The sequence below is a fragment of the Brevundimonas sp. M20 genome, assembly GCF_006547065.1.
Taxonomy (GTDB): domain Bacteria; phylum Pseudomonadota; class Alphaproteobacteria; order Caulobacterales; family Caulobacteraceae; genus Brevundimonas.
Window position 1 is genome coordinate 2,004,370 of record NZ_CP041243.1, and the last position, 109,770, is coordinate 2,114,139.

Consider the following 109,770-nt stretch of genomic DNA (forward strand, 5'->3'; position numbering starts at 1 on the left):
GCGCGCTCCAGGGCGCGGCCGCGCCGCAGGACATCGTCATGCTCCGCCAGATCGGAGCCGGGATCGCCCCGCCCGTCTCCACGCCCGAAACGCCGACCGACCCCGCCGCTTTCCGCCGCTATCAGGCCGCCCAGCTCCGGTTGACCCGCTCACTCGCTCAGCTCGAGCAGATATCGACCCACTACCCCGAGCTTCAGTCGAACCAGAGCTTCGTTGTCCTCCGCTCCCGTCTGGAGGGCAGCAAGGGCCGGATCGCCGTCGCCCGCAACGACTACAATGAGGCCGCCGAAAGCTATAATGCGGCGCTCGGTCACTTCCCGGCCTCACTCTGGTCCGGCGGCCGCGAAAGGATGCAGGTCTTCACGCCGGAGCCGTCCGTGCCGGGCGCCGGTTCAGGAACGAGATAGTCGCCTCTCCGGTTACTCCACCGCAACGCCTGTCATGAGTTCAGGTGTAGAAGGGAACGAACCCATCGGCCCGTGTCTTCGGGGCCAGCCTGGAACGCCATGCCCCGCCTGTTGACCTATAACGTCCACCGCTGCGTCGGCGTGGACCGCAAGCTGGACGTCAGCCGCATCGCCGCGGTCATCGCCGAGCATGAGCCCGACATCGTCTGCCTGCAGGAGCTGGACGTGGGCCGTGCCCGCACCGGCTACGTCGATCAGGCCCAATCCATCGCGGCCCAGCTGAAGATGACACACCACTTCCACCCGGCCATGCGGGTCGAGGCGGAACTGTACGGCGACGCTGTCCTGACCCATCTGCCCGAGCGTCTGATCCGCTCCGCCGCCCTGCCGACGGTTCGGGGCGTCCCCGGGCTGGAGCCGCGCGGCGCCCTGTGGGTCGCCATCGAGATCGGCGGCGCCACGCTCAACGTCTTCAACACCCATCTGGGGTTGGTCCCGCGCGAACAGAGGCTTCAGGCCAAGGCCCTGGTGGGCGATCAGTGGCTGGGCCATCCGGACTGCACCGGTCCGACCCTGCTGACCGGCGACTTCAACGCCACCTCGATCACCCGCCCCTACCAGACCCTCGCCGGCAAGCTGGCGGACTGTCAGCGGACCCTGGGCCTGAAGCCGTCCGTGAAGACCTTCCCCTCCAGCTTCCCCGCCATCCGCATCGACCATTGCTTCACCAGCCCGGAGGTGATGGTCACCGGGGTGAAGGCGCCGTTCTCGCCTCTGGCGCGGATGGCGTCGGACCACCTGCCGCTGATCGTGGACTTCGAGATCAGGCAGCCTTGACCCGCAGGCGGCGGTGCGACGTCGCCCGCCGCTTCCACGGTCTGAAGGCGTCCCGCATCGAGGTTGGGTCGCCCAGCTGGAACTCGGCGATCACCTGTTCGACCCGTGACGGCGGCGTCGCGCCGAGCACTTGCATTCGCCCCGTGTCAAAACGGTGGACGGCCATGCCGACCGAGCCGGTGAGCTCCTCCGCCGCGCCGAACGCCTCGGCGTCCACACCGATCCAATGTCCCAGCGTCCGGTGGCGGAAGCGCCGGATGGCGTCAGCGCCCTGCTCCGTTCCCGGCGCGACGGCGACGTCGCATTCGGTGTCAAAGCCCAGCGAGCGGTTGTTCAGATTGGTCGATCCGACCCGCAGCACCTGATCGTCATAGATGGACACCTTGGCGTGGACGATGATCCTCTGACCGTTCGCCGTGTGCGGCGCGAAGGCGAAGAAGCGGTTGTTCCGGTCCGCCTGCTCCAGCCGGTACAGAACCTCCGAGCGCGCGGTATCCATGGTCAGGCGGTCGAACCAGCTCGGACTGCCGCCCGTCGAGACCAGCACCACCTCCGGCCCGTCCCATTCCGCCAGCCGCTCGGCCAGCGCCGCGGCGATCACCGGCGAGGTGAAGTACTGGTTTTCCAGATAGATCAGCTTCTTCGCCCGGCGGATGGCGTCGACATGCAGCGCCTCGTTCTCGCGCGTCTCGGCCCACTGGCCGAAGCCCGGCTCGGTTCGGGCGATGGCCATGGGGGTGTCGAAGATGTCGGGCTCGACTTCATCAGGCCAGGGATCGCTCGCCGCCACGTCGACGATGGTTCGCTCGCCGGTCGCCTTGCGCCAGCGCTCCCGCGCCAGATCGCCCAGCGCCCGCGCGGCGGGACCATCGACCACGCACATCACCTCATGCCGGGGCGGCGCGATCAGGCCGGACGGCAGACATCGCCTCGGGTCGCCGTCCAGATGCTCGTCGCAGTCCCAGCGATCAACCGAGATGTCGCCCCCGCCGACAAAGGCCACGGCGTCGTCGATGATCACCACCTTCTGATGGTGGCAGGCGCCCGGCGCCGGCGGCGGGTCCAGCCGGAGCTCGACCATTCGCTTGCGGAACCATGCCTGCGCCCGCTGGGGGAAAAAGCCCTGGGAGGCGGCGATCAACAGGGGCGACTTCCAGATCAGAAGCCGCACGTCCAGCTGGGGCTTGGACTTCACCAGCATGCGCAGCAGCCGACCGATCTCGTCGGTCGGCCCGGCGTTGGCGATGTCGGGGTGCAGGCGCGTCCGCGGATCAAACTGCCAGCCCAGCAACACGACCGACCGCTCCGCCTTGTCGAGCGCCGACCGCAGGGCGGAGAAGTAGGCGGCGTTCTCCATCAGCACCGCAAAGCGGGTCGCCGTCTCCACCCGCCAGCAGTTCTGGCCCGGCGCGAACAGTGTCTCGTGGTGGTGTTCCATGCCGCTAGGCCTGACCGATTCGCATGACGGCGGCATGCGCCTCCCCGCTTATGAGACGTCTGCCGTGTGTTTCCGTTCCCACACGGTCACGCCTACGGTCAATGGTGACGCTTTGTTCATGGAACCGGCATTGTTTCGGGAAAGGTTTGGGCGCATAACGGCGTGCGTCATTCGGGACAGGGGAGATCGGCGATGCAAGCGCTGATCGATTTGATCGCAGGCTTCATCGCCATGCTCGCCGCTGCGGCCCTGTCGCAGTTCGGCCTGGACATCGACGCCCCGCAAAAACCTGAACGCGAAATCCATCGTGTGCGCGAATGCGGCCCCGAGGCCCCCTCCGCCATGATCGCCGTCTCGAAAGATCAAAAACGCGAGTGTTGAGCGATTCCGGAATCGTCCGGGCTCGACTTTGCTCTGCGTGATTGACCCGCTAGGGTTCCATCGTCCCCCAGCGGGCGTCCTGCTGACGCCGTTCGAGACGAGATCAACGCCTGATGAAGCCTCCCCGCCAACGGCCGCCGCTGAAACTGTCTGATCCCGAGCCCGCGACGGAAGCGCAGACTGACGAGACGCCGACCACCGAAACGGTCGATGAAACGCCGTCGCCCGCCCGCGGCGAGCGCCCCATGTCCGAGCGTCGTCGGCGCCGTCTGGCCGAGGAACAACGTCTGGCCGCCCAGCGTGAGGTCGAGACGGTCGAACCCGCGGCCCGCCCCGCGCCGGAGCCCGAACCTGAACCGGCCGCTGAGACGTCGCCGGTCGAAATCCGCTTCCTGGCCGAAAGCGCTGACGCGCCCCCTGCCGCCTATGATCCGCCACCGGCGCCGGTCACCTCCGTGCGCCGCCGTGAGACCGCGCAGCCCTCGGGCCGTCACGCCTATCTGGTCGCCGGCGTCGCCGCGGCCCTGTGGATCGGCGGCGTCGCCGCCTGGGCCGCCTTCGAGATCGGCTCGGGTTCGGTCGACCTGGAGCCGCTGCGGATCGCGGTCTATGCGTTGATCGCGCTGGCTCCGGCCGGTCTGGCGATCATGCTGGCCCATGCCGTGCGTCAAGGCGCCGGTCTGGCCGCCGAGACCAAGCGCGCCCGCGATCTGTCCGAAGCCCTGATCGCGCCCACGGCTCTGGCCGCCCAGCGCACCGGCGAGGTTCTGCAGACCCTGCGCATGGACATCGACCAGGCCTCCCTTTCCGCTGAACGGGCCCGCAACGACATGGCCCTGCTCCGCGAAGCCCTGGCGCAGGAAACCGCGCGTCTGAACGAAGCCGCGGAGACCGCCGGCCGAACCGCCCGGCGCCTGGCCGAACAGCTCGGCGGCGAGCGGGACCAGATGCAAGCGCTCGGGACCGCCCTGGACAAGCAAGCCGCCGGTGTTCTGGATGCCGTCGAACGTCAGTCCCGCATGGTGGTGGACGCCTCCGATCTGGCACAGACCCAGTTGCGTGAAGCCGAGGCCGCCCTGGCCGCGCGCGCCGCCGATCTGGCCGCCGCCGCCGGAGAGGCCCAGGACGCCGCGCGCGTCGCCGCCGACGATCTGGCCCGCCAGACCCTGCGTCTCGAGAACGCCGGATCGGGCGTGGCCGAACAGATTCAGTCGGTCGAGGAAGGCTTGGGTCAGCAGCGCGCCGCCCTCGTCACGGCCGCCTACGCCCTGCGCACCGATCAGGAGGACTTCTCCGCCCAGGTCGAAAGCCAGCGCGCCCAGCTCAGCGAACAACTGTCCGCCGCCCGCGCCGCCGCCGGAGAGCTGGACGAGACCTCGACCCGCACGACCGAGAGCGTCAAGGATCTGGTCGAGGCCGCCACCGATCAGTTCAAGGCGCTGGTCGAGATGTCCCAGCGTGAGGCCGACGGCTTCGACGCGGCGACCAAGGTCGCCCTGGATCGCTTCGAGGCTCTGGCTGCCGAAGCCCGTGATGCCCTGGTCGAGGAAACCCGCCGGGCCCTGGCCGCCCTTCAGGCCACCGCCGAGGACTCCCGCATCGCCGCCGCTGAGGCCGCCGATCAGGCCCAACTGCGCGCCGACCGTCTGGGTGAGGCCATGTTCGAGGCTGCCCAGAAAGCCGACGCCGCCGCCGACTCCCGCGTCGAGACGGCTCGCCGCGTCGTCGCCGAGACCGGCAATCTGGTCGATCAGGCCGGTGAACGGGTGCTCGACAAGCTGGAACAGACCGTCAGCCGCATGGACGCCGCCCTCGCCCGCATCGACGAGGCCATCGGCGATCTTGATGATCGCGCCGGGCGCCTGCCCGAAGAAGCCCGCAAGCGGGTCGAGGAAGTCCGTAACACGGTCGAGGAAGGCCTCGCCGCCCTGTCCGCCGCTTCGCAGAAGGCCGCCGCCGACACCGAGGCGCTGGATGCCGGCTTCCAGGAGCGCGTGCGCCGCAACTACGACATGCTGACCGAGGCCGTGCGTCTGATGGGCGTGGTCTCCGGCGAAACCCCGACCACCCGCCGTCGTGAGCCCGCCGCACCGCCGCCTGAGCCCCGCACACCCCCGGCTGACGACGGCAAGGGCTTCGGCCTGCGCGGTCGTCTGAAGCTGGAGCCGACGCCGGTCGCGCCGTCCCAGCCGACACGACCGCTGGACTGGGCCGATCTGGTCGATGAAGGCCCCGCCGAGGCGCCGCTGGACCTCGACACCCCTGTCATGCCTCGAGGGGGCGGTGACGGCAATCTGGAGACGCTGACCCAGCGGGTGGTGACCGCCATCCGTCGGATGGGGGTCGATCCCAACGCCTTGCTGCCGCGCTCGCGGGTCGAGGAGGCGGCTCACGCCCTGACTGATCGCGATCCTGACAGGGCGCGCCAGATCGTGCGTCGGGTGGCTCCGGCCGCCGTGCGCAGCGTTTCGCGTCGCGTTCTGACCGACCCGGACCTGCGCGCTGACGCCGAGTCCTACGTCCGGGCATTCGGGCGCGAGTTGCAGGGCCACGCCGCCGCCGGAGACGGCCCGGCGATCCTCGGCCGACTGACATCGGACGGCGGACGGGCCTTCATGCTGCTGGACGCCGCCATCGGGGATCTGTCCTGACCGAGGCGCCGCGCAGACACGTTTGAAACCGGTGTTTTCGACTTGACGGAAAGGTCGGGATGCCGCCACCGTCCGCAACGTCACGTAAACGTCACGTAGTTAGTCCGGGTTCATGACCGCTCTCGATCAGATACCAACGGACACGCGTCCAGGCATCCTTATCTGCGCCTGGGAGGCTGAAGGCTCAGGCTGGGATCCGGTCGAGGACCTGTCCGGCGAACCCTGGAGCCCTGAGGGCGCGCGCACTGTTCCGGTGCCTTCCGCCGAACCGGACGCGCTGGCGTCCACCCTGTCGACCTATCTCAACGATGACCGTTGCCGGGCGCTGCTGCTGGTGGGACGGACGCGGAAGGCCGATGGCTTCCGCCTGCAGATGCGGGCCGAGAATCGCACGGCGGAAGGCACGCACCGTCCCGATGACGTCAGCCCCAGCGTCGCCCGCGCCACCGCCCCGGTGGGAGACATGGTCCGCGCTCTTCAGGAGGCGGGACTGGCCGCCGGAGCCACGTCGGAAGCCGAGGACGACGCCGGCAGCTATCTGCTCTATCGCGTACTGACCAGCCTGCCTGATGGTTCAGCGACGCCTGCTGTGGGTCTGCTGCGCGCGCCCGAGGACGAGTCCGACGACGCCGTGCAGCGCGCGGTCAAGGCCGCCGCCCAGGCCATCGCCCGGCATCTGGCGCCCCTGCCCCGCTCCCGCGCCTACTGACCGTCAGGCCAATCGGCGGCGCAGGGTCAGCGCCGCCAGCAAGCCGACCGCCGAGAGTCCCGCCATCGCCACATAGCCGCCCGCGCCAAACCGGTCGTACAACGGCCCCGACGCGGCTGTCGCCAGGCCGATCAGGAGACCGGCCGACAACACCGAACTGAGCGTCTGGGCGGCGGTCTGGCTGTCGCGCGGCGCCATCGTTTCGACCAGTTGCACGCCGGCAAGGAAGGTCGCGGCGAAGGTCAGGGCGTGCAGGGCCTGCAGCGGCCAGAGTAGCCAGAGCGGCGGCGCGAACGCCATCGCCGTCCACCGCACCACAGCCGCCGCCGCCCCGACCAGCAACAGCGGGAAGGGACCGATCCCCACCCGCCGCCGCCACGGCTCGAACAACCACATCAATCCCACCTCGACCACCACGCCGAAGGCCCACAGCTGGCCAGTCACCGCCTCGCTGATCCCCTGCGCCTTCCACAGGAGGGCCGAAAAACCGTACTGGAAGGCATGCGCCGCCTGCACGGCGCCGACAGCGAAGATGGCGGTCATGAAGACCGGATCGCGCAGCAGCAGCCCCAGCCCCTGGAAGCGATCCCGCTTTCGCAGCGGCGCACCCTCGCCGACCGGCTCTGCGGGCAGGATGAAGGCCCCCGCCGCCGCGATGGCCAGCCCCATCAGGGTGATCCAGATCACGATGGCATCCACCGGCGCGCCCAGCAGAACCGCCCCCATCCCGACATTGACCACCACGAAGGCCACCGAGCCGCAGCCGCGCGGAAGGGCGAAGGTGAACCCTTCCCTGGCCGCCAGTCGCAGGGTCAGCACGTCGCTGAGCGGAATCAGCGCCGCCGCCGCCGTCGCGCCGATGAACCAGAGCACCGCTTTCGCGAAGAAGCCGTCGATCAGTCCGGCGCCGCCGTAGCCCAGCGCCATCATCAGCCCCAGCAGGGCGATCGGCGCGCGACGGGTCCGGAAGCCGTCGGCCCAGACCGCCAGCAATGGCCCGGTCACCACACGTCCCAGCATGGGCGCCGCGAGCAACACGCCGATCTGCGCCCCGCTCAGACCATGGGCGCGAAACCACAGACTGGCGAACGGCAGACTCACGCCGCTGGCGCCGAAGAGCAACACGTACTGAAGGCCCATCCGGGCGGCGGCGTTCATCGCCGCGAAATAGCAGACGGCGACGCTTCTGTCGGCCAAAGTGAAATCGGCCGAGTTGGACACCGCCCAACTCAGCGCAGATTTCGGTCCGGCGTAATGCCGGGTCATTTTTTGGATTCCGGCCGTTCCGACCAGAAGCAAAAATGGTCTAGCGTCTGCGCATGTCGGTGAATCGAAATCTGGCGGCCTTCGCGGCCGTGAACGGGGCGATGGCGGTGGCGGTCGGCGCCTTCGCGGCCCATGGCGCCGGTCCGCAGATCAAGACCCTGCTGACCACAGGTGCGCAGTATCAGTTGGCCCACGCGTTGTTGGGGATCGCCTGCGCCCTTTGGCCCTCTCGACCACGGCTGGTGACGATCGCCGGCTGGATCGCCACGACCGGCGGAATGATCTTCGCCCTGTCGCTGACGCTTTATGGTTTCCTTCAGTCCATCGTCTTCATGATGATCACCCCGATCGGGGGAACGCTGATGATCGCCGCCTGGCTTTTGCTCGTTCTCGCCGCATTGCGGACCACCCGTTCAAACGCCTGATCCGGGCGAGCAGAAAGACCCGATTACAGTATGGCCTTCCCCTCGCCTGTCGCCCCGCGCCGTGACCTGTTCCCGGAAGTCGATTCCTACGCCTCCGGCTATATGAAGACAGGGGGCGTGCACGAGGTCTGGTACGAGGAAAGCGGCAATCCGCAGGGCCTGCCGGTCATCGTCCTGCACGGTGGCCCGGGCGGCGCGGTGAATCCCGGCATGCGCCGCTACTTTGATCCGAGGAAGTACCGCATCGTCATGTTCGACCAGCGCGGTTGTGGGAACAGCCGCCCGAACGCCTCGCTGGACGACAACACCACCTGGACCCTGATCGAGGACATCGAGCGTCTGCGGGAACTGCTCGGCATCGACAAATGGGCGGTGTTCGGCGGCAGCTGGGGTTCGACCCTGTCACTCGCCTACGCCATCACCCATCCCGAACGCTGCACGGCCCTGCTGCTGCGTGGCATCTTCCTGCTGACCAAACCCGAACTGCACTGGTTCTATCAGGACGGCGCCTCGCATCTGTTCCCGGACGCGTGGGAGCGGTTCATCGCCCCGATCCCGGAGGCCGAGCGTGGCGACCTGATGGGCGCCTACTACAAGCGGCTGATCGGCGACGACAAGGCCGAGCGCGAGCGTTGCGCCGTCGCCTGGTCCAGCTGGGAAGGCGAAACGGTCAGCGTCCAGGGCCCCGACGCCCGCCCCGACAAGTTCGCCGAACCCGAGTTCGCGGTCGCCTTCGCCCGGATCGAGAACTGGTACTTCACCAACGGCGGCTTCTTCCCCGAGGAAGGCTGGCTGCTGAAGAACGTTCACCGCATCCGCCACATCCCGTGCTGGATCGCCCAGGGCCGCTTCGACGTGGTGACGCCGATGACCAGCGCCTGGGCCCTGCATCGCGCCTGGCCGGAAGCGAAGCTCGACGTCATCCCTGACGCCGGCCACGCCTCATCCGAACCGGGCATCATCGACAGCCTGGTCCGCGCGACCGATTGGGCGGCATCACTCTAGAGGCAGTAGGGAACAGGCAGTAGGCACAGGAGCGGTTGCGAGGATTTGCGACCCTGCTGCCTACTGCCTACGCCTCACTTCGGATTGGTCTTCTCCACCAATTCCGACAGCTGGAAGCCGATCCGTTTCGCCTCGCGCTCCTGCGGCTTCTTGCGGGCGTCGAGCAGGACGTTGATCTGGGCGTAGTGCTGGATCAACCGGACCGGCCTGCCCTCGTTGTTCCGTCCAAGGAACATGATGAAGTCCGGTCCCCAGAAGCCGACATCCTCGATCTGCATCACCCCGTCACCGGGCAGACCCACGATGCGGGCGGCGATCTCTTCGTCCTTGTCGAGGCCCTTCTCATAGTCCTCGATCAGTTTGGACAGGCGCACAAAGGCCCATTCCGCGGGATTTTCGCGCATCCGCACCCCGTCGGTAAGCGCGGCCGCCTGGTCGGGCGTGGCGGTGGGAATGATCGGCTCGGGACAGGGCTTGTCGCCGCAGTCGGAGAACATGGAAGCCGGGGCGACGACAGGGCCGTCAGGCGCGGAGGGTTCGGACATGCCCTCAAACTAGGCATCGGCGGCGGGAGAAGCCAGCACGCCTCGATTGTCAATCAAGACAGCAAACAACCTGAATTTGACGCAGGCCCGACGGACGACCTAGCGTGGAGCCGGGCCGGAGGCGGTCTTCGGCCCCGAAACGGGAGACTGACCATGCGTAAACTCTTCGCGGTCGCCGCTCTGGCGGGCGGCCTGATGATCCCCCTCGCGGGCCCCTCGAACGCCCGGACCGTCATGGTCCACGAGTGCAACAGCGCCAGCATCGAAGCCATGATGTGCGGCGCCGAGTACGACTACGACGTTTCGATGTGCGACCTCGTCTCGCCGGGCGAGTACAACGCCTGCCGCGGCGAGGCGACGACCAAATGGGCGCGCTGCATGACCAGCTGTTGAGGCCGCCTCGTCTCCCCCGCCCGGCGGCGGGGGAGACACCGGATCAGAACAGGCTGTAACCGCCCTTGGGCAGCTCGGCGTAGCGGTGCACCCGCGTCGACAGGACCAGGCCGAAGCCGATCATCACCGTCATCATCGACGAACCGCCATACGACAGCAGCGGCATGGGCACACCCACGACCGGCGCCATCCCCATCACCATCGCGCCGTTGATCAGCACGAACAGGGCGAAGAAGGCCGTCATCCCGGCCGCTGAAATCCGCCCGAAGTGGCTGTGCGCAAGCGAGGCGATCCGCAGGGCGATCAGGATCAGCGCCACATAGCAGACCACCAGACTGAACGAGCCGAGGAAGCCGAACTCCTCCGCCACCGTCGAGAAAATGAAGTCGGTATGCCGCTCCGGCAGGAACTCCAGCTGGCTCTGGCTGCCCAGCCCGTATCCCTTGCCCATCACGCCGCCCGACCCCAGGGCGATCTTGGACTGGATGATGTTGTAGCCCGTGCCTGTCGGATCAGCCTCCGGGTTCAGGAAGGTCAGCACCCGGTTTCGCTGATAGTCGTGCATGCCGAACATCACGAATGGCGGAATGATCGCCACGGCGGCGGCGACGCCGGCGGCGATGATCCGCCAGCTCAGCCCCGCCATGAACATGATCACCGCACCCGTCAGGCCCAGGATCATGGCCGACCCGAGGTCCGGCTGTTTGGCGATCAGGATGAAGGGGACGCCGATCATGCCCGCGGGGACGATCAGCTTCCAGGACCAGCGCGCCTCTTGCGCGGTATGGCTGTGGTACCAGCGCGCCAGCGCCAGAACGAGCCCGATCTTCATGAACTCGGCGGGCTGGATGCGGGTGAAACCGAGGTTCAGCCAGTTCTTGGCGCCCGCGCCCGCGGGCTCATAGCCCAGCGGGGTGAACTCGATCATCAGCACAAGGATCAACAGGACGCCGTAGGTCGGATAGGCCGCGCGGAACCACCATTTCGGGTGCACCATCGCCAGCCCCAGCATGATGATCAGCAGGGCGCCGAAGCGGATCAGGTGATTGATCGCCCACGGCCGCCAGCTGCCGCCGGCGATCGAATACAGCATGGCGGCGCCGACACTGGCGATCACGCAGATCAGGCCGATCAGTCGCCAGTCCAGCTCGGCGATCTTGGTCGACAGCCGGTCGCGTTCCCCCGGACGGGTCAGGGCCGAGGCGGTCATTGGGGCGGCTCCGGCACATAGGGACGCGGACCAGAGGTCGCTGACGGCGCCGCGGGGGCGGCCGGCGGCGGCCGCAGGACTTCCGCCGCCTCCTGCCCGGTGACCTCTCCGCCGGGCGCGGCTCCGGCCTCGCCCTCGTCCGGCGTATCGACCGTGGCCTGGGGCGGCAGCGGACGCTCGATGCGCGCGCGCATGTCCGGATCCTTCAGCAGCACGGTCTTCATGATCTCGCGCGCCTTGGGCGCCGCGTCCGCCGCCCCGCCGGACGGCGCGTGCTGGATGATCAGGGCGATGGCGTAGCGCGGCGCATCGTGGGGGGCGAAGGCGACGAACAGGGCATGGTCGCGACGGGTCCAGACCGCGTCACGCGGTCCGCGCGACCCGGTGCCGTAGTCGCGCGACTGGGCGGTGCCGGTCTTGCCCGCCATCTGGATGTCGCCGAGCCCCAGCTGCGAGGCGCGGTAGGCCGTGCCCGTCACGTCGTTCGCCACGGCCTGCATGCCCGCCCGCACGATATCCAGGTGCTCGACGGAGATCGGAAGATCGCCGAAGTCATCGCCTTCGGGCCGGTTCACCCCACCGACTGACTTCACCAGCCGCGGCATGATCGCCTTGCGACCGTTGGCGATGCGCGAAACCATGACCGCCAGCTGAAGCGCGTTCACCGCCAGCGCGCCCTGCCCGATCGACACCGACAGGGTCTCACCCGGATACCAGGTGCCGTCATCATCCCACTTGGTGGCGGCGGCGTAGTCGCGCTTCCACTGGGTCGAGGGGACGATCCCCTTCGACTGACCCGCGATGCCGATATCGAAGGTGTGGCCGAAGCCCAGCTTGCCGGCGATGTCGGCGATCTTGTCGACGCCCGCCCGGTTGCACAGGTGATAGAAATAGGTGTCGCACGAGTTCTTGATGGCGTTGTGCATGTCCATCGAGCCGTGGCCGCCCCGTCGCCAGCAACGGAAGGTCCGGTTCCCGTAGCGATAGCCGCCGGTGCAGTTGACCCGTTCCTTGGGATCAATACCCGCCTCAAGGAAGGCCAGCGCCGTGGTCATCTTGAAGGTCGAGCCCGGCGGGAAGGTGCCGTAGATCGCCTTGTCCAGCAGCGGCTTGCGCTCGTAGTCGCGCAGGGCGTTGTAGACCCGGCTGGGCACGCCGCCGACAAACAGATTCGGATCAAACGACGGGGCCGAAACCATGCAGAGGATGTCGCCGTTGCGGACATCCATCACCACGCAGCCGCCGGACTCCTCGCCATAGACTTCCAACGCCCGGTTCTGGACGTCGGTGTCCAGCGTCAGCACGACATCCTTGCCGGGCTGTGCGGGGCGCGATCCGCCGATGTCCTCGGCCACCACGCGGCCGCGAGCATCGACCTCGACGCGGTTTCCGCCGGCCTCGCCTCGCAGATCGCTGTCAAAGGCCCGCTCCACCCCTTGGCGGCCGATACGGAAGCCGGGATTGTAGAGGATTTCCGGGACCTTCTCGCCCCGATCCTGAATGGCCTTGATGTCCCGATCATTGGGCTTGGCGACATAGCCGATGACGTGGGCGAAGGCGCCACCGTAGGGATAGAAGCGCGCCTCGTTCATGTCGGCCATCACGCCGGGCAGCTCATTGGCGTACAGATTGACCCGGGCGAACTCTTCCCAGGTCAGGTCAGACTTGACCGGCACCGGCGAGAAGCGGGGGGCGGCGTTGACCTCTCGGATGATGGTGCGACGGCGATCCAGCGTATCGGGCAGCAGGCGGCCCAGCAGGTCCAGCGTCTGATCCAGATCCTTGGTCTCGTCCCGCACCACCAGGACGCGGAAACTGGGACGGTTGCCCGCGATCACGATACCGTTTCGGTCGAGAATCCGCCCGCGCGGCGGCGGCACCAGACGGAAGTTGAACTGGTTCTGACTGGCGAGCGTCGCGTACTGGTGCGCCTGGAACACCTGCAACTGGGCAAGACGTCCGCCCAACGCCAGTCCGCCCAGCGTCATCAGACCGCCCAGCACGAAGGTGCGCCGCAGGAACGAGCCTTGGCGCTCATTCGGATCGGCGAAGAAGATGGACGGTTCCGAGCTCATCGGAACCTCACGTCGCCATCATCGAATTCCTCGACCATCCGGCTGGCGAACGGGAACAGCAGCAGGGTCGGCACGACCTGGCCGATCAACGCCAGAATACTGGGCATGTTGCCCGCCTTCAGGGAAACGATGGCGTAGGCGATCAGGAAGGCCAGCGCCGAACAGGACGCGTACCAGATGAACAGGACAGCCGTGTCCTGACCGATCAGGAATGAACGGGCGCCCAGCACGACCGCATAGACGGCCAGCAGGGCCAACGCCCACATGCCCAGCAGACCCTGCCCGCCCCAGAAGATGTCGAGGAACAGGCCGAGGGCGAACAGCACCAGCGGCGCGACCCAGGACGGGCGGATCAGCGGCCAGGCGAAGGCCAGCACCATCGGAACCACCGGCTCGGGCAGGCTGAGGCCGAACAGCTCTACCGGGGTCGCCAGAAGCAGGGTGACCGCGACCGCGATCAGGGCCGGATAAACGATCCACTGCAGCGGCCCGACGACGCGGACCGTGACGCCGCGTTTCATTCGGTTGCTCCCGGCGGCGTCTGCTGCGTCGCCGGCTGGGCGGGCGGCGGCGCGGCCGGACGGGCCGGAGGCGGCCCGGCGGGCTGGCGGACCGGAGCCTGAGCCTGAGCGGGCGGCGGTGCGGCATTGGCGGCGCGCACCCGCTCCGCCTGCGCCTGCGCGGCGGCGGTTCGGCGGGCGGCTGCGTCATTGATCGCAGCGACCTGGGACCCGGTCGCATCCGGCAGGGTGTCCAGCGCGGCCAGCGGCGGCGCGTTCAGGTCGGCGCCGCCGACCAGCTGACCGAAGTCCTCGAACAGCAGGACCTTCACATAGTCGATAGCGCCGCGGTCGCTGAACAGCTTGACCCGCCAGGAGCCGTCGATGCCCTTGGCCGCCACGCCGATCGGCACGCCGCGCGGGTAACCGCCGCCGTCGCCCGAGGTCAGGATGCGGTCGCCCGGCTGCACCGAGCCCACGCCCCGCACGAACTCCAGTCGCGGATTGCCCGAGCCGTCGCCCGTCAGGATGGCGCGCGCGTCGGTGCGGTCGATCAGCACCGGCGTCCGGCTGGCCACGTCGGTGAGCAGCAGCATGCGGCTGACATTGCCCGACGTTCCGACCACGCGGCCGACCAGGCCGTGTTCGTTGATGACGGGATTGCCGATCTTCACGCCCTTGGCGGCGCCGGTGTCCAGCAGACGGGCATTGGAGAAGGGCCCGCGCGAATCCGACACCGATCGCGCCGTCAGCATCGGCACCGCGGGCTCGGGCCTCAGACCCAGCATCGCCTCATAGCGGGCGTTGATGTTCTTCAGGGCGATGGCCTGATCCCGCCAGGGCTCAAGCTCGGCCAGTTCACGCTTCAGGCGACGGTTCTCGGACACGGCGAAGAAGTAGCCGCCGATGTAGTCGCTGACATGGCCGAACCAGCGCACCGGAGCGGCGAAGACGCCGCCGACAGGGCCGGAGACCGTCTCCACGCCCGCGCGCGCCGGCTGGTAGGGGGACGCCTCGGCGCCGTTGTCACTGAACAGCAAGAACACCGCGAGCACCGCCGCCACAGCGACAGACACGGCCGCGGTCCAGACCAGCGGCACCTTGATGTTCTCGAACGGTCCGTCGCGAAACGCCACGGCGCGCCTTCCTCAAAATAGGGAATCGGTGGGACGCCCCCGCCGATCTGCCGAGCCTATCGCAAAATACACGCCAGTTGGAAACCGGCGTAATCCCCGTAATGACGGGGATTTGAGGCCTTTTCCGGAACCGGCTCCTACAGAGCCGAGTCCAGCACGCCCTTCATCCAGCGCGGATGCTCCAGAACGCGGCCGCAACCGATGGCCACGCAGGAGAGCGGATCGTCGGCGACCGAGACCGGCAGGCCGGTGTGATCACGGATTTCGGCGTCCAGACCGCGCAGCAGCGCGCCGCCGCCGGTCAGCATGATGCCCTTGTCGGCGATGTCCGCGGCCAGTTCCGGCGGCGTGGCTTCCAGGGCCACCTTCACGGCTTCGACGATCTGCGAAACCGGCTCGGCCAGCGCTTCGGCGGCCTGACGTTCCGAGATGCGAACCTCGCGCGGCACGCCCTGCATCAGGTCGCGGCCCTTCACGTCGATCGACAGGCCTTCGCCGTCGGCCGGGATGCGGGCGGTGCCGATGTCCTTCTTGATGCGCTCGGCGGTCGTTTCGCCGATCAGCAGGTTATGGTTGCGACGCATGTAGCTGATGATGCTGTCGTCCATCTTGTCGCCGCCGACGCGGACCGAACGCGAATAGACGATGCCCGACAGCGACAGGACGGCCACCTCGGTGGTGCCGCCGCCGATGTCGACGACCATCGAGCCGGTCGGTTCATGGATCGGCAGGCCGGCGCCGATCGCGGCGGCCATCGGCTCGTCGATCAGGCCGACGCGGCGGGCGCCGGCATTCAGGCAACTGTCGTTGATCGCGCGACGCTCGACGGCGGTGGCGCCCGACGGCACGCAGACGATGATCTTCGGGTTCACGAAGCCGCGGCGGTTATGCACCTTGCGGATGAAGTGCTTGATCATCTCTTCGGCGACCTCGAAGTCGGCGATGACCCCGTCACGCATGGGACGGATGGCTTCCATGTGGCCCGGGGTGCGGCCCAGCATCTGCTTGGCTTCGATACCGACAGCGTGGACGATCTTGCGGCCACCCACGTTACGCAGGGCGACGACGGACGGTTCGTTCAGAACGATGCCCTTGCCCTTCATGTAGATCAGGGTGTTGGCGGTGCCGAGATCGATGGCGATATCGTTCGAGATCGAGCCGAAGATGTGGGAGAACATGGGCCTGGGATACCGTTCGTTCGAGCCTTGAGGGCGTGCGTTTAACTCGATCTGCTTCGGCGACGCCCCGGCTTCGCGTATCCCCATACGCGCCGCCTCCTGATCGTCTTCGCCTGACCGACCGAGGGCTCGTTTGCCCGTGTGCGGAGGCGATTACAAGCCCCGTGACCACAGCTTGGTCCCGGAAGGGGGACAGGTTGTTCACGATAGTGTCAAGGCGACGCCCTGCCCCACCCCCATCGCGCACCGATTGCAAAGTCTATCCGTCCGCATTCGGACGATGAGCCGCCGCTCCGATGTCAGTCCTCGCTGACGCCCGCCGCCTTCTCGCGCCGTTTGACGAACTCGCGCACGGCCAGCATCAGCCCCAGCCAGACCACCGCCACCGCCGCCAGGATCAGCGAGGTCCAGACGCCGTCGCCGCTGACCGCCGACACCACCGCCCCGCCGAAAAAGGCCACCAGCGCCGTCTTGGGCAGGACGCCCAGCGCGCACCCGGCCAGATAGGTCCAGAAATTCGCCCGCGTCGCCCCGAAGGCCATGTTGACCACGATGAAGGGCGCGGACGGCACATTGCGGATCATGAAGCTGGCGTAGAAGGCGTTGCGCCCGACAAACCGCTTCAACCGGTCCAGCGTCCGACTGTCGAACCGGTCGATCAGCCGGGCGGTCGGTCCCCGGCCCAGCCAGTAGGTCACCCCCGCCGACACCACCGTCGCCACCCAGCTGTAGGCGAATCCCAGGTTCGGCCCGAAGGCCACCACGCAGGCGGCGATCAGGATGAACTGCGGCGCGCCGATGAAGGCCGACACCACGAACAACACCACCGTCGCCGCGAAGGCCCACGGACTGCCCGCATAGCCTTGCAGCCAGGCCTCCAGCTTCTCCTCGGCGTCCAGCCCCAGCTGCGTCTTGCCGAGCGCCAGCAATCCGAGGGTCGCGCCCAGCAACAGCACGGTCGCCAGCACCACCTTCCAGCGGCGGGCTTCCATATTGAGGATAAAATCGAGGATGCGGCGCAAGGATCTGTCCCGGCTCAGGGGCGAGCCGGGCCATTTGCACGGACTGCCCCCGCCCGTTCAAGCGCCCTGATCCAGCATTCGCTCCAGCGTGCCCAGCTCATCGGCCTCGGCGGCGGGCTTGTCCCAGCGGATGCGACTGATGCGGGGGAAGCGCATGGCGACGCCGGACTTGTGCCGCTTGGACCGCTGAAGGCCCTCAAAGGCGACCTCCAACACCAGTCCGAAGTCCCGTCCTGCCCTGACCGACCGCACCGGCCCGAACCGCTCGACGGTGTTGTCGCGAACGAACTTGTCCAGTTGCTTCAGCTCCTCATCGGTGAAGCCGAAATAGGCCTTGCCCACCGGCGTCAGGGCCGGAACGCCGTCCGCGCCTTCCGTCCAGACCCCGAAGGTGAAATCGGAATAGAAGCTGGACCGCTTTCCATGCCCACGCTGGGCATACATCAGCACCGCGTCGATCAGGTGCGGATCGCGCTTCCACTTGAACCATGGGCCCTTGGGGCGACCGGCCTCATAGACACTGTCGAGCCGCTTGAGCATCAGCCCCTCGGCCGCGAGCGGATCGCCCTCCGGCGGATCGGCGCGGATCGCCGCCAGTTCCTCCCAACTGTCGAACGAAACCAGAGGTGACAGGTCCAGTCGCTCGGACCCAGCCGCCGCCACGAACCGCTCCAGCCGCGCCCGCCGCTCCACGAACGGCAGGGCGCGCAGGTCCTCGCCATCGGCGGCCAGCAGGTCATAGGCCCGGATGCCCGCCGGGTGGGCGGCGATCAGCTTGGGATCGGCCACCTTGCGGTTCAGCCGCTGCTGCAGGTCGCCGAACGCCCCCACCCTGCCCTCGCGCAGCACCAGCAACTCGCCGTCGATCACGCCCTCATAGTTCAGCGCCGCCAGCACATCGGGAAAGGCCGGCGACACGTCCTCGCCGGTCCGGCTGTAGAGACGCTTCACCCCGCCCTCGCTGACGGCCTGCACACGGATGCCGTCCCACTTCCACTCGGCCGCGTAGGCGGCGGGGTCCAGCCGGGCGAAATCGACCGCTTCATCGATCGGCTGGGCCAGCATGACCGGCCGGAACCGCCCATGCGCCTCGGCCAACGGTCGTTCCGCCTTGCCGTCCAGCCAGGCCAGCAGATCGGCATAGGGCGGGCTCTGGGCGTGCCAGACCTCCTGGATGTCCGCGACCTCGACCCCGCCGAAGTCCGCCGCCGCCTGCCAGGCCAGCCGCGCCGACACCCCGACCCGAAGGCCGCCGGTGACCAGCTTCAACAGCGCCCACCGCCCGTCGGCGTCCAGCGCATCCAGCCAGCCCTCCAGCAGTCCCTGCACCGCGCCGCGCTTCGCCTCGCGCAGGGCGTCGATCACCTCGGACAGCTCCGGCTCACGGTTGGCCCCGTGCCGGGCCGGCCAGATCAGCGCCGCCGTCTCGGCCAGATCGCCGACATAGTCATAAGACAGGCGGAACAGGTCCGGATCGACCCGCGCCTCGACCGCCGCCCGGATCATCGCCGGCTTGGCCGCATTGAACGAGAGCGCCCCGGTAAGGGCGGCCAGCGCCCAGCCGCGATCCGGGTCCGGGGCCTCAGCCAGATGGTCGCGGATCAGCTTCAGCTTGGCGTTCCGGGACGACGTCAGCGACAGCCGGTCCAGCAGGGCGGCGAAGGCGCGCATCAGTCGTCGTCCTCGTCTTCATAGCCCACCAGATGCAGCGCCCGCGCCTTCAGCCCGTTCAGCTCGGCCCAGCGCCGCAGGGCGTCGTCCCGCCCGTGGGTGATCCAGGTCTCCTGCGGCGCCAGCTCGGTCAGGGTGGCGGTCAGTTCGTCCCAGTCCGCGTGGTCCGACAGCACCAGCGGCAGTTCCACGCCCCGCTGCCGGGCTCGCGCCCTCACGCTCATCCAGCCCGAGGCGAAAGCCGTCACCGGATCGGGGAAGCGGCGGCTCCAGCGGTCGGCGATGGCCGAAGGCGGGGCGATGACGATCCGCCCGGCGAAATCCGCCTTGGAGCCCGTCGCGGGCGCCAGCGGCCCCAGATTGACGCCGAAATGCTCATACAGCCGGTTCAGCCTCTCCAGCGCCCCGTGGACATAGATCGTCTCGTCATAGCCCGCCTCGCGCAGTAGCCGGATCACCCGCTGCGCCTTGCCCAAGGCATAGGCCCCGACCAGATGCGCCCGTTCCGGGAACTGGACCACCGAGCGCAGCAACCGCCCGATCTCATGACTGTCCGGCGGATGGCGGAAGACCGGCAGGCCGAAGGTCGCCTCGGTGATGAAGACATCGCTGGGCACAGGCTCGAACGCCGCGCAGGTCGGGTCGCGCCGCCGCTTGTAGTCGCCGGACGCCGTAATGGTCAGCCCGCCCTGCCGCACCGTCGCCTGCGCAGAACCCAGCACATGGCCTGCGGGGGCCAGCGACACCTCTACCCCGCCGACCATCAGCCGCTCGCCATAGGCCAGCGCCTGTGTCGACCCCGCGAAATCCTTTCCGTAGCGCTCGCCCATGATCGCCAGCGTCTCCGGCGTGGCCAGCACAGCGCCATGCCCGGCGCGGGCGTGGTCGGCGTGGCCATGGGTGATGACGGCGCGATCCACCGGCCCCGGCGGGTCGATGAAGAACCCGCCCTCCGGGCACCAAAGCCCCTGCGGCGTCGGGCGCAGCACGGCTTCAGGCAGGATTGTCCGGTTCGGGCTCATGCGTCTCCGACAGCAAAGGCGGTCATCCGAAACGCGGCAAGCCGAAAAGGTGTCCCGTCACCTCGCCCGGCACACATCCTGCGGCGTGGCGCCCGCGCCCTGCCCCCAGTGGGCGCGGTCCGCCCGGTCGGTCAGGCGCAGGTCGATCCGTCCGCCGGCCTTCAGCTGATCCCAGTCCAGCCAGACCCGGTCGAAGGCCTGACCGTTCAGGCGGGCGCCCGAGACATACTGGACCCGCTCGCCGGTCGCGCCGGGGGCGTTGATGCTCAGGGTGCGGCCCTGGCCCAGATCGATCTCGACCTGTTCGAAACGCGGCGTCCCGACCAGAAGCTCGCCTGTTCCCGGCATGCCCGGATACAGGCCCACCGCCCCGAAAAGATACCAGGCCGACATCGTCCCCAGATCGTCATTGCCGGTCACGCCGTTGGGCGCGTTGGTGAACAGGGTCTGGGCCGCGCGGACCACCGCCGCCGTGCGATCAGGCCGCCCCAGCAGGGTGTAGATCCACGGGGTGTGCATGGTCGGCTCGTTGTTCGGATTGTACCGGTGCTGGCCATAGTAGGCGTAGGGCCCTGCCACCCACTCGGCGCGGGCGCTCGTGGGATCGGCGGAGATCTTGTCGAAAGCGAAGAAGCGATCCAGCCGCGCCAGCGTCCGCTCACGCCCGCCCATCGCCTCGGTCAGCCCCGCCACATCCTGCGGGACCAGCCACTGGTACTGCCAGGCCGTACCCTCATGGAAGCCGTAGTGGGAGGTCGGATCATAGGCGCCGGCCGGCGGCGTGAACCATTCCCCGTCCTCCATGCGCGGGCGCGGGAAGCCGGTGAAGTCGCTCTCGCCGTCGGCCACCGAGGCGTCCCAGACATTGCGCCAGTTGCCGCCTCGACGACGCAGGATCGCCGCATCCGCCGTCTGGCCCAGCGCCGCGCCCATGATCGACAGAGAACAGTCGCCCAGTGCGTACTCCATGGTCGCAGACCCGGCGTGGTGTGGATCGGAGTCCATCCCTTTCGAGGGGTGCGCCCGGTCGAACTGGATATAGCCCTCGGCCAGATAGTGCGGATTGCCCGCCCGGCCGTCGTGGCGCGAGTTCAGCGGCGGATTGCCGAAGGCGTTGCGACGCAGCGCGGCCCATGCCTGCTGTTCCCGGCCCTCCAGCGCCCCATAGCGCCACAGGTCGACCATGAAGGGCGTCACCGGATCGCCGGTCATCACATTGGTCTCGAAGCTGGCGTAGCCCCAGCGCGGCAGCCAGCCGCCCTGTTCGCCGATGGCCAGCACCGACCGCGCGATGTCCCTCGCCCGCTCCGGCTTCAGTATGGCCAGCAGCTGGTTCTGGGACCGGTAGGTGTCCCACAGCGAGAAATACTCGTGATAGGTCCAGCCGTCCGCGACGTGGATTTGATCGTCATAGCCGCGGTAGCGCCCGTCGGCGTCGCTGCCGGTCATGGGTTGCAGCAGGGCGTGATACAGGGCCGTGTAGAAGACGGCGCGGTCGTCACGCGTCCCGCCGCTGACCCGGACCGACCTCAGTTCCCGGTTCCAGACCTCCTGCGCCGCCTCTCGCATGGCGTCGAAGCTCAACAGTTGACCGTCGCGCCGCCCCTCGGCGTCCAGATTGCCCCTCGCCCCCGCCTGATCGACGTGCGAGATGGCGCTGATCGCCGTCACGGCCTGCCCGCCCGCCAGATCAAACGTCACCCAGGCGCCGTTCCTGGGGTCGTGCTCGCTCTCCATGCTGAAGCGCGCGCCCGGCGTGCCGCCCGCCTGTCCCCAGACGCCGAAGCCGGTGAAGGGCCGGTCGAACTCGATGCGGAACCAGGTCGAATACTGGTGGCCGCCGCAGAAGCTCATCGTCGTCACCTTGCCCTCGACCGCGCGGTCGCCGACGACGCGGATCTGGCTGCCGATGACCCGGTGCCGCTCATTGGCCTGACTGACGTTGATCAGGACATGGCCCTGCGTCTGGCCCGGCGCGAAGGTGTAGCGCTCGGCCGCCGCCCGGGTCAGGGCCGTCGCCTCCACGTCGATGCCGCCGTAATCGGTCAGCCTGACGCGATAGTAGCCCGCCTGCCCCACCTCTCCCTCGTGGGTGTAGCGGGAGGCATAGGCCTTGTGATCGAAGCTGTTGGCCTTGGTGGTGTCGAACGTCCCGCCCGGGGTGATGGAGCCGGTCACCGGCAGGACCGACACCTGCCCGCCCTGCTCCCAGCAGCCGGCGCCCGAGATGAAGGAGCGCCCGAAGCCCCGTATCGTCTCGTCGTCATAGCGATAGCCCGCATAGTGCGAGCCGATCGGGCTGACCTGAATCAGGCCGAAGGGGGCCGAGGCGCCGGGGAAGGTGTTCCCCTCGTCCCGCGTGCCGATGAAGGTGTTGACGGTCTGAGGCAGCGTCCGGTCATTCCGGACCGACGCCGCCGTCACAGGCTGCGCCAGCCCCAGCAAAACCACGGCCGCCGCCATCGCCTGTCCGAACCGGACCGCGTTCCGCCACCCCATCGCTTCCTCCCCGAAGCCCTGATTTGTCAGGCCGGTTCTAGGGCGATGCGGCGACGGTGTGAACCGTCTGTATCAAACGCAAGGAACCGTAGCGTCTCGTCATTTGCTCCCCCCTTCGCAACTGCGTAATGAGGGCCGCCGTTCAACGGGAGTCGCCATGTCCAGCCTGCAGTCCTCCGCCCTCGCTCGCGTCAAGCCGTCGGCCACGCTCGCCGTCACCGCACAGGCCCGGCAGCTGAAAGCCGAGGGTCGCGATGTGATCGGTCTGGGCGCCGGGGAGCCGGACTTCGACACTCCGGGCAACATCAAACAGGCCGCCATCGACGCCATCACCCGCGGCGAGACGAAGTACACCGACGCCGACGGCATGCCCCAGCTGAAGGCCGCCATCTCGGCCAAGTTCAGGCGCGAGAACGGCCTCGACTATTCGACGGCCCAGATCCACGTCGCTCCGGGCGGCAAGCCGGTCATCTTCAACGCCTTGGTCGCCACCCTGAACCCGGGTGACGAGGTCATCGTCCCCGCCCCCTACTGGGTCTCCTACCCCGACATGGTCCTGCTGTCGGGCGGCGAGCCGGTCAAGGTGATCGGCGAGGAGAAGGACGGCTTCAAGCTGCGTCCCGAGGTGCTGGAAGCGGCCATCACGCCGAAGACGAAGTGGCTGATCCTCAACAGCCCGTCCAACCCCACCGGCGCCGCCTACACCCGAGCCGAACTGGAGGGCCTCGCCGAGGTCCTGCGTCGTCACCCGCACGTCTGGGTGCTGACCGACGACATGTACGAACACCTCGTCTACGGCGACTTCGAGTACACGACCATCGCCCAGGTCGCGCCGGACCTCTACGACCGCACCCTGACCGTCAACGGCGTGTCCAAGGCCTATGCCATGACCGGCTGGCGCATCGGCTATGCGGGCGGACCCAAGCCGCTGATCGACCTGATGCGCAAGGTGGCCAGCCAGACCACCTCCAACCCGACAAGCATCAGCCAGTGGGCCGCCGTCGAGGCGCTGAACGGCCCGCAGGACTTCATGGCCGAGCGCCGCGTCGCCTTCGAAAAGCGCCGCGACCTGGTCGTCTCGATGCTGAACCAGACGGCGGGCGTCACCTGCGCCACCCCGGAAGGCGCCTTCTACGTCTATCCGTCCATCGCGGGCCTGATCGGCAAGACCACCGAGGGCGGCGTGGTCATCGACGGCGACTCGACCTTCGCCGCCGAACTGCTGAACGCCGAGGGCGTGGCCGTGGTCCAGGGCGAAGCCTTCGGGTTGTCGCCCTATTTCCGCATCAGCTACGCGACGAGCGAGAGCGTGCTGGAAGAGGCCTGCACGCGGATCCAGCGGTTCGCGGCGTCGCTGCGCTAAGAGTCGGCCAAGACCTCACCTCTCCATCGCCCTCCAAGGCGATGGAGAGGACCGATCGGCGCGCGAGCGACGATCAGGAGAGGGCGGCGCAGGCATCAACCAGTTGCGCACCGACCCAATTCATGCAACTTTTCCGAGCATGGATGAACACGCCACACACGCGTTCGCCAAACGTTTGCGATGCCCCATGACACCGCCCGAAGCGCGGCTCTGAACCCGTGTCCGCGCTCACCGCTTGCAGGGCTTCAAATTCCGCCGCCAGCATCCGTGCGGCCCCTACATCCTCGATTTCTACTGCGCAGCGGCGCGCCTCGCGGTCGAGGTGGACGGGCGCTGCCACGAAGACCCGCACCGGATCGCACACGACCGACGTCGAACCCGCTGGCTGGCCGCACAGGGCATCCGCGTAGTGCGGATCGCGGCGCATGATGTGCGAGACGAATTGGACGGCGTGCTTGGCTTCATCGCCCGCGTGGTTCGCGAACGGATCGCCGATATCGGCGCCGCCCCCTCCACCACCCGGGCCAGGTCGCCCGGGCGGTCCCCCTCCCCACCTTCGGTGGAGAGGTGAGGCTGAGCCACCTTCTCCCGCAAGGGGAGAAGGCGAAGATCAGATCATCGCCATGCCGCCATTCACGTGCAGCGTCTGCCCCGTGACATAGGCCGCTTCATCCGACGACAGGTACACCGCCGCCGCCGCGATCTCGTCGCCGGTGCCCAGACGGCCGGCCGGGATGTTGCGCAGGATGGTCTCGCGCTGCTGGTCGTTCAGCACATCGGTCATCGGCGAGGCGATGAAGCCCGGGGCGATGCAGTTCACGGTGATGCCGCGCGAACCGACTTCCTGCGCCAGCGACTTCGAGAAGCCGATCATCCCGGCCTTGGAGGCCGAATAGTTGGTCTGGCCGGGGTTGCCGGTCACGCCGACCACCGAGGTCACGCCGATGATGCGGCCCGAGCGGCGCTTCATCATCCCCTTCATCGCGGCGCGCGACAGGCGGAAGTAGCTTTCGAGGTTGATCTTGATGACCTGCTCGAAGTCCTCGTCCTTCATCCGCATCAGCAGGCCGTCCCTGGTGATGCCCGCGTTGGCGACGAGGATGTCCAGCGGCGAACCGGCGGCTTCCTCGGCGCGCGCGATCAGACCGTCGACCGAGGCCGCGTCGGACAGGTTGGCCGTCGCGTAAAAGGCGCGCTCGCCCAGTTCCGCGGCCAGTTCCTGCAGCACCGCCTCGCGGGTGCCCGACAGAACGACCGTCGCGCCTTGCGCGTGCAGGGCGCGGGCCACCGCGCCGCCGATGCCGCCGGTCGCGCCGGTCACGAGGGCCGTCTTGCCAGTCAGGTTGAACATTTTGATAGCTCCGCCATTTCGTGGGAGGGGTCTAACCGAGCCCGCGTCATATCGCCAGAAGGAACGCCCGATGGACCGAAACCGCCTCATCGCCAGCCGCCGCTCCCTGCTTCTGGGCGTCGGAGCCCTTGGTGTGTCTGGAGGTCTGGCCGGCTGCGGGACGGTCGGCCTGCCCTTTGGAGGCGGCGGTTCGGCGCCGGCGATTCGCGGTCTGGACCGCCTGCCGCGCAGCCAGACGGTGCTGAACCGCTTCGTCAGCGAGCGCCGCCTGCCCGGCGTCTCGGTCGGTGTCCGCGCCCCCGACGGCAGCGACATCTTCATCCAGGCGGGGACGCTGGACTTCAACGTTTTCGACCGCGTCGGGCCGGACAGCCTGTTCCGCATCTTCTCCATGACCAAGCCGATCACCGGGACCGCGGCGGCCCTGCTGATCGAGGACGGAAAGCTGACGCTCGACACCCCGGTCGCCGACATCGTGCCCGAGTTCGCCGATCTGAAGGTCGCGACCAACCCCGAGCGCGGTCTGGCGGGCCGCCCGGCCCGCAACGTCATGACCATCCGCCATCTGCTGACCCACACCAGCGGGCTCAGCTATTCCATCGCCGGAGACGGTCCGGTCCCTCGCGCCTATCGCGAGGCGGGCCTCACCCCCGGCGCGCCCGGCGGCGACAGCAATCAGGTCCGCGACCTCGACGAACTGGTCCGCAAGCTGGGCGACCTGCCCCTGATCGCCGAGCCGGGAACCGCCTACCACTACAGCCTGTCGCTGGATGTGCTGGGTCTGGTCATCCAGCGCGTCTCGGGCATGGCCTTCCCCGACTTCGTCCAGCGCCGCATCCTCAATCCGGTCGGCATGCGCGACACCGTCTGGCGACTGCGCGACGGCGACGCCGCACGGCTGATGCAGGTCTACGCCTTCGGTCGCGACGGCCGGAATCCGCCTTCGGTCATGCCGGGTCTGTCAGCCGAGGACTACTCCGCTCCGGTCACCCTCTATTCCGGCGGCGGCGGTCTGATCTCCTCGACCCGCGACTATCTGGACTTCCTGTCCATGCTGCTGCGCGACGGGCGCGCGGGCCGTGTGCGGGTGATGAAGCCCGAGACCGCCCGCCTGATCCACACCGACATCCTGCCCGAGGGTCTGACCGCAGAGGGCGGCGGCTATGGCTTCGGCGGCTGGATCGCCCGCCCGGGTCACCGCCGTCAGGGCGAGTTCGGCTGGAGCGGCGCGGCGGGCACGCAGGGCTGGATCGACCCGGAGAAGAACTTCGCGGCGACCATGATGATCCAGGCCATGCCCTATCGCGCAGTGGACATCCTGACGGAGCTGCGCCCGGCGCTGGACGCGGATCTGGGGATCGAGCGGGCGGGCTAGATCCGCCCGAACACGCCCCACAGCAGGACCAGCATCAGCGGCGCCCACGACAGGGCCAGCAGGATCCACGCCTCGCGGGCGTCGCGGCGCCAGTAGCGGTAGCCCCCGGCGCCGACGGCGGCCAGCATGACCAGCGCCGTCACCGCGCCCATCAGGTCAAAGCCGCCGCGTACTGACAGGGTCAGCGACACGGCGCCATAGAGCAGCGGCAGGATCGCCAGAACGACCCAGCTGACGACGGCCAACCAGAAGAGCGCGCTAGCCTTGGTCAAGACCGGGCTCCGGCGTCAAACAGACCGTGGCGCTTCAGGTCCAGTCCGCAGCGGGCGCAGACCGGGTTCGGTCGCCACGTCCGGCGGCGCAGGCGCGAGAACAGATACTGCCCCCGAAAGGGCAGCCACCTGTCCCTGATCTCCAGAAAGACGTTGAAACCGCACCTCGGGCAGGCCGGAAAGCGCAGGAACAACCAGCCGTTCAGAATGATGAACGCCAAGAACGGCACGAAGGCCATCCAGTGGTGCCCCGGCGGTGCGAACGAAGCCAGTACCAGCGCGATGACGCCGCTGGCGAAGAAGACGACGGGGCCGAGTCCCCAGAGCCAGACCATCCCGACGAGGTAGACACTGGGGCCCCTCAACTCGCGTCAGCCCAGCGACTTGGCGAAGGCTTCCAGTTCCTCGGGCATGTTCAGCGGAGCGCTCTCGGCGTTCGGCGCGATGCGCTTGGCCATGCCGGTCAGCACCTTGCCCGAGCCGACCTCGGCGAAGCGGGTCACGCCGCCCTCGCCCGCCATCCACTCCATCGACTCACGCCAGCGGACGCGGCCGGTGACCTGCTCGACCAGCAGGCGGCGGATGACTTCCGGATCGCTTTCCGGGCGGGCCAGAACGTTGGCGACCACCGGAACGACCGGGGCGTTGATGGTGGCTGCGGCCAGCGCTGCGGCCATCTCGTCGGCGGCGGGCTGCATCAGCGGGCAGTGGAAAGGCGCCGAGACGTTCAGCAGGATGGCGCGGGCGCCCAGTTCCTTGGCGGCCTCGATAGCGCGATCCACGGCGGCCTTCTCGCCGGAGATGACGATGTTTCCGGCGTTGTTGTCATTGGCGACCACACAGACGCCGATCTCGGCGCCGACCTTGGCGGCGGCCTCGGCCAAGGCCAGATCGGTCTTCGGGCCGATCAGCGAGGCCATGGCGCCCTGCCCCACCGGCACGGCGCGCTGCATGGCCTGACCGCGCAGCTTCAGCAGGCGGGCGGTGTCGGTCAGCGACAGCGCTCCGGCGGCGCACAGGGCCGAGTATTCGCCCAGCGAGTGGCCGGCCACAAAGGCGGCGCGGTCCACGCCGACGCCGAACTCCACCTTCAGCACCCGGGCGGCGGCGGCCGAGACGGCCATCAGCGCCGGCTGGGCGTTCTCGGTCAGGGTCAGCTGGTCTTCCGGCCCTTCGCGCATCAGGGTCGACAGCTTCTGGCCCAGCGCCTCGTCCACCTCGTTGAAGACGTCGCGGGCGCAGGCGAAGGCGTCGGCCAGCGCCACGCCCATGCCGACGGCCTGGCTGCCTTGGCCGGGGAACAGAAGGGCGAGGGTCATATGAAGGGCTCCGAAGCCGTGAATCAGGCCCGCAGCGATAGGCCGGGCGTGCCGCAGGGGCAAGCCGGGCCGCTCAAGATCAGCCCCAGAGGTGGATGGCGTCCGGCGCGGGCTGCGCCTCGACCGGCGCGGTCTCGCCGGCATAGCTGATCCGGCTTTCGCGCCCGCCGCAGACACAGCGGAAGCGTTGCGACGTCCCGGCGGCGGGCCAGTCGCGGGTCGAGCCGAACAGGGTGCGGGCGTCCATCAGGGCCACATGCACGCAGCCCGGCGACAGGCAACGCACGATCATCCGCCCGCGCGACGCATCCATTTGAGATTCGGCCATGATTCCTCCCGGACCCCGACGCTAGCCGGATCGTCCTGTGAGTCACAAGGTTAAATGTTCCAGCTTTGTTCTCATATCCACAGCCATGATCGAACCGGCGTGATGTGAAAGGGGCGGAACCCCGCGGCCCCGCCCTCCTACCCGGTCAGTCCTTGATCTCGGCCGTGCAGGGGCGGTCGTCCGGTCCGGCGGCGCCCTCGCAGCGGCGGGCGGCCAGAAGGGTCTCTTCCGTCTCGGTCAGCCGGTTCAGCCCGTCGGCGCCGCGCGTCAGGGTGAAGGCGTCATACAGACGACCCGTGGCGGTGAAGGCCCGGAACGACAGGGTGTCGGCATCCACGTCGATCAACTGGTACAGCTCGGTGTTCTCGGCGGCGCGGACCGGCTGGCTGTCGGCGCGGTCGTTCAGGCCGTACATCTTCGAGCCCGTCACCGAGACCACATAGACCGGCCCCTGCGGACGGCCCGCATCGCTGTTGGCGCGCGAGGCGGCGGCGCCGGCGGGGTCCGAGACCCGGCCATAGCAGTGGTCATGTCCCTGCAGCACCAGATCGATCCGGCGGGCGTCGAAGATCGGCTTCCAGGCCGCCTTCAGCGCCTCGGTGTCCTCGGGCCGGGCGCAGGTGTAGAGCGGCTGGTGGAACAGGGCGACGTTCCAGCGCGCGGTGCTGGAGGCCAGCGTCTGGTCCAGCCAGCGGGTCTGGCTTTCCAGCCCGCCCAGATCCAGCGCCGCCGTGCCGTCCAGCACGATGAAGCGAACCCCCTGATAGTCGACGAAATAGCTGGTCTGCTCGACGCCCGGCGCGCCGTTGGTCGGCAGGGCGAACTGCAGCGACCAGTGCGGCCCCAGCACCCGCGACTCCGTGCCGTCCGCCAGAATGTGATCCACGTATTCGTGGTTGCCCGAGGCCGGGATTTGCGGAGCCATGGCGAAGGCGCGGCCGCCCGCCTCGGTCCATTCGCCCCACTCGTCGTCGTGCACCTTGGTCTCGCGCTGGGCGACCAGATCACCGGCGTGGACGACCAGCGCCGCCGGACCGGCTTCGCGCAGGGCCGAGCGGATCACCCGCGAGCCGATCTCCAGAATGTCGTTCTGGGTGTCGCCCAGATAGATGAAGCGGAAGGGCTGGAAGCCCTCGGCGGCGGTCTGGAACGGCAGCCACTCGCTCCAGCCGTCGGCGGCGCGCACACGATAGACGTAGCGGGTGGACGGGATCAGCCCCTCGAAGCGCACCTGATGATAACGGGCCTCGCCGTTCTCATTGGCGATGGAGGCCGTCGTTCCCGCGACCGTGCGGGCGATGAAGCCCAGCAGGGGGCCGTCGATCTCGACCGCGATCTGGGCCTCGGCGGTCGTCTGGCGAACGTCCGTGCGCCAGGCCACGGCGGCGCCGCGCGCGGCATCGGCGCCGGGCGTCAGAACGATCCGGTCGGCCCAGCCCCGGGCGGCCCAGCGGCCGTTCGGCGCATGCTTCGGCGGCGGCGCGACCTCGGGGTCCGGCGGCGCCACGATCTGCGCCATCGACGGCGCGGCGGCGAACAGCAGGGCGCCCGTGAGGGCGGCGGCCGACAGCTTCATTGGAGTATCCCCGACTCGATCCTGAAGCGGCGGACCTAGCGGGGCTTTGCGACGGTTTTGTCCGGGTCCGGAGCCCCTGCGACAATCCGGCTAGAACAGCACCGCCGGGTTCATGATCCTGAGGGGATCAATGGCCGCCCGCACCGCCTGCATGGTCGCGACCTCCAGCGGGGTCTTGTAGCGCCGCGCCTCCTCGGTCTTCAGCCGCCCAAGACCATGCTCGGCCGAGATGGAGCCGTTGTAGCGGGCGACCACATCGTGAACGACCTCGGAGCCCTGCATCCAGCGCCCGATGAAGGCGGCATGCTCCACGCCCGGCGGGCACAGGATGTCGTAGTGCATATTGCCGTCACCGACGTGGCCGAAGGCGCTGATCCGCGCGCCCGGTTCGAACCGCTCTACCGCCGCCGAGGCTTCATCCAGGAAGTCGGCGATGCGCGAGACGGGGACGGAGACGTCGTGCTTCCAGCCGCCGCCCTCGGGCTTCTGGGCCGCTGACTGTTCCTCGCGGACCTTCCAGAAGGCGGCGCGCTGGGCGTCGTTCTGGGCGATGGCGGCGTCGGTGATCAGCCCGGCCTCAAAGGCGTCGCCCAGCAGCCGTTCCAGCGCCGCCTCCGCTGCCCCCGGCTCACCCGACGCCAGTTCGATCAGCACATACCAGGGCGGCGTCGTCTCCAGCGGCTCGCGCGTGTCGGGGATGTGCTTCAGGGCGAACTCGACCCCGATCCGCTTCATCAGCTCGAACGCCTCGACGCCCCCGCCGGTCTCGGCCTTTGCCCGGGCCAGCAGTTCGATGGCCGCATGGGCGCTGTCCAGCCCCACCACCGCCGTCGCCCGCGAGCGCATGATCGGGAACAGCTTCAGCGTCGCCGCCGTCACCACCCCCAGCGTCCCCTCGGCCCCGATCAGCAGCTGCTTGAGGTCATAGCCGGTGTTGTCCTTCCGCAGCCGCTTCAGGCCGTGGAAGATCTCCCCGTTCGGCATGACAGCCTCGAGACCCAGCACCAGATCGCGCATCATGCCGTAGCGCACCACCTGCGTGCCGCCCGCATTGGTCGAGATGACCCCGCCGATGGTCGCTGTCCCCTCGGCCGCGAGGCTGAGCGGGAAGCGCCGTCCGGCCGCCTCGGCCGCCTGCTGCGCCTCCAGCAGGGTGATCCCCGCCTCGACCGTCATGGCGTCGTCCAGCGGCGTCACATCGCGCACCGCCCGCAGCTTGCGTGTCGACAACAGGACCTCGCCGAACGGAATCTGCCCGCCGACCAGCCCGGTGTCCCCGCCCTGCGGCACGATGGCCACCCGGTGCTCTGCACAGATCGTCACCAGCTTCGCGACCTCTTCGGTCGAGCGCGGCGTCAGCATCAGGGGCGTATGGCCCTTCCACCGGTTCCGCCACTCGGTCAGCCAAGGGGCGATATCGGACGGATCATCGGTCCACCCGCCACTACCGGCGGCGGCCTTGAGGGCGGCGAGAGCTTCAGGCGACGGGGAGGTCATGGCCTTTTGTGGCAAGGGTTGAGAGGGAGCGCCAGTTGAAACCGGGCCCGCCGCACAGTCATTCCGATGCGGGTGACGGCGCAACGTCTTCCAGCGCCTCCCGCACCGTCCCCAGCCGGTTCCGGCTGATCGGCAGGGGCTCGCCCTCGCGCATCAGCAACCGGTTACGCCCGCCCTCGCGCTCAAGCCCCCGAACCTGATCGAGATTGGCGATCACCGAGCGATGGACCCGCAGGAAGCTGTCCGGCAAGTGCTTCTCCAGCCGGTCCAGACGCGCCGCGTGCAGCAGGCGCCGCCCCCCGATCAGGCGCAGTTCGACGTAGTCGTCCGCCCCGACGATGGCGATGATGTCCGCCAGCGGCACCCGCTCGACGCCGCGCGCGGAGGCCACGGTCAGGCAGTTCGGGCGGGCCGCCGCGCGGGTCAGCGCCACTTCGCGGCTCTGGTCGTCCCGCCCCAGCCGCACCACCTCGATCATCAGCAGCGGCAGCACCAGCCCGGCGGCGAACAGGAAGTAGGACAGGTCGGTCAGCCAGGCCGGAAAGATCAGCGCGACCGCCAGAAACAGACCCAGATAGGCCAGCGTCGGACGCGCGCCCGGACGACGCCGCCAGACGGCGACGGCGGTTACCGACACCGAAATGGCCAGACCGACGATCAGGGCCAGCACCGTTTTGGCGTCAAAGCCTTCGACGAACACCGTGGCGACGACCGCCACCACGGTGACGGCGAGGACCGGGCGACGCGCCTGTGGCCAGAATCGCGACACCGCCCACGACACGAGCAGGATCGAGAACACCGCAGCCAGTCCCCAGATCCCGACCAGTCGCCAGCCGTGGACGGGATAAGCGTAGGGAACGAGCGTCCGCAGGCTTTCCAGGATCGCCTGCAACCCCGCCACCGCCGCCAGCGCGCCCAGCATCAGGCTGGAACCGGTGCGCCGCAGACCGTGGATCACGCCGAATCCGAAGGCGGCGGCGAACAGGCTTCCCGCCGCGATGAAGGCCATGGCCAGCAGCGGCGCCCGCGACGGCCAGGGCCAGCGTCCGACCAGCAGCCCCGCGATGGGCCCGTCCAGCCGTACCCGTCCGTGGAAGGACGACATGCGGATGACGATCTCATTGTCCGCCTCGCGCCACAGGTTGTCCGGGATCGGGAAGGCCGCCTCATAGCGTCCGGCGATCTCCTCCGACTCCGACGCGCCCGGCTGACCGTTCGCGCCCAGCCGGTGATCGTTCAGCCAGACCTCGGACGACGCCACGCCGACGACGTACAGGGCCTGAGGCTCATGCCCGGCCGCACGCTGGACCGTGGAGCGCAGCCAAAGCTCGCGCCCCTGCGGATCGATCACGCCCTCGACCGGACGGCAGTCGGTCAGCACCGGCGCCGCCGCGCCCGATACGGCACGACATGAGTCCCAGCCCTCCTGCGCCCGCAGCGCGGTCGGAAGGGCCGTCAGAAGGATCACGAAAACAAGCAGTCGCCACATGGTTTGCACCCTAGCGCGCCGTTCACCGGAAAGCGCCGCCGTTCACCGATGCAGGACGACCCTTCGCCGAAACGCGCTCCACACCTGCGCAAGTCCGGTCTCCAACAGGCTCATGACCCACACAGCCCTGAACCGTCGTTCCCTTCTCGCCGCCGCCGGCATCGCCGCGCCGGCCCTCGCCCTGCCGTGGAGCGCCCGCGCGCGGACGCAGGCTGAGGCCGGTCCCTTCCGCTTCGTCGCCGGGAACGGTCAGGAGACCGACGCCGAGCGCGGCTTCTTCGAGGTCCCGGAGGATCGCAACATCCCCGGCTCGCGTCGCATCCGCATCGGCTACGTCCGCTTCCCCTCGACCTCGCCCAATCCGGGACCGCCCATCGTCTATCTGGCGGGAGGACCGGGCGGCTCAGGCCCCCGGACGGCGATGGGCCCGCGCTTCCCCATCTTCATGGCCCTGCGCGAGGTCGCCGACGTCATCGCCCTCGATCAGCGCGGCGTCGGCCTGTCGGCGCATATCCCGGACCGCCCCGCCGCGACCGGCCCCTTCCCCGCCCTGACCCGCGACGGCATGACCGGCTGGTATCGGGACGAGATGCAGAAGGCCTGGGTCGACTGGACCCGCGCCGGGGTGGCCATGACCGGCTACACCACCGAACAGAACGCCGACGACATCGAGGACCTGCGCCGCCACCTCGGCGTCGACAAGGTCAATCTGTGGGGCATCAGCTACGGTACCCACCTGGCCCTCTCGGTCCTGAAGCGGCACCCGCACTCCATCGGCCGCGTCGCCCTCGCCAGCCTTGAGGGGCAGGACCAGACGGTGAAGCGCCCGGCGCGAATCGACGCCTTCCTGAACCGCGTGGACCGGCTGCTGGACAACGACCCGGTCGCCCGCGCCGCCATCCCGAACCTGCCCGCCCTGATGCGCCGCGTGCATGCGCGGCTTGAGGCAGATCCGGTGACGCTGACCCTCGCCAACGGCGAAGTCGCCCGGCTCGGCGGCTTCGGCGTGCAGCTTCTGGCGGGCGGGATGGTCGCCAACCCGCCCTCGCTGTCGATGCTGCCGCGTCTCTATCTGGCGCTTGACGCAGGCATGACGGAGGCCTTGGCGCCGATGATGCCGCCGTTCTCGAGCCTGTTCAGCCTCTCGGGCATGCCGGAAGCCATGGACATCGCCTCGGGCATCTCTCCGGAGCGGCTGGCTCTGGTTGAGGAAGAACGGAAGACGGCCGTGCTGGGCGACGCCTTCAACTTCCCCATGCCGCATCTGCTGGGTGCAATCCCCGGCCTCGATCTGGGTCCGGACTTCCGCGCGTCGATCCACATCGACACCCCCGCCCTGCTGGTCGCCGGGTCGCTGGACGGCCGAACGCCGCTGGAGGAACAGGCCGAGGTCATCGCCCAGTTCCGCAACCGGTCGCAGGTTCTGGTCGAAAACGCCGGCCACAACGTCTTCGAGGCCCATCCGGAGGTGCAGCCCCTGCTGGTCCGCTTCTTCAGTGAGCAGCCCGTCGCCGACACCACCCTGACCCTGCCGCCGCCGACGTTCGCGGCGGGATGAATATCGTCATCCGGGATCGGGCCTCATGGACAGATACAGGCGAACGCCGGGATAGTCAGAGCCATGTCCGCGCCCCTCTCCGCCCTCCCCGTCCCCGCCCCCATCCCGGCAGTTGGCGTCGTCTGTCTGCGCGACGAGACCGTCCTTCTGATCCGCCGGGGCAAGCCGCCGCGCATGGGCGAATGGAGTCTGCCCGGCGGCCGCATCGAACCCGGCGAGAAGGCCGTCGATGCGGCCTTGCGCGAACTCATGGAAGAGACCGGCGTCACCGCCCGGATCACCGGCCTGCTGGACGTCGTGGACGGCATATTCCCCGAGGCGAACCGGCACTACGTCCTGATCGACTACGCCGCCGACTGGGTGTCGGGCGAGCCGGTGGCGGGCGACGATGCGCTGGAGGCGCGCTTCGTGCAGCTGGATCAGGTCGAGGCCCTGATCGACTGGTCCGAAACGCGGCGGATCATCGCACTGGCGGCCGCCAAACGCAGCTGAACGGCGAAGATTACGGGGTTGTCATCAACCACCGGTCCGGTTTCGGTGGCGCGCGCCCCCCGGCCTGATACCCTGCCGGGAATTGGGAGGCACTGATGGACTTTTCTATTCTCTTCTTCGTGGCGCTGGTCGTCCTGGCCTTCGTCCTGCTGTTCAGCGTGGTGAAGATCGTGCCGCAAGGCCGTGAATTCACGGTCGAACGCTTCGGCAAATACACCCGCACCCTGTCGCCGGGCATCAGCATCCTGACCCCGTTCGTCGAGCGCATCGGCCGTCGCATGAACATGATGGAACAGGTGCTGGACGTCCCCACCCAGGAAGTCATCACCAAGGACAACGCCGTGGTGAAGGTCGACGGCATCGTCTTCATCCAGGTCATGGACGCCGCCCGCGCCGCCTATCGCGTGGACGACCTGCCCTACGCCATCTCCCAGCTCTGCATGACCAACCTGCGGACCGTGGTCGGCTCGATGGAGCTGGACGAGGTGCTGTCGCAGCGTGACTCGATCAACACCCGCCTGCTGCAGGTGATCGACGCGGCGACCGAGCCGTGGGGCGTCAAGGCCAACCGCATCGAGATCAAGGACCTGACCCCGCCGTCCGACATCACCAACGCCATGGCGCGTCAGATGAAGGCCGAGCGTGAACGTCGCGCCGTCGTCACAGAGGCGGACGGCGAGAAGCAGGCCGCCATCACCCGCGCGGAGGGCGCCAAGCAGGCCGCCATTCTGGAAGCCGAAGGCCGCCGCGAAGCCGCCTTCCGCGACGCTGAGGCCCGCGAACGTGAAGCCGAGGCCGAAGCCCGCGCCACCGCCATGGTGTCCGAGGCCATCGCCCGCGGCGACGTGAACGCGATCAACTACTTCGTCGCCCAGAAGTATGTGGAGGCCTTCGCCGAACTGGCCCGCAGCCCGCAACAGAAGACGGTGATCGTCCCGTCCGAGATGGGCGCCCTGGTCGGGACCATCGCCGGCATCGGCCAGCTGGTCGGTCTGGCGCAGGAGCAGCAGGGCTCGACCCCGCGTCCGGCGCCCGCCGCCGCCGCGCCCAAGCCGCCGACGCCGCCGCGCCCGCCTCGTCCCGCCGTTCCCCGGAGCTGATCCATGGACGCCCTGATCGAGCTCCACACCGCCCAGCCCTTCTGGATCTGGCTGGCGCTGGGCGTGATCCTGCTGGCGGTCGAGGCGGCCTTCTCGACCGAGTGGCTGCTGTGGCCCGCCGTGGCGGCCGGGGTGGTGGCGGTGCTGACCGCCATCGGCCTGTCACCCGGCTTCTGGGGCGAGGTCGCCCTGTTCGCCGCCCTGACCGTCGCCGCGACCCTGCTGTCGCGCCGTCTGGTGCAGAAGGTGAACCCGTCCGACGTCCCCGACATCAACGCCCGCGACAGCCGCCTGATCGGCCAGCGGGCGCAGGTGGTCCAGACCTTCGTTGACGGTCGCGGTCGGGTCTTCGTCTCGGGCGCGGAGTGGTCGGCGGTGATCGAGGGTAAGGCGCCGGCGGCCGGTGAGAGCGTCATCGTCGAAAGCATCGACGGTCCTCTGCTGAAGGTGCGGGCGACTTAACCCTCCACCACCCTTCGGGTGGCCCCCCTCCCCAGCTTCGCTGGAGAGGTGAGAGTTTGAGTTCACCTCTCCACGCAGTGGGGAGGTGGCTCGACGGCGAAGCCGACGAGACGGAGGGGTCAGAGTGACGGAGCCGTCAGAGCCTTTCGCCCGTCCCGGCCCTGGCCAGCGGCAGGCCCGAATAGATCAGCGTTTGTCCATGGCTTCTTCGCAGCCCCGGTTCGCGAGGCCGTCGGCGCGCTCGTTCAGCTCATGCCCGGCGTGACCCTTGACCCAGTGCCACTTCACCTCATGTCTCGCGCGGGCGGCGTCGAGGCGTTTCCACAGGTCGTCGTTCTTGACCGGCTTCTTGTCGGCCGTCTTCCAGTCCCGCGCCTTCCAGCCCCGGATCCATTCGGTGATGCCCTGCATCACATATTTGCTGTCCGTATGCAGATCGACGCGACACGGGCGTGTCAGGGCCTCCAGCGCCATGATCGCGCCCATCAGCTCCATCCGGTTGTTGGTGGTCAGCGGCTCGCCGCCCCACAGCTCCTTCTCATGGCCGCCCCCGGCCTGAAGGATGGCGCCCCAGCCGCCGGGCCCCGGATTGCCCTTGCAGGCGCCGTCGGTGTGGATGATGACGTGACTCATCCGCGCGCTGTAACAGGTTCCCTTGGCGTCCCGCCACCGAACCGCCTATATGCGGCATGAAAGTATGACCGGGCCGCGCATCGGCCCGAACGAGGAGATACCGCCGTGGGCGCTATGAGCATCTGGCACTGGGTCGTTGTGGGCCTGATCGTCCTTCTGCTGTTCGGCGGTCGCGGCAAGCTGTCCGGTCTGATGGGCGACGCCGCCAAGGGCGTGAAGGCCTTCCGTGACGGCCTGAAGGACACCGACGAGAACAAGCCGAAGGACGAACGCGCGGGCGCCCTGCCCCGCACGGACGCCGAAAAAGAAGACCTGAAGTCGTAATCGCGCGTCCGCGCCGGAGAGACTGACGGATGGGTGGCCTGGGCCCCGGTATCGGGGGCATGGAATACGTTGTGATCGCCATCGTGGCCCTGCTTGTCGTGGGGCCCGAACGGCTGCCCGCCATGCTGAACAAGCTGGGCAAGCTGGTCGCGCGCGCGCGCAACATGGCCAATGAGTTCCGCCACAGCTTCGATGAGATGGCCCGCCAGTCCGAGCTGGACGACCTGCGCAAGGAGGTCGAGGCCCTGCGGACCGGCCAGAGCCGCATGATGCCGCTGGGCGCCGAGGCCGAGGCTACGTTCAAAAGCATCAGCGACGACCTGAACCGCCCGCTGAACGCTCCCTCGCCCGCTCCCGCCCTGACCGGTCCCGAGGAATGGCCTGACGCCGCGCCGGTCATGGAGCCGCTGGAGGCCGAGCCCGAAGCGAAGCCCGCGGCCAAAGCCCGCAAGGCCCCCGTCTCCACAGCGACTTCGAAAGCGAAGCCGGCTGCGAAAGCCGCGGCCGCCAAGCCCGCTCCGGCGAAGAAGGCTACCGCCCCGTCCCCGGCCAAGCCCTCGGCCAAGGCGCCTGCCAAGCCCAGGCCGAAGACCACTCGCAAGAAGGCTGTCGAGCTGTGAGCGCCACTGACCGGGACGATGCCGAGATCGAGGCGTCGCGCGCGCCCCTGATGGATCACCTGATCGAGCTGCGCAGCCGGCTCCTGTGGTCTGTCGTGGCTTTCATCCTGGCCTTCCTCGTCTGCTTCTACTTCGCCGCCGACATCCAGATCTGGCTGATCAAGCCGTTCCAGGCCGCCTATGCGATGCACTCCATCGCCCAGGCGTCTGGCGCGCACGGAGCCAATCCGCTGGAGCTGATCGCCGTCACTGCCGGCCTGCACCCGATCCCGCCGGGCGCCGCCGCCACCGTGGCCCTGCAGGCGACCGCGCCGCTCGAGCAGCTTTTCACCAAGATGAAGGTGGCCGGCTTCGGCGCCGTCGCCCTGGCCTTCCCGGTGCTGGCCTACCAGCTGTACCGCTTCGTCGCGCCGGGCCTGTATCGCAACGAGAAGGGCGCCTTCCTGCCCTTCCTGTTCGTCGCCCCGGTTCTGTTCGTCGTCGGCGCGGCGCTGGTCTACTTCGTCATGCTGCCGTTCGTGATGTGGTTCTCGCTCAGCCAGCAGATCGCCGCCGACGGCATCGTCGTGGAGCTGAACACCAAGATTTCCGAATACCTCAGCCTGGTGACCTCGCTGATGCTGGCTTTCGGCCTGTGTTTCCAGCTGCCGGTCGTCACGACCCTGCTGGGCATGGCCGGGATCATCACTTCGAAGATGATGTCCGAGTTCCGTCGCTACGCCATCGTCGCCGTGGTGGTGGTCGCCGCCGTCGTGACCCCGCCGGACCCCATCAGCCAGATCATGCTCGCGGTGCCGCTGGTGCTGCTCTACGAAATCTCGATCTGGTGCGTCCGCATCATCGAACTCCGCCGCAAGAAGGCGGACGAGGCCGACGGCCTGACGGCCTGATCCCCAACCCGCTCGTTCGAGCCTCCGCAGCCGTTCTGCTCCGCGCTCGGGGTTACGGTGCGCCTCCGTTCAAATGACTCTCCCCCTCGAGGGTTCAGATCGGCCACATCGCGCCCCGGGGTCGCCCTGGCCCAAACGAAAAGGGCGCCGGACGATCTCTCGTCCGGCGCCCTCCTCGATCAGCCCCCGCTGTCGATCAGCAGCTGTAGTACATGTCGAATTCGACGGGGTGCGGGTGCAGTTGCAGCCGCGCCACTTCTTCCTTCTTCAGCTCGATGTAGCTGTCGATGAAGTCGTCATCCATCACGCCGCCCTTCTTCAGGAAGGCGCGGTCAGCGTCCAGGCTGTCCAGGGCTTCCTGCAGCGAGCCGCAGACTTCCGGGATGTTGCCGCGCTCTTCCGGCGGCAGGTCGTACAGATTCTTGTCGGCGGCCGCGCCCGGATCGATGCGGTTCTCGATGCCGTCGAGGCCGGCCATGAGCAGGGCCACGAAGGTCAGGTAGGGGTTGCCCATCGGGTCCGGGAAGCGGGCTTCGATGCGCTTGGCCTTGGGCGAGTTGACCCACGGAATACGGATCGAGGCCGAGCGGTTGCGCGACGAATAGGCCAGCTTGACCGGCGCTTCATAGCCCGGGACCAGACGCTTGTAGGAGTTGGTGGTCGAGTTCGAGAAGGCGTTGATGGCCTTCGCGTGCTTGATGATGCCGCCGATGTACCACAGGCACATGTCCGACAGACCGGCGTACTTGTCGCCGGCGAACAGCGGCTGGCCGTCCTTCCAGATCGACTGGTGCACGTGCATGCCCGAGCCGTTGTCGCCGAAAGTCGGCTTGGCCATGAAGGTCGCCGACTTGCCGTAGGACGCGGCCACGTTGTGGATCACGTATTTATAGAGCTGCAGACGGTCGGCCATGGTCAGCAGGTCGCTGAACTTCAGGCCCAGTTCGTGCTGCGCCGGGGCGACTTCGTGGTGGTGCTTCTCGGGTTGCATGCCCAGGTCGCGCATCACGCCCAGCATTTCGCCGCGCAGGTCCTGGGCGCTGTCGACCGGGTTCACCGGGAAGTAGCCGCCCTTCGGCCCGGGGCGGTGACCCATGTTGCCTTCCGAGTACTCTGCGCCGGTGTTGGCGGGCAGCTCGGTCGAGTCATAGGTGTAGCCGGTGTCGTGCGGAGCGGTGCTCCAGCGCACGTCGTCGAAGATGAAGAACTCGGCTTCCGGGCCGAAGAAGACGGTGTCGCCCACGCCCGAGGACTGGACATACGCCAGTGCCTTCTTGGCCATCGAGCGGCTGTCGCGGTTGTAGGCCTCGCCGGTGTCCGGGTTCAGCACGTCGCAGAACAGGAACAGGGTGGTCTGCTGGTAGAACGGGTCGATCCAGTAGCCGTTCAGGTCCGGCTTCAGCAGCATGTCGGACTCGTTGATGGCCTTCCAGCCGGCGATCGACGAACCGTCGAACATCGTGCCCTCTTCGAGGAATTCCTCGTCGACCAGGTCGATGTCGAAGGTGACGTGCTGCATGCGCCCCTTGGTGTCGGTGAAGCGGAGATCGACGTAGCGAACGTCTTTCTCCTTGATCTCTTTGAGGATCTTGCCGGCGTCGCTCATTTTCGAGGTCCTGTTTCTTATGGGGAGGTTCAGTGACGATCGCCCCCGGAAGGCCGACCGGTAGTCTGGGTGGGTCAGACCGCTTGCGCGCCTGTCTCACCGGTTCGGATGCGAATGACGTCCAGGACGTCAGACACGAAAATCTTGCCGTCGCCGATCTTGCCGGTGCGGGCGGCGGTCTGGATCGCCTCGATCACCGAGGGGGCCAGGTCATCCGGCACCACCACCTCGATCTTGATCTTGGGCAGGAAGTCGATGACGTATTCGGCGCCGCGGTACAGTTCCGAATGGCCCTTCTGGCGCCCATATCCCTTGGCTTCGAGCACGGTCATGCCCTGAACGCCCGCGTCCTGCAGGGCCTCTTTCACTTCATCCAGCTTGAAGGGCTTGATGACGGCTTCAATCTTTTTCATCGGCGTTCCCGGGCGGGCTCTTGAATGCCTCGCGCTCGGGCACCAAAGGGACATTGCATTGCACAATAAGGCAAGCCCTTTTCCACCGGTGGCGCCATCCGTGAACGGAGTAGAGGCGAAGTGATCACGGCCAAGCTTCCCGACTGGCGAGACACCCTGCCCTGGCCCGGGCCGGAGACGCACAAACATGCGCGGGGGCGGCTGGGCGTCGTGTCCGGAAAATCGACCCGCACAGGGGCCGCCCGCCTCGCCGCCCGCGCCGGCCTGCGCATCGGCGCGGGCGTGGTCACCATCCTCTGCCCGCCGGACGCCGCCTCGGTCATCGCCCCGGCCGTCGAGGCCGTCATGCTGACCCCCTTCGCCTCGGACGAGGCGCTCTCCGCCGCCGCGAAGGGCATGGACGCCGCCGTCATCGGCCCGGCGGCGGGCGTGAATGAATCCACCATCGCCAACATCCGCGCCCTCGCCGAAACCGGCGCGGCCCTTGTGGTCGATGCCGACGGCCTGACCGTGTTCAAGGATTGGCCCGAGGAGCTGTTCGGCCTGCTGGACCGCGACGACGTCCTGACCCCGCATGAGGGCGAGTTCAAACGCCTCTTCCCCGGCCTGCTCGACAAGGGACGCGAGGCCGCCGCCCGCGCCGCCGCGAAGCGGGCGGGCGCCGTGGTGGTGCTGAAGGGTCCGGCCACCATCATCGCCGCCCCCGACGGCCGCCTGTCCGTCAACGACAACGGCGTGCCCTGGCTGGCGACGGCCGGGACCGGCGACGTGCTGGCCGGCATGATCGGCGGCCTGATCGCCCAGCGGATGGACAGTTTCGACGCCGCCCGCGCCGCCGTCTGGATGCACGCCGAGGCCGCCCGCCTGTTCGGCCCCGGCCTGATCGCCGAGGACCTGCCGGAGCAACTGCCCGCCGTGCTGGCGGGGCTCTATTCCCAACGCCCGTAAAACTGTCCATCACGCCCGGGCGGTGACTGAACAACACATCGATCCGGGGGACCGACATGAAGAGACCTTGCCTCACGACCACGGCGCTCCTCGCGTTCGCCCTCGGGGCTGTAGTCAGCCCGGCCTCGGCCCAGGACCCCACGCCGGCGCAGGTGGAGATCGCCTACCCCCTGATCCAGGCCGGCGAACGACTGGTCGCCGCCATCACGGCCGCCGAGCAGCAAGGCGCGCGCCTGCCGACCGTTGGCGAAAGTCCGGCGTTGATCCGGTCCGCATTTGACGTCGATCGCCTTGAACGACTGGCCGGTTCTCCGGTCGGCCTGATCATGGTGTCCTGCGACAAGGGCCGGACCGCCAAGATGTCCTACTTCGTCGGCGGCACGAGCCGCGACGAGGCCGAATCGTCTGATCCGACGCTGCGCGCTCGCGCGATCCGCGCCGCCGCGGAAAACTACAGCCGCTACCAAGACGAGGGAGCGCTGGCGATGCGGTTCGAACTGCGCTGTCTGGGCCTGCTCACGCCCGGTTTCGAAGCCTATCTCGCCAGTCCGGAAGGCGTTGAGGACCGCGCTCAGACCGGCCCCATGCAGGAGGGCCATGCCGGTGCTCTGGACACCGCAATCATTCTGGCGTCGAGCCCCGTGGCCAGCGACAGTAACGCCGACCTGTTGAGCGCTGAAATCCTTCGGCAGACGCCCGTTCTGGCGCGGACCATCACCGCCAGACAGCGCCAGCGCCTGATCGCCCGGATCGACACCTTGAACCTCGAAGGCCAGCCTCCGGAACGCAAGATACGCTTTCAGGCGATCAGACAGGCGCTCGTCGAGAGCGGTTGCGGTCCGATCTGCGGCGGCTGATGAGCGCCCCGCGACCCGACGCCCGGTTCAAATCGTCACCGAACGGGCCTAACAGGGCGCCATGTTGATCGTCCTCTCCCCGGCCAAGCGGCTGGACTTCACCGAAGCTGACCCCGCCGTCCCCGCCTCGGAGCGCCGCTTCCTGGAGGACACCGCCTCCCTGTCGAAGACCGCGCGCGCCCGCACCGTGGCCGAGCTGCGCAGCCTGATGAGCATTTCGGACGATCTGGCGCGCCTGAACCGCGAACGGTTCCTCGCCTTCCAGCCCGACTCGCTCGACGGCGTGCAGGCCGCCTTCGCCTTCGCGGGGGATGTCTATGAAGGGCTGCAGGCCCGCACGCTGGACGCCGCCGGTCTGGACTACGCCCAGTCGCACCTGCGCATCCTGTCGGGCCTCTACGGCCTGCTGCGTCCGCTGGACCGCATCCAGCCCTATCGTCTGGAGATGGGCACGCGGCTGAAGACCCGTCGCGGCTCGAGCCTGTACGACTTCTGGGGCAACCGCATCTCCCTGTGTCTGAACGCCGATGCCGAGGGCCAGCCGGACCAGACGCTGGTGAACCTCGCCAGCCAGGAATATTTCGGCGCCGTGGACGCCAAGGCGCTGAAGCTGCCGGTCGTCACCCCGAACTTTTACGAGGAGAAGGACGGCGTGCGCCGGATCATCTCCTTCTTCGCCAAGCGCGCCCGCGGGACCATGGCCCGCTACGCCATAGACCAGCGGATCGAGAAGGCCGAAGACCTCAAGAGCTTCGACCGCGACGGCTACCGCTTCGACGCTGCCGCCTCGACAGAGACGGACTGGATATTCATCAGATCGGGAAATTCTTGAGCCCGACCGTCGTCATGGCGTATGGCTGGGTCCAGAGTCGAAAAGACCCGAGTGAGGAAACAGCATGTTCAAATGGCCCAAGCGTGATGACTCCTCCGGCGCGAGTGAACCGTTCCGCGACATCGGCGATCTGAAAGGTCAGGTCGCGGTCATCTCGGGCTCCACCTCGGGTATCGGTCTGGCGCTGGCCCGGGCCGTCGCCAGCCGGGGCGGCGACGTGGTCATCAACGGTCTGGGCGATCCCGCCGAGATCGAGCGCACCCGCGCCGAGATGGAAGCCAGCTGCGGCGTCCGCGTCCGCTACCACGCCGCCAATATGATGCGCGGCGAGGAAGTCGCCGACATGGTGGCCTACGCCAGGCACGAGCTGGGCCGGGTCGACATTCTGGTCAACAACGCCGGCATCCAGCACGTCGAGGCCGTCGAGAAATTCCCCGCCGACAAGTGGGAGCAGATCATCGCCATCAACCTGTCGTCGACCTTCTATGCGACGCGGGCGGCGATCCCGATCATGAAGGCGCAGGGTCGCGGCCGGATCGTCAACATCGCCTCGGCCCACGGTCTGGTCGCCAGCCCGTTCAAGTCGGCCTATGTCGCCGCCAAGCACGGGGTGATCGGCTTCACCAAGACCGTCGCGCTGGAACTGGCGCAGGACAACATCACCTGCAACGCCATCTGCCCCGGCTTCGTCGAGACCCCCATCGTCTCCAGGCAGATCGACGATCAGGCCCGCACGCGCGGCATGTCGAAGGAGGCGGTCCTGAAGGACGTCATCCTCGGCTCCCAGCCGACCAAACGCTTCGTCACCACCGACGAACTGGCGGGCATCTTCCTCTATCTGGTCAGCGACCTGGGCGCCTCGGCCAACGGGGCCAGCTTCTCCATCGATGGCGGCTGGACCGCCCAATAGGCCCGAAGGGAGGCCGGCTCTGACCAAATCCAAGGCCGCCTCCTCCCGCCCGACCATCAGCCTCGCCCTGCAGGGCGGCGGCGCCCACGGCGCCTTCCAGTGGGGCGTGCTCGACCGCCTGCTGGAGGACGGCCGCCTCGACGTCCGCGCCGTCACCGCCGCCTCGGCCGGGGCCATGAACGGTGCCGCCCTGATTTCAGGCCTTGAGTCCGGCGGTCCCGACGCCGCCCGCGCCCAACTCGACAAGCTCTGGCGCGAGGTGAACCAGTCCGGCGGCCGCAATGTCTTCGGCGACAGCTCGATCTGGAGCCAGGCCCTCACGCCCGGCTGGCTGAAGGACACCGGCCTGTGGCGCACGGGCGAGAACCTCGCCCTGTCGATGAGCCCCTACCAGTTCAACCCCTTCAACCTGAACCCGCTGAAGCGGGTGCTGGACAACGCCGTCGATTTCGACGCCGTCCGGGCCTCGGGCATCAGCTTCTTCGTCTCGGCCACGGCGGTGAAACAGGGCCGCGCCCACGTCTTCCGCACGCCCGAGATCACGCCGGACGTGCTTCTGGCCTCATCCTGCCTGCCCCACCTCTTCCAGGCAGTCGAGATCGACGGCCAGTCCTATTGGGACGGCGGCTATCTGGCCAACCCGGCCCTCTGGCCCCTGATCCACCCGGACACGCCGGACGACATCCTGATCCTGCCGCTCAATCCCTTCGTCCGCGAGGAGACGCCCCATGCGGCGGGCGAGATCATGGATCGCCTGAACGAGATCGTCTTCAACGCCCCGCTCGTCTCCGAACTGCGCGCCTTCGCCCTGCTTCAGTCCCTGATCGCCGAGGGCCAGCTGAAGGCGGGCGACCGCCACCGCGTCCAGGCGATCCGTATGCACGCCATCGAAAGCGACCGCTGGCTGGGCGACCTGTCTCTGGGCTCGAAATTCGACACCGAATGGACCTTCCTCAACCGGCTCAAAGGCTATGGGCGCGAGGCGGCGGAGGAGTGGCTGGCGCAATGCTTCGACGCGGTGGGCGCACGGTCCAGCGTGGATGTGAAGGCGCGGTTTTTGTGAGGACGGAGGGCTGAATGCTCGAAGAGAAGTCGATCCTGCACCCCGACGTACAGGAACTCGCCAGAGTGATGCGAGCCATCGAGGAACTGCTTCGCACCGGCCACGACACAGGTTGGGCCCAGCAGGTCGCCCGCTGCGCGGAGCTGGTCGAGAAGTCCGATGCCTATGGCCTTGACCGATTCCTGAACCTGTTCGGCGGCATGGGGTCCATCAATGACGTCGTACTCTATCGGGACGGCGTTCCCCTGACCGAAGAGAACGACCGCCTGCACCGGCTTCTGAGCGAAGCGAGCGCAATGGCGCGATGCTTGCGGCCCTGAGCCCCTGTCATCCCCGACGCAGCGAAGCGCAGATCGGGGACGCACTACGCTCGAATTGATCGCCCCGGACGCTGCGCCAGTAGCGAGCCGGGGCACAGCTTGCGGCCGCCCTCGTCCCGGACAATCGCGCTGGGATTTCCGGGAGGGTCAGATCGGAGTTCGCCTCCGGAGCGGCTCTCGCTTCACGTCGGCCGGGATGAAAAGCGCTCAAGACGCCTCGCACGGCGTCACCTTGCCCGTCTCGGGATCAACGAGAAAAACCACTGGGCCGTCCGCCAGTGTCCCATGGCGCCTACCCCACATGCCCCGCCGCCCGGCTCAGGCGGTCGTTGATCGCCTCGCCCAGCCCGGCTTTCGGGATCGGCGACACGGCGATGCCCGCGGGCTTCTCGCGGTCGGCCTCACGCAAGCGCCGGAACAGATTGGCCGCCGCCTCGCGCAGGTCGCCCGTCGGGCTCAGGCTCCAGCGGGCGTCGCCGACCCCCGGCCCGAAGCCCAGCAGCAGTTCGCCCCTGTGCAGGGTCGTCACATTGATCCGCACCGGCGCGTCCGGCGCATAGTGCAGCGTCAGGCGGCCCGGCGAGCGATGTCCCTCCCCGCCTGTATCCAGCGGGCCGACCACGGCCTCCAGCTCCTCGCGCGTCACCGCGCCCGGGCGCAGCAGGCTGACCTTGCCGTCCAGCACCGAGACCACCGTGCTCTCCACCCCCACCGCGCAGGGGCCGCCGTCCACGCCCTCGGCGGCGGCGAAGCCGGTCTCGTCCATCGCGTCCTGGAAGGTGGTCGGGCTGGGTCGCCCGGAGCGGTTGGCCGACGGCGCCACCACGGCCCCGCCGAACAGGTCCAGCACCGCCCGCGCCTTCGCATGGCCCGGCACGCGCACGGCCACGCTGTCCAGCCCGGCCCGCGCCAGATCGCACACCGCCTCCCGGTCCCGCACCGGCGCCACGAGGGTCAGCGGTCCCGGCCAGAAGGCCTCGGCCAGCCTGCGGGCGTTGGCGTCGAACAGGGCGATCCGCTCGGCGCCCGCCGCATCCGCCACGTGGGAAATCAGGGGGTTGAAGCGCGGTCTTCCCTTGGCCTCGAAGATCGCCGCCACCGCGCTCGCGTTCGAGGCGTCGCCGCCCAGGCCATAGACCGTCTCGGTCGGCAGCAGGATCAGCTTGCCGTCCGCCAGCGCCCGCGCCGCCGCCTCTTCCGCGCCGCTCACGCCCGTCGGGCCTGAAGCGAGACCCGCACCGTCACCTGCCGCTCGATCAATCGGTTCCAAACGCCGGAAGTCCCTATGCCGAAGTCCGCCCGGTCGAAGGCGAAGCCGCCGGTCATCTGCGCCCTCGTCCCCTCGGTGCGCAAGTCCATCGGAAAACTGACGGGCCGCGTCACCCCCCGGGCGGTCAGGTCGGCGCGCGCCGTGAACCGTCCGCCGCCCAGCGGCTGCAGCGCGCGGAGCTGGAAGCGGATCACCGGATGCCGCTCCGCGTCCAGAAACCCCGGCCCCAGCGCCCGCTCGGTCACCGAGGCCGGCCGCATCCGCAGCGAGCGCACCTGCACCACCACCGTCGCGCGCGACCGCTCCGGCGCGGCCGGATCCACCGTCAGATCGCCGCCCCAGTCCTCGAACCGGCCCGTCTGCGTGCTGCCCAGCGCCCGCACCGACAGGTCGATGGTCGAGGCCGCGCGATCAATGCGCCACGCCTCCGGCGCCGCCGTGAAGGCGGTCAGCAGCAGCCAAAGAAGCGCCGCGCCCGGAACCAGCGACCGCATCAGGGGCGTCTGGCGAGGAAGGGGACCATCCGGCCCAGCACGGTGTCCCGGTCGATGAACTGGTGCTTCAGCGCGCCGATCACATGCAGGGCGACCAGCCCGTAGACGGTCTTCACCGCGATGCCGTGCAGGTCCATCAGCGCGCCCGCCGTCTCCCGCCCGCCGCCGACCGGCAGCAGGGGCCAGTTGAACAGCCCGAACCAGACAATCTCGCGCCTCATCGCCGAACTCGCCGCCCAGCCGGTCAGCGGCAGCAGGATCAGGGCCACATAGAACAGCACATGCACCGTACCGCTCAGGGCCTTCTCCCACGGCTTCATGGTCGCGGGCAGGGCCGGAGGCGGATTGGCCACCCGCCATCCGATCCTGAACAGGGTCAGCAGCAGCACCGCCAGCCCCACGGACTTGTGAATCTGCACGAACTCCCGCGACATCGGCCCTTCGGTCGCGTCGTGGGCCGAGATCAGCAGGATCTGCACCAGCACCAGCGCGGCGATCAGCCAGTGCAGCAGGATGGAGATCGTCGAGTATCGCTTCCCGGCTTCAGTCATGGGTCCCTTCCCTTCCGCGACGGCGCCCGGTCACTGTGCGTCGATCCGACCCGTTCCGCCACCCCTTGCACAAGGGACCGCGAAGGGGTCATGACCGCCTTACCGCTGTTTCGACTGTCCGGAATTTCGATGACCTACCGCGCCCCGATCCGTGATCTCGCCTTCGCCCTGCAAGCCGTCGCCGGCATTGACCAGGTCGCCGCCACCGGGGCCTTCCCCGACTATGACGCCGATCTGATGGGCGCCGTGCTGGAGGCCGCGGGCCAGTTTTCGGAAGAGGTGCTCGCCCCCCTGAACCGCATCGGCGACCAGAAGGGCTCGGTCTGCAAGGACGGGAACGTCACCCCCGCCCCCGGCTTCTCGGACGCCTATCGCCAGTTCGCCGCCGGCGGCTGGACCGGCCTGACCGCCCAGACCCACTCGGGCGGCCAGCAGTTGCCCAAGGCGCTGGAGCTGGCGGCCTATGAGACCGTCCACGCCGCCAACATGGCTTTCGGCCTGTGCCCCATGCTGTCGCTCGCCGCCATCGAGGCGCTGGAAGCCGTCGGCACGGACAGCCAGAAGGAAACCTATCTGACCCGGCTGGTCTCCGGCGAATGGACCGGCGCCATGGTCCTGACCGAGCCGGGCGCGGGTTCGGACCTCGGCGCCCTGACCGCCACGGCCGTGCCGAACGGCGACGGGACCTACAGGGTCACCGGCCAGAAGATCTTCATCACCTGGGGCGATCACGACGCGACGGACAACATCGTCCACCTGATCCTCGCCCGCCTGCCCGACGCGCCCGCGGGCCCCAAGGGCATCAGCCTGTTCCTGGCGTCCAAGTATCACGTCAACGCCGACGGCTCGCTGGGCGAGCGCAACAGCTTCTATCCGGTCAGCGTCGAGCACAAGCTGGGCATCCACGGCTCGCCCACCTGCGTCATGGCCTATGAGGACGCCATCGCCGAACTGGTCGGCCAGCCCAATCAGGGCCTTGCCCACATGTTCGTGATGATGAACGCCGCCCGTCTCGCCGTCGGCGTCGAGGGCGTCGGCATCGCCGAGCGCGCCTACCAGCACGCCCTCCAGTACGCGCAGGAGCGCAAGCAGGGCCGCAGCGTCTGGACCGGCGTGGCCAACAGCCCGATCGTCGACCACCCCGACGTGCGCCGCACCCTGTCGGTGATGAAGGCCAAGATCGCCGCCGCCCGCGCCATCTGCCTGTCCACCGGGGTCGCCGCCGACCTCGCCCGCCACGCCGCCACCGAAGAGGAGCGCCGCCGGTGGAAGGGTCGCGAGGACCTGTTCACCCCTATCGCCAAGGCCTGGTCCACCGACGTCGGCTGCGAGGTCGCCTCGCAGGGCATCCAGATTCACGGCGGCATGGGCTTCATCGAGGAGACCGGCGCGGCCCAGTACTATCGCGACGCCCGCATCGCCCCGATCTACGAAGGCACTAACGGCATCCAGGCCATGGACCTCGTCGGCCGCAAGCTGTCGCAGGACGGCGGTGACGCGGCCAAGGCCCTGATCGCCGACTTCAAGGTCACGCTCGCCGCGCTCGGCAAGCTCTACACCGGCAAGCCGGTCGAACGCTTCGCCAACGCCGTCGAGGCCGTCGAGGACGCCACCCTGTGGATTCTGGACGCCAAGGCCGACGCCGCCCGCGCCGCTGACGTTCTGGCCGCCGCCGATGCCTATCTCAAGCTGCTGGGCGACGTCGCCGGCGGCTGGATGCTGGCCAAGGGCGCGCTGGCGGCCAAGGCTGAACTGGACGCCGGAAACGGCGATCCCGTCTGGCTGAACGGCAAGCTGGCCCTGTACGAAATCTACGCCGCCAACGTCCTCGGCCACGTCTCCAGCCGCCTCGCCGCCGTCGGTCAGGGCGGCGCCCTGCTGGAGCGGATGAGCGTGGACGTACTGGCGGGATAATTCCCCTCGCTGCTATCGTCATCCCGGACGAGCGCGCAGCGGGCGCGCGCTTGCCCGGGACTTGGCGGCGCGGGGTTCTCGGCCTTCGCCGGGATGACGATTCGCTGTTGAAGGCTGCATACGTCCAAAACTGACGTATCGCCGTTCTACGCTGCTCCCATGACCCGGGAACACACACACCGCACCGACCAGACATGGGACGCCGCCCGCGAGGCCTATCTCGGCGGACTGGCCGCCGAGATCGTCTGCGAACGCTTCCACCTGAACCTCAACACCTTCCGCCACCGCGCCCGCAAGGAGAAATGGCGGCGCTGCGATCAGCCCGATCCGCAGCCCTTCGAGGATGTCGCCACCGAGGCCCTGCCCCTCCCCGACATGGAGGAGACCTTCCGCATCGCTTCCGCCCGGGTCACCCACGCCGTTCAGCAGGGCCGGATCGAGGAAGCGCTGAAGTGGGGCCGGATCATGAATCTGGCGCTGCGGGACCGCGACGTCCGCTCCCGGCTGGAGGTTCGCGCCGCCGAGATCGAGCGCCGCATGCAGATGAAGGGCGCCGTCACCGCCATGCGCGGCCTGCACAACGCCTGGGCCGACTATCACCGGACGGTCCGCCACGATCTCGACGCCCGTGAGGCCGCCGTCGAGGCGCGCGAAACGGCGGCTCCGCCCGCCCCTCCGCCGCCCCTTCCGCCCACGGAGGCGTTGCACGAATTACACTCTTCACACCCGGTTTTCGTCACGGCCGACGCCCCGCGCCCCGATCCCCCGCCCGAAACCCGCGCCGACCGCCGCCGGTCGCTCCGCGAGGCGCGAAGGCGGCCCTGAATCAGGTCGAGACGCGATGAGTAAGGTCCGGCTTCGTCGGAAGCCCTCCCTTCGACGGGGAGGGTTGGGAGCCTCCCGCGAGCCTCTCCGTCACACCGGGCCCGCACCCCCAATCCCCGACCCTTCCCTCATCGAGGGGGAAGGGAGAAGGCACGACATCAACGGACAGACGCCGTTGACCCTCCGCGCGACCACGCCCAAGGTCCGCCGTCCAACGGAGAGAGGCCGTCATGAATCGCCGCGAGCTTATCGCCACGTCCGCCGCCGCCCTGACCGCGTCCGCCCTCCCCGCCATGGCGAACGCCAAATCCCCTGCCGGAGCCTCGATGTCCAACGCGCCTGTCCCTCCTGTCGCCAGGAAAATCCCCGTCACCATCGAACAACTCGGCCGCACCCGGACCGACGACTATCAGTGGATGAAGGATGATAACTGGCAGCAGGTCCTGCGCGATCCGTCGATCATCAAGGCCGACGTGAAGGAGCACCTGAACGCCGAGAACGCCTATCGCGAGGCGATGATGCGCTCGACCGAGCCGCTCCAGCAGGAGCTGTTCGAGGAGATGAAGGGCCGCATCAAGGAGGACGACAGCTCCGTCCCCCTGCCCGACGGCCCGTGGGAGTACTACGCCCGCTTCGAGACCGGCCAGCAGCACCCGCTCTACTGCCGTCGCCCCAGGGGCCAAACCACCGGCGAGGTCATCCTTCTGGACGCCAACCAACTGGCCGAAGGCAAGGCCTATTCCTCGGTCGGCGAGACCGCGCACAGCCGTGACCATGCGCTTTTCGCCTATGCCGAGGATGCGCAGGGCTCCGAGGTTTACCGCATCTACGTCAAGGAAATCGCTACCGGCGCCTTCCTTGGCGAGACCATCGAAAGCGCTATGGGCGGCTTCGCCTTCTCGGCCGACGGCCAGTGGATTTTCTGGATCAATCGCGACGACAACGGCCGCTCGGACAAGATCCTGAAGCGCCGCGTTCGCGGCGGCGAAATCACCACCGTCTACGAAGAGCCGGACGACGGCATGTATATGGGGCTGGACCTCAGCTCCGATGACCAATTCATACTCATCAGCTCCGGCAACGGTGAGCAGACCGAGTACCGCTTCGTCCCCGCCGACCAGCCGGAAGCGACCCCGACCGTCATCGAACCGCGCCGCGAGGCCCTGCGCTATGACGCCGACCACTGGGGCGACCGCTGGGTCATCCGTACCGACGCCGACGGCGCCGTGGACTTCAAGATCGTCACCGCCCCGACCGACGCGCCGGGCCGCGCCAACTGGACCGATCTGGTGCCTTTCACCGAGGGCCGCCTGATCGAGTCGATCGTGCCCTATTCCGGTCATCTGGCGCGGGTCGAGCGTCATGACGCCAACACCCGCATCGTCATCCGCACCCGCGCGGGCGAGGAACACGCCATCGCCGTCGATGAGCCCGCCTATGTGCTCAGCCTTCAGGGCACCTACGAGTACGACAGCCCGATGACCCGGTACGGCTACAACTCGCCGTCCACGCCGAACCAGACCTTCGACTACAATATGGAGACCCGCGAGCGGACCCTGCGCAAGACGCAGGAGGTCCCCTCCGGCCACAACATTGACGACTATGTGGTCGAGCGGCTGAACGCTCCGGCTTCCGACGGCGCCCTGATCCCCGTCACCATCCTGCGCCGCAAGTCGACGCCGGTAGACGGCTCGGCCCCGGTCCTGCTGTACGGCTACGGCTCCTACGGCATCCCGATGGGCGCCGGCTTCAACACCAACCGCCTGTCGCTGGTGGATCGCGGCTTCATCTACGCCATCGCCCACATCCGGGGCGGGTCGGACAAGGGCTGGGGCTGGTTCCTGGCCGCGCGTCGGATGACGAAGAAAAACACCTTCACCGACTTCATCGCCGCCGCCGAGCACCTGATCGAGAAGAACTACGCCCGCGCCGGACACATCGTCACCCACGGCGGTTCCGCCGGCGGCCTGCTGATGGGCGCGATCAACAACATGCGCCCGGACCTCTGGGCCGGCGTTATCGGCGACGTGCCCTTCGTGGATGTTATCAACACCATGTCGGACGTCAGCCTGCCGCTGACGCCGGGCGAATGGCCCGAGTGGGGCGACCCGATCACCGATCCGGCCGCCTACGACTACATGATGAGCTACAGTCCCTACGATCAGGTGGAGCCCAAGGCCTATCCGGCCGTTCTGGCCACCGGCGGCCTGTCGGACCCGCGCGTCACCTACTGGGAGCCGGAAAAGTGGGTCGCCAAGCTGCGTCCGGCCACCACCTCGGGCAAGCCGGTCCTGCTGAAGATCAACATGACCGCGGGCCACTTCAGCTCGTCGGGCCGGTTCGACTATCTGAAGGACATCGCCGTCGTCTACGCCTTCGCCATCTGGTCAATACAGAAGGGCTGGGAGCAGGTCTGACCGGCTCCCCCCCCCCCCCCGCGGCCGAGTCCTACGGATCGAGCGTCCAGGTCCAGGACCCGGGCTCCTCCGCATGAAAAGCCGTGAAGTCGCGGGTGTCCTGACCGTAAGCGCACTCCGTTCCGCTGGTCGAGTAGAAGGTGTAGGGGCCGGGATATTCGACGCACAGGGTGTGGTTGCCCTTCCAGTAGCGGCCCGACCCGTCCGTCGCGTCGGCGTAGAAGTAGAAATTGGCGTTGTCGGTGGTGACCAGATCGCGACAGGCGCCGTCGGCGACATCGTACCAGCCGCGGTTGATGAACTGGCTCTCGCCGGGCTGGACATAGGAGACCGCCACGGTGGCGTTCCGGCCGCTGCGGTTGCAGACCTTCAGGTCAATGGTCGGACGCCCTCCGGCGCCGGGCTTGGTCTGGGCGTCCGCCGCGACCGGCGCCGACAGGGCGACGGCGGCGGCCAGAAACAGATGGATGGACTTCATGACAGGCTCCCCTCGCGATTTTCCCCCGAACGCTAGCAAGCCGAACGATGTTTTGTCACTGATCAAGCCTGACGAATGAGACCGATGGTTTTCGATATTCGCGACACCCTTGCCGACGACCTGCCCGCGATCACGGCCATCTATGTGGACGAGGTCCTGCACGGCACGGCCACCTTTGAGCTCGATCCGCCGGACGTGGCCGAGATGGCTTCGCGCCGACAGGCGGTTCAGGCGCTGGACCTGCCCTGGCTCAGCGCCGTCGTGGACGGTCAGGTGGTCGGCTACGCCTACCTCGCGCCCTTCCGCCTGCGCCCCGCCTACCGGTACTGCGTGGAGCTGTCGGTCTATCTGGCGCCGGAGGCCCGGGGTCAGGGCATCGGCCGCGCCCTGATGGAGGCCCTGATCGCCCGCGCCCGCGCCATGGGCCTGCGTCACCTGATCGGGGTCATCGGCGACAGCGCCAACGCGGGCTCCATCGGCCTGCACAAGGCGACCGGCTTCCGTGAGGCCGGCGTCTGGCGCGAAACCGGCTGGAAATTCGACCGCTGGATCGACGTGGTGCTGATGCAGCTGGACCTGAACCCTGACGGCCGCCCACCGGAGAGCCCGGGCCTGCGGCTCTGACGCCGTTGCGACGCAAGGCCGAAGCGACTAGGTCTGCGGTCATGGCCCTTCTGCGGACCCTGCTGATGCTGTGCGGCGCCCTTGCGGTGCTGACGCTTGGCGCCCTGCCCGCTTCGGCGGCCGGGCCCTCGGCGCCCCCGTGCCACGAGATGTCGTCCCAGCCGATGAGCGGCCCGATGCATCACGGGGACGCTTCGACCGGGGCTCCCGACAAGACCCCGGACAAGGCGATGAAGGTCATGGCCTGCTGCGTCATGTGCGTGGCCGCACCGGCCCCGGCGCCGGTCGCCGCCACCGCCGTCGCCAACGCACTGGACCCGCGCCCCCTGCCCGTCGCCCGCCTCAGCGGCCACGGCCCCGCGCCCGAGCACGGCCCTCCACGCGGCTGATTCCGCCTTCTCGCGCGCCGGTCCTCCGGCGCTGGATCAGACACGTCTTCAAGGAGCCAACCGATGGCCCGCATCCTCGCGCCCCTCGCCGGCGCATCCCTGCTCGCGCTCGCGCTTCCGGCCGCCGCACAGCAGCACGACCACCACCCGGCCCCCGCGCCGCAACAGCAACCGCCCGCCGCCGATCCCCACGCCGGTCACGACATGTCCGGAATGGACCACTCCGGTCCTGACATGCCGCAGATGGATCACGCCGCCCACGCCATGACCGGCGCCCTCGGCCCATGGCCGATGACCCGCGAAGCCTCCGGCACCGCATGGCAACCCGACGCCTCGCAGCACGGAGGTCTTCACAGCCAGTGGGGCGACTGGACCTTCATGAGCCACCTCCAGCTCAACCTCGTCCATGACTGGCAGAACGGCCCGCGCGGCGATGAGAAGACCTTCGTCAGCGGCATGGTCATGACCTCGGCCCGTCGCGACTTCTCGGACGGCTCCACCCTGAACCTGCGCGCCATGCTCAGCCCCGACCCCTTCATGGGCAAGGAAGGCTTCCCCCTGCTGCTCGCGGCGGGCGAGACCGCCGACGGGGTCACCCCCCTGGTTGATCGCCAGCACCCGCACGAGCTGGTGATGGAGCTGTCGGCCAGCTACGCCAAGCCGCTGACCGACAAGGACACGGTCTTCGCCTACATCGGCTATCCGGGCGAACCCGCCTTCGGTCCTCCGGCCTTCATGCACCGCATGAGCGCGATGGACAGTCCGGAGGCGCCGATCACCCATCACTGGCTGGACTCGACCCACATCGTCTTCGGCGTCGCCACCCTCGGCTGGGCCCACGATCGGGTGAAGCTGGAGGCGTCGTCCTTCACCGGACGCGAGCCGGATCAGAACCGCTACGACTTTGACCCGCCGGAGTTCGACAGCTGGGCCGTCCGCGCGACCTGGAACCCGACCGAGAACTGGTCCCTGCAGGCTTCCTATGCCGATGTCACCGGGCCGGAGCAGCTCGAGCCGGACGAGAACGACCGCAAGCTCTCGGTCAGCGCCATCCATACGCGCCGGATCGGCGCCGCGGGCTGGTGGTCCTCCACCCTCGCCTGGGGTCGCAAGACCAACGACCATGACGAGAGCAAGGACAGCTGGCTGCTGGAAAGCGCCGTCAGCCCGGACGACCGCTGGACCGTCTTCGCCCGCGTCGAGCGGATCGAGACGGACGAGCTGGTTCCCGGCGTCGGCGGCGGCCACGGCGACCTCCATGTGGTCGGCAAGGCCTCGGTCGGCGCGGTCCACGACTGGCGGCTGGCCGAAAACGTCCGCTTCGGCCTGGGCGCCCTGTACTCCGTCAATCAGGTGCCGGGCGCGCTGGAGCCGGTCTACGGCGGCGATCCCGACGGCGGCATGATCTTCATGCGGCTGAAGGTGCAGTAGCAGGCAGACACGCCGTCAGGGGACCCGTGGCGTCTCCCCTGACGGCGGCTGAAAGGTGATTGGTGGCTAGTGATTAGTGGGTGGCTGGATCAGTCACCTGCGGTCGCCATCTGACCGCAGGCGCCCACGGCATCGAACCACTAATCACTAGCCACCAATCACTGGCCGGGCTCCAGCCCCACCAGCCTCGCACGGTCCATCCGTCAGTGCGGCGCGATGTCTTCCGGCGGCGTAGTCAGCCAGGGGGCCAGCCGGAAGCGGCGCGGCGGGACGCCGACCGTGCGGTGCAGGATGAACTGACGAGCGAACTGCACCACGGCGCGGATGGTCTGCTCATCGAACGGCTTGGACACGGCCCCCAGGGCGCCGGCGAAGCCTTCGGGGATCTGTTCCGGATTGGCGGTCAGGAAGACGACGGCCGTGCCGTACTCGCCCACGATTCGCTGGGCGATCTGCGGACCGGTGAGGCCGTCCAGCAGGTTCACGTCGATCAGGGCCAGATCGGGCCGCTCACGCTCGGCGATGGCGAAGCCCCCCGCCTTGTCCATGGCGCAACCCACGACGTCGCAGCCGGACTCGCCCAGGACGAGTTCCAATTCCATGGCCAGCAAGGCCTGGTCTTCCACGATCATGACCCGAAGGTCGGGCAGGTCGGACACCCTATCTCCCCCACAATAATCAGACGCATTTACACTGTTGTGTCCGCCAGCGGACATGCCAACGCCCCATTGGCTATTTGGTTCTGTGTGGAGTAAGAATTCCGGCCATTTTCAATCCTTGGGGGAACGATGGCCGCGGCAGCGGAAGACCGGATTGTCGAGCTCCAGAAGCGTTTGCTCGGCGGATATCAGCTGCTCCAGACGCTCGTGGGGATTCGCCTGCGAAGCGTGAGCGACCCCCAAAGCGTTCGCCACCTGACATGGCTCAGCGACGTCACCGCCGCCATGGAGCTGATCAGCCGTCGCATGGCCGGCGACGGTCCGCTCGACTTCGCCGGCTATCTGGAAGACGTCGCGGCCTTCTGGAGCCGATCCTGCGAGAGCCGCGCGATCCGTATCGATGTGCGCGGTCAGGCGACCCTTCTGCCCGACAGCCATCTTCTGCCGCTGGCGATCATCACCCACGAGCTGATCTCGAACGCCAGCCGCCACGCCTTCCCCGGCGACCGGCGCGGTTCGATCGCCGTCGCCTTCTCCCGCGCGGTCGGCGGGGTCAGCCTCGTGGTTCGTGATTCCGGGATCGGAGCCGACGCCATCGAGCCGGGCGAGGGCCTGTCGCTGGTGCAGGGACTGGTCGACCACCTCCGCGGCTCCATGACCATCGAAACCGCCCCCGAAGCCGGCGTCGGCGTCCGCATCCGCCTGCCGCTGGAAGTCGGCCAAACGCACTGACACCACAGGCCCGCGGACAACAAAGCCGCAACCAAGGGCGGGTTCAGATGCGGAGACAGACACCCGAAAGCGTCGGTCAGCCGACATTGCGGCCGCATAACTTACTGACCAGATAGAAAATAACGCCGCTCGCGGAACTTCGCACTTGCGAGAAGGTTGCCGATCCGGACGCCACGCCGGCGCGTGCTCCGGGGAATATCGCCATGAAGATCGCTCAGGTCACCCCTCTGTATGAGGCCGTTCCGCCCAGGCTTTATGGAGGCACCGAAAGGGTGGTCGCGCACCTGACCGACGCCTTGGTGGATCTCGGCCACGACATCACCCTGTTCGCCTCGGCCGAAGCCGAGACCCGGGCGCGGCTGATCCCCGTGCGTGATCAGGCGATCCGGCTGGACCCCGCCCCGCTCAAATCCGATCTGGCCGCCCACATGACCATGCTGGCCGAGGTGCTGAAGCGCGCCGATGACTTCGACGTCATTCACTTCCACACCGACATGATCCACTTCCCGTTCTTCGAACGGTTCGCTGACAAGACCCTGACCACCCTGCACGGCCGACTGGACCTGAAGGATCTGCCCGGCGTTTATGAGCGTTGGCCGCGGTTCGGGCTGGTGTCGATCTCGGACGATCAGCGTCGCCCGCTGCCCTTCGCCAACTGGAAGGCGACGGTGCATCACGGTATGCCGTCGGATCTCTACACTTTCAGTCCGAAGTCGGAAGGCTACCTCGCCTTCCTCGGTCGCATATCTCCCGAGAAGCGCCCCGACCGCGCCATCGAGATCGCCACCAAGCTGGGCAAGCCCCTGAAGATGGCTGCCAAGGTCGATGCGGCGGACAAGGCCTACTGGGAGACGGTCATCAAGCCCATGGTCGATGGCAACGCGCTGGTCGAGTTCATCGGCGAGATCGGCGACCATCAGAAGCCCGCCTTCCTGGGCGGCGCCGAGGCTCTGCTGTTCCCCATCGACTGGCCCGAGCCCTTCGGCCTGGTGATGATCGAAGCCATGGCCTGCGGCACACCCGTCATCGCCTTCCGCTGTGGCTCGACACCGGAAGTGATCGAGGACGGCCAGACCGGTTTCCTCGTCGAGACTATGGAACAGGCCGTCGCCGCCGCGAGCCGCGCTCACCTGCTGGACCGCGAGGCCATCCGCGCCCGGTTCGAACTGCGTTTCTCGGCCACGGCGATGGCCCGTCGCTATCTGGACGTCTATGGCGATCTGCTGGCCCGCCGTCCATTCGCCGAGGCGCCGTTGGCGGAGGTGGTCACGCCTTTGCGGCCGCTCGAGGAAGATCGCAGTTTCGCGGCCATCGCCTGAACCCGCTTCCGCCATCAAGCGTTCGCATTTGCGAGACAGCCTGACCGGCATCGAAGGGAGCCCTCATGGACGACGCCTATTCGGTGCAGACCACAGCCGCTGACGGCGGCGAGGTAGACGGCCTCGAGCAGTTGATGGCGCTGAAGGACGCCGACACCTTTTGTGTCGCGGATCACTGGGGCGACCTGAAGGGCGGGGCCGATGGTCTTTTCGACCATGACACCCGCCTGCTGTCCCGCTTCGTCATGACCGTGGGCGGGACCCGACCGTCGCGCCTGAGCTCAGGCGTCAGTCAGGACAACGTCTTCTTCATCTGCCACACCACCAACCGCCCCCTTCCCCCGATGGGCGGGCGCTCGGCCCCGGCGGGCGTGCTGCACATCGAGCGGCGGCGGTTCATCCGTGATCGCCGACTGTTCGAGCGTGTGCGACTGGTGAACCACGGCGTCGAGGACGTGCTGTTGCCGCTGTCGTTCGACTTCGCCGCCGACTTCGCCGACATCTTCCAGGTGCGCGGCACATCCCGCCTGAAACACGGGACCATCGCGCCGCCCACCACCGACGGGCGTCGGGTCAGCTTCAGCTACACCGGTCTGGACAACGTCCGGCGCAACGCCTGTCTGGCCTTCTCCGAGCCGCCGGCCCGGCTGACGGGATCGAAGGCCGACTTCATGTTCAGCCTGCCGAAGGGCAAGCGGATTGATCTCTATATCGAGTGCGGGCCCGACCGCTGTGAACAGCCGGACGAGACACGCTTCCGCCTGAACGCCATCGAGGCGCGCCTGTCCATGCGTCGCCGGCGTCGCCGGGGCGCCTCGCTGCGCGGACCGCGCAGCCCGCGCTTCAACGACTGGCTGGACCAAAGCCGCGCCGATGTGGCCCTTCTGACCACCGACCTTCCGACTGGTCCCTACCCCTATGCGGGCGTGCCCTGGTTCTCGACTCCGTTCGGGCGGGACGGAATCATCACCGCCTGGCAGATGCTGTGGCTCGATCCGTCACTGGCTCGGGGCGTTCTGACCTACCTGGCCAGCCGGCAGGCGACCGAGGTCTCGGCATTCCAGGACAGCGCGCCCGGGAAGATCATGCACGAGACCCGCGGCGGCGAGATGAGCGCGCTCGGCGAGGTGCCGTTCGGCCTGTACTACGGCGGCGTCGACACCACCTGCCTGTTCGTGGCGCTGGCGGGCGCCTACGCCCGGCGCACCGGCGACTTCAGGCTGATCCGCGAACTGTGGCCCAATCTGCTGGCGGCCACGCGCTGGATGACCGACTACGGCGACATCCGGAAAGACGGGCTGATCAGCTACCAGCGCGGCGCCGATAGCGGTTTGTCCAATCAGGGCTGGAAGGACTCCGAGGACTCCATCTTCCACGCCGACGGTCGCTTCCCCAAGGGCCCGATCGCCCTGCTGGAGGTTCAGGGCTACGCCTTCGCCGCCTGGCGGGCGATGGCCGATCTGGCGGGCCTGCTGGGGGATGACGGTCAGGCGGAATGGGCGGCACGCGCCGAGGCGACCCGCGCGCTGGTCGAGGACAGGTTCTGGATGGAAGACGAGGGCTTCTACGCCATCGCGCTGGACGGCGACGGCGAACAGTGCCGCGCCATCGGCTCCAACGCCGGCCACCTGATGTTCACCGGCCTGCCGTCGCGCGAGCGGGCGCTGAAGGTGACGAAGCGGATGCTGTCGGCGGAGTTCCGCTCGGGCTGGGGCGTGCGGACGCTGGCGACCGGCCAGGCCCGGTTCAACCCCATGAGCTATCACGACGGCTCGGTCTGGCCTCACGACACCGCCATGGCGGCGGCGGGCATGGCGCGATATGGCGAACGTCGCGCTGTCGCCCTGCTGTTGAACGAAATCTACGCCGCGGCCAGCCATTTCCGGATGCGATTGCCGGAGCTTTTCTGTGGCTTCGAGCGCATGACCGGGGAGCCGCCCATCGCCTATCCGGTGGCCTGCCTGCCGCAGGCCTGGGCCGCGGGATCGGTCTTCCTGATGCTGCAGTCCGCGCTTGGAGTGAACATCGATGCGGTCGAGGGGGTCGTCGAAATTGAGGATCCCGTCCTGCCCGCGGGCATTGATCGGCTGAACGTGACAGGTCTTCAGGTGGGCGACGGGCGCGTCGACCTCGCCTTCCAGCTGATGGGAACCCGCACTGTCGTCATGCCCCACCGCCGCGACGGCGGCCTGAAGGTGCGGACGCTCGGCTGACGTCTGCGCATCACTGTCAGCGCCCTGCGGTATCACCTCCGGAAACGGAACCCCTCGCCTCCCCACCGATTGCGAAGGTCCACAAGGGAGGTTTCCATGAAACGCATACTCATCCTTTCCGTCGGCGCCCTCGCGCTGACTGTCACCGCCTGCCAGCAGGAAAGCGGCGGCGCGTCTGACCAGCAAAACCAGGCGGTGAACGCCGCCCAGGACACGACCGCCGGCGTCGTCGGAAGCGTCGCCGGGTCAATGGGCGCCATGACGTCCGCGTCCTTCGTGAGCAACGCCGCCATCGGCGGCATGTATGAGGTCGAGGCCGGCCGCATCGCGGCGCAGCGATCGACCAATCCCCGCATCAAGGCGCTCGGCGAGAAAATGGTGGCTGACCACACCAAGGCCGGAGACGCGCTCAAACCCATCGCGGCGGCGGCGAACCTGACCGTCCCCACGGCGCTGGATCAACGCCATCAGGGCCTGATCGACAACCTTCGCGGCGCCAGCGATCAGGACTTTGACCGTGTCTACCTCCAGCAACAGGAGGCCGCCCACAACGAAACGGCCATGCTGCTCGAGAACTATGGCCGGATGGGCGACAACGACGCTCTGAAGGCGTGGGCGGCGGAGACCCTGCCGGTCGTCAAGGGCCATCAGGGCATGGTCGACCAGCTGGACGAGGCTGACGCCGACGCCGCCCGCTGATCAGCGACCGGCGGTCGGAACCCAAGCCGATCCCGCCGGTTGGTCGGACGAGCAGAACAAGGCTCACTCTTAAAAGGAACCCCGGTTCGCATGCCCCTCGAACCGGGGTTTCGATTCTTGCGTCCTGCAACGCCTCCGGGCGGCCGACGTTAGGGTCTCGACAATCGACGGAGCAGAGCCATGGTCGCCCGCCCCACTTGGCAAGGACATCTGAAGCTGTCGCTCGTCAGCTGCCCCGTGGCGCTCTACACCGCCACGACCAGTGCGAACGACGTGCGCTTCCATTTGATCAATCCCGAGACCAACAACCGCATCCGCATGGTCCCGACCGACCCGGACGCCGGTCCTGTCGAACGCGCCGATCTGGTGAAGGGCTATGAGGTGTCTAAGGACGAGTATGTCCTGTTCGACGACGCCGATTTCGAAAAGGTGAAGCTGGAGAGCACCAAGGCCATCTCCATCGACAAGTTCGTGGACGAAGCCGATATCGACCGCCTATATTGGGCCGATCCCTATTTCGTAATGCCTGAGAAGGGCGCCGGGATCGAAGCCTTCGTGGTCATACGCGACGCGATGAAGAAGCAGGGCAAGGTGGCGCTGGGCTCCCTGGTTCTGCGCGGCAAGGAACGACAGCTGGCGCTGGAAGTCCGCGACAAGGGGCTCGTCGCCTGGACACTGCGCGCCCATGACGAGGTGCGCGACGCCGGAGACTATTTCGACGACATTCCAAAGGTGGAGGCGGACACCGACATGGTCGAGATCGCCACACGCATTATCAGTCAGAAGGAGGCGGACTTCGACCCGACCACCTTCAAGGACCGATACGACGACGCCCTGAAGGCCCTGATCAAGTCCAAGACCAAGGGCGGCAAGCGTCTGGTCGAGGCGCCCGAGCCCGAGGACACCAATGTCATCGACCTGATGGCGGCTCTCAGGAACAGCCTGAAGGGCTCTGCCACGTCCGCGAAGAACAAGACCCCGACGAAGGCTTCAGCGAAGAAGCCCGCCGCCAAGGCGGCCACGAAGAAGCCCCCCGCGAAGAAGCCGGCCTCTCGCAAAAAGGCCGCCTGAGGCTCAGTCCACGCCGAGCGTTTTCAACAGGGGTCGCAGGGAAGCCTCGGCCTTGCGGAAGTCCGTCCACGGGTCCGGCTTCTTGAGCAGGGCCGCCGCGTCGTGCAGGGTGAAGACGCGCGGATCGAGTCCCTTTCGAACCTGCCCCCAGGACAGGGGAAAGGCGATACCGGCGCCTGGCCGTGCGCGCGGAGACCAGGGCGCGACAGCCGTCGCCATCCGCCCGTTGCGCAGATAGTCGATGAAGATCTTCCCGCCCCGTGCCTTCTTGGCGAGGGTTGTCGTGAAACGGTCGGGATCATCCCGGCGGGTATCCTCCGAGACGGCTTTGGCGAAGGCCTTGCACTGGTCCCACTCCACCCGGCTGCGCCCGTCCGAACGGATGGGGACCACGACATGCAGTCCCTTGCCGCCGGTCGTCTTCACAAAGGGCGTAAGGCCGAGGGTCTCCAGCTTCGCCTTCACCACCTTCGCGCCGGCGATGACGTCGTCAAAGTCGAGGCCCTCGTCCGGATCGAGGTCGAAGGTGACCTGTTCGGGCGTATCCGGATCGCCCGGGCGACAGCCCCAGGGATGCAGCTCCAGACCACCGGCCTGACCGATAGCGACCAGACCACCGACGTCCTCCACGCCGACGTAGGGCTTGCGCTCTTTCACGTCGATCAGTTTCAGCCGCGGATTTGAACCGGGCATGGCGTGGCGCTGGAAGAACCTTTGCCCCTCGATACCGTCCGGTGCGCGGACGATGGAGACCGGGCGGTCGGCCACGTAAGGCAGGATGCGGTCGGCGGCGCTCTCATAGTAGCGGGCCAGATCGGCCTTGGTGATCGCCGGGCGCCCGTCGAAGGAGGGCCACAGCACCTTGTCGGGGCTGGAGATCGTCACGCCGTCGACCACCAACCGGCCTTTCGTCGTCGCCGCGCCCGGCACGCGTATAGAGGCCTTCTTCTCGCTCGCCTTCGGTTTCGCGGGAGCTTGGGGTTGCTCCGTCACCTCGGCGGCGGGCTTGTCCTGTCGCAAGCCCTTGAACGCCGCCTGCCGCAGCGTGCCGCTGTCGGTGTAGCCGCCGTGCTCGATCTCGGCGACCAGCACCGGCTTGACCCAGTGGACGGTATGCGGCCCGGCGCGGCGTTTGGGGGCCTCCTTGCCGATGAAGGGACTCTCGTCGGCGGCGACCGCCTTCAGCGCCGGCTCCAGCGTCTTCAGAACGGCGGCGGAATAGCCGGTCCCGACCCGGCCCAGATGACGCAGGCCGTTCCGCTCCCGCACCCCCACGATCAGGGAGCGGAAGCGGTTTCCCTCGGCGGTCCAGCCGCCGATCACCACCTCATCTCCGCCCCGGCATTTGGACTTCACCCAGCTCGACGACCGACCCTCCCGGTAGGAGGCGTCCAGTTTCTTGGAAATGACGCCTTCCAGATCCATTCGACAGGCGCTCTGCAAGACCGCCTGACCGGTCGAGCCGAAGTGATCGACATAGCGGATGCGTTGGCGCGCGGCCTTCGGGATGCGGTCGATCCAGGCCTGCAGCCGCGCCTTGCGGTGCGACAGCGGCAGGTCGCGCAAATCCTCCGGCCCCTCGAACAGCAGGTCGAAAGCGAAGTAGACCAGTGAAGCGGTCTTTTCGTCCGAGATGGCCGTTTGCAGGGCCGAAAAGTCCGGTCGGTGATCGCTGTCCAACGCGCACAGCTCCCCATCGATCACGGCGTCCGGCCAGCGCGCGGCGTCCTCGGCCAGCTCCGGGAATTTCGCGGACCAGTCCAGCCCCTTGCGGGTCCGGACGGTCGCCCGGGCGCCACCTGTAGCGACCTGCATGCGGTAGCCGTCGAACTTGATCTCGTGCACCCAACCTGGCCCGCCCGGCGGATAGTCGACCGGTTTGCACATCTGCAGCGGCACGAAGGCGTGAGGCTTCCTCGCCTTCGCGGTCACGGCCGCCCGCGCCTTGGGCTTGGCCGGACCCTTGCGCGCGACCGGCTTCGACGATGTCCACTGTTTCGCCCCGTCAGCGATCTCGGCGAGGCTGCGGCCCGTGGTGACGGAGGCGTCGATCTCCATGTTCGCATCGCCCTCGCCGGGGACGGCCTGCTCATCCTTCTCCTTGATCAGCAGCCAGTTGTTCCGCTTCGACGGCTTGCCGCGATCGGATTTCAGCCGCACCAGCGCCCAGCCGCCCTTCAGCCGCTCGCCGTCCAGCCACATCTTCAGCGAGCCCTTGGCGAAGTCCGCTTCCAGCGTTTCCGGCGCCTGCGGGCTCCAGGTCCCGGCGTCCCACATCTGAACGGTCCCGGCGCCGTAGTTACCCGACGGGATGGTCCCTTCGAAGTCGCCGTAATCCAGCGGATGATCCTCGACCTCGACCGCCAATCGTTTGACCGCCGGATCGCGCGACGGGGCCTTGGTCACTGCCCAGGATTTCAGGACGCCGTCGAACTCAATGCGGAAGTCATAGTGCAGCCGGGTCGCCGCATGTCTTTGGATCAGATAGCGTAGCGGAGCGCCCCTGCCCTTGCGTCCCTTCAGGCCCTTCGGCTCCGGCGTCGCCTCGAACCGGCGCTTCTTTCGATAGGTCTCCAGCTCTCCGCGCATCCGGGTCTTCCTCAAGGGTCAAGGCGGACTCAACGCGGGCGGAGGCGGTTGGATCAGAGCCTGCTGGAACGGAGCGGCGGGCCCGCGGTTTGAAGCGCATGTCCGCCACCCTCGTCGCCAACATCATCGGTACGCTTGCCGCTCTGTGCTCGATCACCAGTTTCGCCCCGCAAGCAATCAAGATCTGGCGCGAGAAGGACGCCTCCGCCGTCTCGCTAAAGACCTATTCACTGACCGTCAGCTGCTTCGTGCTGTGGGTGGTCTATGGCCTGCTGATCAAGGCCTGGCCGCTGATCGTCGCCAATGGTTGCGCCCTCGTCATGGCCAGTCTGGTGCTGGCGATGAAATGGCGTTTCCGCTGAACGGAACATCTGCGGATGGCTCCGGTTGTCACCGCCCGTCCCCACCCGATGAGCGCCCGAGATGACTGACACCCCCGTCCTTCAGGACCCCCGAGACCAGTATCCGAAGCCGCCGTTCCCCGAGCAGCCCCAATCGGCGCCTGGTCTGGTCCGCAGGATGGAGCCCCGGCCGGATCACGGCGAAGAGAGCTATGTCGGTTCCGCCAAGCTGAAAGGGCGGCGCGCCCTGATCACCGGGGGCGACTCCGGGATAGGCCGCGCCGTGGCCATCGCCTATGCGCGTGAAGGCGCCGATGTGGCCATTTCATACCTGCCGTCCGAGGAAGCCGATGCTACGGAAGTGATCGCCCTGATCGAGAAGGCAGGCCGCAAGGCGCTGGCCCTGCCCGGCGACATCACCGATGAGGACTGGTGTCGCGAACTGGTCGAGCGGACCGTCTCGACGTTCGGCGGTCTCGATATTCTCGTCGTCAACGCCGCCAGCCAGCAGTATCGGGACAGCGTGGAAGAGGTCACGACCGGGGACTTCGACCGGACCATGAAGACCAACCTCTATGCGCTGCACTGGATCGCGCAGTCGGCGACCCCGCATCTGAAGCCGGGCGCGGCGGTCATCACCACCGCCTCGATACAGGCCTATGAGCCGTCAGCCATCCTGCTGGACTACGCCACCACCAAGGCCGGAATCGTCGCCTACACCAAGGCGCTGGCGAAACAGCTGATCGAAAAGGGCGTCCGCGCGAATGCGGTCGCGCCCGGGCCGTTCTGGACCGTCCTTCAGCCCTCCGGCGGACAGCCGATGGAGGCGGTGAAGTGGTTCGGCGAGCACAGCGCCTTCGGTCGCCCGGGACAGCCGGTCGAGATTTCGCCGGTCTATGTCCTGCTCGCCTCCTCCGCCGCCAGCTTCACCACCGGCGAGGTCTATGGCGTCACCGGCGGCGCCGGGATCGCCTGACACATGGCGAAGTCGAAAGCCACGGGCGCTGCGCCCGACCCGCGCAAGGGCATGCCATCCCCGAAGCTGACGGAAGCCGACTTCACCGAGCGCTACCTTAGCCAGTTTCGGGACCCTGCCTTCGCTCCGATGCAGGAGGCGCTGGACAAGGTCGCCTCCATCGCGTGGGAGGCCTATTGCGACGGTCGCAAGTCACCGGTGACCCGCAAGGCGGGCAAGGGCTATGCCGATCCGGACTACGACCTGTCCGAAGACTGGATCAACGCCAGGGCCATGATCGATGAAGCGCAAGCGCGGTTCGAGGATGAGAAGGGTCCGTTGCGAGTGCTGCTGGTCAACGGGTCATCGCGCTCGGAACACACCTGCCCCGGCGAGATGTCCAAAAGCTTCCGGCTGGTTTCGTCGGCGCAGCAGGTCCTTGAGAAGGCGGGGGTCGAAACCAAGGTGCTGGATCTGTCGCGGCTTGCCAGCGAATACGGGCGCGACATCCACCCCTGCAAGGCCTGCTTCTCGACTGCGGCGGCGCTCTGTCACTGGCCATGCAGTTGCTACCCCAACTATTCGCTGGGGCAGGTCCACGACTGGATGAACGACATCTACCCGATGTGGGTCGAGGCGCACGGCGTCTTCATCGTCACGCCGGTGAACTGGTATCAGGTGTCCAGCCCGATGAAGCTGATGATGGACCGGCTGGTCTGCGCCGACGGCGGAAACCCGGATCCGACCCTCACGCAGGGCAAGGACGCCGGGCTGGCCAAGACCGAGGAATTGAAGGGCTGGGCCTATCCCCGCCATCTGCAGGGTCGGGTGTTCTCTGTCGTCGTGCACGGCGATGTCGAAGGCGCCGAGAACGTCCGGCGGTCGGTATCGGACTGGCTGAAGTTCATGAAGTTCACGCCCGCCGGGCCGGACGCGGAGATCGACCGCTACATCGGCTACTGGGAACCCTACGCCACCAGTCATGAGGCGCTGGATCGCGACACGGACATGCGGGCCGAGGTGAGGATCGCCGCCGAACAACTGGCGAGAGCGCTGAAGGCGCGTCGGGGCGGGAAACTGGTGACGACTTACGAGGGTCTTGAGAGCCCACGCCAGAAGTAGAGGCTCACGGCTCGGACCACCCCACAACAGCAAGGGAAGCGCCTGCGGGGTCGCGGTCAAAGTGCAGCCAAGCCTTGGCGTGTCCCCGCGCCGGCACATAGTCCAGCGTCACGGTGGAGGGCGAGGCGCCCTCCACCGTTCCGACCACATTCACGGCCGCCGCCGTGTCGCGACCGCTGTTGGACACCTCGATTTCCGCCAGATAGCCGCCCGCAGAGGGCGTTACCGTCGCAATCCGCGCACGCAGAACAGGTGGGGCCGACGGCTGCAGGGCTTCCCACACGACGACGCCGATGACGGCGAGGGTCACGACACCGCCAATGGCCGCCATGGTCCATTGCAGAACAGGACGGGTTTCGACGGCAGCCTTGGCTTTTTGAGGTCGGGCCATGATTACACCAGCAGACGGGCCGCCGCCGCGCCGATGGCGGCGGGAAAGCCCAGGACAATGACACTCTGGACCATGCCGGGCAGCCAGTGACCATCCATGCGTCCGAAAACGAACAGGACGAACAGGCTGACCGCCAGCGCGATCGCATAACCCGGCAGGGTGAAATGGAAGAAGGCCTTGACCGGATGGTCTGCCTCCTCCTGCCCTGCGAAACCGGCCCGGAACACGATAAGGTGTAGCAGGCCGAGGGACAGCAGGATCAGCCCCAGCGCGTGCAGCGGCGTCGCCTTGTAGGCGATCAGGACCATCTCCTCCGTCGGAGCGACATTCAGACCGAGGAACAGGGCGCCGGCGGCCATCAGGAACAACTCGCCAGTATAGGATGCGCTCCCCTCATCCGTCTCCCCGCCGCCCGCGCCCGCCAGCTGTCTTCGCGCCAGCAGCGCGCCCATGGCGCCCGGTATCGCCTGCAAGGTCACCATGCCGATGAAGCCCGTCAGTGACGTGTCTCCCCGCACGACCCCGAACAGGGTGAGCAGTCCCGCGGCGGTGCCGAAACCGACCGCCAGAGCGACCGCCGTATCCAGACTGTCGTTGAGAAGACCTCTCCGGTCGGAGAACCCCGCATAGTGGGCGAGCCCGAGAAGAAGCGGCAGGCCCGCTGCAATGAAGGCCAGCAGCCGCCAGCGATCCATGGCGACACCCTGCGACCACATCTCCATGGTCATCAGCAAGGGAATGCCGAACAGCAGGGCGCCGCCGAAGGCCCGGCCCAGATCGTTGAGGTAGCTCGCGCTCCTCGCCCGGGCGGCCGCGGTCGCCATCAGCCCGCCGGAGCGACCCGCCACACGGTGTTGGACAGGTCGTCGGCGATCAGCAGGATGCGACGTTGCGGATCGAAGGTCACCCCGACCGGGCGACCGCGCGCCTTGCCGTCCGCGAGGAAGCCGGTCACGAAGTCGACGGGCTGGCCGACCGGGCGGCCATTGCTGAAGGCGACCCAGCTGACCTTGTAGCCGGACAGGTCCTGCCGGTTCCAGCTGCCGTGCTCACCGATGAAGGCGCCTTGGCTGAAGCCACCGCCGAAGCCGCCGTTGGTGGCGAAACTCAAACCCAGCGCAGCGACGTGTGAGCCCAGCGCATAGTCGGGGGCGACGGCGCGTTCCACCAGATCGGGACGCGCCGGACGGACGCGCGGATCGACGGTCTTGCCCCAGTAGCTGTAGGGCCAGCCGTAGAAGGCGCCGTCGCGCACTGAGGTAAGATAGTCGGGCACCAGTTCCGGCCCGAGTTCGTCCCGCTCATTGACCACCGCCCACAGCTGGCCGGAGGTCGGTTCGATGGCAAGGGCGGTCGGGTTTCGGATACCGGTGGCGATCGTTCGACGCGCGCCGGTCAGGCGGTCGATCTCCCAGACCACCGCCCGCTCCTCCTCCACCGACATGCCGCGCTCGCCGACATTGCTGTTGGAGCCGATGCCCACATAGAGCTTGGTCCCGTCAGCGCTGGCGGTCAGGGACTTCGTCCAGTGATGGTTCACCTCGGCCGGCAGGCGGGTCAGGACTTCGCCCGGCGCGGTGATCCGGGTCTGCCCCTCCTGATAGGGAAAGCGCAGCAAGGCGTCCTGATTGGCGACGTAGAGATTGCCGTCCACGAAGGCCAGGCCGTAGGGCGCGTCGAGGTTCTCTATAAAGACTGTCCGAACTTCCGGCGTACCGTCGCCGTCAGCGTCCCGCAGCAAGGTGATCCGGTTTCCGCCCTTCACCGATGACTTGCCGCGCGCCTTGATGACGCCCGCGATCACGTCCTTGGGCCGCAGCTTGGGCGCCTTGCCGCCCGACCCTTCCGCGACAAGGATGTCGCCGTTGGGCAGCACCAGCATCTGGCGCGGGATTTTCAGGTCCGTCGCCATCGCCGTGATGCGGAAGCCCTGCGGGACGGTCGGCGCCTCGCCGTCCCAACCGGCGGGCGACGCGATCTTCATCGGCGGGATCAGGGTCTCATTGCGGTTCGGCAGCTCCGGGTTCGGTCCGGTCTGGTTCAGGTTTTCCGCAGGCCGACCACAGGCGGTGACGGCGACGGCGAGGGTCAGGGCGGAGGTGGCGAGCAGGCGGCGCATCATCGGGCTCCCTCCCGGATAGCCTGGGCGTTTCCAATCCAGGCGGCGGCGAGGGCCAGGACGGTGCAGACGATGGACATCAGCAGACCGGCGGCGCCGACCGAGCTCCAGCCATCTCTGCTGTGCTGGAGCGAGTTGAGGAAGCCGATGACGAAGGCAGCGGCGAGCAGACCCGCCAGTAACAGGGCAGAGGTTCGCTCCGGCGTCCGCCACTGGAAAATCAGACTGATCAACGCCCACGCCAGAAGAACGCCCGCGAAAAGCTCGCCGCCCGCGATCAACCAGGCAGAGAAGTTGGTCCACTGGATCACCTCGGTCCTCAGATAGGCGATGTCGCTGACCAGCCCCCCGGCGAACAAGGCCGCTGGAAAGCCGAGAAGGACGGATCTGGCGGTCTGCAGCGGTCTCGCCGCTGGTCCGTGGGAGGGCATGCCTAAATCGTTCCTGTTCAGCCTGTGCCGTGAGCCAACCCGCCGGACGCCGTTTCGTTGCCGTATTTGGGGAACCACCCGCAGGTTCGAACCCTTCTCAAAGCGAAGCCGCCGAGGGGAAGCGCCATCATCCGTCCGCTGATCGAGTCCGTGTCATGACGCCCGACGCCCTGACCTGGCTTCCGTACTGCGGTCCGGCTCCGGCGCCCGGCGAATGGCGCTGGAATCTCGACCCGCTGCTTCTGACCGCGCTGCTCACGACGGCGGCGCTTCTTCTGTGGCGCGGACAAGGTCGGCCCCGAACACTCGGCCTGATCGCGACGGTGGTGCTGGGCGTGATCTTCGTCTCCCCATTGTGCGCGACCAGCTCCGCGCTGTTTTCAGCGCGGACGGTGCATCACGTCCTCTTGGTCGCCGTCGCCGCCCCGCTGCTGGCGTGGAGCCTGCCCTTTGGCCGGACCGGCTCGCTGTCTTTGGCGACGGCGGTTCAGGCGGTTGTCTTCTGGGCCTGGCATGCGCCCTCCGCCTACGCCGCCGCCCTGTCCAGCGACGCCGTCTACTGGCTTATGCAGGCCAGCCTTCTGGCCAGCGCCGTCTGGTTCTGGGCAGGGGTGCGCCGCGCCTCGGCGCCGTCGGCCGTCGGCCACCTGCTCGTCGCCATGGTCGCCATGGGGCTTCTCGGCGCACTGCTCACCTTCGCCGACGACGCCCTTTACGCGCCTCACCTGCTGACCACCATGGCATGGGGGCTGACCCCGCTGGAGGATCAGCAAGCGGCAGGCCTGATCATGTGGGCGCCGGCGGCGGCCATCTATCTGGCGGCCGCGCTGATCATCCTGGGGCGCTGGATCGGTCCGGACCGTCCGGTCGTGCGCGTGGATCAGACCGCGTGATCAACCGCCTCATCGGGAACATCCTTGAATGGGCCGCGGGCCACCACGACGAGCGCCGTTATTCGCCCGTGGCCATCGTCTTTCACTGGACGATGGCGGCCCTGATCGTTTTCCAGCTGTTTTGGGGCTGGTGGATGGGACGCCTGCCGGTCGGGGGCGAGAAGGTGGCGGCGCACAGCCTTCACTACGCCGTCGGCGTGCTGATGCTGGTGCTCGCCATGGGGCGAGGCGCCTGGCGCCTGCTGGCGCCCGGGCCGATCAACGACGCCGACAAACCGGGCTGGGAAAGCAATGCCGCCACGGTCACCCACTACCTGTTCTACACCTGCCTGTTCGGCCTGCCCCTGACCGGTTGGGCGATGGTCTCGGCCACAGAGCGCGAGCAGAGCCTGACCCTGCTGGGCCTCGTCGCCTGGCCCCTGATGCCGTTCCAGGACCTGAACAACGTCACCCGCTGGCGGATCGAGGCGGTGACGGAATGGATGCACTGGGGCCTGATCGTCACCCTGCTGCTGCTCATTCCCCTGCACATCGGCGCTGCGCTCAAGCACCAGATCATCGATCGGGACGACGTACTCCACGGGATGCTTCCGGTCGTGCCGCAGCCGAAGCGGCGGCGGACGCGCTGGCAACGTCGGTATCGGGCGGTCGAGCAGCGGGTGCGTGCTCTAGCCAGGCGGCGATTTGGGCTATCTCGGCGTCGGTGAGGTTCCTTACGGCGTCGGTCATCACGCCGCGCGGGTCGTTCCGCCGCTTCCTTTCCTGCCAGCGATGAAGTTGATCCACCGTATAGGCCGCGGGCTGACCCGCGATGGCCGGATTTCCGAAGCCCACGCCGCGTCCATCCGCCCCGTGACACGACGCGCAACCGGCCACGCCCCGCGACGCGTCCCCGGTCAGATAAAGCGCAGGCGGCGGACCGACGGTCGCCCGCGCGGGCGGCGCGGGCATGTCCGCATAGAAGCGCGCCACCGCCCGGCGGTCGCCGTCGTCCAGCCAGCGCGCCACTTCCCGCATGACCACATCCTGCCGAACGTCCTTGGCGTAGTCCTCCATCTGCTTCTGCAGATAGCCCGCGTCCAGCCCGGCCAGGCGCGGCACGCTGACGCCGTCGCCTTCTCCAGCCAGACCATGGCAGCTGAAACAGGCGTTGGCCGGGCCGCCCTCTCCCCCGCCCATGGCGATGATCTGGCCGGTCTCGGTGAAGGCCGCACCCGTCTGGTTGGAGGGGGGCGCGCAGGCCGCGAGCGGCAGCAGCAGGAGGGTCAGGAGTGAGAAACGCACCCGGAGCGAACACCGTCCGACCGCCACGGTTCCGCTCCGGGGGAACCGTGGCCATGGGAGCGGGTTAGCTCCCAGACGAAGCAGGGGCGCAATGAAAGCTTTCGACAACCGACAGGGACCGGCGTGAGGTGGGGCGTGATCGCCCTGACCGCCCTTCTGTGCGCCTGCGCGGACAAGAGCGAGCCTCCGCGCGCCCTTATGGGCGCGGACGCCGCCCGGGGTGTGCGGGTGATTGAGCGCGTTGGATGCGCCGCCTGTCACGACACGCCAGGCGTCGGATGGCCGAAAGGGCTGGCCGGGCCTTCGCTGCACGGATTCGCCGACAGCCCGCTGATCGCGGGACAGTTCCCGAACAGGCCGGACCAGTTGGTCCGCTTTCTGAAGGACGCGCCGTCGATGGCGCCCGCCACCGCCATGCCCGCGATGCCGCTGACCGAAGCCGAGGCCCGAGACGTGGCCGCCTACCTGTACACGCTCCATGACTAGAGCCGCAGCGGACGGAACAGCGGCCTGGCCGCCGCCTGCGCTGGATCCGGCGGGACCCTTCGCCGAGCCGCTGAACACCCTGTCATGGGTCCTGTTCGCCATGGCCGGCTCGGTCTTGCTGATCGTGCTGGCGGCGCTGGGCGTCGCGCTGTTCGGCCCCCGACGCTGGCGCGAGCGGCTGGGCGGGCGCAAGCTTGTCTGGATCGGCGGTTTCGCCTTCCCCGTCGTGGTCCTGACCGCCCTGCTCATCTACGGTCTCGGCCTGACCAGTCACCTGACGCAGGAGCCCGGTCCCGACGAAATGCGCGTGCGTGTCACCGGCGAGATGTGGTGGTGGCGCATCGCCTATCTGGACGGCGAAGGTCGTGAAGCCTTCCAGGACGCCAACGAACTGCACATCCCCACGGGCCGTCCCGTGGTGATCGAACTGGACTCCGCCGACGTCATTCACAGCTTCTGGGTTCCGCGTCTGTCGGGAAAGGTCGACATGATCCCCGGACGCCGCAACCTGATCCGGATTCAGGCCGACGCCCCCGGAGCCTATGGCGGACAGTGTGCTGAATACTGCGGCGGGCCGCACGCCCTGATGGGCTTTGTCGTGGTGGCGCATGAGCCGACGGCCTACGCGGCATGGCGCGCCCGGCAAACCGCGCCCTCTCCCGCAGCCCTTCAGCCGACCATCGGCTCACAGGTCTTCGCCCGCGCCGGATGCGGCGCCTGCCACAGTGTCGCCGGCACGGCCTTCAACGGTCAGGCTGGCCCTGACCTCAGCCACGTCGGCTCACGGCGCACGCTCGGCGCGGGCATTCTTCCCAACAACCAGGGCACGATGGCGGGCTGGATTTCGGACAGCCAGTCGATCAAGCCCGGCAACCGCATGCCGGCCTATCCCGTGCTCACCGGCGAGGAACTGCGCGAGGTTTCCGGCTGGCTCGAGAGCCTGAAGTGAGCCGCGAGTTCGAGAGGGAAACGGGGTTCGACACCACCCTGTACGAGCAATTCCCCACCACCGGGCCTCGTCCGGAAGGCGAGGTCGAGGAACTGGAACGCATCTGGTGCCGCCCTAAAGGCTGGCAGTGGATCACCGCGATCAACAACAATTTCGTCGGCGTCTACTATGTGGGCGCCGCCATGTTGTTCTTTGTACTGGCGGGCGTCCTTGCGGTCCTGATGCGGACCCAGCTGGCCGTGCCGATGGCGGGCGTCCTTCCGGCCGAGACCTACAACCAGATCTTCACCGTGCACGGCACGATGATGATGTTCCTGTTCGCCGTTCCCGCCGTCGAGGCGCTGGCGGTGCTGCTTCTGCCCCAGATGCTGGGCGCGCGGGACCTGCCCTTCCCGCGCCTCAGCGCCTACGCCTTCTGGGCCTATCTGATTGGCGGACTGGCCTTCTTCTGCTCCCTGTTCTTCGGTCTCGCTCCGAACGGCGGCTGGTTCATGTACCCGCCGCTCAGTTCGACCGCCTTCTCGCCCGGGATCAACGCTGACTTCTGGCTCCTTGGTATCGGCTTCATCGAGATTTCCGCCATCGCCGGAGCCGTCGAGATCATTGTCGGCGTGCTGCGCAACCGCGCGCCCGGCATGACGCTGGACAAGCTGCCCATCTTCGCCTGGGCCATGCTGATCTTCGCCGGGATGATCATCATCGCCTTCCCGTCGGTGATCCTCGCCACCACCCTGATGGAGCTGGAGCGGGTCTTCGGCTGGCCGTTCTTCGACCCGCTCAAGGGCGGAGACCCGATGCTGTGGCAGCACCTGTTCTGGTTCTTCGGCCACCCCGAGGTCTACATCATCTTCCTGCCCGCCGCAGGGGCCATGTCGACCATGATTCCGGCTATCGCGCGCACGCCGCTGGTCGGCCACAACGCCGTGGTTCTGGCCATGCTGGCCACCGGCTTCATCAGTTTCGGCGTGTGGGCGCACCACATGTTCACCACCGGCATGCCGACCATCTCGACCAGCTATTTCTCGTCGGCGTCAATGGCAGTGTCGGTGCCCGCGGGCATCCAGGTCTTCGCCTGGATCGCCACCATCGCGGCGGGCAAGATGCGCTTCACCACCTCCGGCCTGTTCGTCACCGGCGCCATCATCACCTTCGTCATGGGCGGTCTGACCGGGGTGATGGTCGCCATGGTCCCGTTCGACTGGCAGGCCCACGACAGCTACTTCATCGTCGCCCACCTGCACTATGTGCTGATCGGCGGGATGGTCTTCCCCTTCTTCGCCGCCATCTACTACTGGCTGCCCATGTCGTCGACACGCCCGCTCAGCGAGCGGATGGGCAAGTGGGTGTTCTGGCTGATGTTCACGGGCATGCACGTGACCTTCCTGCCCATGCACCTCAGCGGGTTGATGGCCATGCCGCGCCGCGTCTTCACCTATCTTCCCGGACGTGGGCTGGAGCTGCCCAACCTGATCTCCAGCATCGGCACGGCGATCACGGCGCTGGGCGTCCTCCTCTGGATCATCGACATGATCCGCAACTTCCGCCCCTTCGGCGACAAGGACAGCGGCGATATCCACGGCTCACCCGGGCTCGAATGGCTGCCGACCGGCCTCTACTCGGTCCGCTCGATTCCGGTCGTGAAAAGCCTCTATCCCCTGTGGGAGCAGAAGAACCTCGCCCGCGACGTCGAAGCCGGACGCTACTTCCTGCCGAACGCTCCAACCGGCGCGCGGGAGACCCTGGTCACCTCCACCCTCAACGCCGAGCCGCAATACCTGCAACGGATGCCGTCGCCCTCCCCCTGGCATGTCTGGGCGGCGATCTTCACGGCGGGTCTATTCCTGCTGCTGACCGTGCAGGCCTATGTCGCATCGGCCATCAGCGGCGTTCTGGCCGTCTGGTGCATCATGCACTGGTGCTGGATGCTGGATCGCCCGCGCATCGCCGAGACGGTCGATATCGGCGGCGGCGTTCGAGTGCCGACCTATATGAGCGGCCCGTCCAGCCACGGCTGGTGGGCCATGGTCATCACCCTGATCGTGGCCGGCATGATCGCTCTGCTGGCGGGCTTCAGCTACGTCTTCCTGTGGAGCCGCAACCCGCAGGACTGGATCGCCCCTCCGCCGGCGACGGGTCTCTACCTTACCCTTGGCGCCAACCTCATCGGAGCCCTCCTCGCCTGGCTGTCGTGCAGGGTGCTGTCACTGGACCGCCCGCGCAGCCCGGTGATCGCGACCCTGCTGATGCTGCTGGCGACCGCCGCCCTGGGCGCGGCGTGGTGGACCGATCTGAACGGCTGGATCGACACCGGTCTCAAGGCCTCGGCGACGGGTCAGGGCGCCACGGTCTTCGCCCTGTTGTCCTGGCACGGCTTCTTCATGGGGATCGTCGCCCTGATGGCGCTGTACGCGGTTTTGCGACTGCTGTTCGGCCACGTCGAGGCGCGTCGCCCCTCAACCTTCCAGTTGATCGCCCTGTTCCTCACCTACTCCGCCAGTCAGGGCGCGTTTTCCGCCGCCCTCACCGCCCTCTTCCCGGGCGCGCCATGAAGACCTGGATCTGGATGACCGGCGGCCTGATTGTGTGGGCCTTTCACTTCATCGGCGTCTATCTGATCTCCAGCGTCGCCGACGTCGTAGCGACGGCCGACGATGTACGCTGGCGCATGGCCGGCCTGGCCTTCAGCGGGGGCTGCGCCCTGCTTGCCGCAACGCTGCTATGGGCGGCCGTCACACAGTTGCGCCGCCGGGGCTCCGGATTTTCAGACCAGGTCTCGGCCTTCGGCTCCGCCGTTTCCCTGATCGCCGTTGCATGGCAGGCGCTGCCGACCGTGATCGGGCACTGACGGCGATCGCCGTCCGCCGGACCCTCGACGCCCTCGCAGACAGTCCGCTTCTTCGCCCAGGCGCCCGAACGCGGAAGCGTTACAAGACGACTTCGACGACACGCGATGTCGGTCGGTCCGCAATCGGTCGGACTTCGCCATGAGACGAAATCAAAGGCTTGCGAGGCGCCATCTCAAATAAGTTGCGAACACTCACCCTTCACTAGCAAAAGTTGCAGGCTTGGGCTATCGAGGCATTCCGGGCGCGGCGGCGCTCGGGACGATATGACGCGTTGTTCCTCGGGGGGTGGATCAATGAGTAATCTGGCCGGCAAGGCCTATGCCATGAATGTCGTGACGCCCATGCGGCCGGGCGCGACGTGGATCAACACCTTCATCTTCATGCTCTCGCGCGCCCTGCCGGGCACCCTCAGCGGCCTGCTCGGGCTCGGCTTCATCCATTTCGCGCGCTGGGTGATGATCCGCCGCGATCAGTGGCCGCAGTTGGGCCAGCCCCCGGCGAAGCTGTCCAACGACTACATGCTGTTCTGCAGCAACTTCAACGGCACCTGGGACCAGTACATCGACGCCTTCGCCGACGGGATTCCGGGCGGGCTGGACCTGTTCTGGTATTCGAGCACCAAATACCCCAACTCGATCCCGGTCACCCCATTCAAGAACTACATCCGCGCCAATCAGGTCGACACCAACTATTATTATAACGCGACGCCGGGCAGCGGGCAGCGGGATATCAAGCTGGCGCTGAAGCTGTTGCACGATCTGGCCGCGGTCGCCGCGAAGGCCGGAGGGCTGAGCGACGCCGAGCTGGCCTCGGCGTTCGAACGGCTGCTGATCGCCAATCAGGGCGGGCTGGGCTCGCCGGGCTACGCCCCGATCGCGAGCTGTGACACCGCCGCCGCTGACCGCAACCGCGCCGATGCCGAGCTGGGTCTGTGGGGCGAGGGCGGCACCGGTCCGATCAAGGCCGAGCGCACCCTGGAACCGATCGCGCAGGATGTCGTCCTCGCGTCCAGCGCGAACGAGGACGAGGCCGTCAGGGCCGAGGTCAGGGCCGCCGTCGCCGCCGCTCTCAACATTACGCCGAACGCCGGCGAACCGCCCCATGCGCCGGAGCCGCCGCCGGAAACGCCCGTCCGGAAGGAGGAAAGAGCCGATGGCTAATATCGACGTCAGCACCTACTTCTTCACGGCGGCCGTGCCGGTGTGCAACGAGGGGGTTGTCGAGCATCGCAGCCTGACGGGCGCGAAGGGCGTGATCAAAAGCTCGCCCATCCACATCGTGCGCGAGATCCTCGAGACCCTGCCCACGGCGCTGCAATCCCATGCGACCGAGGAGATCGGGCTGAACAGCCCTTTCTCCCGCAATCTGCGCACCCATTTCACGCGCTTCGTGATCCTCGATCAGCCGAACTTCAACGGCCGCGACCACAGCAATGCGCTGGTCAACGCGGTGATGAAGGTCGACCTGCTCGCCGCCCAGCCGGTGGATCAGATCACCTGCCCCTACATCTTCTGGACCATCGATTTCGACCTGCCCGACCCCGCCGGCGCCGGCGAGCCGCGCCGCTATTTCGAGGAGCTGTGGGGCCAGATGGAGCCCGAGCTGCGGTCGATCTTCCAGTACTGCTACGGCTTCGATCAGGTGAAGGACGCGGCGAGTTTCGCGACCTATATCCTGCGGTGCCAGATCGAAACGACGATGCCGTTCCACGATTACTGGTACATCCCGCCGAAGCTGAGCCAGATATCCATCCCCGGACTGGCGCTGATCCCGGGCATCGGCGCGCTGATGCTGCTGGGGTCGCTGATCGCGGGCTTCCTGCGCTGGACCGGCTGGCGCTGGGCGGCGGATTTCGTCGGGTGGAGCGGCTGGACCTGGGCCCCTTGGGCCGGGCTGGGGGTGCTGATCCTCGGCCTCATCATCGACTATTACTGGGTGATGGCGAAGGGCCGGAAGCCCTACCCCGCCTCCCCCGGCGCGGATCTGCGGAATGTGCTGAAGGCGCTGTACCTCCAGCAGGTCTTCACCCGCTTCGCCACGGCGCAGCAGCGCCGGGACCGGACAAAATGGGGCGCCGAGTTCCGCACCTTTCTGACCGCCACCCGACCCGGCGACCTGGACGGGCCCACCCAGTCGCCCGGCGTGATCCGCAGCCAGCCGGGAGATGCGGCATGACCAACGCCACCAACACGCCGTCCTCCGCCACCCTGCTCGACCTCGCCGACATTCAGGGCGGGATTCTGCGGACCTACGGCGACGGCTTCCCCAAGGGGCGAAACTTCTATCTGACCGTGCGCGACGCCCGAAAAGGCCGCGCCTTTGTCGAGGCCTTGCTGCCGAAGATCACCACCGCCGCGCGCTGGAAGGACCCGAAGCGAGACGAGCCGCTGCTGCGCACGCGCAATCCGCGCGTCAAGGATATCGTCCGCGCGCAGGGCGAGCCCGACTATCCGGGTCGCGTTCAGCTGATGAAGCCCAAAGTGACGCTCAATATCGGCTTCACCTTCACCGGACTGCTCGCCCTGGGCGTGCCGACCCGCACCTTGCGCGGCATGCCTGACGACTTCATCGACGGGATGGAGGCGCGGGCGGCCCTGCTGGGCGACGATCCCTTCCTGGACAAGCGCGACGCGGTATGGCGCAACTCGAAGGGCGACAGGCGCGTCCATATCCTGCTGACGCTCTACGCCCAGCAGAACCCCGACGGCACGGCCTGCCCCGAACTGAAAGCCGAGACCGACGCCATCGTCGCGCTCTGCAAGAAATCGAGGGGCGGGGTCGTTCTGCTCGACGGGGTCGGCCCCGACAACGCGCAATGGCAGGACCTGTCCGCGGTGATGCGGCAGGACGGCGAGAACTGGTGGCCGACCAACAAGGAGCATTTCGGCCTGTCAGACGGCTTCGGCGACCCGGTCTTCTCCGGCCAGTTCTCGGGTGAGGCCGAGCAGGTCCGCGTCGCGGGCGGGGGCAAGCTGGTCTATGACCCGAAGAAGAAGACGTACAAATGGGAGCCGCTGGCGACCGGCGAGTTCCTGCTCGGCTACCCGGACGAGGCGCAGGAAATTCCGGGCGCGGCGATGCCGATCGCCTTCAGCCGCAACGGCGCCTTCATGGCCTATCGCAAGCTGCACGAGGCCGTCGGAACCTTCAACCGCTACATTGACGAGCAGGCCGGACGCTACGCCAGGATGTTCCACGTTCCCAAGGCGGAGGCGGTGGAGACGATCAAGGCCAAGATGGTCGGCCGATGGGAGGACGGCGTCCCGCTGACCATCGCGCCGACCTACGCCGACTGGCAGCGTTTCCGCGCCGACCTCGACAAGGCGCGGGCGGAGAAGAACAAGGCCAGGCTGGCCGAAATCGCGCTGAAGTTCACCAACTTCACCTACGCCTCCGATCCGGCGGGATCGAAATGCCCGGTGACCTCGCACCTGCGCCGCGCCAATCCGCGCGACGGACTGGGGCCGACCTTCACCGCCGATGGCCTGTCAGGTGACGGCAGCGCGATCATCAACCGCCGTCGCATCCTGCGTCGCGGCCTGCCCTATGGTCAGTATGACGCCAACGCCCCGACCGATGACGGCGACCACGGCATCATCTTCATGGCGATCTGCACCAATCTGTTCCGCCAGTTCGAGTTCGTGCAGCAGCAATGGATGCAGTACGGGCTGGACTTCAACGCGGGCAGCGACACCTGCCCGGTGATCGGGAACCATCCCAAGGCGGATGAGCCCAAGATGGTGATCCCGGTCGATCCTGAAGTCGGCAAGCTGCCCTTCATCTGTGACCGCGTTCCGCAACTCGTGGAGCCGCGCGGCGGGGACTATTTCTTCCTGCCCAGCATGACCGCCCTGCGGATGATCGGGATGGGGATCATCGACCCGACCTGACCCAACAAGGCCCTCCGGAAAAGGCGCGCGCGATGCAATGGCTGTTCAACCTGTCGACCGTGATCTGGCGCCGGCTGATGCTGCTCGTTCAGGGGCTCCGGGCCCTGCTCTGGCTGATCGCCGCGGGCATCGGCGCAGTGTTCGGCAAGGGCGGGACGATCGCGAGCCGGCTCGGCGCCGCCATCGGCGGGCCGAAGGGGCAGCGCATGGTGTTCGGGCTGCTGCGGCTGTTCCAGCCCAATCTGGTGCTCCGGCGGCGGATCATCGAGTCCTATCCCAACAACGGCATCACCGCGATCGCGACCCGACGGGCCGATGTCATCGACATCCTGAGCCGCGAGGCGGATTTCGGCGTGGTCTACGCCCCGCGCATGGAGATGATCACCGCCGGTGAGAACTTCTTTCTCGGGATGCAGGACACCCCTCGCTACACCCGCGATACCTCCAACATGCGGCTTGTGGTGCGGCGCGACGATGTGCCGGAAATCGTCACCCCCTATGTCTCGACCGCCGCCGCCGGGATCGTCGCCATGGCGCCCGGCGCGATCGACGTGCCTCAAGCCCTGACCCAGCCGGTCGCCGCCGGACTGCTGGACCACTATTTCGGCACGCCGGGCCCATCGGAGGCGGCGATCGCCGAATGGACCACCCTGCTGTTCTGGTATCTGTTCATCGACCTGCAGGCCGATCCCGATCTCGATGCGCGCGCCAGAAAGGCGGCGGCGGACTTCCGGGTCTGGATGGACGCCCACATCGCCGAGCGCCGCAAGGCCCCGCACAGGGATGACGTGCTCGGTCGTTGTCTGGCGATGGGCGAGGCCCGCCTGCCGGGGATGAGTGATCGCGACATCCGCAACAATCTGATCGGACTGTTGATCGGCGAACTGCCGACGCTTTCCGCAGCCGCCAATCTGGCGCTCGACGAACTGCTGGATCGACCCAAGGCGTTCGCCGCCGCCTGCGCCGCGGCGCGCGCCGACGACGATGCGGCGCTGTCCGCCCATGTCTTCGAGGCGCTCCGGTTCCGGCCGCTCAACCCCGTCGTCTATCGCCGCGCGATGAGGGACACCACAATCGCCGCCGGCGCACTTCGCCGCCGCAGCATCCGCAAGGACAGCATCGTCATGGCGTCGAACCTGTCGGCGATGTTCGATCCGCTGGCGATACCCGATCCCACCCGATTCCGCACCGACCGGCCGTGGGAGACCTACATGCTGTGGGGCTACGGCATGCACGTCTGCTTCGGCGCGCACATCAACCGCGCGGTGCTGCCCGCCATGCTCAAGCCGCTACTCGCCCGCCCCAACCTGCGCCGCGCGGCGGGCCCCGGCGGGCGGATCGACAAGGCGGGCACACCCTTTCCCCAGCACCTGCACCTGGTGTTCGACACCTGACACGCGCGGGAGCGGCCGGCGGCCTCGACAGCGGCGAGGCGGTTCGGATCGACATGACCGCAAGGCTTCAGAAGACCCGGAACACAACGCCAACCGTAAAACCCGCCTCCGTCTGGAGAGGTCAAAAGCGCTCAAATGCAGTGAGGGCGGTGGCTGGGGAACTAGGACTCGAACCTAGAATGACGGTACCAAAAACCGGAGTGTTACCATTACACCATTCCCCAGCAGGTCCGGCGTCGCCCCGCCCGGAAGCGAGGAGGCGGTCAGATACGCCGGGGCGAAGCGGGACGCAAGAGGGTTTTCGCAGCTTCTTTCATCTCCTTTTCCGGAGCGCTTTCGGGCAAGCGACGGTCGCCGATCGCCGGGTCGCGAACTATTTACCGCGAGGGCTTTTCTCCGCTTGCGGGCGCAAAAACCCGTCGCTATAAGCCCCCTCCTCAAGTCGGAGTGTGGCTCAGCCTGGTAGAGCACTGCGTTCGGGACGCAGGGGTCGGAGGTTCGAATCCTCTCACTCCGACCATTCTTCCCAAGGGTTTCCCGAAACCCCGGAAGCGAGCGAAAGAGCCTCCCTCGGGAGGCTCTTTTCGTTTCAGCCCCCCGCCGTCCCCGACGCTTTCGCCGCCACCGCCGCCAGATGCGCGCCGACGCTTTCGATGGCGCGTTCGCCCAGAGCCTTGCGGCGGGCCAGCAGTTCCGGGGACCCGGCGTCGTAATCGGCCATCAGCTTGCCCACGAAAGCGCCGGACTGAACCTCGTCCAGCACCTCGTCCATCGCCGCCTTTGAAGCGTCGCCGATGATGCGCGGCCCGGTCAGATAGGCGCCGTACTCGGCCGTGTTGGAGATTCGCCCGAACGCTCCGGCGATTCCCTTCTCGAACATCAGGTCTGTGACCAGCTTCAGCTCATAGAAGCACTCGAACCACGCCACCTCCGGCGGATAGCCGGCGTTGACCAGCGTCATGAAGGCCCCGTCGACCAGTTCAGCCACCCCGCCGCACAGAACCACCTGCTCGCCGAACAGGTCGCTTTCGCACTCGTCCTTCATCGTGGTCTCGAGAATGCCCTTGCGGCCACAGCCCAGCGCCGCCGCGTAAGACAGGCCCAGCGCATGGGCGCCGCCGGTGGCGTCCTGCTGCACGCCGAACAGGCAGAAGACCCCCTCCCCGGCCTCGTACAGGTCGCGGATGCGCGGCCCGATTCCCTTGGGCGAGGCCAGAATCACATCGAGGTCGGCGCGCGGCTTCACCAGCCCGAACCGCACCGACAGGCCGTGGGCGAAGATCAGGGCCGCGCCCGGCCGGATGTTGGGCTCCAGTTCGTCGCGCCACAGATCGCGGTGCGCCTCGTCCGAGACCATGACGGCGACCACATCCGCCCCCGTCGTCGCCTCGCCCGCCGTCAGGACGGTGAAGCCGTCCGCCTGCGCCTTCGCCCGCGTGGCCGAGCCCGCCTTCAGCCCGATGACGATTTCGGTCACGCCCGAATCGCGCAGGTTCAGCGCATGGGTCCGCCCCTGACTGCCGTAGCCGATCACGGCCACCCGCTTGCCGCGGATGATCGAAAGGTCGCAGTCGGCGTCGTGGTAGGCGGGGAGCGGATTGGGTAGGGTCTGGGTCATGAGCACAGACCTACAACCTTCCGACGTCACCGGCTTCTGGAAAGAGGCCGGGCCCGGCAAGTGGTTCGCCAAGGATGACGCTTTCGACGACGTCTTCCGCCGGCGCTTCGCCCACGGTCACATGATGGCGGCGCGGCGAGAGCTGGATCACTGGGCGGACACGCCGGAGGGCGCGCTGGCCCTGCTGATCCTGCTGGACCAGTTCCCGCGCAACACCTTCCGGGGCACGGCCCACCAGTTCGCCACCGATCCATTGGCGCGCCACTTCGCCGAACAGGCGGTCGCGCGGGGCCACCATCTGGCCTTCGAGACAGACCTGCGGAACTTCCTCCTGCTGCCGTTCGAGCATTCCGAGCGGCTGGAGGATCAGGACCGCTATCTGGCGCTGATCGGCGACGACGCGGAGCTGCTGAAATGGGGCCACATCCACCGCGATATCATCGTCCGCTTCGGCCGCTTCCCGCACCGGAACGCGTGTCTGGGCCGGGAGACGACGGCGGAGGAGCAGGCGTTTCTGGATGAGGGCGGGTTCGGGGGGTGAGGCAGCCTGACCAATTCCAAACCGCTCCGATCCGGGCGATGCTCCGGCCAGAGCCGAGGAGTTGACATGCTGCGATTTGCCGGACTTCTGACGGCGCTGCTGGCCTTCTCCGCCGAAGCCTCGGCTCAACAGGCCCCGCCGACGGATCGTCCGGGCGACGCGTACGAACTGGAGTTGCGGGTCCGGACCGAGAGCCAGTCAACAAACGGCTCCAGCAGCACATCGAACTCCGGCGGCGCGCTCGTCGAGCGGGTCGTGGCGGTTCTTCCCGAAGGACTGGAGCTGGAATTCGACCTGCCCGCCGATACAACGCCCGCGGAGCGGGCCCGCGACTGGCAATGGCCCGCCCGCATCCTTTGGTCGGAAAGCGCTCCGGCGCGCCTGCTGAACGGCCCCGAGCTGGAACAGCGCATCGAGGTCTGGCTGAAGACCGGCGAGATCCCGCGCGAAGCCTGCGGTCGCTGGTTCTTCAGCTGGACAGCCTTCAAGATCGAATGCGACCCAAACGCCGTCCTCGAGACCCTGAAGGTCTATAATCTGCGTTCCGGCGCCCACGGCATTGAAGCCGAGGTCGACCCAGACGCAGTCCGCCGGGAAAAGGCCGAGACGGACGTGGTGGTCGGCGAAATCACCGGAACGCCCGTGACCTTGGAACAGGCCGTGGCCGCCCATGCGTCCGATCAGATTTCCGGGACGGAAACCCTGGTCCGCGAGTCCGATCCCCAAGGACGTCCGATCCGGCAGGTCCGGACGGTCCGCCTGGAGATCATCACGGCGGACGGGGTCGTGGAGCAGAGCACGAGCACCCAAACGGTGACCCGAACGCCCCTCCAGGCACCCTGACCGGACGCCGCTTCCAGTTTCTGTGGGCAAGCGAATCAGGCCGGTGCCGCGAAGCAAGAATCAGCGGCACACTACGTCCCCATGAGCGCCGCTTTTGACCTGATCGATGTACCCGCCGCCCCGGCCGACCATCCGGAGCACCAGTACCTGAATCTGCTGCGCGACATCCTGAACAACGGCGCGCGCCGGGATGACCGCACCGGCACCGGAACGCTGGGCGTGTTCGGCCGCCAGATGCGGTTCGACCTGTCGAAGGGCTTCCCGGTCCTGACCACCAAGAAGCTGCACCTGCGTTCGATCATCGTCGAGCTGCTGTGGTTCCTGCGCGGCGAGACCAATATCGGCTGGCTGAAGGAAAACGGCGTCAGCATCTGGGACGAATGGGCCAACGCCGAGGGCGAGCTCGGACCCGTGTACGGCAAGCAATGGCGCAGCTGGTCGGCCCCCGACGGCCGCGTCATCGACCAGATCGAGAAGCTGGTCCATGGCCTGAAGACCAACCCCAATGGCCGCCGTCACATCGTCTCGGCGTGGAACCCCGCCGACGTGGACGACATGGCCCTGCCGCCCTGCCACTGCCTGTTCCAGTTCTTCGTGGCCGACGGCAAGCTCAGCTGCCAGCTGTACCAGCGCAGCGCCGACGTCTTCCTCGGCGTGCCGTTCAACATCGCCAGCTATGCCCTGCTGACCATCATGATGGCGCAGGTCGTCGGGCTGAAGCCCGGCGAGTTCGTGCACACCTTCGGCGACGCCCACCTGTACCTGAACCATATCGAGCAGGCGCAGCTGCAGCTGACCCGCGAGCCCCTGCCCCTGCCGACCATGACCATCACGCCGCGCGAGGATCTGTTCGCCTACCGGCTGGAGGACTTCGTGCTGGACGGCTACCAGCCCTGGCCGCACATCAAGGCGCCGGTCGCGGTCTGATGGACCTCAAAGGCCTGCAGGACTCCGTCCTGCGCATCTCCGACATCTACGCCCGCGAGCACGGCATCGACCGTGACAAGGCGGCGTCCGGCGACTGGGCGCTGCTGAAGGTGCAGGAGGAGCTGGGCGAACTGGTCGCCGAACACCTGCGCACCACCGGCCGTGCCCGCGGCGCGGCGGATCACGACAAGCTGGGCGACGAGGCGGCGGACGTGCTTGGCATGCTGCTCATCTATTGCCGCGCGGCGAACATCGACATCGAGCAGGCGATGCAGCGGAAATGGCTGCACTGGCTGGAGAAGACCGGCTGAGGCCCTCCCGGCAGACTTGAGCACATCCCACGATCAACCTAAGGTGATAGACATCCATAACCGGATCGCGCCTCGGGGGAGCCGCTCATGTCCACGCCCATCACCGTCGATCAGATCGTCAACCTGATCTACGACGCGATTGAGGACGCCACCGGCACGCGCCCCCGTAATACCGACCCGGGCGCCGCCTTGGTCGCTGTGGCCCTGCCGAGCACCGGTCAGCGCAAGGCGATGATCGAGCAGGTCATCCGGGCGCTGTATGCCCCATCTGTCATCGAACCGTCCGCCACTTTCGTGGCAAGGCAGTCCCGGCGATCAGCGGCGACAGTAGAGCAGTTGGCGACCGCGCTTGCAGAAGCATGGCTTGCCGGTCGGCTGATCGGCTCCGAGAACGATGAACCAGAGCCCCGGTCCTATGTGGAGTGGGTTGAAGCCAACGACGATGACGCGAGGCCGCTCCCCAAGGCCTTGGGCGGCTCCGGGACGTTCAAGTCCCGCAAGGCCAACTCGCCTTCCATCCCCGATGTCGGCTTCAGTCTGGTCAAGATTTTCTACGCCACCGACCGGGCGAAGCTGGCGGCCAAGCCAGGCAAGGTTGTTGATTACGGCCCCAGACGGGCGGACGGCCTGCAACTCGGCGAGTGCGATGTCTCCATTCCCGCGCGCCACAAGGTCGGATCGGTCGAGCGGCCGAAATGGTGGAAGTTCGAGTTCGCGGAAGACCCCGAGAAACACGTCTCCCTGCGCACCGTGACCGAGCTGGGTGATGAGGATTTCTACAGTCGGGTGTCGCAGAAAATCGCCGGGTCAGAGCGCAAAGAGGCCTTCGTCTTCGTCCACGGCTACAATGTGAAGTTCGCCAACGCCGCCCGCCAGACGGCGCAGATGGCCTTTGACCTCCGGTTCGATGGCGCGCCGATCCTGTATAGCTGGCCCTCGCAGGGGACCATCCCGGGGTATGTCGTGGACGCCAACACCGTCATCTGGACCGAAACCCATCTGGTCGATTTCCTGACCGACGTGGCGACCCGGACCGGCGCGACCCGCGTCCATGTGATCGCCCACAGCATGGGCAATCGCGCGGTCTGCAACGCCCTGGAAGCCCTCAGCCAGCGCGCAACCCCGAATCTGCACCATGTGGTGCTGACAGCGCCGGACGTCGACGCCGACGTCTTCCGCAACGTGGTCAAGGCGTTCAAGACGCTGCCCAAGACCGTCACCCTATACGCCTCGTCCAAGGACAAGGCGATTGAAGCCTCCAAGGTCGTCAACGGCGCCCCACGCGCGGGCGAGCCGATCGTCATCATCCCCGGCATCGACAGCATCGACGCCTCGGCGGTCGAGACCGACTTCCTCGCGCACGGCTATTTCAGCGGAACGCGCTCGGTTCTCTCGGACATCTATAACCTGTTGCAGGATCAGCCGGCGAAAAGTCGGTTCGATCTGACGCCGGACCAGCATGACGATGGCGACTATTACCGATTCAAACCCTGAGGCCGGGACGGAACGCTTGAAGGCGCCGGGCGGAATCGCGCAAACAGCGGAAGAAAGAGCGCGGGATCGACCGCGCATGAGCGCTGCATGCCCATCCCTTCCCTCGTTCTCGTCGTCGCGCGCGGCTCCAACGGCGTGATCGGCCGCGACGGCGATCTGCCCTGGCGGCTGCGGTCGGACCTGCAACGGTTCAAGGCCATCACCATCGGCAAGCCCTGCATCATGGGCCGCAAGACCTGGGAGAGCCTGCCGCTGCGTCCCCTGCCCGGCCGCCTGAACGTCGTGGTCACCCGCGACGAGGGCTATGGCGAGGACGGTCAGGCCAAGGGGGCTCTGGTCTGCACCAGTCTGGATGAAGCCATCGAGATCGCCCGCGAACAGGCCGACGAGGACGGGGTGGACGAGGTCTGCGTCATCGGCGGCGCGGCCCTGTTCGAGGCGGTGCTGCCGCGCGCGAAGCGGCTCTACATCACCGAGGTGGACGCCGCGCCCGACGGCGATGTGCATTTCCCCGACTTCGACGCCGAGCGCTGGATCGAGGTGGCGTCAGAAGCCCACCCCGCCGGAGAAAAGGACGACCACGCATTCGTGTTCAAGGTCTTCGAGCGACGGTAGGTCCGGAAGGGGGAGTCGTGAACCGTCAGCAGTGAGCAGGCGCGGACAGCCACGCCGCCACGCCTGACCACTCAACTGTCGCTCCCCCTACGACAGCGTTTGCATCGCCTCGCGGGTGAAGTCCTGCAGTTCGTCGTGGCGGCCGTCGCGGATCTTCTGCACCCAGTAGGGGTCCGCCAGCAGGGCGCGGCCGACGGCGACCAGATCGAACTCCTCGCGTTCCAGACGCGCGATCAGCCCGTCCAGCGAGGCGGGCTTCGAGCCCGCGCCGCCGAAGGCCGCGATGAACTCCCCATCCAGCCCGACGGAGCCGACGGTGATGGTCGGCAGACCCGTCACCTTCTTGGCCCAGCCGGCGAAATTCAGGTCCGAGCCCTCGAACTCCGGCTCCCAGAAGCGGCGCTGCGAACAGTGGAAGACGTCCACCCCCGCCTCGGCCAGCGGCGACAGCCACTGCTCCAGCTCGGCCGGATCATGGGCGTTCTTGGCGTCATAGGCGCCGCCCTTCCACTGCGACAGGCGCAGGATCAGCGGCATCTCCTCACCGACGCCCTCACGCACGGCCTTCACCACCTCGGCGCCGAAGCGGCTGCGCTCGCCGATGGTCGCGCCGCCCCATTTGTCGGTGCGGACGTTCAGCACGTTCCAGAAGAACTGGTCGATCAGATACGAGTGGGCGCCGTGAATCTCGACGGCGTCGAAGCCGATCTCCTTCGCGGCGCGGGCCGAGCGGCCGAAGGCGGCGATGGTGTCGGCGATGTCCTCCTCGGTCATGGCCTCATATTTCGGCTTGCCCAGACCGGCCAGCCCCGAGGGGCTGTCGACCTTGCCCAGCGGCTGCCAGTCCTCGCCCTGCCCGCGCGCCGCGCCGACGTGCCAGATTTGCGGCGCGATCAGGCCGCCGGCGGCGTGGACCTCGTCCACCACCTTCCGCCATTCCGGCAGGGCCTCGCCGTGGAAGACCGGCACAGCGGCGTCATTGCGGGCCGCCGGGCGTTCCACCACCGTGCCCTCGGTGACGATCAGGCCCACATCCCCCTCAGCACGGCGGCGGTAATAGCCGGGCACGCCTTCGGACGGAATGCCGTTCGGCGAGAAGGACCGCGTCATCGGCGCCATGACGATACGGTTCGGCAGGGTCAGCCCCTTGATGGTGAAGGGACGGAACAGGGCGTCGACGGACATGAACGGCTCTCGGTGGGGAAGACTGGAACCGGGAAGGTGGCCGTTCGCGTTGCGTTTGAAAACCCTATAGGTCGAGTTTTTTCGCAACCGCCTCCGCGAAGCCCGCGAAACGGGCGGCGATGTCGCCGGCGGGATCGGCGATGACCACCGGCGTGCCCGCATCCCCGCCCTCCCGCACCGCCGCATCCAGCGGGATGTCGCCCAGATAGCTGACGTCCAGCCGCGCGGCTTCCGCCTCCGCCCCGCCCTTGCCGAAGATCGGGCCGGTCATGTTCTCGATCAGGCCGAGCGTAGGCACGCCGACCTTGGCGAACAGGGCGTGGCCGCGCCGGGCGTCGGCCAGCGCCACCTCCTGCGGGGTCGAGACGATCACCGCCCCGTCCAGCGGCGTCTTCTGGATCAGGGTCAGTTGCACGTCACCGGTGCCGGGCGGCAGGTCAACCACCAGCACGTCCAGCGGGGCGTCCTCCGTGCCCCAGCGGGTCTGGGTCAGCATCTGGGTCAGGGCCTGCGAGGCCATCGGCCCGCGCCAGATCATGGCGTCCTCGGCCCTGGTCAGCAGTCCCACCGACATGGCCTTCAGCCCCTGCACGACGTGGGGCCGGATCATGCCGTCGACATAGTCCGGCTTGCCCGAGACGCCGAGCATGGTCGGCAGGGACGGGCCGTAGACGTCGGCGTCCAGCACCCCGACCGACAGCCCGCGCGCGGCCAGCGCCGCCGCGAGGTTCACCGCCACCGTGGACTTGCCTACCCCGCCCTTGCCCGAGGCCACGGCCAGCACCTTGCGCACGTGGGCCGGACGGTCCGTGGCGACGGGCGCCTTGGGCCGGGTCTGGTCCACGGCCTGCGGCGACAGGCTGGCGGTGCGGCGCGGCTTGCTCGCCGGCGCGGTCTCTGCGGTCAGGATGACGGAGACCCGCGCCATTCCGGGAAGGGATTTCAGCGCGGCCTCGGCGGCGTCACGGACGGGCGCATAGAGCGCCGTCTCACCCGCCGGAACCTCGATGACGAAGCCCGCGCGGTCCTCGGTCACGGTCAGCCCCTGCGCCAGTCCGGCGGCCACCAGTCCCTGCCCGGTCTTCGGGTCACGGATGGCGTCGAGGGCGGCGATGACGGTGGCGCGATCAGGCAAGGCTTTTGTCCAGCGGGTTGCGGCTGCGGGGCCTGCGTTCTATCGCCGGATGCCCCGCCCCGCGAGCCTCGAATTTTGTCCCAGCCCCCCAGAACGTCACAAGTCACCCTGATCGCCGGCCCCACCGCCTCGGGCAAGTCGCGGCTGGCGATGGATATGGCGGCGTCCACCGGGGCGGTGATCCTGAACGCCGACAGCCAGCAGCTCTACGCCGACCTGCGCGTCCTCAGCGCCCGTCCGTCCGAGGCTGATGAAGCGCAGGCCGACCACCGCCTGTACGGTGTCGCCGACGCCGCCGAGGCCTGGTCCGTGGGCCGCTGGAGCCGGGCCGTCATGCCCCTGCTGGCCGAGCTGGCCGACGCCGGTCGCCCGGCCCTGCTGGTCGGCGGCACGGGCCTGTATTTCACAGCGCTTACAAAGGGGTTGGCCGATATTCCGGATGTGCCGGATACGGTTCGCGATGCGGTCACGGCCGCCTTTGACGCCGAGGGTGAAGCCGCCTTCCGCCGCCGCCTCGCCGCCCTCGATCCGGCGGCGGCGCAACGCATCGAACAGGGCGACCGCCAGCGCCTGACCCGCGCCATGGCGGTGGCTGAGCACACCGGCCGGGCCCTCAGCGACTGGACCGCCGACACCACGCCCCTGCTGGCGCCCGGCTCATGGACCGGTCTGGTGGTCGAGCCGGACCGCGCGCGGCTCTACGCCAACTGCGACCTGCGGGTCGGCCTGATGGTCGAACAGGGCGCGCTGGACGAGGTCCGCGCCCTGGTCGCCCGCGACCTGTCCCCCGACCTGCCCGCCATGAAGGCCGTCGGCGTGCGCGAATTCGCCGCCCATCTGGCGGGTGAAGCCACGCTGGATCAGGCCATCGACACCACCCGCCAGGCCACCCGTAACTACGCCAAGCGCCAGCTGACCTGGTTCAGGAACCAGACGCCGGGGTGGACGCGGACCCGCTGAACTATAAGGATGGACCTCATGATCTCCCTCCTCCTTGCCGCCGCCCTGCTTCTCGCTGGTCAGGACGCGCCGGCCGCCAGGACCCCGCCCCACCCGGACGCAATCGCGGCCAAGGTGACGGGCGAACCCGATCCCTGCGCGCGCCGGGCGACGATCATCGATCAGTACGTCGCGGATCAGGCCCGTTCGCTGGAAACCACGGACCCTGAGCAACTGTCCGCCCTGCGCCGCCTGGCGGTCGACATGTACCAGAACTCCCACGACATGGCCCGCCCGCGCGGCGCGCCCGAGGTCGACTTCCGGGCGCTGTGTGACGCCCGACCGCAAGCGGATCAGGCGCGCCCTCCGGCCCGCTGAGCTCTCTGATCCGGCCTACTGCAGTTGGCGGGTCGTTCCGGCGGCGACTCCACGCCGACAAACTCCGGATAGACCTCGCGCAGCAGGGCCTGCTGCGGCGCGTCCTCGACCCGGATCAGATACCATTCGCCGCCGTCCTCGATGGCGAGGGTCTGCGTGTCCGCCCGGAACCGCCCGGCGCCCTGAATGGTCATCTCGGTCCAGGTCGGGATCAGCAGATAGGTCCGCCCGGCGGTAGGCGTCATCAGCGTCTCCGCAGCGGCCAGATCCATGCCGTAGCCGTCAATGTGAACCCCATCCAGCATCCCGGCCATGGCCTGTCGCATGGCGGGCTTGATCTGGTCGCGCGACATGCCGAAACGGGCCGCCATCGCATCCTGCAGGAGGATCGGGATCACATCGACCGCCCCGACCAGATCGCCCTGCCCGATCAGACCGGTCAACTGGTCGATGCGAACCTGAATCGCCGCCCGGTCTTCGGCCTTGACGGTCTGGGCGCCCACCGGAACGGCGGACAGGCTGATGGACAGCGCCGCGACGAGCAGCATCAAGGTCGAACGGATCATCGGTTTCCCCCGGCGGCGCCTGATCGCCGCCCTGCGGGTCTAACCTAGCATCAGGCTTGGCGACCGACAGGCCCGCGCTGGCTGTTTCATCCCCTTCAATTCCTGACGGCTTTCCCCTATATTGGTCCTGTTCGGCTTCGGCCGGACTATGGCGATAAACGTGCCTGTAATAAGCGGACCGGACCCGGGTGCGATTCCCGGCGGCTCCACCATTCTCTCCCGGTTATCAGCGGGTTAGTGCGGGGCCGACTAGCATCGACGGACGTGTAAAGAGGATTGCTTTCGCTCGTCCTGACCCACCGTATCGGGTCATTTTCTAGCTGCGAACGATAACTTCGCTGGGGAATACGCTGTCGCCGCGTAATGCGGTTCCGGTAATTCCGAACTAACTCCTGGGGGTTCAGATCCTCAGGCGGGGCCCGGAGGGCGCCTGGCAACAGAAGCCCTCCACTTCCTCACCGTTTGAGAAGCGCCCTCCTGACTTCAAGAGAGAGGGCGGGCGCATGGCGCAAGAAGCCCTCCACTTTCCCGCTCATCGGAAAATAGCCGCGCTGGGGATAGAATCCCGCCGCTAACCCTCTTTGCCGTCTTCCGCACGCGCCCGTCGGGGGTTATCACCGCCGCAGGACAGCGAGACCCCGACCTGATGGCTGAAGAAACGCCCCCCGTGGACGACATGCACTACGAGCAGCTGGCGCAAGACGCCCTGCGCGGGGTGATCAAGGCTGCGCTGGACCGGGCCGCGGGGCCGGACGGCATTCCGGGCGCGCACCATTTCTACATCACCTTCAAGACGCGGGCGCCGGGCGTCAGCGTTCCGCCGGACGTGCTGGCCAAATATCCGGACGAGATGACCGTCGTCCTCCAGCATCAGTACTGGGACCTGAAGGTCGAGCCGACGAAGTTCTCGGTCATGCTGAAATTCGGCGGCATGCCCAAGGTGCTGGCCATGCCCTTCACCGCCGTGACCCGCTTCTACGATCCGTCGGTGCAGTTCCTGCTGCAGTTCGAGGCCCCGGCCACGGTCGACGAAATCGCCGCCGAGGTCGCGGCGGCCGAGGCCGAGGAAACCCCGGTCCCCCCGCTGGGCGGCGATGACGCGCCAAAGGTCATTTCGCTGGACCAGTTCCGCAAGAAGTAACCCCTTCCCCTCTCCGCGCGATGGGCTAACGTCCCCTGACTGGAACAGCGGGGGTTGCGCATGCTTCGGGGTTTGATCGTCGTGCTGACGGGCGTTCTGGCCTTCGCCATGCCCGCCGTCGCCCAGACCCGCGCGCCCTCGCCCCCGCCAAGCCGGTTCGACGGCTGGACCGCCGCCATTATCCAGGCCGACTGGCGCGACGGACGCGGCCGGCCGATCCAGGCCTTCGACAACGCCCGCCGCGATCTGGTCCGGGCCTTCCAGCGCACGGGCTTCAGCCGCGCCGACATGGTCGATTTCAGCCTCGAGAAGACCGCGCCTGACGCCGTGCTGCGCGGCGTGCGCGAGGCCGCGGCCCGCACCACCCGCGGCTGCCTGATCTATTTCACCTCGCACGGCGCGCCGGACGGCATGGTCTTCGGCGATGCCCCCCGCATGTCGCCGGACATCATGGCCAACATGGTTCGCAACAGCTGCGGCGAGCGGCCGACGGTGGTGATCGTCTCGGCCTGCTATTCCGGCATTTTTCTCAACGCCCTGCAGGGGCCGAACCGGATGATCCTGACCGCCGCCCGCCGGGATCGCCCGTCATTCGGCTGTGGCGCGGACGAGCGCTATCCGTGGTTCGACGGCTGCATTCTGGAGGCCCTGCCCAACGCGCCCGACTTCCTCGCCCTCGCCGCCGACACCCGCGCCTGCGTCAGCCGCAAGGAGGCCGAGAACGGCGTGGAGCAGCCTTCGGAGCCCCAGCTGTTCGTCGGCTCCAACATGCAACTGCGCCTGCCGACCCTTCGGTTCACCGACAGAACGCTTTAGCGCCCCTCTCCCGTCGGGAGAGGGTTTCTTTGAGCCTACGTCCAAAAACGACGCATCGGCCTGCCAGGGTTCGTCACCTCGGGTCTTTGACATCGCCGCACACGCGTAGAAACCCAAACCCATCACCCCGCCTGACGGGAAAAAGTGCACCTTTGTGCACTCAAAAAATATTTGAGTGCACTGCTCAGCGGCGCGGGAACACCCGGATCGTGATCCGCTCGCGCTCGCCCTCGCGGCGCTCGACCAGCAGACGTGCGACCTGGCTGTCGTCGTGGAACAGATAGCCCTTGATGGCGTCCAGCAGGGCCTTGGCCAGATTGTCCAGGTCCATCCACGGCGGATCGCCGACGTGCTCCATCACGATCTCGACGACATAGTCGCCCCAGGCCGGACGCGAGGACCACTCCTTGCGCATGAACTCATAGACCAGCGGCTTGTAGTATTTGGCCTGGGTGGTCAGTCCCTCGATGGCGATCTCCACCGCCTCTCCGCTCTCGCGGGCGCGAACCTTTCCCGTGCCGATCCAGCCTGCGGTCATCAGAGCCCGCACTGCGTCGGGGTCGGTCCCATCACGTGGGCGGCGCGGATCAGCACCGGCTCATTGATCTGTTCGTCTGTCGCCGGCAGGGCCTGGATACGCCGGGCCACATCAAGGCCTTCGATCAGATGCCCGAACACGCCGAAACCCTGCCCGTCCGGGTTCCGACCGCCGCCGAAGTCCAGCGAGGGCGTGTCCTGCGTGACCACGAAGAAGCTGGTGGTCGCCGTGTCCGGCCCGTCCCGCGCCATCGACACCGCGCCCGCCGTGTGACGCAGGCCGGTGTCCCGCGTCCGCTCCAGCGGGATCGGCGGCTGGCTGGCGTCGTCCGAGCCGTGGACGGTGGCCGCCTGAATGACGTCGATGGGGTTGGGGTTGGCGTTGGTCGCCGCAACCACGGTGCGGAAGAAGCTTCCGTCCGTATAGGCGCCCCGCAGCGCGGCCTTGATGAAGTTGCAGCCGGTGACCGGCGCATGTTCCAGATCGACGGCGATCGCCATGGTCCCCGCCGTGGTATCCAGACGCACGACATGCGGCGACGGCGGCGCCTGCCGCGCCCCCGCGAGGCCCAGCGCCAGTGCGGCCATTCCATAAACGGCGGCGTTCATGCGGCTCTCCTGTCCTTGTTCCCGCGCCCTCCCGTGCTACACCCCCGCGCATCTTCCCGCCACGCCTGAGAGAGCCCTCCGCGATGAGCAACGTCCGCACCGAAACCGACACCTTCGGCCCCATCGAAGTCGCCGCCGACCGCTACTGGGGCGCCCAGGCGCAGCGCTCGCTGGGCAACTTCAAAATCGGCTGGGAAAAGCAGCCGCTGCCGATCGTCCGGGCTCTGGGCATCGTCAAGCGCGCCGCCGCCGAGACCAATCGCGATCTGGGCAAGCTGTCGCCGGAACTGGCCGACGCCATCATCGCCGCCGCCAATGAGGTGATCGAGGGCAAGCTGAACGACCACTTCCCGCTGGTGGTCTGGCAGACCGGCTCGGGCACCCAGTCGAACATGAACGCCAACGAGGTCATCTCGAACCGCGCCATCGAGATGCTGGGCGGCGAGATGGGGACCAAGAAGCCGGTCCACCCGAACGACCACGTCAACATGAGCCAGTCGTCGAACGACACCTATCCCACGGCCATGCACGTCGCCTGCGCCGAGCAGGTCGTCCGTGACCTGATCCCGGCCCTGCAGCACCTGCACGCCGCGCTGAAGGCCAAGGCGGACGCCTGGCAGGGCATCATCAAGATCGGCCGCACCCACACCCAGGACGCCACCCCCCTGACCCTCGGTCAGGAGTTCGGCGGCTACGCCCAGCAGGTCGAGAACGGCATCAAGCGCATCGAGCAGACCCTGCCGGCCCTGATGGAGCTGGCGCAGGGCGGCACCGCCGTCGGCACCGGCCTGAACGCCCCCATCGGCTTCGCCGAGAAGGTGGCGGAGAACATCGCCGCCATCACCGGCCTGCCCTTCACCACCGCCCCGAACAAGTTCGAGGCCCTGGCCGCCCACGACGCGATGGTGTTCTCGCACGGCGCGATCAACACGGTCGCCGCCTCGCTGTTCAAGATCGCCAACGACATCCGCTTCCTCGGCTCCGGCCCGCGTTCGGGTCTGGGCGAGCTGTCGCTGCCCGAGAACGAGCCGGGCTCGTCGATCATGCCGGGCAAGGTCAACCCGACCCAGTGCGAGGCCCTGACGCAGGTCTGCGTGCAGGTGTTCGGCAACAACGCCGCCCTGACCTTCGCCGGCTCGCAGGGCCACTTCGAGCTGAACGTCTTCAACCCGGTGATGGCCTACAACTTCCTGCAGTCGGTCCGGCTGGTCGCCGACGCCGCCATCAGCTTCACCGACAACTGCGTCGTCGGCATCGAGCCGCGTGAGGACAACATCAAGCGCGGCCTCGAGAACTCGCTGATGCTGGTCACGGCCCTGAACGGCAAGCTGGGCTACGACGCCTGCGCGAAGATCGCCAAGACCGCGCACAAGAACGGCACCACCCTGCGCGAGGAAGCCGTCGGCGGCGGCTACCTGACGAACGAGGAGTTCGACCAGTACGTTCGTCCCGAACTGATGATCTCGCCCTCGTAAGTCGAACGATCAGGACGCCCGATGAAGCTGATTTTGCTGGCGTTCGCGGTCTTCATCGTCTGGATGACCGTCCGGGCGATGAACCGCGAGAAGGCGAGCCGCGACCGGATCAAATCCGTCACCGCCGCCGTCGCCACGGCGCACGGGGTCACCGACCTCTTCGTCTCGCCGGATGACGGCAGCTTCGTCGGCCTCTCGCCCGACGGCGGACAGGTGATCGTCGGCAAGGGTGAGGCGGTGCGGGTCCTCCCGACCGCCTCGCTCCTCGCGGTCGAAGGCGTCCGGGACGAGACCGTTCTGATCCGCGCCGAACCGGACGGCGACCCGGTGAGTCCCGCCCCCGTTGCCGAGCAGGGTGTCAGCGACATTCCCGAGCGCATTCGCCGGCTGGGCCTGCGCCTGACGACCGGGGATGAGGTGGTCAGCGTCGCGTTCTACGAAGGCGGCCGCCACGGCGTCAGCCCGGATAACGCCCAGTTCCGCAAGGCCGCGGCCCGCACCGAGGCATGGTTCGGCAAACTGTCGACGGCGATGCGGCTGGCGCGCAGCTGATTGGCCAGAACGCCGATTTCAGCTAGTCTGGCCGCCATGGGCAAGGTCGAGTTGAAGATAGAGATCGATCAGTCGCTCCTCGACGAGGCGCGTTCCGTTGATATCGACATCCAGACACTGGCGCTGGACAGTATCCGTCGCGCCGTCGCGATGAGGCAAGCTGCCGAGACCGATGTCGGGGACGCCAAAGCGTGGGCTGAGGAGAACGCCGCAGCATTGGAGATGCATCGCGAACGCATCGCCCGGTTCGGCATCTTTGGCGAAGACCTCCGCAGCTGGTGATCCGCCAGTTCGACATCATCGAGAACCCGTCACCGCGCTCGCGTCAGATCGCACCGTACTTGGTGCTGGTCCAGTCTCACCTCTATGACGAAGGCCCGACCGCGGTGGTCGCCCCTTTGCTAGACATGCCGGAACCCGCACGGGTAACGCGCGTCAGCCTGTCCGTTCAGTTCGACGGAAAGCCTTATCTGCTGATGCTTTCGGAACTCGGATCCGTCGAAAGACGCACTCTGGGCCGTTCGCTCGGCTCCCTGCGCGACCGGGAAGATGACATCCGCCGCGCGCTCGACCGGCTGTTCACCGGCTTCTGATCAGCGCTTGTCGCGGATCGTCCGGCCAACAGGCGCCAGAGCCAGCTTGGCCAGTTCCAGATCCTTCAGGGCGAAGGGAATGCCGATGATGGAGATGAACTCGGCCACCGCGATGAGCAAGTGCGACAGGGCGATGTACCAACCCGCCACAAGGAACCAGATCACGTTCAGGACCACGGCGAGCCCGCCCGCGACCGGGTGCGGATTATCCTGCCAGACAACCTCGCGCCCGAACGGCCAGAAGCTGTAGCTGGCGATCCTCCAGGCCGCGAAGGTCCAAGGCAGGCCGACGACGGTCAGGGCCAGCAGGGCGCCGCCCACCAGCCACAACAGACCGGCCAGCCAGCCGCCGAAGAAGAACCAGAGCAGGTTGAGGATCAGACGGATCATGACCTCAACATAGGCGAACGGCCCGCCGGGACCAGCGGGCCGTCCATGAATTCGGGGTAACCCGAACGCGGTCTCAGTGCGGCTTCTCTGTCCAGCGGGCCTTGGCCTCGTCCTTGGTCACGTTCAGATGGACGTGCTCATCCACGTGATCCACCCAGCTGACCGGGATCATGTGGTGCTTGAAGCCGCCGGCGAGATCGAGCTTCGCCAGTTCGATCTGGTCGCCGACGACGTGATCGACCCGACCGACGTGCTCGCCGTCCGAGCCGACGACTTCGAGGTGTTCGCGGATTTGGCTGGCGTCTACCATGGGACTCTCCTCAGACTATGAGGCTGGACAACCATCCTGATCACGGCCGGTTGCATCATGGAGGCGTCATGGGCGAGATCGTGAATCTGAACCGGTTCCGGAAGGACCGGGCCAGGGCCGAGGCGAAGGCGACCGCCGCGACCAACCGCGCCACACATGGCCGCACCAAGGGCGAAAAGACGAAGGCGGACAAGGAACGCACCCGCGCCGAACAGCTTCTGGATGGATCGAAGCTGGAGGACTGAGATGGGCGGCTATGCTCCCCGGACGCGCGCCGGACTGATCGCCCTGATCGCCATGCGTCGGGCGACCGCCGAAAAGATCCGCCGCAAGAAGCTGTCGGAAGCGAAGACGCCCGAGCAGGTCGAGACGCTCGTCGAGGCGGATCGGAAGCAGAAGAAGGCGGGCTGGTTCCGGCTCTAGTGTTTGGGCGCGCGGATCAGCAGCGCCTGTCCCGACAGCACCAGCAGCAGACCGATCAGCGCCGGCCAGCCGAAGCGGGCGCTCTCGAAGATCACCGACACCAGCATGGCGATGGGCGGCGTCAGGGCTGAGATGTAACTGGCCATGGCGTAGCCGATCGAGCGCGCGATGGTGAAGTACAAACCGAACGCGATCACCGAGCCGAACAGCGACAGGTAGAGCAGCGAGCCGATGTAGGCGGGCGTGGGGGCGACCGTGAACTCCACGCCTGTCGCGAGGCCGTAGATCACCAGAAGCCCCGTGCCGTAAGCCATGGCCCAGGCGGTCGACGGGATGGCCTGCGAGCCCTTCTGCTGGCCCCGCCACGCGAAAAAATTGCCGAAGGCCGAGGCCGTGGTGGCGATCAGGGCCAGGCCCACGCCGACGGCGGCGCGCTGATCGAAGCCCGTGCCCAGAACCTCGCCGCCGGACAGAACCGCCACTCCGGCGATCCCCAGCAGCGCCCCGCCCCATGACGCAGCCGCCGCCTTCTGGCGCGCGATCAGGCGGAACAGGACCAGGTTGATGAAGGTCAGCGAGGCGAAGGTCACAGCGACGATGGCCGAAGCGACATGCTCCTCGGCCGCGTAGGTGAAGCTGTAGCTGAGCGAAAAGGCGAACGCCCCCTGCCCCAGCGCCGCCAGATGCTGCGCCTTGGTCAGTTTCAGGTTCTGCCGGAAGACCACGCAACCGAGGAACAGTACCGCCGACGCCAGACCAAATCGCCAGACGATGGAGGCGATGTTGGGGACCTCGCCCAGTTGCAGGGTGATGGCGAACCAGGTCGTGCCCCAGATCATCGCGCAGATGATCACGCCGCCGATCCCGAGCAGGGTCGTGCGGCTCAGGCGGGGACGCGAAACAGGCGCTTCGGCGGGATCGGACATCGCCCCGCAATGCCCGCGTGGAAGACGCCGCACAAGCACTGTTCTGGCGAGGCTCGCATAAGGCGCGCTTGTGCGGCGCAGCTTCCGGCCGCGTTCTGCGTTTGGCTGGATGAAACCGGAGATGTCTGATGCGTCGCGCCCTGCTTATCCCGATCCTGCCGCTGGCCCTGATGGCCTGCGCGCCTACGCCGTCAGGCGAGCCGCAAACGCCGCCGCGGGTTGGACACGGCATGACGGTCGTGAACGTCACCGCCACCTATCGCGAACGCATTCTGCTGCCGCCCGGCCATGTGCTGAAAGTTCGGCTTGAAGACGTCAGCCGCGCTGACGCGCCCGCCGAGGTTCTGGCCGAACACGCCGAGCCCCTGAACGGTCGGGCCCCGCCCTATCAGGCGACGCTGGGCTTCCCGTCCAGCCAGATCGACCCCCGACACACCTATGCGGTGCGCGCCGAAATCCGTGATCCGTCCGGCGCCCTGCGGTTCACCACCGACACCCGGCACGCGGTCCTGACCCATGGCGCCCCGGCCCGCGCCGACATCGTGCTGGTCGCCGTCCGCTGATCGCCTTACTGAGGACGGATGCTGAAGAAACGCTCCGTCTCCCTGTCCGGCCACGCCACCTCGGTGGCGCTGGAGGCCGAATTCTGGGTGGTGCTGGATCAGGTGGGCGCCGCGATGGGTCTGTCCCATGCCGGTCTCATGAAGCGCATCGACGAGACGCGCGGACGCACGCCGCTGGCCTCCGCCTGCCGACTTCTGGCGCTCGCCTGGGCCGGCGGCGATCACAGCTTTGCGGGTCAGGTTTCGACCGATTGACTTCGCCCATGGCGAGCGCATCGTCGGCCTCTCTTCATGGAGCCCGGCCGTGGCCATCACCTTCGACAAGTCCCTTCTCCCCGCCGCCGTTTTCGGCGGTCTGATCGCTATCGGCATGATCGGCGGCGGCGCCCTGATCGGGTCCGGCGTCGTCAATGCCCAGGTGGGCAATCGGCAGGTTACGGTTCGCGGCGTGGCTGAACGGAACGTAGTCGCCGACCTCGCCGTCCTGACCCTCAGCTTCAAGGCGGCCAACGACGATCTGCCGACGGCCCAGGCCCAGATTGACCGCGATCTGGCCAGCGTGCGCGCGTTCCTGCGTGGACAGGGTTATTCGGACGCACAGATCACCATCGGTCGGATGCAGGTCACCGATACGAAGGCGCGGGAGTACGGCTCGTCCGAGAACACGATCCGCTACATCGTCAGCCAGAGCGTCACCGTACGGACCAGCGACGTACAGCGTGTGGCGACCACCGAACGGGCGCTGAACGATCTGGTGCGGCAGGGCGTCCAGCTGGACTTCGCCGCACCGAACTACGTCTTCACCAAACTGAACGAGGTGCGGCCCTCGATGATCGCGGAAGCGACCGCCTCGGCCCGGTCGGGCGCCGAGCAGTTCGCCAAGGATTCCGGCGCGCCGCTCGGCCCCATCCGTCAGGCGACGCAGGGCTCGTTTGAAATCCTGGCCCGCGAGGACATAGACAACGAGGCCACCTCCCTGAACAAGCGCGTCCGGGTGGTGGCCACCGTCACCTATCAGCTACGCTGATCAGCCCGCCGGAGCCGGCGCCGGGTCCGGATTGGGCGTCGCCGGGCGCTCGATCGGCGGCGGGGCCGGCAAATCCGGCATCTTCGGCGCGTCCGGCAGGTTGAGATTGATGTCGACATCCGTCGCCTTGGGTGTCTCGATCTCTCCGCCGCGGTTCAACACGACAAAGGCTATGACGGCCACCACCACGAGCAGTCCGCCGACCAGGAAGGCGATGACGGCGCCTCCGCCGCGTCGCTGGGGCGGATTGTTGATGGTGGTATGATGCACGACCTCCGGGCGACCGGGGGGCTGATCGGTCATGGCTCAGTTCCCCGGGGTCGCGGGAGCCGAAACCTCCGGCAGGTTCACATCGACACTCACTTCCTTCTTCTCGGCGCCCGGCAGGCCGCCCCGGAAGACGAAGAAGGCGATGACCAGAACCGCGACCAGAAGCCCGCCGATAATGAAGGCGAGGCCCGAGTTGCCGCCGCCGCTGCTGTTGGTGTTCTCAGCCATATTGGGTTCCTCCTTGTTGACCCTTATCCCGGTGCAAGGAACGGAGGCCTGACCGTAACGGTTCCGAAGAGGGTCGTTCGCGACGGCTGACAAGAGCGCCCGGTCTCCTTATGTTCTCGCCGGTCCATGACTGATTCAGCTCCTCCCCGCATTTCCGACCTCGCCCGTTCGCAGGGCCCTGGGGGCCTCACGCCCTCGGCGGCTTCCGACTATCTGACGGGGCTGAACCCCGAGCAGCGCGACGCGGTGGAAACCACCGAGGGCCCGTTGCTGGTTCTGGCCGGCGCAGGCACCGGCAAGACGCGGGTGCTGACCACCCGACTGGCGCACATCCTGGCGACAGGCCGGGCCAAGCCGTGGGAACTGCTGGTCGTCACCTTCACCAACAAGGCCGCGCGCGAGATGCGCGAGCGGATCACCCACCTGATCGGGCCGTCGGCCGAGGGCCTGCGCTGGCTCGGCACCTTCCACTCCGTGTCGGCCCAGATCCTGCGACGGCATGCCGAACTGGTCGGGCTGAAGTCGAGCTTCACCATCCTGGATACCGACGATCAGGAGCGGGTGTGCAAACAGCTGCTCGAGGCCGCCAACCTCGACACGAAGCGCTGGACGCCCAAGTCGCTGAACACTCTGATCGACCACTGGAAGAACCGCGGCTGGACCCCGGACAAGCTGCCGCCGTCAGAGGACTTCGCCAACGGCAAGGGTCACGCCCTGTACGCCGCCTATCAGGCGCGACTGGCCAGTCTGAATGCCTGCGACTTCGGCGACCTGTTGCTGCACAACCTGACGATCCTGTCGCAGCATGCGGATATCGCGGAGGAATATCGGCGTCGCTTCCGCTACATTCTGGTGGACGAGTATCAGGACACCAATGTCGCCCAGTACCTGTGGCTGCGCCTGCTGACCTCCTCGACCGGCAACGTCTGCTGTGTCGGCGACGACGACCAGTCGATCTACGGCTGGCGCGGGGCCGAGGTGGACAACATCCTGCGTTTCGAGCGGGACTTCCAGGGCGCCAAGGTGATCCGGCTGGAGCGAAACTACCGCTCGACCCACCACATCCTCGGCGCCGCCTCGGGGCTGATCAAGGCGAACCGGAGCCGTCTGGGCAAGACGCTCTGGACCGAGGACAAGACCGGCGACAAGGTCCGGGTGCGCGGCGTCTGGGACGGCGAGGCCGAGGCCCGGCTGATCGCCGACGAGATCGAGACCGCCCGCAAGCAGGGCGTCAGCTATCGCGACATGGCGGTATTGGTGCGCGCCTCGTTCCAGATGCGGGCGTTCGAGGAGCGGTTCGTCATGCTGGCGATCCCGTACACCGTCATCGGCGGCCCTCGGTTCTTCGAGCGGGCCGAAATCCGCGACGCCCACGCCTATCTGCGCCTGATCCTGTCCGAGGACGACGATCTGGCCTTTGAGCGGATCGTCAACGTGCCCAAGCGCGGGCTGGGCGACACCAGCGTGCAGAAGGTGCTGCAGATCGCGCGCGAGAACGGCGTCTCGGCCATGGCCGCCGTCCGTCACCTAATCGGCACGGACGAGCTGCAGGCCCGCACCCGCACCGCCTTCTCCAACTTCATCCGCGACATCGACCGCTGGCGGACGCTGGGCCAGACGACCAGCCACTGGGAGCTGACCGAGGCCGTTCTGGAGGAAAGCGGCTACACCGACATGCAGAAGGCCGACCGGGCGACCGGCCAGACCCGGCTCGACAACCTGAAAGAGCTGACGCAGTCGATGCAGCAGTTCGACGGCCTGACCGCCTATCTGGAGCACGTCTCGCTGGTCATGGACCTGGACCGGGGCGAAAGCGCCGAGTCGGTGCAGATCATGACCCTGCACGGCGCCAAGGGACTGGAGTTCCCGCTGGTCTTCCTGCCGGGCTGGGAGGAAGGCGTTTTCCCCAGCCAACGCAGCATCGACGAGAAGGGCGAGAAGGGCCTCGAGGAAGAACGCCGCCTGGCCTACGTCGGCGTCACACGGGGCAAGGAGGATGTCCGCATTTCCTTCGCCGCCAACCGTCTGGTCTATGGCCGCTGGACCAGCCAGCTGCCCAGCCGCTTTGTCGACGAACTGCCCATCGACCACGTCGAGCCCCAGTCGGACACCGGCTACTACGGGGCTTCTACCGGCATGAAGGAAGCCAGGAGCCGCTGGGACGAGGCGCCCTCATTCGGCTCGGGCTACTCCTCGCCCGGCTGGAAGCGCGGACAGGCCTTCACCGCCAACCGCGTGCCCAACGCCCAGCCCGCCCGTCAGACCCTGTTGGAAGGCGACGGCCGACTGGTCGCCACCGCCGATCCCAAGGCCGGCTCGGGCTGGACGCGCGGCGACCGGGTCTTCCATCAGAAGTTCGGCTACGGCGCCGTGAAGTCCATCGAGGGCAACAAACTGGTGGTCGCCTTCGACAAGGCGGGCGAGAAGAAGGTGATCGACACCTTCGTGGAGAAGGCGTGACGACACGATCCATGTTACAAGCCGTGCATGGCTGACGGCGCGCTGACCCTCGAACTCGACGCCTACACCGTCGGCAAGATCGCCGAGCGGGCCAAGGCCATGGGAATTGCGCCGGAGGAACTGGCCGCAATGGTGCTGGACGCGCGCTTCTTTGACTACGACGACTTCAGCTGGATCAATGGCGATCCACGCAGCGATGCGGTTGAACCGTCCGGGCTCCACGAGACTGGTCGTCCATGGAAGGACGTTCGCCCGGAGTTTCTCGCCCTGATCGACAAGACGTTCGGCAAGCCCGAGTGAAAGTGGTTCTCTCGCCCCGGGCCGAACTCGATTTCGAGACCCAGGTGCGATGGCTCGCCGCCCATTCTCCCTCCGCAGGCCGGGCCGCGGCGCTGAAGATCGTGGAGACGATCGACCTTCTGGTGGAATTCCCCGACATAGGCCTCGCTGTCCATGGTGGCTGCCGCGAGAAGCAGGTCCAGTTTGGGCGCGATGGGTTCGTCATTCGCTATCGACGGACCGGAGACGCCGTGATCATCCTGCGCATCTTTCACGGCCGTCAGGACCGGCAGGGCGCAAACTGATGATCACGAGATTTCTGATCTCCCTGTCGGCGTTTGCCGCCATGCTCTCTTTCGCTTCAACCGCCACGGCGGCCTGCGAGCGATACCCGACCGTGGCCGAGGAATTCGCCGCCGCCGACTACGTCTTCATGGTGCAGGTGACATCCGGACGGATGGATCGGACGCCTGCCGATCCCGAGGGCTTCGACGGCGTCGAATATACGGTGCAGCCGCTCAAGACCTTCAAGGGAGAGCCCCCGCCGGAGCTGTTGCTCTACAGCGAGAACAGCACCGGCCGTTTTCCGATGGCGGTGGCCGGCTGGTATCTGGTCTTCGTCGGCCCGGCCTACGGCGTCGGCTTCGCGGAACCGCCCCGGATCGAGCGCGCCGTCAGCAACTGCGGCCACTCCTTCCTGCTGAATTCCGTCCCCTTCGCGCTTGAGCGTCCTCCGACCGACCTGACGTTCGACCAATTGATGGCCATGGTGCCGGAGATCAGTGCATTGGTCGAGCGAGCGGAAGGCTGCCTCCATTTCCAGGGCGAGGAGCCCTATGACGAGTACCGACGGGGCGACATCGCACGGGCGCTTATGAATTTGCGCTGTGACACGCTGGGCTCCGAGGTCGCCTCTACCCGCGCCCGCTTCGACGGCGCGCCGGAGGCCCAGACCCGTCTGGACCGCGCCATGGAGGGCAATACCCGGCCGGCTTCCCGACCCGGGTCTTAGCGCGCGATGACGATTCAGGGTCGCCGTGACACATCACACTGGCCGCGAAGCGATTTACCCGCGAGAACAGGCATCACCTGTGAGCACGGATGACTCGCCGATGATGAACCGCCGCACCCTGCTCGCCGCCACGGCCGCCGTCGCGGCGACGCCCGCCCTGCCCGCCCTCGCGCGCCAGACCGCGTCCGCGGGCTTCGTGCGGCGCGAGGGGATGCAGTTCACCCTCGACGGCAAGCCCTACCGCTATGTCGGCGCCAATCTCTGGTACGCCGCATGGATCGGACATGAAGGGCGTCTGGCGCGCGAGCTGGACGCGCTGGCGGCCGACGGCGTCACCAATCTGCGTATCGCCGCCTCGGCTGAGTGGTCGCCGCTGAAGAATGCGGTGCGACCCGCCTTCCACGATCAGGACGACGCCTACAATGAGGCCCTGCTGACCGGGCTGGACCACGCCACGGCCGAGATCGGCAAGCGGGGCATGAAGGCGGTGCTGTACCTGACCAATTTCTGGGAATGGTCCGGCGGGATGGCGACCTATCTGCTGTGGAGCAACGGCGGGCAGTACGTCGATGCCGACGCCCCCTGGCCCGATTTCCCGGAGTTCGTATCGGGCTTCTACCGCAGCCCGGAGGCCGTCGCCCGCTATCACGCCCACCTCCGCAGGATCGTGACCCGGGTGAACTCGGTCACCGGCAAGCCCTACGCCGAGGATCCGGCCATCATGGGCTGGCAACTGGCCAATGAGCCGCGCCCGGGCGGCACGGACGGCAATGTTGATCGCACCCTGCCGGACTTCCATGCCTGGATCAGCGGGACCGCCCGCCTGATCAAGTCGCTGGCGCCGCACCACCTCGTCTCCACCGGCGGCGAGGGCCTCAAGGGCTCGATGGAGCGTCCCGGTCTGGTCCTGTCGTCACAGGCGGACGACACCATCGACTATCACACCGCCCACGTCTGGCCCGGCAACTGGGGCTGGCTGGATCGCACGGACATGCCCGGCACCCACGCCCGCGCCGTCGCCCTGTCGACCGAGTACGTCGCCCGGCACGTGGAACTGGCCAAACAGGCCGGCAAGCCGCTGGTGGTCGAGGAGTTCGGCTATCCTCGCAACGGCGACGTCTATGATCTGGGCGCCTCCACCTCAATGCGGGACGATCTCTACAGCGCCATTCACAACGCCGTTCTGGCCAGCGCGCGCGAAGGCGGCCCTCTGGCCGGATCGAACTTCTGGGCCTGGAACGGCGAAGGCCGCGCCCGGCACCCGGACTTCCGCTTCCGCAGCGGCGACACCGCGTTCCTGGGCGACCCGCCGCACGAGCCGCAGGGCTGGTACGGCGTGTTCGATCAGGACGTCTCGACCCGCCGCATCATCCGCGACCACGCCGCGGCGCTGGCCGCCCTCTAGCCGCGCAGGACCGCCAACCGGTCCGGGTTCTTGCGCAGGTATTTGACCGCCTGACGCCGGAGGTTCTCGATCTCCGGCTTCAGATGCGCGCCCATTCCGCCGTCGTCACCGCGCAGCTCGCCGAAGACCGCCAGCGCGAACGCCCAGCTGCGGGGCGACAGATACCCGGCTCCACGGCTGCGCCAGCCCTGACTGAAGGCGTCGCCGTACTGCTCGAAGCTGAAGGCCGAGTTGGCCCCGAACACGCCCAGCCCGGTGAAGGCCACCGTCAGGTCCGTCATCAGCTCATGGGTCTCATCCTCGACCAGATCGGCCTGTCCCGCGAGCAGGTAGTGGGCCAGCTCATGCGCCAGTGTGGCGACGAGGTTGATCGGGTCGTCCAGCAGGTCCGGGGCGTAGGTGATGACCACCCGTCCGTCCGGCTCGACGCGGAAAGTCCCGTTCGGCTCGTCCCCACCGGTGATCGAGACAAACTCCGACACCCGCTCGCCTGTGAACCGGCGCGGCTGGGCCTCCAGTTCGCAGGGCCAGTTGTCGCTGAGCCCCATGATGTCCTTCACGCAGGCGAAGACATGTTCGGCGCGGGCATGACCCGTCGCATCGCTCGGCGGAAAAAAGTCGCGCGTCGGCAGGGCGACCGGCGTTTCCGCCAGCGGCATCTCTTCCGCGAACCGGTCCAGCAGCGTTCGCCATGTCTCGATGTGCCAATCCTCGATGTCCGCATCGAGAAAGCGCTTCGCGCCGAACAGCCCCGCCGGCATCCCCAACCCTTCGTTAAGCCAGAACACCGACTCTGGAGGGGTGCGTGAGTCCCGTCCAGCCAACGATGCGACCGAACCGGCCCCCGCCTGGTGGGAGACGGCGATCTGCGTCGGCCTGATCGCCATGCTGACCGGCGCCCTGATCGGCCCGGTCTTCGCCCCCTTGCAGCAGGAGACGCCGGTTCTGCGTCTGGTCTGGCTGCCTGCCTATGCGGCGATCGGCGGCCTGCTGATCTATCGGATGGACCGGGTCTGGCGGGCGTGGCCGGCGGCGATCCTGATCGCCATGCTGGTCGGCCTGTGCTTCGCCTCGAAATACTGGTCCATCGACTATCACACGACCAGCCGCCGCGTGATCGCCCTGGCCATCAGCTGCGTCTTCGCCCTGTATCTGGGCGCGGCCTTCCGGGGACCGCACCTGCCGCGTCTGCTGATGATCTCCAGCCTCATCATGGCGGTCGGCAGTCTGGTCATGGTCTTCGCCTTCCCCGCCATCGGGGTGCACCACGACGTCAACGCGGGCCTCTGGCGAGGCCTCTGGTACGAGAAGAACCAGATGGGCGCGGTCATGGTGATCGGCGCCACGGCGGCGGCGGCCTGTCTCGCCTCCGACGATCCGCGAAAACTGATGCCCGCGATCTCATTCGTCCTGTCCAGCCTGCTGGTGCTGGCGACCCAGTCCAAGACCTCCCTGCTC

At 67.7% G+C, this 109,770-nt stretch carries 118 protein-coding genes, 2 tRNA genes, 1 other RNA gene and 1 pseudogene (2 of these 122 cut by a window edge); 75 read left to right on the plus strand and 47 right to left on the minus strand.

All coding sequences use genetic code 11. From position 1 onward, the window contains the following. A protein-coding gene (locus FKQ52_RS09715) for a LemA family protein (RefSeq protein WP_141626999.1) crosses the window boundary here: on the plus strand, positions 1–407 show its 3' portion. 169 nt of this gene lie to the left of the window's left edge; 407 of the gene's 576 nt are visible here — the last part of the coding sequence; its start codon lies off the left edge, out of view; it ends in the stop codon at positions 405–407. 99 nt (positions 408–506) lie between these two features. Further along, complete coding sequence (locus FKQ52_RS09720) at positions 507–1,244, plus strand: endonuclease/exonuclease/phosphatase family protein (RefSeq protein WP_141627000.1); 738 nt, start codon at positions 507–509, stop codon at positions 1,242–1,244. On the opposite strand, the gene FKQ52_RS09725 is transcribed toward FKQ52_RS09720, so the two are convergent. After that, on the minus strand, positions 1,231–2,682 hold the full coding sequence (locus FKQ52_RS09725) for a phospholipase D-like domain-containing protein (protein ID WP_240811610.1): 1,452 nt from the start codon (positions 2,680–2,682) through the stop codon (positions 1,231–1,233). The genes FKQ52_RS09720 and FKQ52_RS09725 overlap by 14 nt on opposite strands. A gap of 192 nt (positions 2,683–2,874) precedes the next feature. On the opposite strand from FKQ52_RS09725, the gene FKQ52_RS09730 reads away from it, so the two are divergent. The 3 genes from FKQ52_RS09730 (at position 2,875) to FKQ52_RS09740 (ending at position 6,423) form a co-directional block, all read left to right on the plus strand. Then, positions 2,875–3,063, plus strand: coding sequence for a hypothetical protein (locus FKQ52_RS09730; protein ID WP_141627001.1), 189 nt, complete (start codon positions 2,875–2,877; stop codon positions 3,061–3,063). A gap of 113 nt (positions 3,064–3,176) precedes the next feature. After that, on the plus strand, positions 3,177–5,714 hold the full coding sequence (locus tag FKQ52_RS16830; protein WP_141627002.1) for a tipN: 2,538 nt from the start codon (positions 3,177–3,179) through the stop codon (positions 5,712–5,714). A gap of 112 nt (positions 5,715–5,826) precedes the next feature. Beyond that, positions 5,827–6,423 (plus strand): hypothetical protein, encoded by a 597-nt coding sequence (locus tag FKQ52_RS09740; protein WP_141627003.1) that lies wholly within the window; start codon positions 5,827–5,829, stop codon positions 6,421–6,423. 3 nt (positions 6,424–6,426) lie between these two features. Here the strand turns inward: FKQ52_RS09740 and FKQ52_RS09745 are convergent, their stop codons facing one another. Then, the gene (locus FKQ52_RS09745; protein WP_370450941.1) at positions 6,427–7,620 is read right to left on the minus strand and encodes an MFS transporter; all 1,194 of its coding nucleotides are present in this window, start codon (positions 7,618–7,620) and stop codon (positions 6,427–6,429) included. Positions 7,621–7,742: 122 nt separating this feature from the next. On the opposite strand from FKQ52_RS09745, the gene FKQ52_RS09750 reads away from it, so the two are divergent. Together FKQ52_RS09750 and pip are read left to right on the plus strand one after the other, a co-directional pair. Continuing rightward, entirely contained in the window at positions 7,743–8,114 is a 372-nt protein-coding gene (locus FKQ52_RS09750; RefSeq protein WP_141627004.1) for a DUF423 domain-containing protein, read from the plus strand. Between the two features lie 30 nt (positions 8,115–8,144). Beyond that, positions 8,145–9,119, plus strand: a complete 975-nt coding sequence (gene pip / locus FKQ52_RS09755; RefSeq protein WP_141627005.1) for a prolyl aminopeptidase — start codon at positions 8,145–8,147, stop codon at positions 9,117–9,119. Positions 9,120–9,193: 74 nt separating this feature from the next. On the opposite strand, the gene FKQ52_RS09760 is transcribed toward pip, so the two are convergent. Further along, the gene (locus FKQ52_RS09760; protein ID WP_141627006.1) at positions 9,194–9,664 is read right to left on the minus strand and encodes a DUF6173 family protein; all 471 of its coding nucleotides are present in this window, start codon (positions 9,662–9,664) and stop codon (positions 9,194–9,196) included. A gap of 153 nt (positions 9,665–9,817) precedes the next feature. On the opposite strand from FKQ52_RS09760, the gene FKQ52_RS09765 reads away from it, so the two are divergent. After that, on the plus strand, positions 9,818–10,057 hold the full coding sequence (locus tag FKQ52_RS09765) for a hypothetical protein (protein ID WP_141627007.1): 240 nt from the start codon (positions 9,818–9,820) through the stop codon (positions 10,055–10,057). Between the two features lie 43 nt (positions 10,058–10,100). On the opposite strand, the gene rodA is transcribed toward FKQ52_RS09765, so the two are convergent. The 9 genes from rodA to FKQ52_RS09810 all read right to left on the minus strand — a co-directional run bounded on the left by rodA (position 10,101) and on the right by FKQ52_RS09810 (position 22,370). Further along, complete coding sequence (gene rodA, locus FKQ52_RS09770; RefSeq protein ID WP_141627008.1) at positions 10,101–11,267, minus strand: rod shape-determining protein RodA; 1,167 nt, start codon at positions 11,265–11,267, stop codon at positions 10,101–10,103. Then, entirely contained in the window at positions 11,264–13,342 is a 2,079-nt protein-coding gene (mrdA, locus tag FKQ52_RS09775; protein ID WP_141627009.1) for a penicillin-binding protein 2, read from the minus strand. The genes rodA and mrdA overlap by 4 nt, the downstream gene beginning before the upstream one ends. After that, on the minus strand, positions 13,339–13,863 hold the full coding sequence (locus FKQ52_RS09780) for a DUF4175 domain-containing protein (protein WP_141627010.1): 525 nt from the start codon (positions 13,861–13,863) through the stop codon (positions 13,339–13,341). The genes mrdA and FKQ52_RS09780 overlap by 4 nt, the downstream gene beginning before the upstream one ends. Next, on the minus strand, positions 13,860–14,978 hold the full coding sequence (gene mreC / locus FKQ52_RS09785) for a rod shape-determining protein MreC (RefSeq protein WP_141627011.1): 1,119 nt from the start codon (positions 14,976–14,978) through the stop codon (positions 13,860–13,862). Before mreC ends, FKQ52_RS09780 begins: the two co-directional genes overlap by 4 nt. Before the next feature lie 137 nt (positions 14,979–15,115). After that, positions 15,116–16,156: a rod shape-determining protein gene (locus FKQ52_RS09790; protein WP_141627012.1), complete on the minus strand. Its 1,041-nt coding sequence runs from the start codon at positions 16,154–16,156 to the stop codon at positions 15,116–15,118. 299 nt (positions 16,157–16,455) lie between these two features. After that, positions 16,456–17,178: a TVP38/TMEM64 family protein gene (locus tag FKQ52_RS09795; RefSeq protein ID WP_240811611.1), complete on the minus strand. Its 723-nt coding sequence runs from the start codon at positions 17,176–17,178 to the stop codon at positions 16,456–16,458. Between the two features lie 57 nt (positions 17,179–17,235). Beyond that, entirely contained in the window at positions 17,236–18,849 is a 1,614-nt protein-coding gene (locus tag FKQ52_RS09800) for a cisplatin damage response ATP-dependent DNA ligase (RefSeq protein WP_141627013.1), read from the minus strand. Continuing rightward, a complete protein-coding gene (locus FKQ52_RS09805; protein WP_141627014.1) occupies positions 18,849–19,871 on the minus strand; it encodes a ligase-associated DNA damage response exonuclease in 1,023 nt (340 codons plus the stop codon). The genes FKQ52_RS09800 and FKQ52_RS09805 overlap by 1 nt, the downstream gene beginning before the upstream one ends. Before the next feature lie 57 nt (positions 19,872–19,928). Further along, positions 19,929–22,370, minus strand: coding sequence for a GH92 family glycosyl hydrolase (locus FKQ52_RS09810; RefSeq protein ID WP_168196824.1), 2,442 nt, complete (start codon positions 22,368–22,370; stop codon positions 19,929–19,931). A gap of 157 nt (positions 22,371–22,527) precedes the next feature. Between FKQ52_RS09810 and FKQ52_RS09815 the strand changes: the two genes are divergently transcribed. Both FKQ52_RS09815 and FKQ52_RS09820 read left to right on the plus strand, forming a co-directional pair. Further along, positions 22,528–23,733, plus strand: a complete 1,206-nt coding sequence (locus tag FKQ52_RS09815; protein WP_141627015.1) for a pyridoxal phosphate-dependent aminotransferase — start codon at positions 22,528–22,530, stop codon at positions 23,731–23,733. A 235-nt stretch (positions 23,734–23,968) separates the two neighbouring features. After that, positions 23,969–24,304 (plus strand): endonuclease domain-containing protein, encoded by a 336-nt coding sequence (locus FKQ52_RS09820; protein WP_240811612.1) that lies wholly within the window; start codon positions 23,969–23,971, stop codon positions 24,302–24,304. Between the two features lie 39 nt (positions 24,305–24,343). On the opposite strand, the gene fabG is transcribed toward FKQ52_RS09820, so the two are convergent. Beyond that, positions 24,344–25,084, minus strand: a complete 741-nt coding sequence (fabG, locus tag FKQ52_RS09825) for a 3-oxoacyl-[acyl-carrier-protein] reductase (RefSeq protein ID WP_141627016.1) — start codon at positions 25,082–25,084, stop codon at positions 24,344–24,346. A gap of 70 nt (positions 25,085–25,154) precedes the next feature. Between fabG and FKQ52_RS09830 the strand changes: the two genes are divergently transcribed. Then, entirely contained in the window at positions 25,155–26,459 is a 1,305-nt protein-coding gene (locus FKQ52_RS09830) for a serine hydrolase (protein WP_168196825.1), read from the plus strand. Here FKQ52_RS09830 and FKQ52_RS09835 read toward each other — a convergent pair. The 7 genes from FKQ52_RS09835 to FKQ52_RS09865 form a co-directional block, all read right to left on the minus strand. Then, entirely contained in the window at positions 26,456–26,731 is a 276-nt protein-coding gene (locus FKQ52_RS09835; protein WP_141627018.1) for a hypothetical protein, read from the minus strand. The two genes, FKQ52_RS09830 and FKQ52_RS09835, sit on opposite strands and share 4 nt — an antisense overlap. Continuing rightward, positions 26,728–27,066: a hypothetical protein gene (locus FKQ52_RS09840; RefSeq protein ID WP_141627019.1), complete on the minus strand. Its 339-nt coding sequence runs from the start codon at positions 27,064–27,066 to the stop codon at positions 26,728–26,730. Before FKQ52_RS09840 ends, FKQ52_RS09835 begins: the two co-directional genes overlap by 4 nt. Positions 27,067–27,102: 36 nt before the next feature. After that, positions 27,103–28,050 carry an ACP S-malonyltransferase gene (fabD, locus tag FKQ52_RS09845; protein ID WP_141627020.1) on the minus strand — a complete coding sequence of 316 codons (948 nt, stop codon included), beginning with the start codon at positions 28,048–28,050 and terminating at the stop codon, positions 27,103–27,105. Positions 28,051–28,129: 79 nt separating this feature from the next. Further along, a complete protein-coding gene (locus tag FKQ52_RS09850) occupies positions 28,130–28,378 on the minus strand; it encodes a hypothetical protein (RefSeq protein WP_141627021.1) in 249 nt (82 codons plus the stop codon). A gap of 145 nt (positions 28,379–28,523) precedes the next feature. Then, complete coding sequence (locus FKQ52_RS09855) at positions 28,524–29,954, minus strand: metallophosphoesterase family protein (protein WP_205750738.1); 1,431 nt, start codon at positions 29,952–29,954, stop codon at positions 28,524–28,526. A 90-nt stretch (positions 29,955–30,044) separates the two neighbouring features. After that, entirely contained in the window at positions 30,045–31,451 is a 1,407-nt protein-coding gene (locus FKQ52_RS09860) for an FAD-binding oxidoreductase (RefSeq protein ID WP_141627022.1), read from the minus strand. Positions 31,452–31,509: 58 nt separating this feature from the next. Next, positions 31,510–32,940, minus strand: coding sequence for a LytTR family DNA-binding domain-containing protein (locus FKQ52_RS09865; RefSeq protein WP_141627023.1), 1,431 nt, complete (start codon positions 32,938–32,940; stop codon positions 31,510–31,512). A 112-nt stretch (positions 32,941–33,052) separates the two neighbouring features. Between FKQ52_RS09865 and FKQ52_RS09870 the strand changes: the two genes are divergently transcribed. From FKQ52_RS09870 to FKQ52_RS09885, 4 genes are all read left to right on the plus strand, one after another. Then, positions 33,053–34,498, plus strand: coding sequence for an alpha/beta fold hydrolase (locus FKQ52_RS09870; protein WP_141627024.1), 1,446 nt, complete (start codon positions 33,053–33,055; stop codon positions 34,496–34,498). 63 nt (positions 34,499–34,561) lie between these two features. Then, positions 34,562–34,990 carry an NUDIX hydrolase gene (locus FKQ52_RS09875; RefSeq protein ID WP_141627025.1) on the plus strand — a complete coding sequence of 143 codons (429 nt, stop codon included), beginning with the start codon at positions 34,562–34,564 and terminating at the stop codon, positions 34,988–34,990. 95 nt (positions 34,991–35,085) lie between these two features. Beyond that, complete coding sequence (locus FKQ52_RS09880) at positions 35,086–36,090, plus strand: SPFH domain-containing protein (RefSeq protein WP_141627026.1); 1,005 nt, start codon at positions 35,086–35,088, stop codon at positions 36,088–36,090. 3 nt (positions 36,091–36,093) lie between these two features. Further along, positions 36,094–36,552: an NfeD family protein gene (locus FKQ52_RS09885; protein WP_141627027.1), complete on the plus strand. Its 459-nt coding sequence runs from the start codon at positions 36,094–36,096 to the stop codon at positions 36,550–36,552. A 186-nt stretch (positions 36,553–36,738) separates the two neighbouring features. Here FKQ52_RS09885 and rnhA read toward each other — a convergent pair whose 3' ends face one another. Further along, positions 36,739–37,185 carry a ribonuclease HI gene (gene rnhA / locus FKQ52_RS09890; RefSeq protein ID WP_141627028.1) on the minus strand — a complete coding sequence of 149 codons (447 nt, stop codon included), beginning with the start codon at positions 37,183–37,185 and terminating at the stop codon, positions 36,739–36,741. 105 nt (positions 37,186–37,290) lie between these two features. Between rnhA and FKQ52_RS09895 the strand changes: the two genes are divergently transcribed. The 3 genes from FKQ52_RS09895 to tatC are packed head-to-tail and all read left to right on the plus strand — an operon-like array spanning position 37,291 to position 39,019. Further along, entirely contained in the window at positions 37,291–37,509 is a 219-nt protein-coding gene (locus tag FKQ52_RS09895) for a twin-arginine translocase TatA/TatE family subunit (RefSeq protein ID WP_141627029.1), read from the plus strand. A gap of 59 nt (positions 37,510–37,568) precedes the next feature. Further along, positions 37,569–38,129 (plus strand): Sec-independent protein translocase protein TatB, encoded by a 561-nt coding sequence (gene tatB / locus FKQ52_RS09900; RefSeq protein WP_240811613.1) that lies wholly within the window; start codon positions 37,569–37,571, stop codon positions 38,127–38,129. After that, positions 38,126–39,019 carry a twin-arginine translocase subunit TatC gene (gene tatC, locus FKQ52_RS09905; RefSeq protein WP_141627031.1) on the plus strand — a complete coding sequence of 298 codons (894 nt, stop codon included), beginning with the start codon at positions 38,126–38,128 and terminating at the stop codon, positions 39,017–39,019. The genes tatB and tatC overlap by 4 nt, the downstream gene beginning before the upstream one ends. A 196-nt stretch (positions 39,020–39,215) precedes the next feature. Here the strand turns inward: tatC and glnA are convergent, their stop codons facing one another. Further along, positions 39,216–40,625, minus strand: coding sequence for a type I glutamate--ammonia ligase (gene glnA / locus FKQ52_RS09910; RefSeq protein ID WP_141627032.1), 1,410 nt, complete (start codon positions 40,623–40,625; stop codon positions 39,216–39,218). 74 nt (positions 40,626–40,699) lie between these two features. Then, positions 40,700–41,038, minus strand: a complete 339-nt coding sequence (locus tag FKQ52_RS09915) for a P-II family nitrogen regulator (RefSeq protein ID WP_141627033.1) — start codon at positions 41,036–41,038, stop codon at positions 40,700–40,702. Positions 41,039–41,158: 120 nt separating this feature from the next. Here FKQ52_RS09915 and FKQ52_RS09920 point away from each other — a divergent pair, with 120 nt between their 5' ends. The 6 genes from FKQ52_RS09920 (at position 41,159) to FKQ52_RS09945 (ending at position 45,968) form a co-directional block, all read left to right on the plus strand. Next, the gene (locus FKQ52_RS09920) at positions 41,159–41,986 is read left to right on the plus strand and encodes an NAD(P)H-hydrate dehydratase (RefSeq protein ID WP_141627034.1); all 828 of its coding nucleotides are present in this window, start codon (positions 41,159–41,161) and stop codon (positions 41,984–41,986) included. A 56-nt stretch (positions 41,987–42,042) separates the two neighbouring features. Next, entirely contained in the window at positions 42,043–42,843 is an 801-nt protein-coding gene (locus FKQ52_RS09925) for a hypothetical protein (RefSeq protein ID WP_141627035.1), read from the plus strand. A 61-nt stretch (positions 42,844–42,904) separates the two neighbouring features. Next, positions 42,905–43,675, plus strand: coding sequence for a peroxide stress protein YaaA (gene yaaA / locus FKQ52_RS09930; RefSeq protein WP_141627036.1), 771 nt, complete (start codon positions 42,905–42,907; stop codon positions 43,673–43,675). Positions 43,676–43,739: 64 nt separating this feature from the next. After that, positions 43,740–44,585 carry a 3-hydroxybutyrate dehydrogenase gene (locus FKQ52_RS09935; protein ID WP_141627037.1) on the plus strand — a complete coding sequence of 282 codons (846 nt, stop codon included), beginning with the start codon at positions 43,740–43,742 and terminating at the stop codon, positions 44,583–44,585. After that, positions 44,563–45,648, plus strand: coding sequence for a patatin-like phospholipase family protein (locus FKQ52_RS09940; RefSeq protein ID WP_141627038.1), 1,086 nt, complete (start codon positions 44,563–44,565; stop codon positions 45,646–45,648). The genes FKQ52_RS09935 and FKQ52_RS09940 overlap by 23 nt, the downstream gene beginning before the upstream one ends. 14 nt (positions 45,649–45,662) lie before the next feature. Beyond that, a complete protein-coding gene (locus FKQ52_RS09945) occupies positions 45,663–45,968 on the plus strand; it encodes a hypothetical protein (RefSeq protein WP_141627039.1) in 306 nt (101 codons plus the stop codon). 292 nt (positions 45,969–46,260) lie between these two features. Here FKQ52_RS09945 and FKQ52_RS09950 read toward each other — a convergent pair whose 3' ends face one another. From FKQ52_RS09950 to FKQ52_RS09960, 3 genes are read right to left on the minus strand one after another with little or no spacing between them, the layout of a single operon-like run. Next, positions 46,261–47,178, minus strand: coding sequence for an L-threonylcarbamoyladenylate synthase (locus FKQ52_RS09950; RefSeq protein WP_240811614.1), 918 nt, complete (start codon positions 47,176–47,178; stop codon positions 46,261–46,263). Then, positions 47,175–47,732: a YceI family protein gene (locus FKQ52_RS09955; protein ID WP_141627040.1), complete on the minus strand. Its 558-nt coding sequence runs from the start codon at positions 47,730–47,732 to the stop codon at positions 47,175–47,177. The genes FKQ52_RS09950 and FKQ52_RS09955 overlap by 4 nt, the downstream gene beginning before the upstream one ends. Next, a complete protein-coding gene (locus FKQ52_RS09960) occupies positions 47,732–48,283 on the minus strand; it encodes a cytochrome b (RefSeq protein WP_141627041.1) in 552 nt (183 codons plus the stop codon). Before FKQ52_RS09960 ends, FKQ52_RS09955 begins: the two co-directional genes overlap by 1 nt. A 129-nt stretch (positions 48,284–48,412) precedes the next feature. Between FKQ52_RS09960 and FKQ52_RS09965 the strand changes: the two genes are divergently transcribed. The 3 genes from FKQ52_RS09965 to FKQ52_RS09975 all read left to right on the plus strand — a co-directional run bounded on the left by FKQ52_RS09965 (position 48,413) and on the right by FKQ52_RS09975 (position 53,439). Further along, positions 48,413–50,197, plus strand: a complete 1,785-nt coding sequence (locus FKQ52_RS09965) for an acyl-CoA dehydrogenase (protein ID WP_141628316.1) — start codon at positions 48,413–48,415, stop codon at positions 50,195–50,197. A 159-nt stretch (positions 50,198–50,356) separates the two neighbouring features. Beyond that, a complete protein-coding gene (locus FKQ52_RS09970) occupies positions 50,357–51,022 on the plus strand; it encodes a hypothetical protein (RefSeq protein WP_141627042.1) in 666 nt (221 codons plus the stop codon). 230 nt (positions 51,023–51,252) lie between these two features. Then, the gene (locus FKQ52_RS09975) at positions 51,253–53,439 is read left to right on the plus strand and encodes a S9 family peptidase (protein WP_141627043.1); all 2,187 of its coding nucleotides are present in this window, start codon (positions 51,253–51,255) and stop codon (positions 53,437–53,439) included. 31 nt (positions 53,440–53,470) lie between these two features. Here FKQ52_RS09975 and FKQ52_RS09980 read toward each other — a convergent pair whose 3' ends face one another. Continuing rightward, on the minus strand, positions 53,471–53,917 hold the full coding sequence (locus tag FKQ52_RS09980) for a DUF1036 domain-containing protein (RefSeq protein WP_141627044.1): 447 nt from the start codon (positions 53,915–53,917) through the stop codon (positions 53,471–53,473). A gap of 84 nt (positions 53,918–54,001) precedes the next feature. Here FKQ52_RS09980 and FKQ52_RS09985 point away from each other — a divergent pair, with 84 nt between their 5' ends. From FKQ52_RS09985 to FKQ52_RS09995, 3 genes are all read left to right on the plus strand, one after another. Beyond that, on the plus strand, positions 54,002–54,541 hold the full coding sequence (locus tag FKQ52_RS09985; RefSeq protein WP_240811615.1) for a GNAT family N-acetyltransferase: 540 nt from the start codon (positions 54,002–54,004) through the stop codon (positions 54,539–54,541). A gap of 41 nt (positions 54,542–54,582) precedes the next feature. Continuing rightward, entirely contained in the window at positions 54,583–54,930 is a 348-nt protein-coding gene (locus FKQ52_RS09990) for a hypothetical protein (RefSeq protein ID WP_141627046.1), read from the plus strand. A 63-nt stretch (positions 54,931–54,993) separates the two neighbouring features. Next, positions 54,994–56,361 (plus strand): hypothetical protein, encoded by a 1,368-nt coding sequence (locus FKQ52_RS09995; protein WP_141627047.1) that lies wholly within the window; start codon positions 54,994–54,996, stop codon positions 56,359–56,361. Positions 56,362–56,564: 203 nt separating this feature from the next. On the opposite strand, the gene FKQ52_RS10000 is transcribed toward FKQ52_RS09995, so the two are convergent. Continuing rightward, positions 56,565–57,020, minus strand: coding sequence for a response regulator (locus FKQ52_RS10000; protein WP_168196826.1), 456 nt, complete (start codon positions 57,018–57,020; stop codon positions 56,565–56,567). A 228-nt stretch (positions 57,021–57,248) separates the two neighbouring features. On the opposite strand from FKQ52_RS10000, the gene FKQ52_RS10005 reads away from it, so the two are divergent. The 5 genes from FKQ52_RS10005 to FKQ52_RS10025 all read left to right on the plus strand — a co-directional run bounded on the left by FKQ52_RS10005 (position 57,249) and on the right by FKQ52_RS10025 (position 63,054). Next, a complete protein-coding gene (locus FKQ52_RS10005) occupies positions 57,249–57,752 on the plus strand; it encodes a sensor histidine kinase (RefSeq protein ID WP_168196827.1) in 504 nt (167 codons plus the stop codon). A gap of 203 nt (positions 57,753–57,955) precedes the next feature. Further along, a complete protein-coding gene (locus FKQ52_RS10010; protein WP_141627050.1) occupies positions 57,956–59,071 on the plus strand; it encodes a glycosyltransferase family 4 protein in 1,116 nt (371 codons plus the stop codon). A 65-nt stretch (positions 59,072–59,136) separates the two neighbouring features. Continuing rightward, complete coding sequence (locus FKQ52_RS10015) at positions 59,137–61,284, plus strand: amylo-alpha-1,6-glucosidase (RefSeq protein ID WP_141627051.1); 2,148 nt, start codon at positions 59,137–59,139, stop codon at positions 61,282–61,284. A 96-nt stretch (positions 61,285–61,380) separates the two neighbouring features. Beyond that, complete coding sequence (locus FKQ52_RS10020) at positions 61,381–61,983, plus strand: DUF4142 domain-containing protein (protein WP_141627052.1); 603 nt, start codon at positions 61,381–61,383, stop codon at positions 61,981–61,983. A 180-nt stretch (positions 61,984–62,163) separates the two neighbouring features. Then, entirely contained in the window at positions 62,164–63,054 is an 891-nt protein-coding gene (locus FKQ52_RS10025; RefSeq protein WP_141627053.1) for a Ku protein, read from the plus strand. A 3-nt stretch (positions 63,055–63,057) separates the two neighbouring features. On the opposite strand, the gene ligD is transcribed toward FKQ52_RS10025, so the two are convergent. After that, positions 63,058–65,643, minus strand: coding sequence for a DNA ligase D (gene ligD, locus FKQ52_RS10030; protein ID WP_141627054.1), 2,586 nt, complete (start codon positions 65,641–65,643; stop codon positions 63,058–63,060). A 98-nt stretch (positions 65,644–65,741) separates the two neighbouring features. Here ligD and FKQ52_RS10035 point away from each other — a divergent pair, with 98 nt between their 5' ends. From FKQ52_RS10035 to FKQ52_RS10045, 3 genes are all read left to right on the plus strand, one after another. Further along, positions 65,742–66,005, plus strand: a complete 264-nt coding sequence (locus FKQ52_RS10035) for a SemiSWEET family sugar transporter (protein WP_141627055.1) — start codon at positions 65,742–65,744, stop codon at positions 66,003–66,005. 61 nt (positions 66,006–66,066) lie between these two features. Further along, entirely contained in the window at positions 66,067–66,960 is an 894-nt protein-coding gene (locus tag FKQ52_RS10040; protein WP_141627056.1) for an SDR family oxidoreductase, read from the plus strand. A 3-nt stretch (positions 66,961–66,963) separates the two neighbouring features. Then, complete coding sequence (locus FKQ52_RS10045; protein ID WP_141627057.1) at positions 66,964–68,061, plus strand: flavodoxin family protein; 1,098 nt, start codon at positions 66,964–66,966, stop codon at positions 68,059–68,061. A gap of 4 nt (positions 68,062–68,065) precedes the next feature. Here the strand turns inward: FKQ52_RS10045 and FKQ52_RS10050 are convergent, their stop codons facing one another. From FKQ52_RS10050 to FKQ52_RS10065, 4 genes are read right to left on the minus strand one after another with little or no spacing between them, the layout of a single operon-like run. Further along, positions 68,066–68,452, minus strand: coding sequence for a hypothetical protein (locus FKQ52_RS10050; protein ID WP_240811616.1), 387 nt, complete (start codon positions 68,450–68,452; stop codon positions 68,066–68,068). Positions 68,453–68,454: 2 nt separating this feature from the next. Continuing rightward, positions 68,455–69,276, minus strand: a complete 822-nt coding sequence (locus FKQ52_RS10055; protein ID WP_141627058.1) for a TIGR02587 family membrane protein — start codon at positions 69,274–69,276, stop codon at positions 68,455–68,457. Next, entirely contained in the window at positions 69,276–70,574 is a 1,299-nt protein-coding gene (locus FKQ52_RS10060) for a sorbosone dehydrogenase family protein (RefSeq protein WP_141627059.1), read from the minus strand. Before FKQ52_RS10060 ends, FKQ52_RS10055 begins: the two co-directional genes overlap by 1 nt. Then, the gene (locus FKQ52_RS10065) at positions 70,571–70,930 is read right to left on the minus strand and encodes a DUF2231 domain-containing protein (protein ID WP_240811617.1); all 360 of its coding nucleotides are present in this window, start codon (positions 70,928–70,930) and stop codon (positions 70,571–70,573) included. Before FKQ52_RS10065 ends, FKQ52_RS10060 begins: the two co-directional genes overlap by 4 nt. A gap of 227 nt (positions 70,931–71,157) precedes the next feature. Here FKQ52_RS10065 and FKQ52_RS10070 point away from each other — a divergent pair, with 227 nt between their 5' ends. Together FKQ52_RS10070 and FKQ52_RS10075 are read left to right on the plus strand one after the other, a co-directional pair. Beyond that, positions 71,158–71,895 carry a cytochrome c oxidase assembly protein gene (locus FKQ52_RS10070; protein WP_141627061.1) on the plus strand — a complete coding sequence of 246 codons (738 nt, stop codon included), beginning with the start codon at positions 71,158–71,160 and terminating at the stop codon, positions 71,893–71,895. Continuing rightward, on the plus strand, positions 71,892–72,602 hold the full coding sequence (locus FKQ52_RS10075) for a cytochrome b (RefSeq protein ID WP_240811618.1): 711 nt from the start codon (positions 71,892–71,894) through the stop codon (positions 72,600–72,602). Before FKQ52_RS10070 ends, FKQ52_RS10075 begins: the two co-directional genes overlap by 4 nt. A gap of 16 nt (positions 72,603–72,618) precedes the next feature. Here the strand turns inward: FKQ52_RS10075 and FKQ52_RS16880 are convergent. Beyond that, a pseudogene (locus FKQ52_RS16880) lies at positions 72,619–73,074 on the minus strand (cytochrome c); the annotation flags it as partial. Between the two features lie 240 nt (positions 73,075–73,314). Between FKQ52_RS16880 and FKQ52_RS10085 the strand changes: the two are divergent. The 8 genes from FKQ52_RS10085 (at position 73,315) to FKQ52_RS10120 (ending at position 82,744) form a co-directional block, all read left to right on the plus strand. Next, positions 73,315–73,665, plus strand: a complete 351-nt coding sequence (locus FKQ52_RS10085; protein WP_240811619.1) for a cytochrome c family protein — start codon at positions 73,315–73,317, stop codon at positions 73,663–73,665. Further along, positions 73,658–74,614, plus strand: coding sequence for a cytochrome c oxidase subunit II (gene coxB, locus FKQ52_RS10090; protein WP_141627063.1), 957 nt, complete (start codon positions 73,658–73,660; stop codon positions 74,612–74,614). Before FKQ52_RS10085 ends, coxB begins: the two co-directional genes overlap by 8 nt. After that, on the plus strand, positions 74,611–77,163 hold the full coding sequence (locus FKQ52_RS10095; protein WP_141627064.1) for a cbb3-type cytochrome c oxidase subunit I: 2,553 nt from the start codon (positions 74,611–74,613) through the stop codon (positions 77,161–77,163). The genes coxB and FKQ52_RS10095 overlap by 4 nt, the downstream gene beginning before the upstream one ends. Then, positions 77,160–77,459 (plus strand): hypothetical protein, encoded by a 300-nt coding sequence (locus FKQ52_RS10100; protein ID WP_141627065.1) that lies wholly within the window; start codon positions 77,160–77,162, stop codon positions 77,457–77,459. Before FKQ52_RS10095 ends, FKQ52_RS10100 begins: the two co-directional genes overlap by 4 nt. A 294-nt stretch (positions 77,460–77,753) precedes the next feature. Beyond that, on the plus strand, positions 77,754–78,620 hold the full coding sequence (locus FKQ52_RS10105) for a hypothetical protein (protein ID WP_205750739.1): 867 nt from the start codon (positions 77,754–77,756) through the stop codon (positions 78,618–78,620). Beyond that, positions 78,613–79,635 carry a hypothetical protein gene (locus FKQ52_RS10110; protein WP_141627066.1) on the plus strand — a complete coding sequence of 341 codons (1,023 nt, stop codon included), beginning with the start codon at positions 78,613–78,615 and terminating at the stop codon, positions 79,633–79,635. Before FKQ52_RS10105 ends, FKQ52_RS10110 begins: the two co-directional genes overlap by 8 nt. Further along, positions 79,632–81,350 (plus strand): hypothetical protein, encoded by a 1,719-nt coding sequence (locus tag FKQ52_RS10115; RefSeq protein WP_141627067.1) that lies wholly within the window; start codon positions 79,632–79,634, stop codon positions 81,348–81,350. Before FKQ52_RS10110 ends, FKQ52_RS10115 begins: the two co-directional genes overlap by 4 nt. A 32-nt stretch (positions 81,351–81,382) precedes the next feature. Then, positions 81,383–82,744 (plus strand): cytochrome P450, encoded by a 1,362-nt coding sequence (locus tag FKQ52_RS10120; RefSeq protein WP_141627068.1) that lies wholly within the window; start codon positions 81,383–81,385, stop codon positions 82,742–82,744. 150 nt (positions 82,745–82,894) lie between these two features. Here the strand turns inward: FKQ52_RS10120 and FKQ52_RS10125 are convergent. Continuing rightward, positions 82,895–82,968, minus strand: a tRNA-Gln gene (locus tag FKQ52_RS10125). A 219-nt stretch (positions 82,969–83,187) separates the two neighbouring features. Between FKQ52_RS10125 and FKQ52_RS10130 the strand changes: the two genes are divergently transcribed. Beyond that, positions 83,188–83,264, plus strand: a tRNA-Pro gene (locus FKQ52_RS10130). A 69-nt stretch (positions 83,265–83,333) separates the two neighbouring features. Here FKQ52_RS10130 and ilvC read toward each other — a convergent pair. Then, the gene (gene ilvC, locus FKQ52_RS10135; protein WP_141627069.1) at positions 83,334–84,362 is read right to left on the minus strand and encodes a ketol-acid reductoisomerase; all 1,029 of its coding nucleotides are present in this window, start codon (positions 84,360–84,362) and stop codon (positions 83,334–83,336) included. Between ilvC and FKQ52_RS10140 the strand changes: the two genes are divergently transcribed. The 6 genes from FKQ52_RS10140 to FKQ52_RS10165 all read left to right on the plus strand — a co-directional run bounded on the left by FKQ52_RS10140 (position 84,361) and on the right by FKQ52_RS10165 (position 89,093). Continuing rightward, complete coding sequence (locus tag FKQ52_RS10140) at positions 84,361–84,903, plus strand: DUF924 family protein (protein WP_141627070.1); 543 nt, start codon at positions 84,361–84,363, stop codon at positions 84,901–84,903. The genes ilvC and FKQ52_RS10140 overlap by 2 nt on opposite strands. Before the next feature lie 66 nt (positions 84,904–84,969). Further along, positions 84,970–85,746, plus strand: coding sequence for a hypothetical protein (locus FKQ52_RS10145; RefSeq protein ID WP_141627071.1), 777 nt, complete (start codon positions 84,970–84,972; stop codon positions 85,744–85,746). 81 nt (positions 85,747–85,827) lie between these two features. Then, a complete protein-coding gene (locus tag FKQ52_RS10150) occupies positions 85,828–86,673 on the plus strand; it encodes a thymidylate synthase (protein ID WP_141627072.1) in 846 nt (281 codons plus the stop codon). Further along, positions 86,673–86,984 carry a phosphoribosyl-ATP pyrophosphohydrolase gene (locus FKQ52_RS10155; protein WP_141627073.1) on the plus strand — a complete coding sequence of 104 codons (312 nt, stop codon included), beginning with the start codon at positions 86,673–86,675 and terminating at the stop codon, positions 86,982–86,984. The genes FKQ52_RS10150 and FKQ52_RS10155 overlap by 1 nt, the downstream gene beginning before the upstream one ends. A gap of 87 nt (positions 86,985–87,071) precedes the next feature. Continuing rightward, entirely contained in the window at positions 87,072–88,478 is a 1,407-nt protein-coding gene (locus FKQ52_RS10160) for an alpha/beta hydrolase (protein ID WP_141627074.1), read from the plus strand. Between the two features lie 87 nt (positions 88,479–88,565). Then, positions 88,566–89,093: a dihydrofolate reductase gene (locus FKQ52_RS10165; protein ID WP_141627075.1), complete on the plus strand. Its 528-nt coding sequence runs from the start codon at positions 88,566–88,568 to the stop codon at positions 89,091–89,093. Positions 89,094–89,180: 87 nt separating this feature from the next. On the opposite strand, the gene FKQ52_RS10170 is transcribed toward FKQ52_RS10165, so the two are convergent. Both FKQ52_RS10170 and FKQ52_RS10175 read right to left on the minus strand, forming a co-directional pair. Beyond that, complete coding sequence (locus FKQ52_RS10170) at positions 89,181–90,278, minus strand: NADH:flavin oxidoreductase (RefSeq protein ID WP_141627076.1); 1,098 nt, start codon at positions 90,276–90,278, stop codon at positions 89,181–89,183. Positions 90,279–90,342: 64 nt separating this feature from the next. Beyond that, positions 90,343–91,413, minus strand: a complete 1,071-nt coding sequence (locus FKQ52_RS10175; protein ID WP_141627077.1) for an Mrp/NBP35 family ATP-binding protein — start codon at positions 91,411–91,413, stop codon at positions 90,343–90,345. A 150-nt stretch (positions 91,414–91,563) separates the two neighbouring features. Between FKQ52_RS10175 and miaA the strand changes: the two genes are divergently transcribed. Together miaA and FKQ52_RS10185 are read left to right on the plus strand one after the other, a co-directional pair. Further along, a complete protein-coding gene (gene miaA, locus FKQ52_RS10180) occupies positions 91,564–92,373 on the plus strand; it encodes a tRNA (adenosine(37)-N6)-dimethylallyltransferase MiaA (protein ID WP_370451060.1) in 810 nt (269 codons plus the stop codon). Positions 92,374–92,391: 18 nt separating this feature from the next. Then, a complete protein-coding gene (locus FKQ52_RS10185) occupies positions 92,392–92,730 on the plus strand; it encodes a hypothetical protein (RefSeq protein ID WP_141627079.1) in 339 nt (112 codons plus the stop codon). Here FKQ52_RS10185 and FKQ52_RS10190 read toward each other — a convergent pair. Further along, entirely contained in the window at positions 92,706–93,296 is a 591-nt protein-coding gene (locus FKQ52_RS10190) for a hypothetical protein (protein ID WP_141627080.1), read from the minus strand. The genes FKQ52_RS10185 and FKQ52_RS10190 overlap by 25 nt on opposite strands. A 90-nt stretch (positions 93,297–93,386) precedes the next feature. On the opposite strand from FKQ52_RS10190, the gene ssrA reads away from it, so the two are divergent. From ssrA to FKQ52_RS10205, 3 genes are all read left to right on the plus strand, one after another. Continuing rightward, positions 93,387–93,748: a transfer-messenger RNA gene (gene ssrA, locus FKQ52_RS10195) on the plus strand. Between the two features lie 194 nt (positions 93,749–93,942). After that, positions 93,943–94,437: an SspB family protein gene (locus FKQ52_RS10200; RefSeq protein ID WP_141627081.1), complete on the plus strand. Its 495-nt coding sequence runs from the start codon at positions 93,943–93,945 to the stop codon at positions 94,435–94,437. Between the two features lie 60 nt (positions 94,438–94,497). Further along, the gene (locus FKQ52_RS10205) at positions 94,498–95,253 is read left to right on the plus strand and encodes a C13 family peptidase (RefSeq protein WP_141627082.1); all 756 of its coding nucleotides are present in this window, start codon (positions 94,498–94,500) and stop codon (positions 95,251–95,253) included. Between the two features lie 184 nt (positions 95,254–95,437). Here the strand turns inward: FKQ52_RS10205 and FKQ52_RS10210 are convergent, their stop codons facing one another. Next, on the minus strand, positions 95,438–95,791 hold the full coding sequence (locus FKQ52_RS10210) for a RusA family crossover junction endodeoxyribonuclease (RefSeq protein ID WP_141627083.1): 354 nt from the start codon (positions 95,789–95,791) through the stop codon (positions 95,438–95,440). Then, positions 95,791–96,399: a peptidylprolyl isomerase gene (locus tag FKQ52_RS10215; RefSeq protein WP_141627084.1), complete on the minus strand. Its 609-nt coding sequence runs from the start codon at positions 96,397–96,399 to the stop codon at positions 95,791–95,793. The genes FKQ52_RS10210 and FKQ52_RS10215 overlap by 1 nt, the downstream gene beginning before the upstream one ends. Before the next feature lie 83 nt (positions 96,400–96,482). Here FKQ52_RS10215 and fumC point away from each other — a divergent pair, with 83 nt between their 5' ends. Genes fumC through FKQ52_RS10235 form a run of 4 tightly spaced genes read left to right on the plus strand, consistent with a single transcriptional unit; the run spans position 96,483 to position 99,019 of the window. Beyond that, the gene (fumC, locus tag FKQ52_RS10220; protein ID WP_141627085.1) at positions 96,483–97,874 is read left to right on the plus strand and encodes a class II fumarate hydratase; all 1,392 of its coding nucleotides are present in this window, start codon (positions 96,483–96,485) and stop codon (positions 97,872–97,874) included. A gap of 21 nt (positions 97,875–97,895) precedes the next feature. After that, entirely contained in the window at positions 97,896–98,426 is a 531-nt protein-coding gene (locus FKQ52_RS10225) for a hypothetical protein (protein ID WP_141627086.1), read from the plus strand. Between the two features lie 36 nt (positions 98,427–98,462). Further along, positions 98,463–98,708: a type II toxin-antitoxin system CcdA family antitoxin gene (locus FKQ52_RS10230; RefSeq protein WP_141627087.1), complete on the plus strand. Its 246-nt coding sequence runs from the start codon at positions 98,463–98,465 to the stop codon at positions 98,706–98,708. Then, a complete protein-coding gene (locus FKQ52_RS10235) occupies positions 98,705–99,019 on the plus strand; it encodes a CcdB family protein (protein ID WP_168196828.1) in 315 nt (104 codons plus the stop codon). Before FKQ52_RS10230 ends, FKQ52_RS10235 begins: the two co-directional genes overlap by 4 nt. Here the strand turns inward: FKQ52_RS10235 and FKQ52_RS10240 are convergent, their stop codons facing one another. Further along, a complete protein-coding gene (locus FKQ52_RS10240; RefSeq protein ID WP_141627089.1) occupies positions 99,020–99,409 on the minus strand; it encodes a YccF domain-containing protein in 390 nt (129 codons plus the stop codon). It abuts the gene before it with no gap. Between the two features lie 73 nt (positions 99,410–99,482). Then, the gene (locus tag FKQ52_RS10245; RefSeq protein ID WP_141627090.1) at positions 99,483–99,719 is read right to left on the minus strand and encodes a DUF2171 domain-containing protein; all 237 of its coding nucleotides are present in this window, start codon (positions 99,717–99,719) and stop codon (positions 99,483–99,485) included. A gap of 68 nt (positions 99,720–99,787) precedes the next feature. On the opposite strand from FKQ52_RS10245, the gene FKQ52_RS10250 reads away from it, so the two are divergent. After that, positions 99,788–99,964: a DUF4169 family protein gene (locus FKQ52_RS10250; protein WP_141627091.1), complete on the plus strand. Its 177-nt coding sequence runs from the start codon at positions 99,788–99,790 to the stop codon at positions 99,962–99,964. A gap of 1 nt (position 99,965) precedes the next feature. Then, positions 99,966–100,142 carry a hypothetical protein gene (locus FKQ52_RS16450; protein WP_168196829.1) on the plus strand — a complete coding sequence of 59 codons (177 nt, stop codon included), beginning with the start codon at positions 99,966–99,968 and terminating at the stop codon, positions 100,140–100,142. Here the strand turns inward: FKQ52_RS16450 and FKQ52_RS10255 are convergent. Next, complete coding sequence (locus tag FKQ52_RS10255) at positions 100,139–101,068, minus strand: DMT family transporter (RefSeq protein WP_240811620.1); 930 nt, start codon at positions 101,066–101,068, stop codon at positions 100,139–100,141. The genes FKQ52_RS16450 and FKQ52_RS10255 overlap by 4 nt on opposite strands. Before the next feature lie 128 nt (positions 101,069–101,196). Here FKQ52_RS10255 and FKQ52_RS10260 point away from each other — a divergent pair, with 128 nt between their 5' ends. The 3 genes from FKQ52_RS10260 to FKQ52_RS10270 are packed head-to-tail and all read left to right on the plus strand — an operon-like array spanning position 101,197 to position 102,658. Then, positions 101,197–101,631 (plus strand): YbaY family lipoprotein, encoded by a 435-nt coding sequence (locus FKQ52_RS10260; protein WP_141627092.1) that lies wholly within the window; start codon positions 101,197–101,199, stop codon positions 101,629–101,631. An 18-nt stretch (positions 101,632–101,649) separates the two neighbouring features. Then, the gene (locus FKQ52_RS10265; RefSeq protein ID WP_141627093.1) at positions 101,650–101,886 is read left to right on the plus strand and encodes a ribbon-helix-helix domain-containing protein; all 237 of its coding nucleotides are present in this window, start codon (positions 101,650–101,652) and stop codon (positions 101,884–101,886) included. A 49-nt stretch (positions 101,887–101,935) separates the two neighbouring features. Then, on the plus strand, positions 101,936–102,658 hold the full coding sequence (locus FKQ52_RS10270; protein WP_240811621.1) for an SIMPL domain-containing protein: 723 nt from the start codon (positions 101,936–101,938) through the stop codon (positions 102,656–102,658). Here FKQ52_RS10270 and FKQ52_RS10275 read toward each other — a convergent pair whose 3' ends face one another. Both FKQ52_RS10275 and FKQ52_RS10280 read right to left on the minus strand, forming a co-directional pair. Continuing rightward, positions 102,659–102,961 carry a hypothetical protein gene (locus tag FKQ52_RS10275; RefSeq protein WP_240811622.1) on the minus strand — a complete coding sequence of 101 codons (303 nt, stop codon included), beginning with the start codon at positions 102,959–102,961 and terminating at the stop codon, positions 102,659–102,661. It abuts the gene before it with no gap. A 3-nt stretch (positions 102,962–102,964) separates the two neighbouring features. Next, a complete protein-coding gene (locus tag FKQ52_RS10280; RefSeq protein WP_141627094.1) occupies positions 102,965–103,156 on the minus strand; it encodes a hypothetical protein in 192 nt (63 codons plus the stop codon). Between the two features lie 126 nt (positions 103,157–103,282). Here FKQ52_RS10280 and FKQ52_RS10285 point away from each other — a divergent pair, with 126 nt between their 5' ends. The 5 genes from FKQ52_RS10285 to FKQ52_RS10305 all read left to right on the plus strand — a co-directional run bounded on the left by FKQ52_RS10285 (position 103,283) and on the right by FKQ52_RS10305 (position 108,312). Continuing rightward, positions 103,283–105,616 (plus strand): ATP-dependent helicase, encoded by a 2,334-nt coding sequence (locus tag FKQ52_RS10285; protein ID WP_141627095.1) that lies wholly within the window; start codon positions 103,283–103,285, stop codon positions 105,614–105,616. A gap of 27 nt (positions 105,617–105,643) precedes the next feature. Next, the gene (locus tag FKQ52_RS10290) at positions 105,644–105,916 is read left to right on the plus strand and encodes a hypothetical protein (RefSeq protein ID WP_141627096.1); all 273 of its coding nucleotides are present in this window, start codon (positions 105,644–105,646) and stop codon (positions 105,914–105,916) included. Continuing rightward, a complete protein-coding gene (locus tag FKQ52_RS10295; RefSeq protein WP_168196830.1) occupies positions 105,913–106,200 on the plus strand; it encodes a type II toxin-antitoxin system RelE/ParE family toxin in 288 nt (95 codons plus the stop codon). The genes FKQ52_RS10290 and FKQ52_RS10295 overlap by 4 nt, the downstream gene beginning before the upstream one ends. Next, complete coding sequence (locus FKQ52_RS10300) at positions 106,200–106,907, plus strand: hypothetical protein (RefSeq protein ID WP_141627098.1); 708 nt, start codon at positions 106,200–106,202, stop codon at positions 106,905–106,907. Before FKQ52_RS10295 ends, FKQ52_RS10300 begins: the two co-directional genes overlap by 1 nt. 79 nt (positions 106,908–106,986) lie before the next feature. Then, on the plus strand, positions 106,987–108,312 hold the full coding sequence (locus FKQ52_RS10305) for a cellulase family glycosylhydrolase (protein WP_240811623.1): 1,326 nt from the start codon (positions 106,987–106,989) through the stop codon (positions 108,310–108,312). On the opposite strand, the gene FKQ52_RS10310 is transcribed toward FKQ52_RS10305, so the two are convergent. Beyond that, positions 108,309–109,073, minus strand: a complete 765-nt coding sequence (locus FKQ52_RS10310; RefSeq protein WP_141627099.1) for a hypothetical protein — start codon at positions 109,071–109,073, stop codon at positions 108,309–108,311. The genes FKQ52_RS10305 and FKQ52_RS10310 overlap by 4 nt on opposite strands. Before the next feature lie 40 nt (positions 109,074–109,113). On the opposite strand from FKQ52_RS10310, the gene FKQ52_RS10315 reads away from it, so the two are divergent. Next, positions 109,114–109,770 carry the start of an O-antigen ligase gene (locus FKQ52_RS10315; RefSeq protein ID WP_240811624.1) on the plus strand. Its footprint extends 699 nt past the window's final position, so 657 of the gene's 1,356 nt are visible here — the first part of the coding sequence; it begins with the start codon at positions 109,114–109,116; the stop codon falls past the right edge of the window.

Coding starts and splice junctions, on each gene's coding strand:
- FKQ52_RS09720 (WP_141627000.1), top strand. CDS start 507: ATGCCCCGCCTGTTGACCTATAACGTCCACCGCTGCGTCGGCGTGGAC.
- FKQ52_RS09725 (WP_240811610.1), bottom strand. CDS start 2,682: ATGGAACACCACCACGAGACACTGTTCGCGCCGGGCCAGAACTGCTGG.
- FKQ52_RS09730 (WP_141627001.1), top strand. CDS start 2,875: ATGCAAGCGCTGATCGATTTGATCGCAGGCTTCATCGCCATGCTCGCC.
- FKQ52_RS16830 (WP_141627002.1), top strand. CDS start 3,177: ATGAAGCCTCCCCGCCAACGGCCGCCGCTGAAACTGTCTGATCCCGAG.
- FKQ52_RS09740 (WP_141627003.1), top strand. CDS start 5,827: ATGACCGCTCTCGATCAGATACCAACGGACACGCGTCCAGGCATCCTT.
- FKQ52_RS09750 (WP_141627004.1), top strand. CDS start 7,743: ATGTCGGTGAATCGAAATCTGGCGGCCTTCGCGGCCGTGAACGGGGCG.
- pip (WP_141627005.1), top strand. CDS start 8,145: ATGGCCTTCCCCTCGCCTGTCGCCCCGCGCCGTGACCTGTTCCCGGAA.
- FKQ52_RS09760 (WP_141627006.1), bottom strand. CDS start 9,664: ATGTCCGAACCCTCCGCGCCTGACGGCCCTGTCGTCGCCCCGGCTTCC.
- FKQ52_RS09765 (WP_141627007.1), top strand. CDS start 9,818: ATGCGTAAACTCTTCGCGGTCGCCGCTCTGGCGGGCGGCCTGATGATC.
- rodA (WP_141627008.1), bottom strand. CDS start 11,267: ATGACCGCCTCGGCCCTGACCCGTCCGGGGGAACGCGACCGGCTGTCG.
- mrdA (WP_141627009.1), bottom strand. CDS start 13,342: ATGAGCTCGGAACCGTCCATCTTCTTCGCCGATCCGAATGAGCGCCAA.
- FKQ52_RS09780 (WP_141627010.1), bottom strand. CDS start 13,863: ATGAAACGCGGCGTCACGGTCCGCGTCGTCGGGCCGCTGCAGTGGATC.
- FKQ52_RS09790 (WP_141627012.1), bottom strand. CDS start 16,156: ATGTTCTCCCACATCTTCGGCTCGATCTCGAACGATATCGCCATCGAT.
- FKQ52_RS09800 (WP_141627013.1), bottom strand. CDS start 18,849: ATGCGCGCCTTCGCCGCCCTGCTGGACCGGCTGTCGCTGACGTCGTCC.
- FKQ52_RS09805 (WP_141627014.1), bottom strand. CDS start 19,871: ATGAGCCCGAACCGGACAATCCTGCCTGAAGCCGTGCTGCGCCCGACG.
- FKQ52_RS09810 (WP_168196824.1), bottom strand. CDS start 22,370: ATGGGGTGGCGGAACGCGGTCCGGTTCGGACAGGCGATGGCGGCGGCC.
- FKQ52_RS09815 (WP_141627015.1), top strand. CDS start 22,528: ATGTCCAGCCTGCAGTCCTCCGCCCTCGCTCGCGTCAAGCCGTCGGCC.
- fabG (WP_141627016.1), bottom strand. CDS start 25,084: ATGTTCAACCTGACTGGCAAGACGGCCCTCGTGACCGGCGCGACCGGC.
- FKQ52_RS09830 (WP_168196825.1), top strand. CDS start 25,155: ATGGACCGAAACCGCCTCATCGCCAGCCGCCGCTCCCTGCTTCTGGGC.
- FKQ52_RS09840 (WP_141627019.1), bottom strand. CDS start 27,066: ATGGTCTGGCTCTGGGGACTCGGCCCCGTCGTCTTCTTCGCCAGCGGC.
- fabD (WP_141627020.1), bottom strand. CDS start 28,050: ATGACCCTCGCCCTTCTGTTCCCCGGCCAAGGCAGCCAGGCCGTCGGC.
- FKQ52_RS09850 (WP_141627021.1), bottom strand. CDS start 28,378: ATGGCCGAATCTCAAATGGATGCGTCGCGCGGGCGGATGATCGTGCGT.
- FKQ52_RS09855 (WP_205750738.1), bottom strand. CDS start 29,954: ATGAAGCTGTCGGCCGCCGCCCTCACGGGCGCCCTGCTGTTCGCCGCC.
- FKQ52_RS09860 (WP_141627022.1), bottom strand. CDS start 31,451: ATGACCTCCCCGTCGCCTGAAGCTCTCGCCGCCCTCAAGGCCGCCGCC.
- FKQ52_RS09865 (WP_141627023.1), bottom strand. CDS start 32,940: ATGTGGCGACTGCTTGTTTTCGTGATCCTTCTGACGGCCCTTCCGACC.
- FKQ52_RS09870 (WP_141627024.1), top strand. CDS start 33,053: ATGACCCACACAGCCCTGAACCGTCGTTCCCTTCTCGCCGCCGCCGGC.
- FKQ52_RS09875 (WP_141627025.1), top strand. CDS start 34,562: ATGTCCGCGCCCCTCTCCGCCCTCCCCGTCCCCGCCCCCATCCCGGCA.
- FKQ52_RS09880 (WP_141627026.1), top strand. CDS start 35,086: ATGGACTTTTCTATTCTCTTCTTCGTGGCGCTGGTCGTCCTGGCCTTC.
- FKQ52_RS09885 (WP_141627027.1), top strand. CDS start 36,094: ATGGACGCCCTGATCGAGCTCCACACCGCCCAGCCCTTCTGGATCTGG.
- rnhA (WP_141627028.1), bottom strand. CDS start 37,185: ATGAGTCACGTCATCATCCACACCGACGGCGCCTGCAAGGGCAATCCG.
- tatB (WP_240811613.1), top strand. CDS start 37,569: ATGGAATACGTTGTGATCGCCATCGTGGCCCTGCTTGTCGTGGGGCCC.
- glnA (WP_141627032.1), bottom strand. CDS start 40,625: ATGAGCGACGCCGGCAAGATCCTCAAAGAGATCAAGGAGAAAGACGTT.
- FKQ52_RS09915 (WP_141627033.1), bottom strand. CDS start 41,038: ATGAAAAAGATTGAAGCCGTCATCAAGCCCTTCAAGCTGGATGAAGTG.
- FKQ52_RS09925 (WP_141627035.1), top strand. CDS start 42,043: ATGAAGAGACCTTGCCTCACGACCACGGCGCTCCTCGCGTTCGCCCTC.
- yaaA (WP_141627036.1), top strand. CDS start 42,905: ATGTTGATCGTCCTCTCCCCGGCCAAGCGGCTGGACTTCACCGAAGCT.
- FKQ52_RS09935 (WP_141627037.1), top strand. CDS start 43,740: ATGTTCAAATGGCCCAAGCGTGATGACTCCTCCGGCGCGAGTGAACCG.
- FKQ52_RS09940 (WP_141627038.1), top strand. CDS start 44,563: ATGGCGGCTGGACCGCCCAATAGGCCCGAAGGGAGGCCGGCTCTGACC.
- FKQ52_RS09945 (WP_141627039.1), top strand. CDS start 45,663: ATGCTCGAAGAGAAGTCGATCCTGCACCCCGACGTACAGGAACTCGCC.
- FKQ52_RS09955 (WP_141627040.1), bottom strand. CDS start 47,732: ATGCGGTCGCTGGTTCCGGGCGCGGCGCTTCTTTGGCTGCTGCTGACC.
- FKQ52_RS09960 (WP_141627041.1), bottom strand. CDS start 48,283: ATGACTGAAGCCGGGAAGCGATACTCGACGATCTCCATCCTGCTGCAC.
- FKQ52_RS09965 (WP_141628316.1), top strand. CDS start 48,413: ATGACCTACCGCGCCCCGATCCGTGATCTCGCCTTCGCCCTGCAAGCC.
- FKQ52_RS09970 (WP_141627042.1), top strand. CDS start 50,357: ATGACCCGGGAACACACACACCGCACCGACCAGACATGGGACGCCGCC.
- FKQ52_RS09975 (WP_141627043.1), top strand. CDS start 51,253: ATGAATCGCCGCGAGCTTATCGCCACGTCCGCCGCCGCCCTGACCGCG.
- FKQ52_RS09980 (WP_141627044.1), bottom strand. CDS start 53,917: ATGAAGTCCATCCATCTGTTTCTGGCCGCCGCCGTCGCCCTGTCGGCG.
- FKQ52_RS09985 (WP_240811615.1), top strand. CDS start 54,002: ATGGTTTTCGATATTCGCGACACCCTTGCCGACGACCTGCCCGCGATC.
- FKQ52_RS09990 (WP_141627046.1), top strand. CDS start 54,583: ATGGCCCTTCTGCGGACCCTGCTGATGCTGTGCGGCGCCCTTGCGGTG.
- FKQ52_RS09995 (WP_141627047.1), top strand. CDS start 54,994: ATGGCCCGCATCCTCGCGCCCCTCGCCGGCGCATCCCTGCTCGCGCTC.
- FKQ52_RS10010 (WP_141627050.1), top strand. CDS start 57,956: ATGAAGATCGCTCAGGTCACCCCTCTGTATGAGGCCGTTCCGCCCAGG.
- FKQ52_RS10015 (WP_141627051.1), top strand. CDS start 59,137: ATGGACGACGCCTATTCGGTGCAGACCACAGCCGCTGACGGCGGCGAG.
- FKQ52_RS10020 (WP_141627052.1), top strand. CDS start 61,381: ATGAAACGCATACTCATCCTTTCCGTCGGCGCCCTCGCGCTGACTGTC.
- FKQ52_RS10025 (WP_141627053.1), top strand. CDS start 62,164: ATGGTCGCCCGCCCCACTTGGCAAGGACATCTGAAGCTGTCGCTCGTC.
- ligD (WP_141627054.1), bottom strand. CDS start 65,643: ATGCGCGGAGAGCTGGAGACCTATCGAAAGAAGCGCCGGTTCGAGGCG.
- FKQ52_RS10035 (WP_141627055.1), top strand. CDS start 65,742: ATGTCCGCCACCCTCGTCGCCAACATCATCGGTACGCTTGCCGCTCTG.
- FKQ52_RS10040 (WP_141627056.1), top strand. CDS start 66,067: ATGACTGACACCCCCGTCCTTCAGGACCCCCGAGACCAGTATCCGAAG.
- FKQ52_RS10045 (WP_141627057.1), top strand. CDS start 66,964: ATGGCGAAGTCGAAAGCCACGGGCGCTGCGCCCGACCCGCGCAAGGGC.
- FKQ52_RS10050 (WP_240811616.1), bottom strand. CDS start 68,452: ATGGCCCGACCTCAAAAAGCCAAGGCTGCCGTCGAAACCCGTCCTGTT.
- FKQ52_RS10055 (WP_141627058.1), bottom strand. CDS start 69,276: ATGGCGACCGCGGCCGCCCGGGCGAGGAGCGCGAGCTACCTCAACGAT.
- FKQ52_RS10060 (WP_141627059.1), bottom strand. CDS start 70,574: ATGATGCGCCGCCTGCTCGCCACCTCCGCCCTGACCCTCGCCGTCGCC.
- FKQ52_RS10070 (WP_141627061.1), top strand. CDS start 71,158: ATGACGCCCGACGCCCTGACCTGGCTTCCGTACTGCGGTCCGGCTCCG.
- coxB (WP_141627063.1), top strand. CDS start 73,658: ATGACTAGAGCCGCAGCGGACGGAACAGCGGCCTGGCCGCCGCCTGCG.
- FKQ52_RS10100 (WP_141627065.1), top strand. CDS start 77,160: ATGAAGACCTGGATCTGGATGACCGGCGGCCTGATTGTGTGGGCCTTT.
- FKQ52_RS10105 (WP_205750739.1), top strand. CDS start 77,754: ATGAGTAATCTGGCCGGCAAGGCCTATGCCATGAATGTCGTGACGCCC.
- FKQ52_RS10110 (WP_141627066.1), top strand. CDS start 78,613: ATGGCTAATATCGACGTCAGCACCTACTTCTTCACGGCGGCCGTGCCG.
- FKQ52_RS10115 (WP_141627067.1), top strand. CDS start 79,632: ATGACCAACGCCACCAACACGCCGTCCTCCGCCACCCTGCTCGACCTC.
- FKQ52_RS10120 (WP_141627068.1), top strand. CDS start 81,383: ATGCAATGGCTGTTCAACCTGTCGACCGTGATCTGGCGCCGGCTGATG.
- FKQ52_RS10140 (WP_141627070.1), top strand. CDS start 84,361: ATGAGCACAGACCTACAACCTTCCGACGTCACCGGCTTCTGGAAAGAG.
- ilvC (WP_141627069.1), bottom strand. CDS start 84,362: ATGACCCAGACCCTACCCAATCCGCTCCCCGCCTACCACGACGCCGAC.
- FKQ52_RS10145 (WP_141627071.1), top strand. CDS start 84,970: ATGCTGCGATTTGCCGGACTTCTGACGGCGCTGCTGGCCTTCTCCGCC.
- FKQ52_RS10150 (WP_141627072.1), top strand. CDS start 85,828: ATGAGCGCCGCTTTTGACCTGATCGATGTACCCGCCGCCCCGGCCGAC.
- FKQ52_RS10155 (WP_141627073.1), top strand. CDS start 86,673: ATGGACCTCAAAGGCCTGCAGGACTCCGTCCTGCGCATCTCCGACATC.
- FKQ52_RS10160 (WP_141627074.1), top strand. CDS start 87,072: ATGTCCACGCCCATCACCGTCGATCAGATCGTCAACCTGATCTACGAC.
- FKQ52_RS10165 (WP_141627075.1), top strand. CDS start 88,566: ATGCCCATCCCTTCCCTCGTTCTCGTCGTCGCGCGCGGCTCCAACGGC.
- FKQ52_RS10170 (WP_141627076.1), bottom strand. CDS start 90,278: ATGTCCGTCGACGCCCTGTTCCGTCCCTTCACCATCAAGGGGCTGACC.
- miaA (WP_370451060.1), top strand. CDS start 91,564: ATGGATATGGCGGCGTCCACCGGGGCGGTGATCCTGAACGCCGACAGC.
- FKQ52_RS10185 (WP_141627079.1), top strand. CDS start 92,392: ATGATCTCCCTCCTCCTTGCCGCCGCCCTGCTTCTCGCTGGTCAGGAC.
- FKQ52_RS10190 (WP_141627080.1), bottom strand. CDS start 93,296: ATGATCCGTTCGACCTTGATGCTGCTCGTCGCGGCGCTGTCCATCAGC.
- FKQ52_RS10200 (WP_141627081.1), top strand. CDS start 93,943: ATGGCTGAAGAAACGCCCCCCGTGGACGACATGCACTACGAGCAGCTG.
- FKQ52_RS10205 (WP_141627082.1), top strand. CDS start 94,498: ATGCTTCGGGGTTTGATCGTCGTGCTGACGGGCGTTCTGGCCTTCGCC.
- FKQ52_RS10210 (WP_141627083.1), bottom strand. CDS start 95,791: ATGACCGCAGGCTGGATCGGCACGGGAAAGGTTCGCGCCCGCGAGAGC.
- FKQ52_RS10215 (WP_141627084.1), bottom strand. CDS start 96,399: ATGAACGCCGCCGTTTATGGAATGGCCGCACTGGCGCTGGGCCTCGCG.
- fumC (WP_141627085.1), top strand. CDS start 96,483: ATGAGCAACGTCCGCACCGAAACCGACACCTTCGGCCCCATCGAAGTC.
- FKQ52_RS10225 (WP_141627086.1), top strand. CDS start 97,896: ATGAAGCTGATTTTGCTGGCGTTCGCGGTCTTCATCGTCTGGATGACC.
- FKQ52_RS10230 (WP_141627087.1), top strand. CDS start 98,463: ATGGGCAAGGTCGAGTTGAAGATAGAGATCGATCAGTCGCTCCTCGAC.
- FKQ52_RS10240 (WP_141627089.1), bottom strand. CDS start 99,409: ATGATCCGTCTGATCCTCAACCTGCTCTGGTTCTTCTTCGGCGGCTGG.
- FKQ52_RS10245 (WP_141627090.1), bottom strand. CDS start 99,719: ATGGTAGACGCCAGCCAAATCCGCGAACACCTCGAAGTCGTCGGCTCG.
- FKQ52_RS10250 (WP_141627091.1), top strand. CDS start 99,788: ATGGGCGAGATCGTGAATCTGAACCGGTTCCGGAAGGACCGGGCCAGG.
- FKQ52_RS16450 (WP_168196829.1), top strand. CDS start 99,966: ATGGGCGGCTATGCTCCCCGGACGCGCGCCGGACTGATCGCCCTGATC.
- FKQ52_RS10255 (WP_240811620.1), bottom strand. CDS start 101,068: ATGTCCGATCCCGCCGAAGCGCCTGTTTCGCGTCCCCGCCTGAGCCGC.
- FKQ52_RS10260 (WP_141627092.1), top strand. CDS start 101,197: ATGCGTCGCGCCCTGCTTATCCCGATCCTGCCGCTGGCCCTGATGGCC.
- FKQ52_RS10265 (WP_141627093.1), top strand. CDS start 101,650: ATGCTGAAGAAACGCTCCGTCTCCCTGTCCGGCCACGCCACCTCGGTG.
- FKQ52_RS10275 (WP_240811622.1), bottom strand. CDS start 102,961: ATGACCGATCAGCCCCCCGGTCGCCCGGAGGTCGTGCATCATACCACC.
- FKQ52_RS10280 (WP_141627094.1), bottom strand. CDS start 103,156: ATGGCTGAGAACACCAACAGCAGCGGCGGCGGCAACTCGGGCCTCGCC.
- FKQ52_RS10285 (WP_141627095.1), top strand. CDS start 103,283: ATGACTGATTCAGCTCCTCCCCGCATTTCCGACCTCGCCCGTTCGCAG.
- FKQ52_RS10290 (WP_141627096.1), top strand. CDS start 105,644: ATGGCTGACGGCGCGCTGACCCTCGAACTCGACGCCTACACCGTCGGC.
- FKQ52_RS10300 (WP_141627098.1), top strand. CDS start 106,200: ATGATCACGAGATTTCTGATCTCCCTGTCGGCGTTTGCCGCCATGCTC.
- FKQ52_RS10310 (WP_141627099.1), bottom strand. CDS start 109,073: ATGCCGGCGGGGCTGTTCGGCGCGAAGCGCTTTCTCGATGCGGACATC.